This window comes from Comamonadaceae bacterium OTU4NAUVB1, assembly GCA_024372625.1.
Taxonomy (GTDB): Bacteria; Pseudomonadota; Gammaproteobacteria; order Burkholderiales; family Burkholderiaceae_C; genus Variovorax.
Window position 1 is genome coordinate 2,892,221 of record CP099605.1, and the last position, 107,780, is coordinate 3,000,000.

83 protein-coding genes, 5 tRNA genes, 2 rRNA genes and 1 pseudogene (2 of these 91 running past the window's edge) are annotated in these 107,780 nt (G+C 70.7%); 31 read left to right on the forward strand and 60 right to left on the reverse strand.

The annotated features are described in order from the left end of the window. From NF681_16985 to NF681_17015, 7 genes and pseudogenes are all read right to left on the reverse strand, one after another. Positions 1–311, reverse strand: the 5' end (the start) of a protein-coding gene (locus NF681_16985; protein ID UST53961.1) for an acyl-CoA dehydrogenase family protein. It extends 823 nt beyond the left edge of the window; only the first 311 of its 1,134 coding nucleotides appear in the window; it begins with the start codon at positions 309–311; the stop codon falls past the left edge of the window. A 13-nt stretch (positions 312–324) separates the two neighbouring features. Next, positions 325–1,587 (reverse strand): glutamate carboxypeptidase, encoded by a 1,263-nt coding sequence (locus NF681_16990; protein ID UST53962.1) that lies wholly within the window; start codon positions 1,585–1,587, stop codon positions 325–327. Next, the gene (locus tag NF681_16995; protein UST53963.1) at positions 1,584–2,780 is read right to left on the reverse strand and encodes an acetyl-CoA C-acyltransferase; all 1,197 of its coding nucleotides are present in this window, start codon (positions 2,778–2,780) and stop codon (positions 1,584–1,586) included. The genes NF681_16990 and NF681_16995 overlap by 4 nt, the downstream gene beginning before the upstream one ends. Before the next feature lie 37 nt (positions 2,781–2,817). After that, the gene (gene aceK / locus NF681_17000; protein ID UST53964.1) at positions 2,818–4,635 is read right to left on the reverse strand and encodes a bifunctional isocitrate dehydrogenase kinase/phosphatase; all 1,818 of its coding nucleotides are present in this window, start codon (positions 4,633–4,635) and stop codon (positions 2,818–2,820) included. After that, the gene (gene can / locus NF681_17005) at positions 4,616–5,422 is read right to left on the reverse strand and encodes a carbonate dehydratase (protein ID UST53965.1); all 807 of its coding nucleotides are present in this window, start codon (positions 5,420–5,422) and stop codon (positions 4,616–4,618) included. The genes aceK and can overlap by 20 nt, the downstream gene beginning before the upstream one ends. 61 nt (positions 5,423–5,483) lie before the next feature. Further along, complete coding sequence (locus NF681_17010) at positions 5,484–5,948, reverse strand: MerR family DNA-binding transcriptional regulator (GenBank protein ID UST55820.1); 465 nt, start codon at positions 5,946–5,948, stop codon at positions 5,484–5,486. Then, positions 5,938–6,084, reverse strand: a pseudogene (locus NF681_17015) (hypothetical protein). The gene NF681_17010 and the pseudogene NF681_17015 overlap by 11 nt, the downstream one beginning before the upstream one ends. A gap of 35 nt (positions 6,085–6,119) precedes the next feature. On the opposite strand from NF681_17015, the gene NF681_17020 reads away from it, so the two are divergent. The 3 genes from NF681_17020 to NF681_17030 all read left to right on the forward strand — a co-directional run bounded on the left by NF681_17020 (position 6,120) and on the right by NF681_17030 (position 9,486). After that, positions 6,120–7,202 carry an MBL fold metallo-hydrolase gene (locus tag NF681_17020; protein UST53966.1) on the forward strand — a complete coding sequence of 361 codons (1,083 nt, stop codon included), beginning with the start codon at positions 6,120–6,122 and terminating at the stop codon, positions 7,200–7,202. After that, positions 7,199–8,569, forward strand: coding sequence for a leucine-rich repeat-containing serine/threonine-protein kinase (locus tag NF681_17025; GenBank protein UST53967.1), 1,371 nt, complete (start codon positions 7,199–7,201; stop codon positions 8,567–8,569). The genes NF681_17020 and NF681_17025 overlap by 4 nt, the downstream gene beginning before the upstream one ends. Positions 8,570–8,709: 140 nt before the next feature. Continuing rightward, complete coding sequence (locus NF681_17030; protein UST53968.1) at positions 8,710–9,486, forward strand: SDR family oxidoreductase; 777 nt, start codon at positions 8,710–8,712, stop codon at positions 9,484–9,486. On the opposite strand, the gene NF681_17035 is transcribed toward NF681_17030, so the two are convergent. Together NF681_17035 and NF681_17040 are read right to left on the reverse strand one after the other, a co-directional pair. Then, on the reverse strand, positions 9,431–11,572 hold the full coding sequence (locus NF681_17035) for an acyltransferase (GenBank protein UST53969.1): 2,142 nt from the start codon (positions 11,570–11,572) through the stop codon (positions 9,431–9,433). The genes NF681_17030 and NF681_17035 overlap by 56 nt on opposite strands. A 156-nt stretch (positions 11,573–11,728) precedes the next feature. Next, positions 11,729–13,153, reverse strand: coding sequence for a PLP-dependent aminotransferase family protein (locus tag NF681_17040; protein ID UST53970.1), 1,425 nt, complete (start codon positions 13,151–13,153; stop codon positions 11,729–11,731). Positions 13,154–13,288: 135 nt separating this feature from the next. On the opposite strand from NF681_17040, the gene NF681_17045 reads away from it, so the two are divergent. The 6 genes from NF681_17045 to NF681_17070 all read left to right on the forward strand — a co-directional run bounded on the left by NF681_17045 (position 13,289) and on the right by NF681_17070 (position 18,606). Next, the gene (locus NF681_17045) at positions 13,289–13,888 is read left to right on the forward strand and encodes a LysE family transporter (protein UST53971.1); all 600 of its coding nucleotides are present in this window, start codon (positions 13,289–13,291) and stop codon (positions 13,886–13,888) included. Then, complete coding sequence (locus NF681_17050; protein ID UST53972.1) at positions 13,885–14,826, forward strand: DMT family transporter; 942 nt, start codon at positions 13,885–13,887, stop codon at positions 14,824–14,826. The genes NF681_17045 and NF681_17050 overlap by 4 nt, the downstream gene beginning before the upstream one ends. A 112-nt stretch (positions 14,827–14,938) precedes the next feature. After that, positions 14,939–16,183, forward strand: coding sequence for a PLP-dependent aminotransferase family protein (locus tag NF681_17055; GenBank protein UST53973.1), 1,245 nt, complete (start codon positions 14,939–14,941; stop codon positions 16,181–16,183). Between the two features lie 20 nt (positions 16,184–16,203). Next, a complete protein-coding gene (locus NF681_17060) occupies positions 16,204–16,845 on the forward strand; it encodes a glutathione S-transferase (GenBank protein UST53974.1) in 642 nt (213 codons plus the stop codon). A 22-nt stretch (positions 16,846–16,867) separates the two neighbouring features. After that, the gene (locus tag NF681_17065; protein UST53975.1) at positions 16,868–17,899 is read left to right on the forward strand and encodes a PhzF family phenazine biosynthesis protein; all 1,032 of its coding nucleotides are present in this window, start codon (positions 16,868–16,870) and stop codon (positions 17,897–17,899) included. A gap of 14 nt (positions 17,900–17,913) precedes the next feature. Next, the gene (locus NF681_17070; protein ID UST53976.1) at positions 17,914–18,606 is read left to right on the forward strand and encodes a VOC family protein; all 693 of its coding nucleotides are present in this window, start codon (positions 17,914–17,916) and stop codon (positions 18,604–18,606) included. 218 nt (positions 18,607–18,824) lie between these two features. Here the strand turns inward: NF681_17070 and NF681_17075 are convergent, their stop codons facing one another. Next, positions 18,825–22,355, reverse strand: a complete 3,531-nt coding sequence (locus NF681_17075) for an autotransporter outer membrane beta-barrel domain-containing protein (GenBank protein ID UST53977.1) — start codon at positions 22,353–22,355, stop codon at positions 18,825–18,827. 217 nt (positions 22,356–22,572) lie between these two features. Here NF681_17075 and NF681_17080 point away from each other — a divergent pair, with 217 nt between their 5' ends. Next, positions 22,573–23,247, forward strand: a complete 675-nt coding sequence (locus NF681_17080; protein UST53978.1) for a histidine phosphatase family protein — start codon at positions 22,573–22,575, stop codon at positions 23,245–23,247. Between the two features lie 28 nt (positions 23,248–23,275). On the opposite strand, the gene NF681_17085 is transcribed toward NF681_17080, so the two are convergent. Genes NF681_17085 through NF681_17095 form a run of 3 tightly spaced genes read right to left on the reverse strand, consistent with a single transcriptional unit; the run spans position 23,276 to position 26,798 of the window. Beyond that, positions 23,276–23,524 carry a GlsB/YeaQ/YmgE family stress response membrane protein gene (locus tag NF681_17085; GenBank protein ID UST53979.1) on the reverse strand — a complete coding sequence of 83 codons (249 nt, stop codon included), beginning with the start codon at positions 23,522–23,524 and terminating at the stop codon, positions 23,276–23,278. A 60-nt stretch (positions 23,525–23,584) separates the two neighbouring features. Continuing rightward, positions 23,585–25,267: a response regulator gene (locus NF681_17090; GenBank protein UST53980.1), complete on the reverse strand. Its 1,683-nt coding sequence runs from the start codon at positions 25,265–25,267 to the stop codon at positions 23,585–23,587. Position 25,268: 1 nt separating this feature from the next. Further along, positions 25,269–26,798, reverse strand: a complete 1,530-nt coding sequence (locus NF681_17095) for a circadian clock protein KaiC (GenBank protein ID UST53981.1) — start codon at positions 26,796–26,798, stop codon at positions 25,269–25,271. Between the two features lie 133 nt (positions 26,799–26,931). Here NF681_17095 and NF681_17100 point away from each other — a divergent pair, with 133 nt between their 5' ends. After that, positions 26,932–27,561: a YbhB/YbcL family Raf kinase inhibitor-like protein gene (locus tag NF681_17100; GenBank protein UST53982.1), complete on the forward strand. Its 630-nt coding sequence runs from the start codon at positions 26,932–26,934 to the stop codon at positions 27,559–27,561. A 28-nt stretch (positions 27,562–27,589) separates the two neighbouring features. On the opposite strand, the gene NF681_17105 is transcribed toward NF681_17100, so the two are convergent. Together NF681_17105 and NF681_17110 are read right to left on the reverse strand one after the other, a co-directional pair. Next, positions 27,590–28,444, reverse strand: coding sequence for a creatininase family protein (locus tag NF681_17105; protein ID UST53983.1), 855 nt, complete (start codon positions 28,442–28,444; stop codon positions 27,590–27,592). A 10-nt stretch (positions 28,445–28,454) separates the two neighbouring features. Continuing rightward, positions 28,455–29,372, reverse strand: coding sequence for a LysR family transcriptional regulator (locus NF681_17110; protein UST53984.1), 918 nt, complete (start codon positions 29,370–29,372; stop codon positions 28,455–28,457). A 105-nt stretch (positions 29,373–29,477) separates the two neighbouring features. On the opposite strand from NF681_17110, the gene NF681_17115 reads away from it, so the two are divergent. Beyond that, positions 29,478–30,488: a zinc-binding alcohol dehydrogenase family protein gene (locus NF681_17115; protein ID UST53985.1), complete on the forward strand. Its 1,011-nt coding sequence runs from the start codon at positions 29,478–29,480 to the stop codon at positions 30,486–30,488. 34 nt (positions 30,489–30,522) lie between these two features. Here NF681_17115 and NF681_17120 read toward each other — a convergent pair whose 3' ends face one another. Further along, positions 30,523–31,854, reverse strand: coding sequence for a sorbosone dehydrogenase family protein (locus tag NF681_17120; protein ID UST53986.1), 1,332 nt, complete (start codon positions 31,852–31,854; stop codon positions 30,523–30,525). A gap of 295 nt (positions 31,855–32,149) precedes the next feature. On the opposite strand from NF681_17120, the gene NF681_17125 reads away from it, so the two are divergent. The 5 genes from NF681_17125 (at position 32,150) to NF681_17145 (ending at position 39,812) form a co-directional block, all read left to right on the forward strand. Continuing rightward, positions 32,150–34,294, forward strand: coding sequence for a thioredoxin family protein (locus NF681_17125; GenBank protein UST55821.1), 2,145 nt, complete (start codon positions 32,150–32,152; stop codon positions 34,292–34,294). 109 nt (positions 34,295–34,403) lie between these two features. Beyond that, positions 34,404–35,096: a redoxin domain-containing protein gene (locus NF681_17130; protein ID UST53987.1), complete on the forward strand. Its 693-nt coding sequence runs from the start codon at positions 34,404–34,406 to the stop codon at positions 35,094–35,096. A gap of 64 nt (positions 35,097–35,160) precedes the next feature. After that, complete coding sequence (gene hemE, locus NF681_17135) at positions 35,161–36,264, forward strand: uroporphyrinogen decarboxylase (GenBank protein UST53988.1); 1,104 nt, start codon at positions 35,161–35,163, stop codon at positions 36,262–36,264. A 416-nt stretch (positions 36,265–36,680) separates the two neighbouring features. Beyond that, positions 36,681–38,807, forward strand: a complete 2,127-nt coding sequence (gene priA, locus NF681_17140; protein UST53989.1) for a primosomal protein N' — start codon at positions 36,681–36,683, stop codon at positions 38,805–38,807. A gap of 63 nt (positions 38,808–38,870) precedes the next feature. Next, the gene (locus NF681_17145) at positions 38,871–39,812 is read left to right on the forward strand and encodes a hypothetical protein (protein ID UST53990.1); all 942 of its coding nucleotides are present in this window, start codon (positions 38,871–38,873) and stop codon (positions 39,810–39,812) included. A gap of 18 nt (positions 39,813–39,830) precedes the next feature. On the opposite strand, the gene NF681_17150 is transcribed toward NF681_17145, so the two are convergent. Then, positions 39,831–40,844, reverse strand: a complete 1,014-nt coding sequence (locus NF681_17150; GenBank protein ID UST53991.1) for an AEC family transporter — start codon at positions 40,842–40,844, stop codon at positions 39,831–39,833. Positions 40,845–40,896: 52 nt separating this feature from the next. Beyond that, complete coding sequence (locus NF681_17155) at positions 40,897–42,246, reverse strand: phospholipase D-like domain-containing protein (GenBank protein UST53992.1); 1,350 nt, start codon at positions 42,244–42,246, stop codon at positions 40,897–40,899. Positions 42,247–42,567: 321 nt separating this feature from the next. Between NF681_17155 and NF681_17160 the strand changes: the two genes are divergently transcribed. The 4 genes from NF681_17160 to NF681_17175 all read left to right on the forward strand — a co-directional run bounded on the left by NF681_17160 (position 42,568) and on the right by NF681_17175 (position 47,110). Beyond that, positions 42,568–44,673 (forward strand): UvrD-helicase domain-containing protein, encoded by a 2,106-nt coding sequence (locus tag NF681_17160; GenBank protein ID UST53993.1) that lies wholly within the window; start codon positions 42,568–42,570, stop codon positions 44,671–44,673. 43 nt (positions 44,674–44,716) lie between these two features. Then, complete coding sequence (locus NF681_17165; protein UST53994.1) at positions 44,717–45,265, forward strand: hypothetical protein; 549 nt, start codon at positions 44,717–44,719, stop codon at positions 45,263–45,265. A gap of 5 nt (positions 45,266–45,270) precedes the next feature. Continuing rightward, positions 45,271–46,554: a phospholipase A gene (locus NF681_17170; protein ID UST53995.1), complete on the forward strand. Its 1,284-nt coding sequence runs from the start codon at positions 45,271–45,273 to the stop codon at positions 46,552–46,554. A gap of 139 nt (positions 46,555–46,693) precedes the next feature. Then, entirely contained in the window at positions 46,694–47,110 is a 417-nt protein-coding gene (locus NF681_17175) for a CopD family protein (protein ID UST53996.1), read from the forward strand. A gap of 31 nt (positions 47,111–47,141) precedes the next feature. Here NF681_17175 and NF681_17180 read toward each other — a convergent pair whose 3' ends face one another. Continuing rightward, complete coding sequence (locus tag NF681_17180) at positions 47,142–47,669, reverse strand: DUF2231 domain-containing protein (GenBank protein UST53997.1); 528 nt, start codon at positions 47,667–47,669, stop codon at positions 47,142–47,144. A gap of 27 nt (positions 47,670–47,696) precedes the next feature. Here NF681_17180 and coxB point away from each other — a divergent pair, with 27 nt between their 5' ends. Genes coxB through NF681_17205 form a run of 5 tightly spaced genes read left to right on the forward strand, consistent with a single transcriptional unit; the run spans position 47,697 to position 54,752 of the window. Next, a complete protein-coding gene (gene coxB, locus NF681_17185) occupies positions 47,697–48,431 on the forward strand; it encodes a cytochrome c oxidase subunit II (protein ID UST53998.1) in 735 nt (244 codons plus the stop codon). Next, the gene (gene ctaD, locus NF681_17190; GenBank protein UST53999.1) at positions 48,428–51,055 is read left to right on the forward strand and encodes a cytochrome c oxidase subunit I; all 2,628 of its coding nucleotides are present in this window, start codon (positions 48,428–48,430) and stop codon (positions 51,053–51,055) included. The genes coxB and ctaD overlap by 4 nt, the downstream gene beginning before the upstream one ends. A 21-nt stretch (positions 51,056–51,076) precedes the next feature. Then, entirely contained in the window at positions 51,077–51,571 is a 495-nt protein-coding gene (locus tag NF681_17195) for a hypothetical protein (GenBank protein ID UST54000.1), read from the forward strand. Further along, positions 51,562–52,434, forward strand: coding sequence for a cytochrome c oxidase assembly protein (locus tag NF681_17200; protein ID UST54001.1), 873 nt, complete (start codon positions 51,562–51,564; stop codon positions 52,432–52,434). Before NF681_17195 ends, NF681_17200 begins: the two co-directional genes overlap by 10 nt. Continuing rightward, positions 52,431–54,752, forward strand: a complete 2,322-nt coding sequence (locus NF681_17205; protein UST54002.1) for an FdhF/YdeP family oxidoreductase — start codon at positions 52,431–52,433, stop codon at positions 54,750–54,752. Before NF681_17200 ends, NF681_17205 begins: the two co-directional genes overlap by 4 nt. Before the next feature lie 40 nt (positions 54,753–54,792). On the opposite strand, the gene NF681_17210 is transcribed toward NF681_17205, so the two are convergent. Then, the gene (locus tag NF681_17210) at positions 54,793–61,002 is read right to left on the reverse strand and encodes a DUF3320 domain-containing protein (GenBank protein ID UST54003.1); all 6,210 of its coding nucleotides are present in this window, start codon (positions 61,000–61,002) and stop codon (positions 54,793–54,795) included. Between the two features lie 176 nt (positions 61,003–61,178). Here NF681_17210 and NF681_17215 point away from each other — a divergent pair, with 176 nt between their 5' ends. Together NF681_17215 and NF681_17220 are read left to right on the forward strand one after the other, a co-directional pair. Beyond that, positions 61,179–61,598 (forward strand): hypothetical protein, encoded by a 420-nt coding sequence (locus NF681_17215; GenBank protein UST54004.1) that lies wholly within the window; start codon positions 61,179–61,181, stop codon positions 61,596–61,598. Positions 61,599–61,637: 39 nt separating this feature from the next. After that, complete coding sequence (locus NF681_17220) at positions 61,638–62,168, forward strand: DUF6152 family protein (GenBank protein ID UST54005.1); 531 nt, start codon at positions 61,638–61,640, stop codon at positions 62,166–62,168. 37 nt (positions 62,169–62,205) lie between these two features. On the opposite strand, the gene NF681_17225 is transcribed toward NF681_17220, so the two are convergent. From NF681_17225 to glyQ, 34 genes are all read right to left on the reverse strand, one after another. Beyond that, on the reverse strand, positions 62,206–63,525 hold the full coding sequence (locus NF681_17225) for an NAD(P)/FAD-dependent oxidoreductase (GenBank protein UST54006.1): 1,320 nt from the start codon (positions 63,523–63,525) through the stop codon (positions 62,206–62,208). A 301-nt stretch (positions 63,526–63,826) separates the two neighbouring features. Further along, complete coding sequence (locus tag NF681_17230) at positions 63,827–64,396, reverse strand: isochorismatase family protein (GenBank protein UST54007.1); 570 nt, start codon at positions 64,394–64,396, stop codon at positions 63,827–63,829. A gap of 223 nt (positions 64,397–64,619) precedes the next feature. Further along, a tRNA-Phe gene (locus NF681_17235) sits at positions 64,620–64,695 on the reverse strand. Positions 64,696–64,712: 17 nt separating this feature from the next. Then, the gene (locus tag NF681_17240; protein ID UST54008.1) at positions 64,713–65,432 is read right to left on the reverse strand and encodes a response regulator; all 720 of its coding nucleotides are present in this window, start codon (positions 65,430–65,432) and stop codon (positions 64,713–64,715) included. A gap of 51 nt (positions 65,433–65,483) precedes the next feature. Continuing rightward, the gene (locus tag NF681_17245) at positions 65,484–67,832 is read right to left on the reverse strand and encodes an ATP-binding protein (protein ID UST54009.1); all 2,349 of its coding nucleotides are present in this window, start codon (positions 67,830–67,832) and stop codon (positions 65,484–65,486) included. Continuing rightward, complete coding sequence (locus NF681_17250) at positions 67,829–68,521, reverse strand: DUF4390 domain-containing protein (GenBank protein ID UST54010.1); 693 nt, start codon at positions 68,519–68,521, stop codon at positions 67,829–67,831. The genes NF681_17245 and NF681_17250 overlap by 4 nt, the downstream gene beginning before the upstream one ends. Next, positions 68,472–69,734, reverse strand: a complete 1,263-nt coding sequence (gene rsmB, locus NF681_17255; GenBank protein ID UST55822.1) for a 16S rRNA (cytosine(967)-C(5))-methyltransferase RsmB — start codon at positions 69,732–69,734, stop codon at positions 68,472–68,474. Before rsmB ends, NF681_17250 begins: the two co-directional genes overlap by 50 nt. Positions 69,735–69,883: 149 nt before the next feature. Further along, on the reverse strand, positions 69,884–70,516 hold the full coding sequence (locus NF681_17260; GenBank protein ID UST54011.1) for a lema family protein: 633 nt from the start codon (positions 70,514–70,516) through the stop codon (positions 69,884–69,886). A gap of 108 nt (positions 70,517–70,624) precedes the next feature. After that, the gene (rpoC, locus tag NF681_17265) at positions 70,625–74,866 is read right to left on the reverse strand and encodes a DNA-directed RNA polymerase subunit beta' (GenBank protein ID UST54012.1); all 4,242 of its coding nucleotides are present in this window, start codon (positions 74,864–74,866) and stop codon (positions 70,625–70,627) included. Positions 74,867–74,886: 20 nt separating this feature from the next. After that, positions 74,887–79,011: a DNA-directed RNA polymerase subunit beta gene (rpoB, locus tag NF681_17270; GenBank protein UST54013.1), complete on the reverse strand. Its 4,125-nt coding sequence runs from the start codon at positions 79,009–79,011 to the stop codon at positions 74,887–74,889. A gap of 251 nt (positions 79,012–79,262) precedes the next feature. Then, positions 79,263–79,637, reverse strand: a complete 375-nt coding sequence (gene rplL / locus NF681_17275; protein ID UST54014.1) for a 50S ribosomal protein L7/L12 — start codon at positions 79,635–79,637, stop codon at positions 79,263–79,265. A gap of 48 nt (positions 79,638–79,685) precedes the next feature. Continuing rightward, on the reverse strand, positions 79,686–80,228 hold the full coding sequence (gene rplJ, locus NF681_17280; GenBank protein ID UST54015.1) for a 50S ribosomal protein L10: 543 nt from the start codon (positions 80,226–80,228) through the stop codon (positions 79,686–79,688). 266 nt (positions 80,229–80,494) lie between these two features. Further along, a complete protein-coding gene (gene rplA, locus NF681_17285) occupies positions 80,495–81,196 on the reverse strand; it encodes a 50S ribosomal protein L1 (protein ID UST54016.1) in 702 nt (233 codons plus the stop codon). After that, positions 81,197–81,628, reverse strand: a complete 432-nt coding sequence (gene rplK, locus NF681_17290; protein UST54017.1) for a 50S ribosomal protein L11 — start codon at positions 81,626–81,628, stop codon at positions 81,197–81,199. A gap of 167 nt (positions 81,629–81,795) precedes the next feature. Continuing rightward, positions 81,796–82,404, reverse strand: a complete 609-nt coding sequence (gene nusG, locus NF681_17295; GenBank protein UST54018.1) for a transcription termination/antitermination protein NusG — start codon at positions 82,402–82,404, stop codon at positions 81,796–81,798. Continuing rightward, complete coding sequence (gene secE, locus NF681_17300) at positions 82,404–82,787, reverse strand: preprotein translocase subunit SecE (GenBank protein UST54019.1); 384 nt, start codon at positions 82,785–82,787, stop codon at positions 82,404–82,406. The genes nusG and secE overlap by 1 nt, the downstream gene beginning before the upstream one ends. A gap of 104 nt (positions 82,788–82,891) precedes the next feature. Beyond that, positions 82,892–82,967: transfer RNA gene (locus NF681_17305), tRNA-Trp, on the reverse strand. Positions 82,968–82,980: 13 nt separating this feature from the next. Then, positions 82,981–84,171: an elongation factor Tu gene (gene tuf, locus NF681_17310; protein UST54020.1), complete on the reverse strand. Its 1,191-nt coding sequence runs from the start codon at positions 84,169–84,171 to the stop codon at positions 82,981–82,983. Positions 84,172–84,247: 76 nt separating this feature from the next. Continuing rightward, positions 84,248–84,322, reverse strand: a tRNA-Thr gene (locus NF681_17315). A 42-nt stretch (positions 84,323–84,364) separates the two neighbouring features. Beyond that, a tRNA-Gly gene (locus NF681_17320) sits at positions 84,365–84,438 on the reverse strand. Positions 84,439–84,512: 74 nt separating this feature from the next. Then, a tRNA-Tyr gene (locus tag NF681_17325) sits at positions 84,513–84,598 on the reverse strand. Between the two features lie 91 nt (positions 84,599–84,689). Then, complete coding sequence (locus tag NF681_17330; GenBank protein ID UST54021.1) at positions 84,690–85,397, reverse strand: uracil-DNA glycosylase; 708 nt, start codon at positions 85,395–85,397, stop codon at positions 84,690–84,692. Then, positions 85,394–86,194 carry an indole-3-glycerol phosphate synthase TrpC gene (gene trpC / locus NF681_17335; GenBank protein ID UST54022.1) on the reverse strand — a complete coding sequence of 267 codons (801 nt, stop codon included), beginning with the start codon at positions 86,192–86,194 and terminating at the stop codon, positions 85,394–85,396. Before trpC ends, NF681_17330 begins: the two co-directional genes overlap by 4 nt. A 22-nt stretch (positions 86,195–86,216) precedes the next feature. Next, positions 86,217–87,269, reverse strand: coding sequence for an anthranilate phosphoribosyltransferase (trpD, locus tag NF681_17340; protein ID UST54023.1), 1,053 nt, complete (start codon positions 87,267–87,269; stop codon positions 86,217–86,219). A 40-nt stretch (positions 87,270–87,309) separates the two neighbouring features. After that, entirely contained in the window at positions 87,310–88,389 is a 1,080-nt protein-coding gene (gene ltaE, locus NF681_17345; GenBank protein ID UST54024.1) for a low-specificity L-threonine aldolase, read from the reverse strand. Between the two features lie 13 nt (positions 88,390–88,402). Next, positions 88,403–88,987 (reverse strand): aminodeoxychorismate/anthranilate synthase component II, encoded by a 585-nt coding sequence (locus NF681_17350; GenBank protein UST54025.1) that lies wholly within the window; start codon positions 88,985–88,987, stop codon positions 88,403–88,405. Beyond that, the gene (locus tag NF681_17355) at positions 88,984–89,391 is read right to left on the reverse strand and encodes a GxxExxY protein (GenBank protein UST54026.1); all 408 of its coding nucleotides are present in this window, start codon (positions 89,389–89,391) and stop codon (positions 88,984–88,986) included. The genes NF681_17350 and NF681_17355 overlap by 4 nt, the downstream gene beginning before the upstream one ends. Next, entirely contained in the window at positions 89,388–90,890 is a 1,503-nt protein-coding gene (trpE, locus tag NF681_17360) for an anthranilate synthase component I (protein UST54027.1), read from the reverse strand. The genes NF681_17355 and trpE overlap by 4 nt, the downstream gene beginning before the upstream one ends. Before the next feature lie 222 nt (positions 90,891–91,112). Beyond that, positions 91,113–91,796: a phosphoglycolate phosphatase gene (gene gph / locus NF681_17365; GenBank protein UST54028.1), complete on the reverse strand. Its 684-nt coding sequence runs from the start codon at positions 91,794–91,796 to the stop codon at positions 91,113–91,115. Between the two features lie 59 nt (positions 91,797–91,855). After that, positions 91,856–92,674, reverse strand: a complete 819-nt coding sequence (locus tag NF681_17370) for a M48 family metallopeptidase (protein UST54029.1) — start codon at positions 92,672–92,674, stop codon at positions 91,856–91,858. 13 nt (positions 92,675–92,687) lie between these two features. Then, positions 92,688–93,425 (reverse strand): 1-acyl-sn-glycerol-3-phosphate acyltransferase, encoded by a 738-nt coding sequence (locus NF681_17375; protein ID UST55823.1) that lies wholly within the window; start codon positions 93,423–93,425, stop codon positions 92,688–92,690. 26 nt (positions 93,426–93,451) lie between these two features. Next, complete coding sequence (gene gmhB, locus NF681_17380; protein ID UST54030.1) at positions 93,452–94,048, reverse strand: D-glycero-beta-D-manno-heptose 1,7-bisphosphate 7-phosphatase; 597 nt, start codon at positions 94,046–94,048, stop codon at positions 93,452–93,454. Between the two features lie 64 nt (positions 94,049–94,112). Further along, the gene (gene glyS / locus NF681_17385; GenBank protein ID UST55824.1) at positions 94,113–96,290 is read right to left on the reverse strand and encodes a glycine--tRNA ligase subunit beta; all 2,178 of its coding nucleotides are present in this window, start codon (positions 96,288–96,290) and stop codon (positions 94,113–94,115) included. An 11-nt stretch (positions 96,291–96,301) separates the two neighbouring features. Further along, positions 96,302–97,219: a glycine--tRNA ligase subunit alpha gene (gene glyQ, locus NF681_17390; protein ID UST54031.1), complete on the reverse strand. Its 918-nt coding sequence runs from the start codon at positions 97,217–97,219 to the stop codon at positions 96,302–96,304. A 201-nt stretch (positions 97,220–97,420) separates the two neighbouring features. On the opposite strand from glyQ, the gene NF681_17395 reads away from it, so the two are divergent. From NF681_17395 to NF681_17405, 3 genes are read left to right on the forward strand one after another with little or no spacing between them, the layout of a single operon-like run. Continuing rightward, positions 97,421–98,398: a diacylglycerol kinase gene (locus NF681_17395; GenBank protein ID UST54032.1), complete on the forward strand. Its 978-nt coding sequence runs from the start codon at positions 97,421–97,423 to the stop codon at positions 98,396–98,398. Next, positions 98,395–99,276 carry a metallophosphoesterase gene (locus NF681_17400; GenBank protein UST54033.1) on the forward strand — a complete coding sequence of 294 codons (882 nt, stop codon included), beginning with the start codon at positions 98,395–98,397 and terminating at the stop codon, positions 99,274–99,276. The genes NF681_17395 and NF681_17400 overlap by 4 nt, the downstream gene beginning before the upstream one ends. Beyond that, the gene (locus NF681_17405; GenBank protein ID UST54034.1) at positions 99,273–100,100 is read left to right on the forward strand and encodes a phosphatase PAP2 family protein; all 828 of its coding nucleotides are present in this window, start codon (positions 99,273–99,275) and stop codon (positions 100,098–100,100) included. The genes NF681_17400 and NF681_17405 overlap by 4 nt, the downstream gene beginning before the upstream one ends. Positions 100,101–100,163: 63 nt before the next feature. Here NF681_17405 and NF681_17410 read toward each other — a convergent pair whose 3' ends face one another. From NF681_17410 to NF681_17435, 6 genes are all read right to left on the reverse strand, one after another. Next, complete coding sequence (locus NF681_17410; protein UST54035.1) at positions 100,164–101,234, reverse strand: asparaginase; 1,071 nt, start codon at positions 101,232–101,234, stop codon at positions 100,164–100,166. A gap of 174 nt (positions 101,235–101,408) precedes the next feature. Further along, positions 101,409–103,091, reverse strand: coding sequence for an apolipoprotein N-acyltransferase (lnt, locus tag NF681_17415; GenBank protein UST55825.1), 1,683 nt, complete (start codon positions 103,089–103,091; stop codon positions 101,409–101,411). 29 nt (positions 103,092–103,120) lie between these two features. Next, entirely contained in the window at positions 103,121–103,999 is an 879-nt protein-coding gene (locus tag NF681_17420; GenBank protein UST54036.1) for a CBS domain-containing protein, read from the reverse strand. Between the two features lie 67 nt (positions 104,000–104,066). Further along, positions 104,067–104,732, reverse strand: coding sequence for a GNAT family N-acetyltransferase (locus NF681_17425; protein UST55826.1), 666 nt, complete (start codon positions 104,730–104,732; stop codon positions 104,067–104,069). Positions 104,733–104,965: 233 nt separating this feature from the next. Then, positions 104,966–105,078, reverse strand: a 5S ribosomal RNA gene (rrf, locus tag NF681_17430). Positions 105,079–105,206: 128 nt separating this feature from the next. Next, positions 105,207–107,780: ribosomal RNA gene (locus NF681_17435) — 23S ribosomal RNA — on the reverse strand (it continues 299 nt past the right edge of the window).

A 107,780-nucleotide genomic window follows, 5' to 3' on the forward strand; every position in this document is an offset into this window, starting at 1 on the left:
TGCTGCGCGTCGCCGTGGCGCATGAGGATGGCGTTGACCGGGCAGTTGGTCACGCTGATGGCGGTGCTGGTGCCGCCGTCGCCGGCGGCGATCTCCTCCAGCACCAGCGCCAGGGTCACGTAGTCGAGCCCGGCGCCGCCGTCGGCCTCGGGCACGCAGATGCCGTAGGCGCCGAGTTCGGCCAGGCCCCGGTGGGCGTCGGCGGGAAAGTGGTGCTCGCGGTCCCAGCGCGCGGCGTGGGGCCGGAGTTCGGCCTGGCAGAAGTCGCGCACCGCGTCGCGGACGGCTTCCTGGTCGGATGTCAGCAGCATGTGGAAGTCTTCCTTATTTGGTGCCGAGGTCCATGATCAGCCGCGCCGCCATGTAGAGGCGGCGCGGGATGGCGTCGATCATCACGTACTCGGCCTTGTCGCTGTGATAGCCGAAACCCGGGAGCCCCAGGCTTTCGATGACCGGCTTGCCCGACAGCGCGGCGTACGCGGCGTCGGTGCCGCCGCCGGTGCGCTCCTCGATCTCGACCGTGCCGCCGGCCTCGCGGTAGAAGGCCGCGGCCTTGTCCACCAGACGGCGTCCACCCTCCCCGGCGTTGAAGGCCGGCCGGCCGCGCGTGATGGCGACGGCGACCTCGGCGCCGGGCAGCTTCCTGGCCTGGGCGCGCTCCTCCAGGGTCTTGAAGACGGCTTCCAGGTCCTCGGGCCGGGCGTAGCGCACGTCGGCGTTGAGCGTGGCGCTCTCGGGGATGACGTTCGACGCGGTGCCGGCGCGCGCCAGCGTCCAGTTGAAGCGCAGGCCGCGCGACTTGTCGTCCAGGTCCTGGGTGCGCGCCACCAGGTCGGCGGCCTCGACCAGCGCGTTGACGCCGGCCTCCGGCGCCACCCCGGCGTGCGCGGCGCGGCCCCGGACGTCGGCCTGCACGTAGGCGATGCCGGAGGTGCCCAGCACGAAGGTCTCGCGCTCGGCGGCGGTCGGCTCGAAGGACAGCACGTAGTCGGCCGCTAGCGCTTCCTGCTGGATCAGCTCGCGCGAGCCGAAGGAGCCTTTCTCCTCGTCGGTGTTGAACAGCACCGTGATGCTGGCGAAGTCGCGGAAGCCGTAGGTGGTGAGCAGGCGCAGCGCGTGCAGGATGACCGCCGCGCCGCCCTTGTCGTCGGCGATGCCGGGGCCGTAGGCGCGCGCGCCCTCGATGCGGAACGGCGTCTTGGCCAGCGTGCCGCGCGGGTGCACGGTGTCCATGTGCGAGAGCAGCAGCAGGTGCTTGCCGCCCTTGCCGTCGAGCCGGCCGGCCAGCCGGCCCACCAGGTTGTCGCCCACCGCCGGCGCCACCGCCTTGTGGCGCGCGACGGTGAAGCCCAGCGCCTTCAGCTCGGCCTCCAGCAACTGGCCGGCGGCGGCGATGCCGGCGGCGTCGCCGGTCGGCGTCTCGATGGCGACCAGCCGCTCCAGCGTGCGCACCACCGCCGGCTGCTCGGCCGTGGCGGCGTCGAACAGCGCGCTGTCGCGCTTCTGCGCCCAGCCCGCCGTCGTGGTCGCGGCGCCGGCCAGCGCGACCGCCAGCGCCAGGGCGCGTCCCGTCGATGGCAGGGTCATGCGAGTTCCAGCGCCACGGCCGTGGCCTCGCCCCCGCCGATGCACAGCGTGGCCACGCCGCGCTGGAGGCCGCGCGCGCGCAGCGCGTGGATCAGCGTGACCATGATGCGCGCCCCGCTCGCGCCGATCGGGTGACCCAGCGCGCAGGCGCCGCCGTGCACGTTGACGATGTCGTGCGACACGCCCAGCTCCGCCATCAGCGCCATCGGCACCACCGCGAAGGCCTCGTTGACCTCCCACAGGTCGACGTCCGCGACGTTCCAGCCGGTCTTGGCGAAGAGCTTGTGCACCGCGCCCACCGGCGCGGTGGAGAACCACTCGGGCTGCTGCGCGTGCGTGGCGTGGGCGACGAGGCGGGCGATCGGCGCGGCGCCGATCTTCTGCGCGTGCGACGCCGTGGTCATCACCAGCGCGGCGGCGCCGTCGTTGATCGACGAGCTCGACGCGGCGGTGATGGTGCCGCCGTCCTTCTTGAACGCCGGGCGCAGCGTGGCGATCTTCTCCAGCCTGGCCTTGCCCGGGCCCTCGTCGATGGACACCACGGTGTCGCCGTCGCGGCCCTTGACCGTGACGGGCGCGATCTCGGCGGCGAACAGCCCGTCGGCGATGGCGTGGCGGGCGCGCTCGACGCTGGCCGTGGCGAAGGCGTCCTGCTGCGCGCGCGTGAAGCCGTACTTCGCCGCGCAGTCCTCGCCGAAGGTGCCCATGGAGCGCCCGGGCTGGTAGGCGTCCTCCAGGCCGTCGAGCATCATGTGGTCGAAGATGCGGTCGTGGCCCATGCGGTAGCCGCCGCGGCCCTTGAGCATCAGGTAGGGGGCGTTGGTCATGCTCTCCATGCCGCCCGCGACGATCACGTCGTGCGTGCCGGCGAGCAGCAGGTCGTGCGCGAGCATCGCCGCCTTCATGGCCGAGCCGCACATCTTGCTCAGCGTGACGGCGCCGGTGCCGTCGGGCAGGCCGCCCTTGTAGGCCGCCTGGCGCGCCGGCGCCTGGCCCTGGCCGGCCATCAGGCAGTTGCCGAACAGCACCTCGCCGACGGCTTCCGGCGCGATGCCCGAGCGCTCGACGGCCGCGCGGATGGCGGCGCCGCCCAGGTCGTGCGCCGCCAGCGACGCGAAGTCGCCCTGGAAGCCGCCCATGGGCGTGCGCGCGGCACCGGCGATGACGATGGATTCGGTGGGGGTGGTGGTCATGGGTGGGTCTCCTGTCGGGATGGGTCGATGGATGGATTCAGCCGGCGGGGGCGGCCTCGCGCGGGAAGCGCCGCGCCTCGTCGTAGGGGAACACGTCGGGCATCTGGCCGGCCTGGATGCGCGCCTTGTGGTGCTGCCAGAAGGCCGGCTCCAGCAGGTCGGCGTGGTGCGCCATGAAGTGCGCGCGCACCCGGTCGTTGCCCAGCAGGAAGGGCGCGAAGGTCTCGGGGAAGACGTCCTTCGGGCCGACCGAATACCAGATCTCGCCGCTCATCTCGTCCTCCTCGTTGCGCGGCTCGGGCACCTTCCTGAAGTTGCAGTCGGTGAGGTATTCGATCTCGTCGTAGTCGTAGAACACGACCTTGCCGTTGAGCGTGACGCCGAAGTTCTTCCACAGCATGTCGCCGGGGAAGATGTTGGCCGCCACCATGTCCTTGATGGCGTTGCCGTACTCGACCACCGCGTGCGCGAGCTGCGACTGCGCGCGCTGCGCCTGCGCCGGGCTCTCCGGCCGCTCGATGGTGTCGAAGGTCTCCTGCAGGTAGAGGTTCAGCGGGATCATGCGGCGCTCGATGTAGACGTGGCGCAGCACCAGCTCCATCTCGCCGTTGCCGTCGCGGTCGCCGATCTCCATCTGGCTGGGCGCGAAGGCCTCGATCTCCGCGACCAGCGCGGGGTCGAAGCGTTCGAGCGGAAAGCCCACGTCGCTGTACTCCAGCGTGTCGGCCATGCGGCCCACGCGGTCGTGGTGCTTGACCAGCTGGTACTTGGCCTCGATCTGCTCGCGCGAGGTGTCCTTCTGCGGCGGGTAGTGGTCCTTGATGACCTTGAAGACGTAGGGGAACGAGGGCAGGTCGAACACCAGCATCACCATGCCCTTGATGCCCGGGGCGATGCGGAAGCGGTCGCTGCTGTAGTTCAGGTGCGAGAGGAAGTCGCGGTAGAACAGCGTCTTGCCCTGCTTGGCCAGGCCCAGGGCGGCGTAGATCTCCGCGCGCGGCTTGCGCGGCATGAGCGCGCGCAGGAAGCGCACGTAGGCCGAGGGCACCTCCATGTCGACCATGAAGTACGCCCGCGCGAAGCTGAAGAGCATCTGCAGCTCCTCCTCGCCGAAGAGCACGGCGTCGATGCGGAAGCGCCCGGCCTCGTCGTGCAGGATCGGCAGCGCGAAGGGCAGCTCCATGAAGCCGTTCATGATGCGCCCGACGAGGTAGGCGCCCTTGTTGCGGTAGAACAGGCCGGCGAGCACCTGCAGCTGGAAGTTCGCGCGCAGGCGCACCTGGTGGAAGCGCCCGCGCACCGCGGCGGCCACCCGCTCGGCGTCGCGCCGGCGGTCGGTGAAGCGGCCCTGCAGCGCCTGGTCCTCGAGCATGCGCTCGACGGTGTCGGCCAGGGTCTCGTGGGTCGGGTAGTAGGCGCGGTAGGTGGGCGCGCCGCGCGGCTCGATGTACTCGGTGCTCAGGGCCGGACGCACGAAGATGAAGTCGTTCTGGAAATACGCGCGGTGCAGGATCTTGGTGGTGACGGAGTTGAAGAAGCTCTCGCCCAGCTCGGGCTGGCGGTGGTCCACCAGCAGGCCGATGAAGTGCAGCTTGACCTGCTGCCAGACCTCCATCGGCTGCTCGCCGGCGCCGAACTCCTTGGTCAGCCGCGCCACGGCCTCGGCCACGCGCAGGTCGTAGAACTCGATGCGCTCGCGCTGGGCGCGCCGCTGACCGTGCCAGTCGGCGGTCTCGAAGCGGTGCTTGGCGCGCGCCGACTCGGCGCGGAACAGCCGGTAGTGCCGGTCGAAGCCGTCGATCAGCGCCTTGGCGATGTCGTAGGCGAGCGGCGAGTCAAGGCGCTGGGGAAACATGGTCGGCGGTGCCGAAGGCGGCGGGTGCTTCGAGCGTGGGCTGCGACGTCGGCGCGGGCGGCGGCGCCTGCACGGCGGCCTCGGCGCGCGGGCGCGGCGTGATCACCAGCGGCTCGCCGGGCTTGCTCCACTTGTGGCGGATGCGCTGCACGGCGGCCTTGTAGATGGCGTCGAGCGGCCTGCTGCCGTCCACCGACAGGCGCAGGTCCTGCAGCAGGCCGTCGTGCACGCCGTAGCTCCAGCCGTGGATGCGCACCTTCTGGCCCCGGCTCCAGGCGTCCACCATGACGGTGCTGACCGCCACGTTGACCACCTGCTCGGCCACGTTGAGCTCGCACAGCGCGTCCACGCGCACCGCCTCGGGCAGCGAGTCGAGCATCACGTGGTGGCGGTCGCGCACGTCCTGGATGTGGCGGATCCAGTTGTCGGCCAGGCCGATGCGCGTGCCGCTCAGGGCCGCCTTCACGCCGGCGCAGCCGTAGTGGCCGACCACCATGATGTGCTCGACCTTCAGGTGCTCGACCGCGAACTGGATCGCCGAGAGCGCGTTGAGGTCGGAATGCACCACGATGTTGGCGACGTTGCGGTGCACGAACACCTCGCCGGGCTCCAGGCCGGTGATCTGGTTGGCCGGCACGCGGCTGTCGGAGCAGCCGATCCACATGTAGCGCGGCGTCTGCTGCTTGACCAGGCTGGTGAAGAAGCCGGGGCGGTCGCGCTCCATCTGGGCCGACCAGGCACGGTTGTGGGCGAACAGGTCGTCGAGGGTGTCGTCGGAATCGGGCATGGTCGAAGGTTCGGGAAGTGGTTGATCGGAGAGGGTCGGCCGGGCGCGTGACGCTCGCGTGTCAGTGCGGCGCGGCGGCCTTGCCGGGGGCCGCGCGCGGCGCCTTGGCGGCGGTCTTGGAGACGTTCCGGGGCGCGGTCCGGGGCGCGGCCTTGGCGGCGGCCTTCGCGCCCGTCCGCGCGCCCGGGGCGGCGGCGCCCCGGCGCGCCCGCTCGAGCGCGGCGCGGGCCTGGTCCTCCTGCAGCCGCACGTCGTCGAGGTTGCCCTGCACCTCGGCCATCTGCGCCTCCAGCTGCGCGCGGTGCGCGCCCAGCACGCCGAGGAACTTCTCCAGCTGCGCGACGGTGTCGCGCGGGCTGTCGTACATGTCGAGGATGTCCTTCACCTCGCTCAGGCTCAGGCCCAGGCGCTTGGCGCGCAGGGTCAGCGCGAGCCGGGTGCGGTCGCGCGCGCCGTACACGCGCTGGCGCCCGCCGGGGCCGGTGCGCGCCGGCGCGAGCAGGCCCTTGTCCTCGTAGAAGCGCATGGCCCGGGTCGTGAGCTCGAACTCGCGGGCGAGCTCGCCGATGGTGAAGGTCTGTGCGGACATGGGGCGGAAGAAGGGTTGCGGGAGCGACAGGGCGCCGCGCGGGCGCGTGCCTACAATGAAAACCCCGTCGCATGACGTTGACGTCAACGTCAACCTCCATCCTATCCCATGAACCTCCTCGAACGCGAACTCCACTATCCGATGGGCGAGCGCCTGCCGGCTCCCGGCGAGGCCATCGAGGTGGCGCCCGGCATCCGCTGGGTCCGCATGGGCCTGCCCTTCGCCCTGGACCACGTCAACCTCTGGCTCCTGCGCGACGCGCAGGACGGCCCCGAGGGCCGCGTGGAGGGCTGGACGGTGGTGGACTGCTGCATCGCCAGCGACGCCTCGCGCGCGCAGTGGGAGCAGGTCTTCGCCACGCAGCTCGACGGCCTGCCGGTGCTGCGCGTGATCGTCACGCACATGCACCCCGACCACATCGGCCTGGCCGACTGGCTGTGCACGCGCTGGAACGCGCCCCTGTGGATGAGCGCCACCGACTTCCACGTCGCGCGCGGCCTCGTGGCGCCCGGCGCGGCCGACAACACCGCCGGCGGCGACGAGGCGGCCGACTTCTTCGCCAGCCACGGCCTGGTCGCCGGCGAGGCCGTGCAGCGCATCCGCGAGCGCACCGGCTACTACCGCCACCTCGTGCCGTCGGTGCCGCGCAGCTTCGTGCGCCTGCTCGACGGCGGCACGGTGACCATCGGCGGGCGCGCCTGGCGCTGCATCGACGGGCACGGCCACGCGCCCGAGCACATCGCCCTGTACTGCGAGGCGATCGACGTGCTGATCGCCGGCGACATGATGCTGCCGCGCATCTCCACCAACGTGAGCGTGCATTCGGACGAGCCCGAGGCCGATTCGCTGCGGCTCTTCCTGGAGAGCATCGTGCGCTTTCGCGACCTGCCCGCCGGCGTGCTGGCCCTGCCCTCGCACGGCAAGCCCTTCACCGGCGTGCACCGCCGCATCGAGCAACTGCAGGAACACCACCGCGACCGTCTGGCCGAGCTGTTCGCGGCCTGCACCGCGCGGCCGCTGTCGGCCGCCGAGGCCCTGCCCGTGCTGTTCAGGCGCGAACTCGACGTGCACCAGCTGACCTTCGCGATGGGCGAGACCGTGGCGCACCTGAACCTGCTGTGGCATGCCGGCCAGCTGCAGCGCCGCCGGGGCGCGGACGGCATCCTGCGCTTCGGCGCGCACGCCGCATGAGCGGCCGCGCGGCGGGCGACGAGACGCTGCGCGCCCTGCGCGCGGGCGAACTCGCGGGCGCGACCCGCCTCGCGCTGGCCTGCGGCCTGGACGAGTTCCCGCGCGAGGTCTTCGCGCTGGCCGATTCGCTGGAGATCCTCGACCTGTCGGGCAATGCGCTCGACGCGCTGCCCGACGACCTGCACCGGCTGCATCGCCTGCGCGTGCTGTTCTGCTCGGACAACCGCTTCACCACGCTGCCGTCGAGCCTGGGTGCCTGCCTGCGGCTGGAGATGGTCGGCTTCAAGGCCAACCGCATCCGCGACGTGCCGGCCGCGTCGCTGCCGCTGCGCCTGCGCTGGCTGATCCTGACGGACAACGACATCGCCGAACTGCCCGACGCGCTGGGCGAACGCCCCCGGCTGCAGAAGCTGATGCTGGCGGGCAACCGGCTCGAGCGCCTGCCCGACACCCTGGCCGGCGCCGGGCGCCTGGAGCTGCTGCGCATCGCGGCCAACCGCTTCGAGCGCCTGCCGCCCTGGCTCGCGCGGCTGCCGCGCCTGGCGTGGCTGGCCTTCGGCGGCAACCCGCTGGGCCGCGCGCGCGAGGACGCCGCGCTCGGCGCCCACGCCCTGCCGCGCATCGCCGGCGCCGACCTGGTGGCGCAGGCGCGGCTGGGCGAAGGCGCCTCGGGCGTGATCCGGCGCGCGCTGTGGCGGCGACGCGATGGCGAGCCGCTCGCCATCGCCGTGAAGCATTTCAAGGGCGCCATGACCAGCGACGGCACGCCGCGCAGCGAGCGCGCCGCCTGCATCGCGGCGGGCGACCACCCCGGACTGATCGGCGCGCTGGCCACGGTCGAGGCCGGCGCGGACGCGGACGCCGCCGGCGAGGGCCTGGCGCTGCGCCTGGTCGACCCGGCCTTCGGCGTGCTGGCCGGGCCGCCGAGCCTCGCGTCCTGCACGCGCGACGTCTACGCCGCCGACCGGCGCTTCACGCCCGCGCAGGCGCTGGGCATCGCCCGCGACGTCGCCTCGGCGGCGGCGCACCTGCACGCGCGCGGGCTGCTGCACGGGGACCTCTACGCGCACAACATCCTGTGGCGCGACGACGCGCCGGCCGGCGCCGTCGCCCTGCTGGGCGATTTCGGCGCCGCCTCGTTCGTCGCCGACGCCCCCGCGCTGGCCCGCCTGGAGGTGCGCGCCTTCGGCTGCCTGCTGGAAGAGCTGGTCGAGCGCTGCGACGTGGACGCCGATGCCGACGCCGGCGCCCGGGCGGGGCTGGCCGCGCTGCGCGCGCTCCGGGGGCGCTGCCTCGATCGCGATCCCGCGGCGCGCCCCGGCTTCGTGGCGATCGACGCCGCGCTGCGGGCGCCGCGCGTCGACTGACCGGCGGGGGCGGCGGGGGCGGCGGCGGCCGGCCGCCGGCACCTGGCGCCTGCGTGACGCCGGGCGCCGCGTCCGCCTCTTAAGCTGCCTCCCGCCCGGCCACCCGTCGGCACGCGGCGCACCACGGAGACCCCCTTCCCATGAACACCACCGACCTCTTCTCGCTCCAGGGCCGCAGCGCCCTCGTCACGGGCGGCTCGCGCGGCATCGGCCGCATGATCGCCGAGGGCTTCCTCGCGCAGGGCGCCCGCGTCTACATCTCCGCGCGCAAGGCCGAGGCCTGCGACCGCGCCGCCGCCGAGATGTCGGCGCTGGGCCCGTGCGTCTCGCTGCCGGCGGACGTCTCGACGCCCGAAGGCATCCGCGACCTGGTCGCCGCCTACGCCAGGCACGAAGCCACGCTCGACATCCTGGTCAACAACGCCGGCGCCGCCTGGGGAGCGCCCTTCGACGAGTTCCCGGAGAGCGGCTGGGACAAGGTCGTCGACCTCAACCTGAAGGCGCCCTTCTTCCTCACGCAGGCGCTGGCGCCGATGCTGCGCGCCGCCGCCACCGACCACCTCGCCAAGGTGATCCACATCGCCTCCATCGACGGCCTGTCGGTCAACCCGATGGAGACCTACTCGTACGCGGCGAGCAAGGCCGGGCTGGTGCACCTCACGCGCCGCATGGCGCTGCGCCTGGCGCCCGAGCGCATCGCGGTGAGCGCCATCGCGCCGGGCGCCTTCGCCTCGGACATGAACCGCACCGCGCGCGACCACGCCGACCAGGTGACGCCGCGCATTCCCGGCGGGCGCATCGGCGTGGCCGAGGACATGGCCGGCGCGGCCATCTACCTGGCCTCGCGCGCGGGCGACTACGTCATGGGAGCGACGCTGACAGTGGACGGCGGCTCGTCGCTGGTCCGCCCGGCATAGCGGGGATGACGGCGTGGGCGACGAGGTGCTCGCCCCTGCCGATGGAGGCGTCGCCCGGGTCGCCCGGCACGAACGGCGCGGCGGGCGGCGGCGCGGCGGGCGCGGCCGGCGCGGCGGGTGCGCGCTCGGCGCCGAAGACCTCGGCGAACATCGGCACCAGCAGCTTGTTGCCGTACTCGCTCATGTGGTCGTCGTCGAAGTACAGCGGCCGGCCGTCGCGGCTGCCGTGGCACATGCCGTCCTCGCACAGGTAGGGCAGCGGGTCGAGGATCCTGGCGCCGCACTGGTCGCGCGCGGCGTCCTGCGCGGCCCAGATGAAATCGTGCCGTCGGTGGTAGCTCGCCAGGGTGATGCCGACCTCCCGCCGCTCGCCCCAGACCATGGCGCGCGCCGTGCTGGGCACGTCGCGGTCCATCTCCGGCACCGGGCGCACGAGGTAGACCGGATGGTCCTTGGCCAGGCGGCAGGCCATCGCGACCAGGCGGTCGGTGTATTCCTTCTTGAAGGCCGGCTCCGGGGTGGCGTAGCGCTTGGTGAAGTAGATCCACGGCGTGGAGGGATGCGCGTCGTCCACGATGTCGCCGAAGACGTACTGGCCATGGCGGTTGATGACCACCACCGGCGTGGCCGCCGGCACGGCCTTGAGCTGCCTGAGCGTCCAGTCGACGAACTCGTGGCAGCGGTTCTGCGAGACGCCCTGCAGGTGAGCGCCCTCGAGCGTCGGGCAGGCGCTGTAGGACCATTCCATGACGCCCTGCGCGGCCGTGGGAAGCGCCGCGGCCACCGCCGTCACCAGCGCGTTGGCGTGGCTGTCGCCGATGACCACGGCGTCCACCCGCGGGCCGCCGTACACGCACGAGGGCGATGCGACGCCGGTGTTGAGGTTGCATTCCAGGCGGCGCGGATTGAAGTTGAGGGCTTCGGCCGAGACCCGCTCGATCTCCGGCGCGAGGCGCCCGGCGACGCCCTGCTTGGCGGCCACGCCCAGGCCCGGCACCACCACCAGGGCGACGACGCCGGCCAGGGCCGCGACGCCCCAGCCGCGCGGCAGGCGATCGAGGCCGACGCGCGCCGGCGTCTCGATCAGGCGGTAGGAGAGGTCGCCCAGCGCCAGCGTCAGCGCCAGACCGGCCGCGATGGCCACGGGCTGGGCCAGCCAGCCGGCGTAGCTCAGCGCCACCACCAGCGGCCAGTGCCACAGGTAGATCGAGTACGAACGCGTGCCCAGCCACTGCGCGATCGGGTTGCCGGTCCACGGCGAGCCGCCGCGCGCCGCCATCAGCACCGCCACGGCGCCGGCCACCGGCACCATGGCGCGCCAGCCCGGCCAGTCCGAGGTGGCGTCGAAGGCGGCCAGCGACGCGACGATCAGGCCCAGGCCGGCGGCCTCCAGCGCCGTGCGCTGGCGCGCCGTGAAGGCCCAGCGGTTGGCCAGCATCCAGGCCAGGCCGCCGGCGATCATTTCCCAGGCCCGCGTGGGCAGCATGAAGAAGGCGCCGATCGGCTTGAGCGGCGTGCCGATCACCGACAGCGCGAGCGAGCCCGCCAGGCCGGCGATCAGCACGGCCATCAGCGCGGCGCGCCCGGGACGCAGCTTCCACACCGCCAGCAGCACCAGCGGCAGCACCAGGTAGAACTGCCACTCCACGGCCAGCGACCAGGTGTGCAGCAGCCACTTGTCGTGCGAGCCGGCATCGAAGTAGCCGGCCTCGCGCCAGTACTTGAAGTTCGACACGAACGTCACGCTCGACCAGGCGTGCGAGGCGAGCCCGTGGTAGTCGGTCGGCAGCAGGAAGCGCCAGCCCAGCGCCAGCAGCGTCGCGCACAGCGCGGCCAGCGCCGGCACGATCCGCCGCGCCCGCGCCAGGTAGAACGCCAGCACCGAAAACCGGCCGCGCTCCAGCGCCTTGACCACGATCCCCGTCATCAGGAAGCCCGAGATGGCGAAGAACACATCGACGCCGACGAAGCCGCCCTGCGACCCCGGCAGGCCGAAATGGAAGAGCACCACGGCGACGACCGCCCAGGCGCGCAGACCGTTGATGTCGTCCCTGAAACCAGGGGATTCGAGGTGTTTTGGAGTCACGAGACCCTCCTGCTGTTTGTTACAGCATGTAGTCTTGTCTATCCAGTTAATACTTTAAAGTTACTTATGTCACCGAATCGCGGTCCATCGACATTCCGTGAAAAAGTAGCCAGAAAGGTTTAGTCGGCCGGGAACGCGGTGCCCGTGCCCGGGCCGTCAGCCGCCGCGCCGGAGTTCCGAGAACACGCCCCAGAACGTCGCGTCCTGCGTCGTGGCGAAGTTGATGCGCATGAGCGTTCCCGGCGTGCGCGCGGCGTGGAACAGCGAGCCCGGCGCCAGCATGTAGCCCCGGTCGAGCATGCGCTGGGTCAGGGCGTCGGTGTCGACGCCGGTGTCGACCCAGCCGAACAGCCCGGCGGGCTCGGCGGCGAACCGGCAGCCGTGCGCGAGGGCGAGCTTGACGGTGCGCGCGCGCGCACCGTCGAGCCGGGTGCGCACGCGCTCGGCATGCCGGCGCAGCTGGCCCTGGTCGATGCACGCGGACAGCGCGCGTTCGAACAGCGCCGGCGTGGTGAGCGTGGACAGCAGCTTGGTCTCCAGCAGCCGCGCGCACAAGGCCGGCGACGCCGCCAGGAAGCCGATGCGCCAGTTGGGCGCCAGGATCTTGGCGAAGCCGCCGACGTAGATGGTGCGGCGCAGGCCGTCGAGCGCGCACAGGCGCGTGGCGTGCTCGGGCGCGAGGTGGCTGTAGGTGTCGTCCTCGACGATGTGGAAGTCGTGCTGGGCGGCGAGCTGCAGCACGCGGTGCGCGCTGCCGGGCGCGAGGCTGTGGCCGGTGGGGTTGTGCAGCACGCTCACGCTGACGAAGAGCTTGGGCGCGTGCGTCTCGCAGTAGCGCGCCATCACGGCCAGGTCGGGGCCGTCGGCGCGCCGGGGCACGGGCAGGATGCGCATGCCCAGCGACTCCAGCCGGGCGAACTCGATCGCCCAGCCCGGCTCCTCCACCATCACCGGATCGCCCGCGCGCAGCAGCGTGCGGCTCACGACGTCCAGGGCGTGCGTGGCGCCCACGGTGGTCACGATCTGGCCGGGCGCGGCCGGCACGCCGATGCCCGCGAGCTTGTGCGACAGGCTGCGCCGCAGGGCCTCGTCGCCGGCCGGATCGCCGTACTGCAGCGACAGTTCCTGCAGCGCGCGCGTGCCGGTCAGGCGCCGCAGCGCCGTGGGCATGAAGGTGGCGTCCATCCAGTCGGGCGGGAACACGCCCATGCCGGGCTGGGGCTTGTCGCTCTGGCGGTGGAACATGCCGCGGATGAGCGAGCTGGCGTCGGCCGGCAGGCGCGCCGGCATCGCGGCCGGCGCGGCGGCGGCGCGCGCGCCGTCGCCGGAGGCCGCGCGCGCGGGCTCGCGCACCGTGTCGCGCACGTAGAAGCCGCGCTGGCGCCGCGCCTCGACCAGGCCCTGCGCGAGCAGCTGGTCGTAGGCCGCGACCACCGTGTGCGGGCTCACGCCCTGCTGGCGCGCGCATTCGCGCACCGACGGCAGGCGCGCCCCGGGCGCGAGCAGGTGGGTGCGGATGCGTTCGGCGAAGCGCTCGGCCAACTGGGCGGTGAGCGACTGGCTGGCGGTGCGGGTGAGCATGGGAGAAGGCCTTCCTGGGCGGGGATCGCTGCGGTCCGCGCCGCGATCTGTGTCTGGCGCCGGAGCCATACAGTTCCGGGCTGTGTGCTGAAAACTGTACCGGTACTGTAATGGTCGAACGTCTAGAGTGAGGGAATGGACTGGCAAGAATTCACCGCGCTGCTGGTGCTGGCCACGGCGATGAGTTTCTCGCCCGGACCCAACACCACGCTCTCCACCGCCCTGGCCGCGAACGGCGGCCTGGGGCGCGCCATGCGCTTCGTGCTGGCCGTGCCGCTGGGCTGGACGCTGCTGCTGGGCCTGTGCGCGGCGGGCCTGGGCTCGCTGCTGGTGGCCGCGCCGGCGTTGCGCTGGACGGTCAAGGCGATCGGCATCGGCTACCTGCTGTGGCTCGCGCTGCGGCTGTCGCGCAGCGGAGCCCTCGGCACCGCCGACGCCGCGCGGCTCGACGTGGGTTTCGTGCAGGGCGTGCTGCTGCAGTTCCTCAACATCAAGGCCTGGCTGCTCGCGCTCACGCTGGTGGCCGGCTGGATCGCCGGGCAGGCCGACGCGCTGCACCGCTTCGCCCTCGTCGCCCCGGTGATGGCCGCCTATGCCTTCGCCAGCAACTTCGCCTATGCGCTGGTCGGCGCGCTGCTGCGCGGCTGGCTCGCGCGGGGCCGGCGCCTGCTGTGGTTCAACCGCGCCATGGCGCTGCTGCTGGTGCTCACGGCCGCCTGGATGGTGGGCGCATGACGGCCCGGGACCTGCCGGCGACGGCCGCCGGGGCCGCGCCCGGCGGCCTGCGGCGCGAGACCCTCGGCCTGTGGCTGGGCGTGCTCGGCGTGGCGATCTTCGCGGTCACCCTGCCGATGACCCGGCTGGCCACCGGCACGCAGGCCGCGCCGCAGCTCTCGCCGTGGTTCGTGACCTTCGCACGCGCGGCGCTGGCCGGCGTGCTGTCGATCGTGGTGCTCGCGGCCCTGCGCGCGCCGCGACCGCGCCGCCACGAGTGGGCGCCGCTGGGCTGGGCGGTGCTGGGCAACGCCATCGGCTATCCGCTGCTGCTGGGCCTGGCGCTGCGCGTGGTGACGGCCAGCCACGCGGCGGTGGTGACGGCGCTGCTGCCGCTGGCGACGGCGGCGGTCGCGGCCCTGGTGCTGCGCCAGCGCGCGCGGCCGGCCTTCTGGCTCTGCGCCGTCGCCGGCGGCGCGCTGGTGGTGGCCTTCTCGCTGCTGCGCGCGCGGGCGCAGGGCCACGGCTTCGGCCTCGAATGGGCCGACCTGCTGCTGCTGGTGGCGGTGCTGGCGGCGGCGCTGGGCTACATCCAGGGCGCGCGGGTCACGCCGTCGCTGGGCGCCGAACGCGTGATCTGCTGGGTCTGCGTGCTGGCCCTGCCCGTCACGCTGCCGGGCACGCTGCTGACCTGGCCGACGCAGCCGGTGGCCGCCTCGGCCTGGGCCGGGCTGGTCTACGTCGGCGTGTTCTCGATGTGGATGGGTTTCTTCGCCTGGTACCGGGGCCTGGCCCTGGGGGGCGCGCTGCGCGTGAGCCAGGTGCAGCTGCTGCAGCCCTTCCTGTCCATGCTCGCGGCCGTGCCGCTGCTGGGCGAGCCGCTGGAATGGGTCACGCTGGGCTTCGCGCTCGCGGTGGTGGCCACGGTGGTCGCCGGCCGGAAACTGGCGGCGCCGTGACGCCCCGCCACGCCACCGCGCGGCCGCGCCCCGACCCCAATCGCACCGCCCGCGCCCGTCCTCGGTCCGACAATCGTCCCCAACGTCCCGACAACACCCAAGGAAGCTCCCCATGACAAGCTGGAAACTGGCCGCCCGCGCCGACAAGATGAACCCCTCGGTGCTGCGCGAGATCCTCAAGGTCGCCGAACGCCCGGGCGTGATCAGCCTGGCCGGCGGCCTGCCCTCGCCCGCGACCTTCCCGGTCGCGGCCTTCGCCGCCGCCTGCGCGACCGTGCTGGCCGACGACGGCGCGGCCGCCCTGCAGTACGCCGCCAGCGAGGGCTACGGCCCGCTGCGCCAGGCGGTGGCCGACATGCTGCCCTGGGCGGTCGATCCGTCGCAGGTGCTCATCACCACCGGCTCGCAGCAGGGCCTGGACCTGGTGGCCAAGGTGCTGCTGGACGCCGGCAGCCGCGTGCTGGTGGAGACGCCGACCTACCTCGGCGCGCTGCAGGCCTTCTCGCCGATGGAGCCGCTGGCCGTGGCGGTGGCCAGCGACGACGGCGGCGTGGTGGTCGACGACATGGTGGCCCGGGCCCGGGGCGCCGACGGCGAGGAGGCGGCGCGCTTCATCTACCTGCTGCCCAATTTCCAGAACCCGACCGGCCGCACCATGGACGAGGCGCGCCGCGCCGCCGTCTCGGCCGCCGCGGCGGCGGCCGACCTGCCGATCGTCGAGGACAACCCCTACGGCGAGCTGTGGTTCGACGAGGCGCCGCCGCTGCCGCTGACCGCGCGCAACCCCGAAGGCTGCATCTACCTCGGCTCGTTCTCCAAGGTGCTGGCCCCGGGCCTGCGCCTGGGCTTCCTGGTGGCGCCCAAGGCGATCTACCCGAAGCTGCTGCAGGCCAAGCAGGCGGTCGACCTGCACACGCCGATCTTCACGCAGCGCATGGTCTGCGAGGTCATCAAGGACGGCTTCCTGGAGCGCCACGTGCCCACCATCCGCGCGCTCTACAAGCGCCAGCGCGACGCCATGGTGGCGGCCCTCGGGCGCGAGATGGCCGGCCTGGACGTCACCTTCAGGGCGCCCGTGGGCGGCATGTTCCTGTGGGCGCGCCTGCCCGAGGGCATCGACACCACGGCGCTGCTGCCGCTGGCGGTCGAGCGCGGCGTGGCCTTCGTGCCCGGTGCGCCCTTCCACGCCGACGGCCATGGCGATCCGCGCACGCTGCGCCTGTCGTTCGTGACAGCCAGCGTCGAGCAGATCGACATCGCCGTCGCCGCCCTGGCCGAGACGCTGCGCGAGCAGCTCGCGCACGACGCCGTCGCGCGGGTGCGGCAGGAGCTCGCGGCCGCCTGCGAGGCGACCTGAGCGCGCCGGGGAACCACGCCATGCTCAACGTCTGGGGCCGCATCAGCTCGATCAACGTGCGCAAGGTGGTCTGGTGCGCGCAGGAGCTGGGGCTCGACTTCCAGCGCACGGAGGCCGGCGGGCGCTTCGGCATCGTGCGCACGCCCGAATACCTGGCGCTCAATCCGAACGCGCTGGTGCCGTGCATCGACGACGGCGAGGGCGCGGCGCGCCAGGTGCTGTGGGAGTCCAACGTCATCGTGCGCTACCTCTGCGCGAAGCACGCGCCCGGCACGCTCTATCCCGAGCCGCTGGACGCGCGCTTCGACGCCGAGCGCTGGATGGACTGGCAGCAGACCACCCTGAACCCGGTGAGCGCCGGGGCCTTCCGGCAGTGGATCCGCACGCCGGCGGCCGAGCGCGACGCCGCGGCGATCGCGCGCTCGGTCACGGCCACCGAGCCGCTGTTCGCACTGCTCGACGCGCACCTGGCGACGCGGGCCTTCATGACCGGCGACGCATTCACCATGGCCGACATCCCGCTGGGCTGCGAGGCGCACCGCTGGATCGGCCTGCCGCCGGCCGACTACGTCCGCCCGTCGTGGCCGCACGTCGAACGCTGGTTCGCCGACCTGAAGGCGCGCTCGGCCGCGCGCGGCGTGCTCGACCTCCCCCTCGAATGAAACGAAACCACCGAGACCGACGATGACCGCGCCCCCCGCGACCACCCCCCGCCCCTTCCAGCAGATCGACGTCTTCACCGCCGTGCCCGGCAACGGCAACCCGCTCGCGGTGGTGCTCGAGGGCACCGGCCTGGACGACGCGCGGATGCAGCGCTTCGCCCACTGGACCAACCTGTCGGAGACCACCTTCCTGCTGCCGCCGACCGACCCGGCCGCCGACTACCGCGTGCGCATCTTCACGCCCGGCGCCGAGCTGCCCTTCGCCGGCCATCCCACGCTCGGCAGCTGCCACGCCTGGCTGGCCGCGGGCGGCCGGCCGAAGTCGCCCGGGCGCATCGTCCAGGAGTGCGGCGTCGGCCTGGTGACGTTGCGCCGCGAGGCCGTCGACGGCGTGGCGGGCCCGGGCCGGCTGGCCTTCGCCGCGCCGCCGCTCGCGCGCAGCGCGCCGAGCCCGACGCTGCTGGCCAAGGTGGCGCGGGCGCTCGGCCTGGAGGCCCACCGGCTCGTCGCCGCGCAGCTGCTGGACAACGGCCCGGTCTGGCTGGGCCTGCTGCTCGACGGCGCCGACACCGTGCTCGCGCTGCAGCCGGACCACCGCGCGCTCAAGGCGCTGGGCGTGAAGGTCGGCGTGGCCGGCCTGCGCGACGCGCACGTGGACGCGGATTCCGAGATGGATGCGGACGCGGCGCCCGCGCTGGTGCGGCGCTCCAACCGCGAGGCGCGCGCCTTCGCCGGCGTGGCCGGCGTGGCCGCGACGGGCGGCACGGCCGCGGGCGCCCGCGCCGCCGACGCGACGGCGGCGCAGCGCCCGGCGCTGGAGGTGCGCGCCTTCGTCGCGCCGGTGGGCGTCGACGAGGACCCGGTCACCGGCAGCCTCAACGCCAGCCTGGCGCAATGGCTCGTCGCCGAGGGCCACCTGCCCGCGCGCTATGTCGCCGCGCAGGGCCAGTGCCTGGGCCGCGACGGCCGGGTGCACGTCGCGCGCGACGCCGACGGACAGGTCTGGATCGGCGGCGACGCGGTCACCCGCATCGACGGGCGCGTCCACCTCTGAGGCGCACGCCGCCCATGACGACCCGCATCGACCACCTCGTCGTCGCCGCCCGCACCCTCGAGGAGGGCGTGCGGTGGTGCGAGGCCACGCTGGGGGTCGTGCCCGGCCCGGGCGGCGCGCACCCGCTGATGGGCACGCACAACCGGCTGCTGTCGATCGCGACCGAGGCCTTTCCCCGCGCCTACCTGGAGGTCATCGCCATCGACCCGGCGCAGCGGCCCGCGCGCGGGCCCGGCCAGCACCGCTGGTTCGACCTCGACGACGCGGCGCTCCAAGGCGGACTGGCGCGCCACGGGCCCCGGCTGGTGCATTTCGTCGCCCGCGTGCCCGACGCCCGGGCGGCGCTCGACGCGCTGGCCGCCGGCGCCACGCACATCGATCGCGGCCCGCTGGTGGCGGCCTCGCGCGACACGCCGGCCGGGCGGCTGACCTGGAAGATCAGCGTGCGCGACGACGGCCAGCGCCTGTTCTACGGCGCGCTGCCCACGGTGATCGAGTGGGGCCCGGTGCATCCGGCCGACACGATGCCCGCCTCGGGCATCGCCCTGCAGGCGCTGCACGTGCGCCATCCGCGCGCCGCCGTGCTGCGCGAGGCGCTCGACGCGCTCGGCCTGGCGGACATCGCCGTGCGGGACGGCGCGCCCGACCTCGTGGCCGTGCTGCAAACGCCGCGCGGCATCGTGACGCTCGCCTCCGGCGGCCTCTGAGGGCCATGCCCACCACCGCCGAACCCGCCGGGTTCGCCTTCGCCCCGCTGCTGCGGGTGCGCGCGCCCGGCCGAACATGATCCATTGCGTCTCGCGCACGCCGTGCCGGGGCGCCGCGCCAGCCGGCGCCCGAGGCGCGAGGACGGCCACCCGGCCGACGCCCGACGCCGTCCCCGTCCGCCCGGCCATCGGCGCGCCCGTGCCCGCCGATGCGACGCCTACCAGCGCGCCTTGACGCCCACCGAGCCCTGCACGCCGCTCTTCACGCGGGTGTCGCCGCCGGCCGAGGCCAGCCGGCCGGCCTCGCCGTAGACGCTCCAGGTGCGACCCAGCGCCAGCGTGCCGCCGACGGCCGCCTCGGCCCAGGTGCCGCCGGTGCGGGTGGCGATGTCGGTGGCCGCGGCCGGTCCGGCGAAGCGTGCGATGTCGGTGCCGTGCGAGGCGCCGTAGACGTTGACGCGGGCATAGGGCCACAGCGGGCCGGCGGCGGTCGTCACCTCGCCCTTCAGGCGCACGCCGACGCGGGCGATCCAGCCGTTGCCGGCGTCGTGCCGCACGGTGGCGCCGGAGAGGGCGGTGTCGTCGAGGTCGATGCGCTGGTGGATCAGCTGCACCTGCGGCTCGACGCGCCAGCCGCGGCCGAGGGCGAAGGACTGGCCCGCCTCGATCGACGCCAGCACGCTGTCGCCGCGCACCGGCGCCGTCGCGTTGCCCAGCGGCTCGGCGTTGACGCGGTGATCGCCGGCCTGCAGCACGGCGTCGGCGTAGAAGCCCGAGGCGTTCATGTAGGTGCCGTAGGCGCCGAGGTAGCGCGAACGCAGGTCGTTGGCGCCCACGCCGCCCCGGGTGCCGCCGGCGAAGCCGCTGGTCGCCACGCGGCCGTCGAGCTGGCCGACGTAGACACCGGCGCGCCAGTCCCCGGCCGCGAACAGGTCGGCGCCGGCCTGGAAGCCGTCGACGCGGCCCCGGCTCGACGGGTCGACGGTGCCCTGCTGGCGCACGTCGATGCGGGTGGAGATGACGCGGCCCCAGGCGCTGCGGCGCCGGCCGTCGGCGTCGGTGGCCGTGCCGGTGGCGGCGGCCCTGCCGGCGGGCTCGTCGCCGATGCGCTGGTGCAGGTTGCCCAGCATGGCGAGGTCGGCCTGGCGCAGCTGCTGCGGCAGCGCGGCGAACAGCGGCACCTCGGCGCGGTAGCTGGGCACCGGGGCGCCCGCCGGGGCCGCGGGTCCGGGCCGGACGGTGGCCGACAGCGTGCTGTCCTGAGACGCGCCGGTGGTGGGCGCGACGGGGGTCGTCGGCGTGGCCGGTGTCGTGACCGGCGTGGGAACGGGCGTCGTGGGCGTCGTGGGCGTCGTCGTCGGTGTCGTCACCGACGGCGGCGGCGTGGCGACGGGCGGCGTCACGACGGCCGGGGCGGTCGAGCGCAGGTACCAGCTCTCGCCCGCGCCGCCGGCGTCGGCCGCGTGCAGGGTGTAGGCGTAGGCACCGGCGTCGACGTGGCCGCCGGCCAGCGCGAAGGCGCTGCGCGTGGTCTGCGCGGTGGTGGTGGCGCCGTTGCGCGCCGCGACGACCTCGATGCCGTTGCCGGTGGTCGGCGCGCCGAGGCCGCCGAGGTTGGTGACCTGCACCGTGGTGCGGCCGCTGGCGCTGGCGTTGGCGCCGTCGAGCACCAGGCGGTCGCTGACGCTGGCGCTGGTGCCCAGGGCGGTGCCCAGGCGCAGCGTGCCGCCGTTGCCGACGTAGGCGCCGGTCACGGTCAGGTCGGTGCCCGGCGCGGCGCCCAGCACCGACACGGTGCCACCGTTGGACAGCGAGGCGACCCGCTGGCTCAGGCCGGCGAGGTCGAGCGTGGCGCCCGTGGCCACCGCGTGGGCCGAGGCCGCGCTCAGGGTGTAGGCCGCGCCGGCCTTCAGCGTGCCGGCGTCGATGGCGGTCGCGCCGGTGTGGCCGTTGGCGCCCGAGAGCACCAGCGTGCCGGTGCCGCGCTTCACGATGGCGCCGCCCGTGCCGCCGGCCACGCCGCCGTCGCGGATCGCGCCGGCGATGGCGTCGTCCAGGTTCAGGCCGCCCAGCGTCAGGGTGGCGCCGCCCAGGCGCACGTCGCCCGCGCCGTCGAGCGAGCCGATGGCGGTGGCGCCGGCGCGCGAGACGTCGACGAAGCCGGCGTTGGCGACCCGGGTGTCGGCCATGGTCGCGCCGGCGCCCACGCGCAGGCCGGCGCCCGGAGCGACCCGGACGGCGCCGGTGCCCAGGGCGGCGGTGGTCTGCAGGTCGATCAGGCCGGCGCGCAGGTCGGTGCCGCCGGAGAAGGCGTTGGCCGCCGTCAGCTCGAGCGTGCCGGCGCCGGACTTGATCAGGCCCTGGCGGCCGCCGCGCTCGCCGATGGCGCCGGACTGGCGCACGCTGCCGGCGTCGACGTTGAGCGTCGCGGTGCCGCTCAGGGTGATGGCGTTGTCGATCCGGGCGACGCGGGTGGTGTCGTAGTCGAGCGTGGTGCCCCCGGCCAGCGCGAGGCCGCCGGTGCCCAGCGCGCCGTCGTTGGCCACGCGCAGCGTGCCGCCCTCGACCGTGGTGCCGCCGCTGTGGCGGTTGGCGCCCGACAGCGTGAACACGCCCGGGCCGTACTTGACGATCCGGCCGTCGGCCGCGACGCCCGGCACGCCGGCGTCGGAGACCGTGCCGGAGAAGTCGCCCGCGCCGGTGCGCAGCGTGCTCGAGCCCAGCACGACGGTGCCATCGCCGTACAGCGCGCCGACGGTCTCGGTCAGTCCGGGCCTGAGGAACACCATGCCCGGCAGGCGCACCGACTCGCCGGTGACCGGATGGATCAGTTCGAAGCCCTGGCTGCGGACCGTGACCGTCGCGGTGTCGGCGATCTGCTCGCTCTGCAGCAAGGCGACGCTGGAGACGCCCTGCACCAGCAGGTCGCCGGCGATGGACGTGGCGCCGCCGGTGCGCGCGAGGCCCAGCACGGTGCTGCCCTGCACGGTCGTCAGGCCGGTGTAGGTGTTGGACTTGCCGCCGACGAAATCGAGGTCGCCCCAGTACCGGGCCGAGGTCGGGGCCTCGATGGTCAGGCCCCGGGTGCCCGACACCACGCCGCCCATCTCCAGCAGGTAGGTCACCGACGAGGCCGGCGAGACGAAGCGGAGGGTGGGGGTGGTCGCGCTCTCGAGCCTGACGTCGCCGTCCAGGCGCAGGCTGCGCTGGGCCGCCGCCGGCGTGCTGTCCCGGTCGAGCGGCGCGACGGTGAAGTCGCCCCGCACGACGACGTCGTTGGCCAGCGTCACGCCGCCGCGCAGGGTGCCGCCGTTGATCGTCAGCGTGCCGGTGCCCAGCGAGCCGGCGTGCGTCACGGCCAGCGTGCCCGCGTCGAGCACGGTGCCGCCGGCATAAGTGTTGGCGCTCGTCGCGGCCGGGGCGTCGCGGCCCAGCACCAGCGTGCCGGCGCCGGTCTTCACGATGCCGCCGGCGCCCGAGATCGGGCCGGTCTGGCCGGCTTCGGCGCCCGCCACGGCGACGTTCAGGACCTGCGTGGTGCCCGCGGCCACCGCGATGGCGTCGGCGCGCACCTGCCCGTCGACGTAGTCGATGCCCTGGGCACCGGCGCCCACCGCCGCGACCAGGGCACCCGCGAGCACCAGGGCCGAGCGCAGGCCGCGGCCGTGACCGCCAGCACGATCGACCTCGGAAATCGCGACCCAGGCGCCGAGGGCCTGATTCCACACGCTACGATAAGACTTGTTCATTACAGCTGCTCCTGAACTTCTTGTGAAACGGCGGCATGGTCGCGAAGACCAAACCTAAGGTGTTAATCCGAAGGTACTAATTGTTTCAGCTTTGAAACTTTTTAGTTATTTTGGTAACAACTTCAGGAAGCGAGCGTGAGGTAAGCCACAGCGGCGATGGCGCCGGCCGTCACGGCGGCGACGCGGGGCCGGCGCACGGCTCCCCAGAATCCCCGGCATGGGAACCCTCTATTTCGTGCGCCACGGACAGGCGAGCCTCGGCGCCGACGATTACGACCAGCTGAGCGACCTCGGCCGCCGGCAGGCCGAGCGGCTGGGCGCGCACTGGCGGGCCCAGGACCTGCGCTTCGACGCCGTGATCACCGGCACCCTGCGGCGCCATGTGCAGACGTGGGAAGGGATCGCGACCGGCCTGGGATGCGCGGGTCGCGAGGCGATGCCCTGGCCGGGCCTCAACGAATACGACAGCGCGGCGGTGATCGCCACCGTGCAGGACGGGCCGCTCGCGAAGCCCGACACGCCCGAGCTGTACAAGCGACATTTCCGCCTGCTGCGCGACGGCCTGGGCCGATGGATGGAAGGGCTCGCCGCGCCGGTGGGCATGCCCAGCCACGTGGACTTCCTCGCCGGCGTGACCGGCGCGCTCGACCACGTGCGCGCGCACCACTACGGCTCACGCGTGCTGGTGGTCTCCAGCGGCGGGCCGATCGGAATGGCGGTGGCTCACGTGCTGGGCGCGGGCGCGGCGGCGGCGATCGAGTTGAACCTGCGCATCCGCAACACCGCCGTGACCGAATTCGTCTTCACGCCGCGCCGCCACGCGCTTCTGACCTTCAACACGCTGCCGCACCTCGACGGTCCGGCCCACGCGGACTGGGTCACCTACGCCTGAGCCCGCGCGGCGCGCCCGGGGCCGGACCTCAGCGCCGGCCCTTGACCAGGCCCCACAGCGCCAGCAGGACGATCGCGCCGACCACCGAGGCGATGAAACCGGCGCCCTGGGCCGCCGTGTACCAGCCCATCGCCTGCCCGACGTAGGTGGCGCCGACCGAGCCCAGCACGCCGATCAGCGTGGTGACGATGAAGCCGGCGGCGTCGTTGCCGGGCTTGAGGGCGCGCGCGACGAGGCCGACGATGAAGCCGATGAGGATGGTCCAGACGATGCTCATGATGCGAAAGACTCCGTGGAGGATGTTGAATGGGTCGGGATCGGCGGCGGGCCGGCCGGCTCAGGCGGCCGCGGCCCGTTCGGGCAGGGCCTTGGCCACCGCGTTGGCCAGCGTGGCGATGTCGAAGGGTTTGACAAGGATCGACTGGGTCCCCAGCACCCGGCCGACCTGCGCCATGTCGGCATAGCCGGTCGCCAGGATCACCGGGATGTCGCCGACGAGTTCGCGCGCCTGGGCGATCACCTCCGCGCCGTTCAGCCCGGGCATGGCGTAGTCCACGACCAGCAGGTCGTGCCCGCCCGCGCTCAGGGCGCGCAGTCCGCTGGCGCCGTCGGGCGCTTCGGTGACGGTGTAGCCCAGCATCGACAGGCTCTCGACGATCACGCGCCGCACCTCGGCGTCGTCCTCGATCACCAGCACCTTGCGATGGTGGGCGTCGACGGGGCCGGGCTGCGCCCGGTCGCACGTCGCGGCGGCGTCGGCGCGCTCGCTCGAGGCCGGAAAGAGCATGTCGACGGCCGTGCCCACGCGCTCCTCGCTGCGCAGCGCGGTCATGCCGCCGGACTGGTGCGCGAAGCCGTAGACCTGGCTCAGGCCCAGCCCTGTGCCGCTGCCCACCGGCTTGGTGGTGAAGAACGGATCGAAGACCTTGTTGAGCAGGTGCGCGGCGATGCCCATGCCGGTGTCGGCCACCGACACCACGACGTGGTCGGCGACCGGTCGCGCGCCCTCCCCGGCCACCGCCCGCACCTGCGACGACACGGTCAGCGTGCCGCCCGAGGGCATCGCGTCGCGGGCGTTGACCGCGAGGTTGAGCACCGCCATCTCCAGCTGGTTGGCGTCCAGCACGGCCCAGGCCGGCTCCTCGCACAGCCGCAGCTCGACCTGGATGGCCGGACCGACCGACACCGCGACCAGTTCGCGCATGCCCTCGAGCAGCGCGTTGACGTCGGTCAGGCGCGGCAGCAGCGACTGGTTGCGGGCGAACGAGAGCAGCTGGCCGGTGAGCTTGGCGCCGCGCCCGACCGCGCCCTTGGCGCGCGCCGCGATGCCCAGCACCTTCTCGTCGCGGGCGACGCGCGCGACGAGGTCGAGGTTCATGTTGACGACGTGCAGCAGGTTGTTGAAGTCGTGCGCGATCCCGCCGGTGAGCCGACCGATGGCTTCCATCTTCTGGACCTGGATCAGCGCCGCCTGGGCCCGTTCGCGTTCGGCGATCTCCGCCATGAGGCGGTCGTTGGCGCCGGCGAGCTCGCGCGTGCGCGCGGCGATGCGCTCCTCGAGCTGGGCGTTGAGGCGCTCCACCTCGGCCCGCGTGTCCTCCAGCTGGTGCAGGTTGAGCCGGGTCGCGTACTGGCGCTTTCGGGCGCGCACGGCCGCATCGACGGCGCGCGCCAGCGTCTCGGTGTGCACCGGACGCTCCAGCACGAAGGCGTTGCCCAGCGTCTGCAGCAGGCGCAGCGCCTGGCGCGAGCGCGCGCCGGCCTCGCGCGAGGCCAGCACGATGAACGGGAAGTCCGACCAGCTCGGCTGCGCCATGAGCCAGGCCCGCAGCGGAGCCTCGGGCAGCTTGAGCAGCGACTCCTCGGTGACGATGGCGGCGGCGGCGCCCTGGTCGAGCTGCGCGATCAGCGCGTCGGCCGAGGCGCAGACCACCGCCACCAGTTCGAGCCCCTGCAGCAGGCCCTGGATGACGTCCGCGTCGCGTCCGCGCGGCGCATGGATGAGAACCCGGCGTTCCACCTCAGGCTCCGCTGCCCGGGGGCGGCGCGTCGTCCAGCAACGCGATGCCCCCGCGATAGGACGGCACGCCGGCGATCACGCCCTCGAAGTCGGTCAGCGCCGGGCCGACCTCGACCCCGCGCTCGCCCAGGCGGAATTCGCGGATGGTCGTCTCGTGCTTGCTCACGCGGCTCTTGACCACCGAGATCGCCTTGAGCAGCCGCCCGCGCGCCTCGAAGAAGCGGAACAGCACGATCGCGTCCGACAGGTAGCTCAGGTCGAGGTCGCTGCGGATGTCGCCGATCACGCCGTGCTGGCCCAGCACCAGGAGGGTGATCATTCCCTGCTGGTTGAGGAAGGTCAGGAGTTCGTGCATCTGCAGCAGCAGGAACTTGGCCCCGGGCATCGCCTGCAGGTAGGCGTTGAGGCTGTCGATGACGATGATGCTGGCGCCGCGCTGCTGCACGGCGTGGCGCACCAGGTTGGAGAACTGGCCCGCCGACATCTCCGCCGGGTCGAGCGCCACGACGTCGAGCTGGCCGTTGGCGATGTAGGGTTCGAGCGCCAGACCCAGCGAGGCGCAGCGATGCAGCAGGGTGTTGAGGCCCTCGTCGAACAGGTAGTAGGAAGCCTTCTCGCCGCGCATCAGGGCGCCCATCACGGCCGACATCGCCGTGGTGGTCTTGCCCACGCCCGACGGACCCACGAAGAGCGTGTTGCTGCCGCGCGCGAGCCCGCCGCCGAACAGCGTGTCCAGCGCCGCCGTGCCGGTCGAGGCGACGGAGGAGGTGAACTCGACGCGGTGCTCGGCGGCCACCAGCCGGGGGAAGACCTGGATGCCCCCGGTGTCGAGCACCACGTCGTGCTCGCCGCCGCGATAGCGCACGCCGCGCATCTTGACGATGCGCAGGTGCCGGCGCACCGGGCCGTAGTCGTCGGTCGCCTGGTCGAGCCCCAGCACGCCGTGGGCGATGCTGTGCAGCTGCAGGTCGCCGCCCTGCGAACTCTTGTCGTCGAGCAGCAGCACCGTGCACTCGCGCGCCGCGAAGAAATGCTTGAGCGCCAGGATCTGGCGGCGGTAGCGCAGCGGGTCCTGCGCCAGCAGGCGCATCTCCGAGAGGCTGTCGAAGACCAGCCGCGAGGGCGACAGCCGCTCGACCGCCGTCATGATGCCGCGCACCGTCTCGCCGAGCTCGACCTCGGAGGGATGGAAGATCGACTGCTCCGCCGAGGCGCTCAGGCCCTCCTCGTTCACCAGTTCGAACAGGTCGATGCCGTCCAGCGACCAGCCGTGGGAGCCGGCGACGACGCGCAGCTCGGCGGAGGTCTCCGACAGCGTGACATAGAGGCTGCGCTCGCCGCGGGCGTCGCCCTCCAGCAGGAACTGCAGCCCCAGCGTCGTCTTGCCGGCGCCGGGGGTGCCTTCGACCAGGTAGAGATGGCCACGCGGGAAACCGCCGCCCAGAACGTTGTCGAGCCCGTCGATGCCGGTGGCGGCCCGGGGCTGGGGCGGGGACGGGGACGGGACCTTGGGAGCGGCGGGAATGTTCATCGGGGCGGACACTTTCGAGGAGCGGGGCGACCAGACACGCTCCCATGAAGGTCCATTCTGCCGACGCGCCCGGCAATCGGCTGTCCTGCCGATTCCTACATACGGCAGGACAAAGGCGCGATATACCTCGCAAATGCTCGAAAAATTGCCTGATGTCATCGGTCACGCGCTGCACAACGTGCGCGCCGGCCTCGATGCGATCGTCTTCAACACCCTGGGCCTGCGCCAGGGGATGGCCTCCATCGCCGTCACCAGCCTGGCCTTCGCGGACCACGCGCCGCTGCCGGCGCGCTACACCGCCGACGGCGCGGGCGTCTCGCCGCCGCTGCAGTGGAGCGGCCTGCCGGTGGGCACGGTGTCGGTGATCCTGCTGGTCGAGGACGCCGATTCGCCGACGCCCAGTCCCCTGGTGCACGCGATCGTGGTGGGACTGCCGGCGACCGACGGCGCGGTCGCCGAGGGCGCCATGCCCAGCCCCGATCGCGAGGAGACCGAACTGCGCGTCGGCCGCAATTCCTACCTCCAGGCCGGCTGGCTGCCGCCCGACCCGCCGCCGGGCCATGGCGTGCACCGCTACGCTTTCCAGGTCTACGCGCTCGACGTCGCGCCGCCGTTCTCCGACACGCCCGGGCGCGACGAGGTGGTCGAGGCGCTCCAGGCCCACACCATCGCCAGCGGCCTCCTGATCGGCACCTGCGAACGCCCGGACGGCTCGATCCGGATCGGCGACGAGGCACCGGCCGGACCGCTCGCCGCCGCCTGAGCGGCAGCCGCCGCCGGGCGTCGCCGGTCTAGGTGGCCCTGGCCGGGCCGGCCACGGCGGGCGTGCCGATCATGTCCAGCGGCAGCCGGGACACCTCGGCCAGCAGCAGCGCCAGTTGCGTCGCCGCCGCGTCCACGACCGCGCGGCCCAGGCCCGCGTCGGCGGCCGCCGCGTTGCCGGCGGCGCCGGCGGCGTTGTAGTCCTCCATCGCCCAGCCGAGCTTGGCGCTGCGCCCGTCGCCCAGCAGCGGATGGCGCGGCGCCCGGTCGCGCGAGGCCGAACCGAAGTCGCGCGCCGCCGCCATGTCGACCAGGCCTGGTTCGAGCGCCAGCATCATGGACGTCTCGATCTGGCCCGCGTGCACGCCGAAGCGGTGCTCGTCGGTGCTGAACGCGGCGCCCGCCGCGCCCAGCGGCAGGTTGAACCAGCTCACGCCATAGACGACGAGCCCGTGCGCGACCCGCAGCTCGCGCGCCACGATGTCCATCGCCCCGACATGGCCGCCGTGCGCGTTGAACAGCACCAGCTTGCGCACGCCGGCGCGCGCCACGCCCGCGCCGATGTCCTTCCACAGCCGGATCAGCGTCTCCGACGACAGGGTGAGCGTGCCGGGGAAGTTCGCGTGCTCGGGGCTCAGGCCGATCGCCTGCGTGGGCAGGAACAGCACCGGCAGGTCCGCCGGCAGCCGCGGCAGCGCGGCGGCGACGATGCCCTCGACGAGCATCGAATCCACGCCCAGCGGCAGGTGCGGCCCGTGCTGTTCGGTGGCGCCCAGGGGGAGCACGGCGACGGTGGCCGCCGGGTCGAGCGTGGCGAAGTCGGGGCTGGCGAGTTGCGACCAGAAACGGCGCGGCGCGGGGGACGGAGCGGAAGCGGCGGTCATGCGCAGGATGTTAGGGCCGCGCCGCGCCTGGGTCGGACGGCGCGAACCGCGCCGCCAGGAAATCCACCAGCGAGCGCACGCGCGCCGGCACGAAGCGCCCGCTGGGCAGCAGCGCGTGCAGCGGATAGGGCTCCGTGTCCCAGTCGTCGAGCAGGCGCACCAGCGTGCCGGCCGCTTCGTCCTGGCGCACGTCGAGCTCGGACTTGAAGGTGATGCCGCGCCCGGCCAGCGCCCACTGGCGCGCGAGCGACGCGTCGTCGGCGACGCGGTCGCCGTCGACCCGCACCTCCGTCCACTGGCCCTGCTTCAGGAAGCGCCAGGTGCGCTGGTGCCGGCCGCTGCGGTGGAACGTGAGGCAGTTGTGCTGCTGCAGGTCCTGCGGCGTGTCCGGCGCACCCCGCCGCGCCAGGTAGGCGGGCGAGGCCCACAGGCGCGGCCGGCTCATCGCCAGCGGTCGCGCCACCAGCCGCGAATCGGCCAGCGGGCCGTAGCGCAGGGCGACGTCGACCTCGTCGCGCAGCACGTCGAGCGGCCGGTCGCCCACCGACAGCGCGAGCTGCACGCCGGGGTGGAGGTCGAGGAAGTCGTCGAACCACGCCAGCAGCGTGCCGCGCGTGAGGTCCGAGGGCGACGCCACGCGCACCGTGCCGACCAGCGTCCCGCCCTCGGCCGCGACCTGCGATTCGCCCTCGGCCAGCAGGTCGAGCGCGCGGATCGCGTAGCCCAGCAGGGTCTGTCCCTGCGGCGTCAGCCGCATGGCGCGCGTGGAGCGCTCGAACAGCCGGGCCCCGAGCCGGGCCTCGAGCCGCTTGAGCGCCGCGCTCGCGGCGGCGGGCGTCAGGCCGAGCGCGCGGCCGGCGGCGCTCAGGGTGCCCCCGCGCGCGGTGAGCACCAGGACGCGCAGGTCGGCGAGATTGTCAATCCTCATTTGAAACTGATGCCTTTCCGGGCCAGCTTATCAAGCCGCGCGATGGGGCCTAGAGTGGCGGCATCCTCTTCCCTCCTCCCGCCACGCACGCTCAAGGAACGCGCCATGAAAGCCATCGGTTACCACCAGTCCCTCCCCATCGACGACCCGGCCTCGCTGCGGGACCTCACCCTGCCCGATCCGGTCGCCGGACCGCGCGACCTGCTCGTGCGGGTCGCCGCCGTGTCGGTCAACCCGGTCGACACCAAGGTGCGGCGCAATGCCGCGCCCGAGGCCGGCCAGGCCAGGGTGCTGGGCTGGGACGCGGTGGGCATCGTCGAGGCCGTCGGCGACCGGGTGACCGGCTTCCGGGTCGGCGACCGCGTCTACTACGCCGGCTCGATCGTGCGCCCCGGCGCGAACTCGGAACTGCACGCGGTGGACGAACGCATCGCCGCGCGCGCGCCCGCGAGCCTGGACGACGCGCAGGCCGCCGCCCTGCCGCTGACCAGCATCACCGCCTGGGAGCTGCTGTTCGACCGCCTGGGCGTGGCGCGCGATGGCGGCGCCGGCCAGACGCTGCTGGTGGTCGGCGGCGCGGGCGGCGTGGGCTCGATCCTGATCCAGCTCGCGCGCGAGCTCACGCAACTGCGCGTGGTCGCCACCGCGTCCCGGCCCGAGACGCGCCAGTGGTGCCTGGACCTGGGCGCGCACGCCGTCATCGACCATTCGAAGCCGCTGGCGGGCGAACTGAAGGCGGCGGGCCTCGGCGAGGTGGACCTGGTCGCGAGCCTCACGCAGACGCAGCAGCACTACGCCCAGATCATCGAGAGCCTGAAGCCGCAGGGCCGCATCGGCGTGATCGACGACATGCCGGTGCTCGACGTCATGCCGCTCAAGACGAAGTGCCTGTCGCTGCACTGGGAACTGATGTTCACGCGCTCGCGCTTCGAGACGCCCGACATGGCCGAGCAAGGCCGGCTGCTGGCCGAGGTCGCCGCGCTGGTCGACGCCGGCCGCGTCCGCACCACCGTCGGGGAGCACTTCGGCACCATCGACGCGGCCAACCTGCGGCGCGCCCACGCCTTCATCGAGAGCGGCAAGGCGCGCGGCAAGGTGGTGCTGGCGGGGTTCTGACGACCGGGCCCGCCCGGGCGCCCGCTCTGTCGGTTTATTGCTTGGAGACGCGCCAGACGGCGTTGCCGACGTCGTCGGCCACCAGCAGGGCGCCCGACTTGTCCAGCGCCACGCCGACCGGGCGGCCCTGGGCCTTGCCGTCGGCGCTCAGGAAGCCGCTGAGCACCTCGACCGGCTTGCCCGCCGGCTTGCCGCCGATGAAGGGCACGAACACCACGTTGTAGCCCGACATCGGCTTGCGGTTCCACGAACCGTGCTGGCCGACGAAGGCACCCTGGGCGAATTCCGGCGGCATGCCGCGCGCGCTGGAGAAGGTCAGGCCCAGCGCGGCGACGTGCGTGCCCAGCGCGTAGTCGGGCGCGATGGCCTTGGCCACCATGTCCGGGCGCTGCGGCTGCACGCGGGCATCGACCGTGCCGCCGTAGTAGCTCCACGGCCAGCCGTAGAAGCCGCCGTCCTTGACCGAGGTCAGGTAGTCGGGCACCAGGTCGCTGCCGATCTCGTCGCGCTCGTTGGCCACGGTCCACAGCACGTTGGTGTCGGGCTCCCAGGCCATGCCGTTGGGATTGCGCAGGCCGCTGGCGAACGGGCGCTTCTGGCCGCTCTTCGTGTCGACTTCCCAGATCGCGGCGCGGCCTTCCTCGGCCTGCATGCCGTTCTCGCCGATGTTGCTGTTGGAGCCGACCGTCACGTAGAGCTTGGCGCCGTCGCGGCTGGCGATGACGTTCTTGGTCCAGTGGTGGTTGATGCCCGCGGGCAGGTCGGTCACCTTGACCGGCACGGCGGTGCTCGCCGTCTGGCCGTCGGCGTAGGGCACCTTCACCAGCGCGTCGGCGTTGGCGATGAACAGTTCGCCGTTCACCAGCGCGACGCCGAAGGGCGAATTCAGACCCTGCAGGAACACGTTGCGCGTCTCGGCGACGCCGTCGTTGTCGGCATCGCGCAGCAGCGTGATGCGGTTGGCGCTGGGCACCTCGGCGCCGGCCCGCTTCATGACCAGACCCTGCACCACGCCCTTGGCCTTGTCGAACAGGTCCTTCTCGGCCTGCGGGGCGCCCGGCTCCTTGGGCGGCTTGTTGCTCTCCACCACCAGCACGTCGCCGTTGGGCAGCGTGTAGACCCAGCGCGGGTGGTCCAGCCCCCGGGCCAGCGCCACCACCTTGAAGCCCGACGCCGCGGTCGGCCCGGCGGTGTCGTTCCAGCCGCTGGCCTCGGCGATCTTCAGGGTCGGGATGAGCGTCTTGTTGGGGGCGGGCAGCTGCGGATTGGGACCGACGCCGGCCTCGAACGGCAGCTTGGCGGTTTCGCCGCAGGCCGCGACCAGCAGGGCGGCCAGCGGAATCAGGCAGAGACGGGGGAAGTTCATGGCGAAGGTCCTTGGGAAGCAGGGCGGCGGCGCGGACGCGCGCCGGGAGTGGTCGCCAGCATCGGGTCGCCGGCGGCGGCCCCCTGTCGGCTGCCGGCGCGTCGTTTCGTGGGCAATCGGAAAGGCGTCGTGGCGCGTGCGACGCTTACCATCGGCCTCGCGGTCCGGCGGCGCGTTCAGGAACCCCGGAACCATCCGGCCGCCCCTTGCTCCGAATGCCGGCATGCCACGCTACCGCCTCCCCCGCTCGTTCGCCTCCGTCCTGATCCCGTTCATGCTCGCCCTGGGCGGCGCGATGCCGGTCGCGGCGCAGCTCGCCCTGCCCGCGCGCGCCGCGCCGGCCTCGCCGGTGGTGACGACGCCGCACGTGCGCGCCGAACTGGTCGCCCAGGCGCCCGACGGCGTCGCGCCCGGCGCGCCGCTGCAGGTCGGCCTGCGCATCGTCCATCAGCCCGGCTGGCACACCTACTGGAAGAACGCCGGCGATTCCGGCCTGCCCACCGAGCTGGCCTGGACCCTGCCTCCCGGCATCTCGGCGGGCGACATCGCCTGGCCGGTGCCCCGGAAGATCGCGATCGGCACGCTGGCCAACCACGGCTACGAGGGCACGGTGCTGCTGCCGGTGCCGCTGACCGTGGCGCCGGACTTCGCGCCCCCGGCCGCGCTCGCCGGCGCGCCGTCGGTCGACCTCCGCCTGAAGGCCTCCTGGCTGGTCTGCCGCCAGGAATGCATTCCCGAGGAAGGCGAATTCGCGCTGCGGCTGCCGGTGCGCGGCTCGACCGCGCTGGACGCCGGCGCCTTCGAGGCCGCGCGGGCCGCGCAGCCGGTGGCGCTGGCCGCGCCGGGCCGCGTCGAGATCGACGGCGCCACGCTGCGCGTGCAGCTCGACGACCTGCCGCCGGCGGCGCGCGGCCGCTCGCTCGAACTCTTTTTCGAGACCGCCGACGTGATCCGCACCGCCGCGACGCCGCAGCAGTCGTGGGACGGCGGACGCTGGCGCGCGACCGTGCCACTGGCCGACCACCGCAGCGCCAGCCCCGCCGAGATGCCGGTCGTGGTGGCGCTGGCCGAGGCCGACCGCCGCGACGGCGCCCCCATCGCCTGGCGCGCCGTCGCCCCGGTCAGCGGCACGTGGCCGGCCACGCCGGCGCCGGCCACCGTCTCCCCCGCCCTGCAGGCGGCGCTCGCGGCCAACCTCGCCGCGCCGTTGCCGGCGCCCGCCGCCGGCTTCTTCGCCGCGCTGCTCGGCGCCCTGCTCGGCGGCCTGCTGCTCAACCTGATGCCGTGCGTGTTCCCGGTGCTGGCGATCAAGGTGCTGGGCTTCGCACGCCATGGCGGGGACCGCGCCGGCCACCGCCGGGCCGGCCTGGCCTACACCGCCGGCGTGCTGGCCTCGTTCCTGGCGCTGGGCGCGGCCATGCTGGCCCTGCGCGCGGCCGGATCGCAGCTCGGCTGGGGCTTCCAGTTGCAGTCGCCGGCCGTGGTGGCGGCGCTGGCGGCGCTGTTCACGCTGATCGGGCTGAACCTGGCGGGCCTCTTCGAGGTGCGCATGCCCGGCACCGCCTCGCTCGGCGGCCTGCGGGCCCGCCACCCGCGCGTCGACGACTTCCTCTCGGGCGTGCTGGCGGTGGTGGTCGCCTCGCCCTGCACCGCGCCGTTCATGGGCGCCTCGCTGGGACTGGCCGTCGGCCTGCCGCCGGCGCAGGCGCTGGCGCTGTTCGCGGCGCTGGGCCTGGGGCTCGCGCTGCCCTACCTGGTGGCGAGCTTCGTGCCGGCGGTGGCGCGCCGGCTGCCCCGGCCCGGCGCCTGGATGGACACCCTGCGCCGGCTGCTGGCCTTTCCGATGTTCGCCACCGTCGCGTGGCTGGTCTGGGTGCTGGGCCGCCAGAGCGGCGTCGACGGCGCCGGCGCGCTGCTGGCGCTGCTGGTGTGCCTGGCCGCGGTGGCCTGGGCCTTCACGCTGCGCGGGCGGACGCGCCTGGGGTTGGCCGGCGCGCTGCTGGCCGTGACGGCGCTGACGGCGGCGGCCCTGGGCGGCAACATCGTCGATCCGGCGCCGCCGGCCTCGGCGGGCGGCGCCCCCGGAGCGGGCGTGGCCGACGCGCGCTGGCAGCCCTGGTCGGTGCGGCGCGTGGCCGAGCTGCACGCGCAGGGCCGTCCGGTGTTCGTCGACTTCACCGCCGCCTGGTGCGTCACCTGCCAGTACAACAAGCAGACGACGCTGGCCGACACCGCGCTGCTGGCCGAGTTCGACACCCGCCGCGTCGCCCTGCTGCGCGCCGACTGGACGCGCCAGGATCCGGCCATCACCGCCGCCCTGGCGGCCCTGGGGCGCAGCGGCGTGCCGGTCTACGTGCTGCAGGCGCCGGGCCGCGCGCCGGTGGTGCTCTCGGAGATCCTGGGCCGCGACGAGGTGCGCGCGGCGCTGGCCGGCCTCTGACCGTCGCCAAGCCCCTGCCGGTGGCGCGGCTTGCCGCCCTTTCCCGAGCAAAGCATCCTAAGCTCGGGCGGCCATTCGGTTTTTCAGGATTCCCAGGAGTCTTCAAGTCATGCCCTCCCTGTCCTCTTCGGCAGCCCGCTCGGCCGAGATCGCCCGCAATGCCCAGGCCGCGCTCACCCGCGCCTCGCGCCGCGCCGTCATGGCCGCCGCCGTCGCCCTGGGCGCGACGCTGCTGGCGGCAGCGCCCGCCCACGCGGTGCCCTCGGTCGGCGAGAAGGCGCCCGATTTCGTCGCCACCGACACGCGCGGCGCGTCGCGCAAGCTCTCGGATTTCGCCGGCAAGTACGTGGTCCTCGAATGGACCAACCCGGGCTGTCCCTTCGTGCGCAAGCACTACGACAGCGGCAACATGCCCGCCACGCAGAAGGCCGCCACGGCGCGTGGCGCCGTCTGGCTGGCGATCAACTCGACCGAGCGCGCCGCCAGCGACCACCTGCTTCCCGCCGCCCTGGACGAATGGATGCGCCAGCGCGCCGCCGCGCCGACGGCCGTGCTGCTCGACGAGGACGGCACCATCGGCCAGGCCTACGGCGCGCGCACCACGCCGCACCTGTTCATCATCGACCCCCGGGGCGTGCTGGTGTACGTGGGCGGCATCGACAGCGTGCCCTCGGCGCGCGCGAGCGACATCAAGACCGCCACCAACTACGTCGACCAGGCGCTCACCGAGGCGTATGGCGGCCGGCCGATCACCGCGGCGGTGACCAAGCCCTACGGCTGCAGCATCAAGTACAAGGGCTGAGGACGGGTCGGGCGGGTTGTCCGCACGGCCCGCCGGCGCGAAAGTCGCCTGCGACAATCCGGCGATGCCCTTCGCTCCCCTGCAAAACGACACCTTCCTGCGCGCCTGCTGGCGCCAGGCCACCGACCACACGCCGGTCTGGCTGATGCGCCAGGCGGGGCGCTACCTGCCGGAATACGTCGCCACGCGCGCCCGCGCCGGGAGCTTCATGGGCCTGGCGACCAACGTCGACCACGCCACCGAGGTCACGCTGCAGCCGCTGGAGCGCTTCCCGCTCGACGCCTCGATCCTGTTCTCCGACATCCTGACGGTGCCCGACGCCATGGGGCTGGGCCTGTCGTTCGAGGCCGGCGAGGGCCCGCGCTTCGCCCGCCCGCTGCGCGACGAGGCCGCCGTGATGGCACTGGAGGTGCCCGACATGGCGCGCCTGCGCTACGTGTTCGACGCCGTGGCCTCGATCCGCCGCGCGCTCGACGGCCGCGTGCCGCTGATCGGTTTCTCGGGCAGTCCCTGGACGCTGGCCTGCTACATGGTCGAGGGCGCCGGCTCCAGCGACTACCGCAAGGTCAAGACGATGCTCTACGCCCGCCCGGACCTGATGCACCGCATCCTGGCGATCAACGCCGACGCGGTGGCCGACTACCTCAACGCGCAGATCGACGCCGGCGCGCAGGCCGTGATGGTGTTCGACAGCTGGGGCGGCGTGCTGGCCGACGGCGCGTTCCAGGAATTCAGCCTGGCCTACACCGCCCGCGTGCTGGCGCGCCTGAAGCGCACCGGCGCGGACGGCACGCCGGTGCCGCGCATCGTCTTCACCAAGGGCGGCGGCCTGTGGCTGGACGCCATGCGCGCGCTCGACTGCGAGGTGCTGGGCCTCGACTGGACGGTCGACCTCGGCGCCGCGCGCGCCCGGGTCGGCGAAGGCGCCGGGGCCAAGGCGCTGCAGGGCAACATCGACCCCAACGTGCTGTTCGCGCCGCCGGACCGCATCGAGGCCGAGGTGGCCAAGGTGCTGCAGGCCTTCGGCCGCCCGCACACCGACCGCGCCACCACCGGGCCGACGCACATCTTCAACCTCGGCCACGGCATCAGCCAGTTCACGCCGCCCGAGCACGTCGCGGTGCTGGTCGAGGCCGTCCACACGCAGTCGCGCGCCCTGCGCGGGTGACGCGACACGGGACGTCCCGGCACCCGAGCCACAACGCGCCGGGCGTTGCAGCAGGCCGGCGGAAAAACCCCCGATTCCGGTTTGTCAAGCGCGAAATCATCTTCGGCTTCTGACTTATGCACAAAAGATGTGGTACGGGTTTCAGGCCATGCGATGACCGGCTGGCTTTCGCTCCTAAAGGCATAGCAACGCTAAGTTGTTGATTCATATGGATTTCAGTTTTTCGATGTTTTCCGGATGCGCCCGCCAAGCCCTTGATTCACAGGGCTTTTCGACGACTCCGGCGCACCTATCAACAAAGTTATCCACAGCGGCGGTGGATGACCCGCAAAGCCCTGATAAATCAACGACTTGAAGCCTTTTCTCCGCGTACGGCCCCGGCGGCCGCCCTTCACGACACGACCCATCACATCCCCATGACCCGGCGCCTCGACATCGCCGTCCATGCCCCGGCCCACGCCGCGCTGGGCGATCTGCTGAGCTACTCGGCCACCGAGGACCTGCCCGCCGGCACCCTGGTGCGCGTGCCGCTCGGCCGGCGCGAGGTGCTGGGCGTGGTCTGGGCGGGCGGCGAACTGGCCGGGGGCGAGGCCGAGGCGCTCAGGCCCGTCGGCGCCGCGCTCGATGCCCTGGCGCCGCTGGGCACGGCCTGGCGCGACCTGGTGGCCTTCGCGGCGCGCTACTACCAGCGTTCGCTGGGCGAGATCGCGCTTTCCGCCCTGCCGCCGCAGTTGCGCGACCTGAGCGGCGTGCAGCTGGCCCGGCGGCTCAAGCGCCGCGCCGCCGCCGCCACGGCGGCGGTCGCGTCGGCCGCCCCCGCCGCCCCGCCCGCCGTCGCCGCGACGCCCGAGCAGGCCGGCGCGCTGGCCCGCATCGACGCCGAGCCGGGTCCCTTCCTGCTGTTCGGCAGCACCGGCAGCGGCAAGACCGAGGTCTACCTGCGCGCCGTGGACGCCCTGCTCGCGCGCGACGCCAGCGCGCAGGCGCTGGTGATGGTGCCGGAGATCAACCTCACGCCGCAGCTGGAGGCACGCTTCCGGGAACGCTTCGAGCCGCGCTTCGGCGCCGACGCGGTGGTCTCGATGCACAGCGGCATGACCAACCCGCAGCGCCTGACGAGCTGGCTGGCCGCGCACGCGGGCGTCGCGCGCATCGTGCTGGGCACGCGCATGGCGGTGTTCGCCTCGATGCCGGGGCTGCGGCTGATCGTGGTCGACGAGGAGCACGACCCGAGCTACAAGCAGCAGGAGGGCGCGCGCTATTCGGCGCGCGACCTCGCGGTGTGGCGCGGCCGGCGCGAGGACGCCAAGGTGATCCTCGGCTCGGCGACGCCGTCGCTGGAGAGCTGGCACCGCAGCCGCCCGGCCGCCGACGGCGAGGCGACCGGGCCCTATGCGCGCCTGTGCATGCCCAGCCGCATCGGCGCGGGCGCCCTGCCGACCGTGCGGCTGGTCGACATGACCCTGCAGCCGCCCCGCACGGTGCTCTCCGGCGCGCTGCTGGAGGCCATCGGGGCGCGCATCGCGCGCGGCGAGCAGAGCATGGTGTTCCTCAACCGGCGCGGCTACGCGCCGGTGCTGGCCTGCGCCGACTGCGGCTGGAAGAGCGAATGCCCGCACTGCAGCGCCTACCGCGTGTTCCACAAGATCGACCGCACGCTGCGCTGCCACCACTGCGGCTTCACCGAGCGCGTGCCGCGCGCCTGCCCGTCGTGCGGCAACCCGGACATCGCGCCGGTCGGGCGCGGCACCGAGCGGCTGGAGGAGCACCTGGGCGAGCTGTTCGCGGCGATCGAGCGGCCCGGCGGCGGCGCGGTGCGCATCGCCCGCATCGACGCCGACAGCACGCGGGCGCAGGGCGCGCTGGAAGCGCAGCTGGCCGCCGTGCACGCCGGCGACGTCGACGTGCTGGTGGGCACGCAGATGATCGCCAAGGGCCACGACTTCCGGCGCATCACGCTGGTGGCGGCGGTCAACCCCGACGGCGCGCTGTTCTCCAGCGACTTCCGCGCGCCCGAGCGGCTGTTCGGCCTGCTGATGCAGTCGGCCGGGCGCGCCGGGCGCGACGCCGCCTACCTGGCGGCGCAGGGCGCGACCGCCGAGATGTGGATCCAGACGCACCACCCGGGCCACCCGCTGTTCCAGGCGCTGCGCCATCACGACTACCCGGCCTTCGCGGCGCAGGAACTCGCCGACCGCCGCGCCGCCGGCATGCCGCCCTTCGCCTTCCAGGCGCTGCTGCGCGCCGACGCCCGCACGCAGGAGGCGGCACAGGCGTTCCTGGAGGCGGCGGCCGCCGCCGCCGACGCGCTCGACGCCGGCACGGCCGAGGCGCCCGAGGTGGCGCGCTACCCGGCGGTGCCGCTGGCGATCCAGCGCGTGGCCAACGTCGAGCGCGCGCAGATGCTGGTCGAGAGCCATTCGCGCATCGCCCTGCAGCGCCTGCTCGCCGGCTGGCAGCCGCTGCTGCGCGAACTGCGCCGCACGCCCGAGGGCAAGGGCGTGATCCGCTGGCTGATCGACGTCGATCCTCAGGGGATCTGAGGCGGTCGCGCCGGGGCGCCGTCCTGCAAGCGGCGGGCGAGGGGCATGAGAGCTTCACGCACCATGAACACCTCGATCTCGCGCGCCTTCGCGCCCGCCCGCCCGGCCTGGCGTCCGGTGGCCCTGGCCACCCTGCTGTTCGTCGCCCCGCTGGCGGCGCTCGCGCAGGCGACGGCGACGGCGTCCCCGGGCGAGGGCGGGGACCCGGCGGCGCTGCAGGCCAAGTACCGCGCCCTGCAACCGCAGCTCCAGCGCAACGTCTTCGACCGGCCGCTGGCGCTGACCTCCAACGAGGCCTCCGGCGGCCTGAGCGGCGACATCTACGCCGTGGTCGACCATCCGATCGCCGAGGTGCGCCAGGCGATGGCGTCGCCCGCGGTCTGGTGCGAGGTGCTGATGCTGCACCTCAACACCAAGTACTGCGCGACGAGCGACGCCGGCGCCGGCGCCGCCGACGGGCGCACCGCCGCGCTCAACGTGGCGGTCGGGCGCAAGTTCGACCAGCCGCTCAAGGACGCCCAGCGCCTGGACTTCGGCTACCGCGTGGCCGCCACGCGCGCCGACTACCTCGACGTGCGCCTGAGCGCGGCGAGCGGGCCGATGTCCACCCGCGACTACCGCATCGCGCTGGAGGCCGTGCCCGTCGACGGCGGCAAGACCTTCATCCACCTGGGCTACTCCTACGGCTACGGCACGGCGGCGCGGCTGGCCATGAAGAGCTACCTGGCGACCGTCGGCAGCGGCAAGGTCGGCTTCACCTCGACCGGGAACGACGAGTTCATCGGCGGCGTGCGCGGGGTGGTCGAGCGCAACACCATGCGCTACTACCTGGCCATCGACGCCTACCTCGACGCCCCCGGGCCGCAGGGCCGCGAGAAGCGCCTGGGCGAGTGGTTCGACGACACCGAGCGCTACGCGCGCCAGCTCCACGAGATGGACCGCGACGACTACCTGGCGATGAAGCGCAGCGAATTCCAGCGCCTGCAGACGGCCGCCAGACCCTGAGCCCGGCGTCGGGCCGCGTCAGTGCAGCCACCGGGTGACCAGCGGGAAGGTGAAGAACGACCCGACCGTCGTCCACAGGATGATCCGCGCGATGCGGCCGTTGTCGGCGCCGAAGCGCTCGGCGAGCATCGACACGTTGCTCGCGCTGGGCAGCGCCGCGACCAGCACCATGACCACCAGCGCCTCGCGGCTCACCGCCAGGCCGGCGGCCGAGGCCAGCCACGCCAGCCCACAGATCAGCAGCGGATGCGCCACCAGCTTCAGCAGCACCACCGCCGGCACGTCGCCCATGGGCGCGCGCCGCGCCGCCAGTCCCTGGCGGGCGGCCAGCACCGCCGGACGCGCCAGCACGGCGCCGATGGTGAAGAGCGCGGCCGGCGAGGCGGCCTCGGCCAGCATGGCGACGGCGCGGTCGACCGGCCCGGGCAGCGCGAAGCCCGTCGCCGAGGCCAGCCCCCCCAGCAGGATCGACCACGGCAGCGGGTTCACCACCACGCCCCGGAAGGCCTGGCGCAGGGCCGTCGCGACGCCCGCGCGCCCGGCGTCGCCGGCACCGGGCGGCGACGCGCCCGGGCGCCCCGCCACGCCGTCGAGCCGCGACAGCGCGATGCACAGCGACGAGGTCATCACCATGTCCAGGGTGATGGCGATGATGGCCGGGCCCAGCACGCCCGCCCCGAGCAGTGCGGCGAACAGCGGCACGCCCATGAAGCCGGTGTTCGGGAAGGCCGCCACCAGCGCGCCGAACGCCGCGTCGTTCCAGCCCCGGCGGCCGCGCCGCGTGAGCGCGACCGTCGCACCGACCATCGTCAGGGCCCCCGCGCCCCAGACCAGGGCCACCGGGCCGTCGAGCAGCTGCGCGATCGGCGTGCGCGCGCCGAAGCGGTAGAGCATGCACGGCAGCGCGAAGAACAGCACGAAGACGTTGAGCCCGGGGATGGCGTCGATCGGCAGCACGCGCCGGCGCGCGGCGAGGTAGCCGGCCGCGACCAGGGCGAAGAAAGGCAGGGTGACGGCGAGGATCTGCAGCATGGCTCGGGAAGGCGGCTCCGGCGGGGGCTGCGATCGTACGGCCCCGCCCGGCTCACAGCTGCCGGGACAGCAGCGACGCCAGGTGCTCCATCGCCTTCTCCCGCAGCGGCCGGTCGAGCCAGGCCTGGTGCGTGACGCGCCTGGACTGCTTCAGGTCGGCCTCGAAGACGGCGGTCTCGCGCGCGGCGAAGGCGGCGTCGTAGATGTTGAGGTTGGCCTCGTCGTTCAGCCGGAACGAGCGGTTGTCGAAGTTGGTCGAACCCACCGACACCAGCAGGCCGTCGACCGTGAAGACCTTGCAATGGAACATGGTGGGCTGGTATTCGCTGATCTCGGCGCCGGCCTCGAGCAGCGGGCCCCAGCTCGCGCGCGAGGCGCGGCGCACGATGTCCGCGTCGATGTGCGGGCCGGGCGTGATGACGCGCAGCCGCACGCCGCGGCGCATCGCCGCCACCAGGGTGCGGACGGTCAGCGCGTCGGGCACGAAGTAGGCGCTCGACAGGTCGATGGTCTTGGTCGCCGCGGCGATCGCCATCAGGTACATGATGTGCATGCTCTCGCCGCCGCCCGAGGGCGAACTGGCGAAGACCTGGGCGCGCCCGCCGGCGGCCCCGCCGGTCTCGGGGATCGCGCTCTCGGCCTTCGTCGCCGCCGTCGAGCCGCCCAGCGTGGGCACGACCGGGCCGATGGCCGGGAAGTAGCGCTCGTCGTGCAGCACCTCGCCCGAGGCCTTGATCCAGTTGTCCATGAACACGGCCTGCATCTGCGCGACCACCGGCCCCTCGACGCGGTAGTGCGAATCGCGCCAGTGGTCCGGGTCCTGCGCGTGGCCGGTCCACGAGGGCGCGATGCCCACGCCGCCCGTGAAGCCGATGCGGCCGTCGGCGATCAGGAGCTTGCGGTGGGTGCGGTTGTTCAGGCGCGAGATGCCCCACCAGTCGGGCTTGTGGAACTTGCGGATCTGCACGCCGGACTTCTCCATCTCGCGCAGGAAGTCCTCGTCGATCTTGGCGCTGCCGACCCAGTCGAGCAGCACGTGCACCGCGACGCCGGCGCGGGCGCGCTCGGACAGCGCCTCGGCGAAGGCGCGGCCGATGTCGCCCGACCAGTAGATGTAGGTCTCGAAGGTGATGCTGCGCCGCGCGCCGCGGATGGCCGCGAGCATGGGCGGAAAGATCTCGTCGCCGTTGTGCAGCGCCTCGAAGCGGTTGCCGGCCGTGATGGGCGGGCCCAGCAGCACGCCCAGCGCGCGCTGGAACTGGTCGTCCTGCAGCGCGTAGGCGCGCTCGACCTGCTCGTCGATGCGCTTCTCGCCCCCGGCGAAGTTGATCACCGCCAGTGTGGCGACCACCGTGAGGACGAAGGTCGCGAGGATCGTGAGGAATCGGCTTTTCTTCAGCATGTTGTTGTTCTTGTCGTCTCGGCTCGTTTGGAAGGCGCAACGGGGCGCCGAAGGACCCGCCCGGACCCATCCCGGCGACTCCGGCGGCCCCGGCGGGCGGCGCAACGTAGCACGCCTCCCCCCGCGGGCGTTGTAGGCCCAGCCGGTATCATGGCGAGCGCCCCGCACGTTCCCCGCGTTCCCCGGCATTCCGTCACGCTCGCCGCGCCGGCTCCCCCGTGCGGACCGGCCACCGCCGCGCCGGCCTCCGCCGCCCGGGTCCGCTTCGCCACCGGCGTTTCCGGTGCCGCCCGTCCCGCTCCATCGATCGATCCTCGCCGCATGTCCTCCGGTCTCAATCTCGCCCAGCAGGAAGCCGTCAACTACCTGCACGGCCCGTGTCTCGTGCTCGCGGGCGCGGGCTCGGGCAAGACGCGCGTGATCACGCACAAGATCGCGCGGCTGATCCAGTCGGGGATGCCGCCGAAGAAGATCGCCGCCATCACCTTCACCAACAAGGCGGCCGCCGAGATGCGCGAGCGCGCCAAGGGCCTGATCGGGCGCGACGCGAAGCATGTGGTGATCTGCACCTTCCACGCGCTGGGCGTGCGCATGATGCGCGAGGACGGCGCGGTGCTGGGCCTGAAGCCGGCCTTCAGCATCCTCGACAGCGACGACGTCACCAAGATCCTGAAGGACGCCGGCGGCTCGGTCGACACCGCCACGGCGCGCCTGTGGCAGTGGACCATCAGCCGCTGGAAGAACATGGGCCTGAACGCGGCGCAGGCCGAGGCCGCGGCCGCCGACGACGCCGAGCGCATCGTGGCGCAGGTCATGGCGCGCTACGAGGAGCGCCTGGCGGCCTACCAGAGCGTCGACTTCGACGACCTGATCGGCCTGCCGCTGAAGCTGCTGCGGGAGCACGACGCCGTGCGCGCCAAGTGGCAGGAGGCGCTCGGCCACGTGCTGGTCGACGAGTACCAGGACACCAACGCCACGCAGTACGAGGTGCTCAAGGCGCTGGTGGGCGAACGCGGACGCTTCACCGCCGTGGGCGACGACGACCAGTCGATCTACGGCTGGCGCGGCGCCACGCTGGACAACCTGAGGAAGCTGCCGATCGACTATCCGGCGCTCAAGGTCGTGAAGCTGGAGCAGAACTACCGCTCCACCAGCGCCATCCTGCGCGCGGCCAACAACGTCATCGGCCCCAACCCCAAGCTGTTCCCGAAGACGCTGTTCAGCGAGCTCGGCGAGGGCGAGCCGGTGCGCATCGTCGACGCCGACAACGAGGCCCACGAGGCCGAGCGCGCCGTGGCGCGCATCCAGAGCCTGCGCGGCGGCGCCACCGTGACGCAGGGCGATCAGCACAAGGCGTTCCGCGACTTCGCCATCCTCTACCGCGCCAACCACATGGCGCGCGTCTTCGAGCAGGCGCTGCGCAAGGCGCAGATCCCCTACAAGGTCTCCGGCGGCCAGAGCTTCTTCGACCGCGCCGAGATCAAGGACCTGTGCGGCTGGTTCCGCCTGTGGGTCAACAGCGACGACGACCCGGCCTTCCTGCGCGCGGTGACCACGCCCAAGCGCGGCATCGGCCACACCACGCTCGCCGCGCTGGGCACCTTCGCGAGCCAGTACAAGCTCAGCCTGTTCGGCGCCCTGTTCAGCGCCTCGCTGCCCAGCGTGATCCCGCAGCGCGCGATCGGCGGCCTGCACGAGTTCGGCCGCTACGTGAACGACCTGGAACACAGGGCCCGCCAGACGATGGGCGCGGAAGGCGCGCGCGCCTTCCTGGCCGAATGGCTCAAGGAGATCGACTACGAGCGCCACCTCTACGACGGCGAGGACAGCGAGCAGGCCGCCGCCAGCCGCTGGACCAACGTGCTGGAGTTCTGCGACTGGATGGCCGCGCGCTGCGGCGGCGAGGTCGACGACGCCTCCGGCGCGACCCCGCAGGCGAGCGAGCGCAAGAGCCTGCTGGAGGTGGCGCAGACCATCTCGCTGCTCTCCACCATCAGCGACCGGGGCGACCAGGACCAGGACGTGGTCACGCTGTCGACCCTGCACGCGGCCAAGGGGCTGGAGTGGCCGCACGTGATGCTCATCGGCGTCAACGAGGGCCTGCTGCCCTTCAAGCTCGACGACGACGACGGCCGCCAGCAGATGGTCAGCGAGGACACCCTCACGCGCCTGCAGGAGGAACGCCGGCTGATGTACGTGGGCATCACGCGCGCCCAGCGCACCCTGGCGGTGAGCTGGACCAAGCGGCGCAAGAAGGGCCGCGAGACGGTCGCCGCCCAGCCCAGCCGCTTCATCGCCGAGATGGCGCTCGACCCGACCTCCGCCAAGGAGGACCCGCGCGAGAAGATCCGCGCGCTGCGCGCCGAGTTCGCGCGCCGCGCGCAGGAGAGCGCGGCGGCGGCGGCCGCATCGGCCGCCGCGCCATGAGGCCGACCCCGATCCCCGCTGCCCCGAGGCCCCGATGCGCGCCATGACGACCCTTTCCCACCTTGCGGCCGGCCGCGCGCGGCGCCCGGCCCGACGCGGCGCGCGGGCAGCGACGCTGCCGCTGCTCCTCGCGGCGCTGTCGATCGTCGGCGGCGCGGCCCGAGCGCAACGCGCCGATGCCGTCGCGCCCCCGGGCGTCGTCGTCGCGGCCGACTGCCCGCGCAGCGCCGACGAACTGGCCCCCGAGATGCTCCACGGCCGCTGGGAGGCGCGCTTCGAGGACGGCGTCGCGCCGGCGCTGGCCGTGCTGCGGCTCGCGCGCCACCCCGAATACGCCGGCAGCGTGCGCGGCACGCTGACGCGCCCGCCGGGCTCGACCGCGCCCGGCGCCGACGCGCAGGTGGCCGGCGACGTCGACGACGCCGGCGTGCTCACGCTGGACGAATCGGCCGACGGCCGCGCCATCGACGCGGTCTGGTCGGCCGACCTGGAACCGGGCTCCTGCGGCCGGTCCTTCCGCGGCAGCCGGCGCGACGCGCGCGACGACAGCCTCCGCACCTTCGTGCTCCAAAAGACCGACGACCGCCCATGACGACGATGCCCGCTCCACTCCCCGCACTTTCGTCGGACCGGCCGCGCCGGCGGACGCGATCGACCCGCGCAGTGTTCGCCGGCCTGGGCCTGGCCGTGGCGGCGCAGGCCCAGGCGCAAACCGACGCCGGCCGCGCCGCGCCGGGCCCGGTCGCCGCCCCCGGCCTGAGCTGGCAGGCCTGCCAGCGCCTGGACGACAGCAAGGAAGCGCGCCTGGCGTGCTTCGACCGCTGGGCGCAGGAGCAGCAGCAGCTGCCGGCGGCAGCGCCCCTGCCCACGCAGCCGCTGGCCGCGACCGGCGTGCGCCCCGCCGTCGCGCCGACCACCGCGGCGGCCGCGGCGTCGGCCGTCCCCGGCAACGCCGCGCTCGCCAGCGCGCAGCCCGTCGCCGACCCGGCCGTGCCGCTCAGGCCGGTGATCGTCGTGGCGGCCAGCGAGGGCTGTCGCGACCGCCAGTACTCGGCCTTCTCGCGCTTCTGGGAGCTGGAGGAAGGCAGCGACTGCGGCACCTTCGGCTTTCGCGGCTACCGGCCGCTGAGCGTCTCGGCCACCGCCGCCACGGACCGGCCCGACACGCCCACCTCGCCCTCGGCCGGCCACACCGGCACGCCCATCGCCTACCAGGCCAACGAGATGCGCATCGGCCTGTCGGTGCGCACCAAGCTCGCCCAGGGCCTGCTCACGGGCAACGACCCGCAGCGCAAGGACTCGCTGTGGTTCGGCTACACCCAGCAGTCGAGCTGGCAGCTCTTCAACGGCGCGATCTCGCGCCCGTTCCGCAGCACCGACCACGAGCCGGAGATGATGTATGTTTATCCGACCGACCTGACCCTGCCCGGGGGCTGGCGCTGGCGCTACCTGGGCGCGGGCATCGCCCACCAGTCCAACGGCCAGACGCTGCCGCTGTCGCGCAGCTGGAACCGCACCTACCTGATGACCGGCGTCGAGCTCGACAGCCGCTTCCAGATCGCCGCGCGGTTCTGGAACCGCATCGCCGAGGACCCCGCCAAGGACGACAACCCCGACATCGCCGACTACATCGGGCGCGCCGAGTTCATCGGACGCTGGAACTTCGACCGCGACAACACCTTCGGACTCACGCTGCGCAACAACCTGCGCAGCAACGGCCACGGCTCGCTGCGCCTGGAGTGGCTCAAGGCGCTGGGCGACCCGGTCACCAGCAACCTGCGCCTGCACACCCAGCTCTTCCACGGCTACGGCGACACCCTGGTCGACTACAACCGCAAGCGCACGGTGCTGAGCATCGGTCTGAGCCTGGTGGATTTCTAGCCGCTTCGCCGGGGGTCGGCGACACGTTCCTACAGGCGCGAAAAGCGAACTGCGGAAGACTGGGTGTCTTTCGCACGGATCGCTCCCCGAGATGTCCCCGCCGTCGTCCCTCGCCCCCTTCGTCCCCTTCGCCTGACCGATGCCCTGGCTCAAGCTGTTCCACGTGAGCGCGGTCATCGCATGGGCCGGATCGCTGTTCTACCTGACCGTCGCACTGGCGCTGGCGAGCCGCGAGACCAGCCCGGCGCTGTTCTCCAACGCCCATCGCCGCACCCTGCTGCGCGGCCTGTTCGTCGGCGTCGCGACCCCGGCGGCGCTGCTGGCCATCGCCTCGGGCACGGCCATCTTCATGCTGTACGGGCCGCTCGCGCCCTGGCTGATCGCCAAGCTCGGCGTGGTCGGCCTGCTGGTGCTCGGCCATGCGTCCTGCGGCCTGCTGGTGCTGCGCGTCGAGCGCCAGGACAGCCCCTGGACGAAGGCCGCCTACGCCGTCTGCGCGCTCTCGCTGCTGTGGTTCGCCACCATCGCGTGGCTGGCGCTGCGCAAGCCGTTCTGAGGCCGCCGCGATGACACCGCCACGCCCCCGTCTAGTCGGACGTATCGACCGCCACCGCGTGCTCGTAGACCAGCCGTCCGCCCAGGTAGGCCGCCAGGGCGATGAAGGCGGCCGTCACCCCCGTGATGCCGGCGCCCCACGGCACCACGTTCGCGCCGGGCTCGCCCCCCAGGCGGAGCATCCAGTTCATCGAGGCCATGGACAGCATCATCACGGCGATGAGGGCGTGGCCCCAGGCCGTCACCAGGCGCCGGATGCGCCCGACGGTGATCAGGTCGACCAGCCCCGCCACGCTGGCGCCCCAGCCACCCAGCGCGCCGACGCCGGACAGCCACAACCCCGCGCGCGCCCAGAACGGGTCGCCGTTCCAGACGTAGGCCGCGTCGGCGCCCACCAGGCCGATGAGCGCCGCCACGGGGAAGTGGATCAGCATGGGATGCAGCGGATGGCCGGCGATGGCGGCGCGGCTGAGGATCGGCTCGTCGGTCGGGCCGCCGGCCGAGAGGGTGGAGGAGATCACGGGGGACGAATCGGGAGGGGTCGCGCTCGGGGTGCTCATGCGGGCATTCTGACCCGCGCCACCGGGGTGGCCGTCCTGTGCGGGCTTGCCGCCTGCGCCGGTCCGCAGTCGGTGCTGGACCCGGCCGGACCGTCGGCGGCGGCGATCGCCACGGTGTGGTGGTGGATGTTCGGCGTCGCCGTCGCGGTGCTCGCGGGCATCTGCGCGATCTGGTTGCTGGCGATGCGCCCGCGCGCCGAGGCGCTCGACGAGGACGCGGCGCGACGCGTCCAGCGCCGCTGGCTGGTCGGCGGCGGCCTGGTGCTGCCGGGCGCGAGCATCGTCGCGCTGCTGGTCTTCGGCTCGCCCTCGGGCTTCCACCAGCTGCCCCTGCCCGGGACCGGCCCGGCGCCGCTGCGCGTGGACGCCATCGGCCACCGGTGGTGGTGGGAGATGCACTATCCGGCCAACGGCGTTCGCCTGAGGAACGAGATGCGCGTGCCGGTCGGCCGCCCCGTCGACGTGCACACCCAGAGCGTCGACGTGATCCATTCGTTCTGGGTGCCGCGCCTGGGCGGCAAGCTCGACGCGGTGCCCGGTCGCACCCTGGTCGTGCGCCTTCAGGCCGACCGCGCGGGCACCTACCGCGGCCAGTGCGCGGAGTTCTGCGGCGCCGGCCACGCCCACATGACCATGACCGTGATCGCGATGGAGCCGGCCGATTTCGACGCCTGGCTGCGGGACGGGCGGGCGCAGGGCGAGCCCGCGCCCGACACCGTCCGGGAGACCGCCGGCGACGGCAGAGGAAGCACGAAGCGATGAGCAGCGACGGCGGCGACGCCACCCCTTCCTCCACGGCGTCCGGCGCCCCCGGGCGCGACGCGCTGCACGACCGGCTCGAGCAGGTCTGGGGCAACCCGCGCGGCTGGCGCGCGCTCTCGGTGGTCAACCACTCCACCATCGCCAAGCGCTTCATGGTCACCGGCGGGGTGTTCTTCGTGCTGGCCGGGCTGCTGTCGATGCTCATGCGCGCGCAGCTGGCGCTGCCCAACCACGACTTCATGGGCGCGGAGGCCTACAACCAGGCCTTCACCATGCACGGGACCATCATGATGTTCCTGTTCGCGGTGCCGATCCTGCAGGGGCTGGCGGCCTACCTGCTGCCCAAGATGCTGGGCGCGCGCGACCTGGTGTTCCCGCGCCTGTCGGCCTTCGGCTACTGGTGCTACCTCTTCGGCGGGATCATCTTCTGCAGCAGCCTGCTGTTCGGCCTGGCGCCCGACGCCGGCTGGTTCATGTACACGCCGCTGTCGAGCGACGTCTACACGCCCGGGCTGAACTCCGACTTCTGGCTGCTGGGCATCACCTTCGTCGAGATCGCGACCATGGCCGCGGGCATCGAGATCGCGGTGTCGATCCTGCGCACGCGCGCCGCGGGCATGTCGCTCGAGCGCATGCCGGTGTTCGCGTGGTCGATGCTGGTGACCTCGCTGATGATCGTGGTGGGCTTCCCGCCGCTGATCCTCGGCTCGATCCTGCTGGAGCTGGAGCGCGCCGCCGGCTGGGCCTTCTTCGACACCCTGCGCGGGGGCGACCCGCTGCTGTGGGCGCACCTGTTCTGGCTCTTCGGCCACCCGGAGGTCTACATCGTCTTCCTGCCGGCCGCCGGCGTCATCTCGACCATCGTGCCGGTGTTCGCGCGCCGCCCGCTGGTGGGCTACCGCTGGGTGGTGGTCTCGCTCATCGCCATCGGCTTCATCAGCTTCGGGCTGTGGGTGCACCACATGTTCACGCTCGGCATCCCGGCGCTGGGGCAGGCCTTCTTCTCGGCGGCCAGCATGCTGGTGGGCATTCCGACGGGCGTGCAGCTGTTCGCCTGGATCGCCACGCTGTGGACCGGGCGGCCGGTGTGGCGCGCGCCGATGCTGTGGGTCGGCGCCTTCCTGACGGTGTTCGTCGCCGGCGGCCTCACGGGCGTGATGCTGGCGCTGGTGCCCTTCAACTGGCAGGTCCACGACACGCACTTCGTGGTGGCGCACTTCCACTACGTGCTGGTGGGCGGCATGCTGTTCCCGCTGATCGCGGGGGTGTACTACTGGCTGCCGCACTTCAGCGGGCGGATGCCCTCGGAGCGGCTCTCGAAGATCGGTTTCTGGGTCACCTTCGTCGGCTTCAACGGCACCTTCCTGGTCATGCACTGGACCGGCCTGCTGGGCATGCCGCGCCGCGTCTACACCTACGACACCGGCCTGGGCTGGGACGTGCCCAACCTGATCTCCTCGGTCTTCAGCTTCCTGATGGCCTTCGGCGTGGCGACGGTGCTGCTGGACATCGCCCTGCACTTCCGCTTCGGGCGCAAGGCGCCGCCCAACCCGTGGGGCGCCGACACCATGGAATGGGCCATGGCCATGCCCGCGCCCTCCTACAACTTCGCCAGCCAGCCCGCCCTGCCGCTGCGCCATCCGCTGTGGGACGCGCCCGAGTTGCCCCAGACCATCGCCGAGGGCCGCCACGCGCTCGCCGACGCCAGCCACGGCCGGCGCGAGACGCTCGGCAGCGACCCCGTCAGCGGCCGGCCGCGCGAGGTGTTCCACCTGCCGGGCAGTTCCTGGCTGCCGCTGGTGGCGAGCCTGCTGCTGGCGGCGCTGTGCATCCTATTGCTGCTCAAGCTCTACGTCGCCGCGCTGGCGACCGGCCTGGTGGTGGCGGCGGTGCTGCTGCGCTGGTCGTGGCTCAACGGGGGCCATCCGTGCATGAGCGGCACCGAGGCGGCCGACCTGCCCGACGGCCTGAAGCTGCACACCCACACCTTCGACGGCCCCGGCCTCTGGGGCATGGGCCTGACGATGCTGGCGGACGCGTCGCTCTACGGCTCGCTGGTGTTCGGCTGGCTGTTCCTGTGGACCGTGGCGCCCGCGTGGCAGCCACCGGCCGCCTCGCCGGTGGGCACCTGGCCGCTGCTGGGCGTGGCGCTGCTGCTGGGCGCGGGGCGCTGGTCGATGCACGGGGTGGTGCGACGCCTGCGCGGCTGCCGGGACGCGGGGGACGGGAAGGGGGACGAGAACGGCGACGACAAGGGCAGCGGCACGGACGCCTCGACGGTCGCGCGCGCGGCGCCCGCGCTGCTCGGCAGCCTGTGGGCCGCCGCGGGCTGCGCGCTGGCGGCCGCCGCCGGACTCGCCGCGCTGCTCGCGCTCGCGCCGCTCGCACCCACGCGCAGCGCGCACGACGCCATGCTCGCCTTCCTGCTGTCGTTCCTGCTGCTGCACACGGCGCTGGCGCTGGTGCTGTCGGTGCTGCAGGCGCTGCGGGTGCGGCGCGGCCACGTCGGCGCGGCCGCGCCCTACGAGCCGGTGGTGGTGGCGTCGTTCTGGAGCTTCACCGCCGGGGCGGCGGCCGTCGCCTGGCTGGCCTTCGCGCTGCTGCCGCTGGCCTTCGCTCACTGAACGCATCGCACCACAACGACCATGTCCAGCCCCCCCGCCACCGCCCCGCGCCCCGCGCCTTCGACCCGCGCGCCGCGCGTCGCCTGGCTGGCGCCGGGCCATCCGTGGCAGCTGGGGCTCGGACTGGCCGCGTGGTCGGTGTGGTTCGTGGTCGTCTACGGCGGCCTGTCGGTGGGCTGCGCCGTCGCCGCGCCGGACGTGGCGCGCCGCCAGTTCAACGCGATCAACGGCGCGCTGCTGCTGGTCACGCTGGTGCTCGTGCTGTGGCTGGCGCATGCGTCATGGACCTGCGCCCGCGCGGCGCGCCGGTCGCCGGGCACGGACACCGGACCGGCCGCGGCCCGCGCGCGCCCGGGCCGCGGCACCGAAGCCGGCGCGGCATCGCCCGGCGACGTGCCCGACGACGCCGCCACGGTGCATTTCATCGCCAACGCCGCCGCCTGGCTCTATGGCGTGGCGGCCGTCGCCGCCGTCTTCGTCGGCGCGCCGATGCTGGCGCTGTGGCCGTGCATCTGACGCCACCGCCACGCGCTGGCCTCGGCGCGGCGCTCGCGCTGCTGCCGGTGGCGGCTCTCGCGCACGGCAATGCCTTCACGGGCGAAGGCGCCCACGCGCCCATCTGGCTGTCGCAGGGACTGTTCGCCATGGCTTGGCTGGGCTATGGCTTCGGCGCGATGCGCCGGCGGCCGACCTTCGCCGGCCGAGCCCTGTTCCACACGGCGATGCTGGTGGCGGGACTGGCGCTGTTCGGCCCGTTCGACGACTGGGCCGAATCGAGCACCGCCTTGCACATGGTGCAGCACATGCTCCTGATCCTGGTGGTGGCGCCGCTGGCGGTGCTGGCCCGCCCGCTCGCGCAGTGGCGCTCCGCCATCGGGCCGGCGGCCGATGCCGCGTGGCGCCCGTTGCTGCGCCTGACGCGCCATCCCGGCGCCTGCGCGCTGCTGCACGCCGCGGCGATCTGGATCTGGCACGCGCCGGGGCCCTACATGGCCGCGGTGTTCGACAACTGGCTGCACGTGGCCGAGCACGCGTCCTTCCTGTTCACGGGCTGGCTGTTCTGGTGGTCGGTGCTGCGCGGCGGGCGCCAGGGCACGCTGGCGGCGGCGTCGGCGCTGCTGTTCACCGCCATGCACACGGGCGCGCTGGGCGCGCTGCTGACCTTCTCCACCCGGCCGCTCTACTGGCGCGAGTCGCGCGAACTCTGGGACCAGCAGCTCGCCGGTCTCGTGATGTGGGTGCCCGGGGGATTCGCCTACCTGCTCGCGGCCGCCTGGGCGGCGTACCGGTGGCTGCAGGCTCGGCAGCATGAGTCTCATGCGACGTCGCGCGGACGGCCCGACGCCCCTCATCCACCTCGCCAGGAAACGCACCCATGACCCCCGAGATCGACCACGAGAGCGGTACCGCCATCAGGATCGAGGCCTACGACGGCCCGGTCGGAGGCTGGGGCTCGGCCACCTCGCTCGCGCACCACGTCAAGCACCACGAGGCCTTCGGCGCCCTGCCCGAACTGGTGCGGCAGAACAAGGCCGACGGCTTCGCCTGCACCAGCTGCGCCTGGGCCAAGCCGGCCAAGGCCCACACGGCGGAGTTCTGCGAGAACGGCGCCAAGGCGACCTTCGCCGAACTCACCAGCCTGCGCGCCGGCGTCGACTTCTTCGAGCGCCACACCGTGACCGAGCTGCTCGCGTGGCCCGACCACGACCTGGAGCACGAGGGGCGCCTGACCGACCCGCTGCGCTACGACGCCGGGCGCGACCGCTACGTGCCGGTGGCCTGGCACGAGGCGTTCGCGGACATCGGCCAGCGGCTGCGCGCCCTGAAGGACACCGGCGGGCCGGACCAGACGGTCTTCTACGCTTCGGGCCGGGCCTCGCTGGAGACCTCCTACATGTACCAGCTGTTCGCGCGGCTCTACGGCACCAACAACCTGCCCGACAGCTCCAACATGTGCCACGAGAGCACCTCCGTGGCGCTCAAGGAGGCGATCGGCGTGCCGGTGGGCACGGTGCGCCTGGAGGACTTCGAGCACACCGACTGCCTGCTGTTCTTCGGCCAGAACGTGGGCACCAACAGCCCCCGCATGCTCCATCCGCTGCAGGAGGCCCGCAGGCGCGACGTGCCGGTGATCGTCTTCAATCCGCTGCGCGAACGCGGGCTGGAGGCCTTCACCAACCCGCAGAGCCCGATCGAGATGGCCACGCGCTCGGAGACGCGCATCGCCACGCAGTACCTGCAGGTGCGCGCGGGGGGCGACATCGCCGCCATCGCCGGCATGTGCAAGGCACTGCTGGACCTCGACGACACGGCCATCGCCGAGGGCCGGGCACGGGTGATCGATGCCGACTTCATCGGCACGCACACGCACGGCTTCGAGGATTTCGCGCGCTTCGTGCGCGAACAGGACTGGACGCGGCTGGAGACCGAATCCGGGCTGTCCCGCGTGGCGCTGACCGAGGCGGCGCGCACCTACGCCAAGGCCAAGGCCGTCATCGGCGTCTACGGCATGGGCCTCACGCAGCACAAGCTGGGTGTGGACAACGTGCGCATGCTGGTCAACCTGCTGCTCATGGGCGGCCACATCGGCCGGCGCGGCGCGGGCGTGTGTCCCGTGCGCGGCCACTCCAACGTGCAGGGCCAGCGCACGGTGGGCATCTCGGAGAAGCCCGAGCTGGTGCCGCTGGACCAGCTGGCCGGGCAATACGGCTTCGAGCCGCCGCGCCACAAGGGGCTCAACACGGTGGAGGCCTGCGAGGCCATGCTCGAAGGCCGCGTGAAGGCCTTCGTCGCGCTGGGCGGCAACTTCGTCCGCGCGGTGCCCGACCACCACCGCATGGAGCCGGCCTGGCAGGCGCTCGAACTCACCGTGCAGGTCGCCACCAAGCTCAACCGCAGTCACCTGCTGCACGGCAAGGTGGCCTACCTGCTGCCATGCCTGGGGCGCATCGAGCGCGACGTGCAGCTCGGCGGCGTGCAGACCGTGACGATCGAGGACAGCACCGCGCGCATCCACGCCTCGCGCGGCCACCACGCGCCGGCGAGCGCGCGGCTCCTGTCGGAGCAGCGCATCGTCGCCGGCCTGGCCAAGGCGACGCTCGATCCCAACCCGAAGGTCGACTGGGACGCCTGGTGCGCCGACTACGCGCTCGTGCGCGACGCCATCGAGACCACCTACCCGAAGGACTTCAAGGACTTCAACGCGCGCATGCACCAGCCCGGGGGCTTCCCGCGCCCGCTGGCCGCGACCGAACGGCGCTGGGAGACGAAGAGCGGCAAGGCCGAGTTCAAGGTGCCCGCGGCCCTGCACGCCGCCTTCGAGGGCGACGGTGGCGCCGACGTGCTGCGCCTGGTCACGCTGCGCAGCAACGACCAGTTCAACACCACCATCTACGGCTACGACGACCGCCTGCGCGGCATCGACGGCACCCGCGAGGTGCTGCTGCTCAGCGCCCTGGACATCGACCGGCTGGGCCTGGTGAACGGCCAGCGCGTCACGCTGGCCAGCGCGGCGGGCGACGGCATCGAGCGCGAGGTGAAGAACCTGCGCGTGACGGTCTACGACCTGCCCCCGGGCACCTGCGCGGCCTATTTCCCGGAGTGCAACCCGGTGATCCCGCTGGCGCACTACGCCCAGGAGAGCAAGGTGCCGGCGGCCAAGTCGGTGCCGGTGCGGGTGCGCGCGCCGGCCGCCTGAGCACGGTCCGGGCACCATCCCGGACCCGGGCCCGGACGGGTCAGTCGGCCGGTCGCAGGCGACCGTCCTCGTCGATCAGCGCGCCGGCGGCGACGCTGGCGTCGATGGCGAGGTCGACGCGGCTTTCGGCCGGTGGCGTGTCGGGCGCCGCGCCGGTCAGTCCGCAGACCGCGTCGGCCACGTCCTTGCGCGTCGCCGCGCCGGTCTCGCGCAGCACGTGGTTGACGAGGTTCGACAGCTCCTCGACGCAGACGTCGCCGATGTCGCGGCGCGAGGACGGCACGGTGTCCCCGGCCACCCGGGCCACGTCCGACGCGCCGGGATCGGCGCCCGCGGGCCAGTAGAAGCGCTTGCCGAGACCTTCCCCCGGCGCCGGCTCGGTGGTGCGGGGCACGTCGTCCGGCACCAGCGCGCGCAGCCGGTCGGCCAGGCGCGGGCTGACCCGCTCCAGGCCCCAGGCGCGTGCCACGCGGGCGAACAGGACGGCCTCGGGCAGCGGGCCCTCGACCTCGGCCACCTCGCGCAGCTGCGCGGCCAGCACGAGTTCGGACTCCTCGTCGAAGAACGAGGCCGGATCGTTGGCCGGCAGCGCGGCCGGCGCGTAGACCGCCAGGACGGGACGCGCGACCGGCTCGGGCGCCACGGGATCGGCGGGCCCGGCGCCGGCCGGCACGGCCTCCGCACGATCCGCGTGCACCCCCGCATCCGCATCCGCATCCGCATCCGCACCTGCACCCGCGTCCATGGCCATGGCCGTGCGCGCGACGTCGCCCGCGCCGGCATCCGCGTCCACGTCCGGGTCGATGCCCGCGTCCGCGACGGCGGCCGACGCGCCCGGTACCGCCGGCGGCGCGGCGACCAGCCCCTCCAGCAGCTTCACGACCTTGGCGATCTCGCCTTCCGCGTCGAGCCACCAGTCGGTCGACCAGATGCGGTGGATCTTCCAGCCGAGCCCTTCGAGGACGTGCTGGCGCAGCCGGTCGCGGTCGCGCGCGGTGGCGCCGGAGTGGTAGGTGCGGCCGTCGCACTCGATGCCCACCAGGTAGCGCCCCGGCGCGCGGGGGTCGACCACCGCCAGGTCGATGCGGTAGCCCGAGCACCCGACCTGCGGATGCACCACCCAGCCGCGCGAGCGCAGCATGCCGATCACGGCGACCTCGAACGGGCTGTCCGGGTCGAGCCCGGTGGGCAGGCTGCGGGCGGACAGCGCGCGCGCCCCGCCGATGGCGAACTCCAGATAGTGCTTGAGGTCGCGCACGCCGGCCGCGCGCACGCGGGCCAGGTCGATCTGCTCGGGCAGCAGGGTGCTGAAGATCACCACCGCCTCGCGCGCCCGCGAGATCGCCACGTTCAGGCGGCGGTGGCCGCCCTCGCCGTTGAGCGGGCCGAAGTTCATCGTCATCTTGCCGGCCGCGTCGGGGCCGTAGGTGATCGAGAAGAAGATCACGTCGCGCTCGTCGCCCTGCACGTTCTCCAGGTTCTTGATGAAGAGCTTCTCCTGGGTCCCCTGCGAGCGCGCGGCGATGGCGCGGTCGAGCGCCGGCTCGGCGCGGCGCCGGGCGTCCAGCAGGGTCTCGATGAGCGCCTGCTGGGGCTGGTTGAAGGTCACCACGCCGAGCGTGAGGTGCGCGCGCGCCGCGTCGAGGTGGTGCGCCTCGATGGTGGCCACGATGGCGTCGGCCTCGGCGCGGTTGGTGCGCGAGCCGCCGCGGTCGTAGACGCCGGCCACGCGCTCGAAGCGCACCGCCACGTCGTCGGTCACGGGCGAGGGGAAGGTCACCAGCTGCGAGTCGTAGTAGGTGACGTTGCTGAAGGTGATGAGGCTCTCGTGGCGGCTGCGGTAGTGCCACTGCAGGCTCAGGCGGTTCATGCCCGCGCCCAGGCACTCGTCCAGGATGCTCTCCAGGTCGCGCACCTGCTCGTCGGCGGGCACGCCCTCCTCGGGCTCGGCGGACTTGTTGAAGAAGTTCGTCGGCGGCAGCTGCTTGGGGTCGCCCACCACCGCCAGCTGGCGGCCGCGCGCGATCACGCCCACCGCGTCCCACACCGGGATCTGCGAGGCCTCGTCGAACACCACCAGGTCGAACGGCGCGTAGCCCGCGTCGAGGTACTGCGACACCGACAGCGGCGACATCAGGAGGCAGGGCTTCAGGCGCGGCAGCAGCGTGGGCAGGGCCTGCACCAGCTGGCGCACCGGCATGTGGCCGCGCTGCTTCTGGCGCTCGCGCCGCAGCCGGCCGAGTTCGCTGTCGGCGCCCGCCGCCGCGCCGCCGGCCGCCGGGATGCGGCCGGCCAGCGTGGCGGCGATGTAGCGCTCGGTGAGCTTCTGGAAGCGCGCGTCGGCGGCGCGGAACTCGCGGATCTTGCGGTCGTGGTCGGCGCTGGAGAAGCCGCGCAGGACCGGGTCGCGGTCGATGGTGCGCTTGAGCCACCAGGTGCGGTAGCTCACCTCGAAATGCGATTCGACCTCGCCCAGCGCGATGGCGCCCGCCTCCACGTCGCCGACGACGCCCTGCAGGCCGAGCGCGATGGCGGCCTCGCGGGCGCTGCGCCACAGGCACCACGGCTGCAGCAGGCGCCGCGCGCCCTGCCAGGTCTGCATCAGCGCGCGCAGGCGTTCGAGGGCGCCGTCGGCGTCCTCGTCGCCCGCGAGCGGCGCCACCGGCTGCGCCAGCGCCTCGACGCCCGCCAGGCACCGGCGCAAGTCGAGCCAGGCCTCGCGGTAGCCGACCAGCGCGCGGCCGGCCGTGCCGCCGGAGGCCAGGTCGGCGCGTCGCTCGGCCACCAGGGGCCGCAGCGCGGCGCGCAGCGCCTCGCCACGCGCCGCGTCGCCGCCGGCCAGGCGCGCGACGGCCTCAGCGAAGCGCCCTGCCCAGGCCTCGTGCGCGGCGAGCGCGGCCCAGTCGGTGTCGGCGCCGGCGTAGGCGTCGTCGAGCAGCGCCTGCGCATCGGCCTGCGCGGCGCGCAGGAAGGCGTCCTCGTCGTTGACCTCGCCGAGCGGGCCGAGCATGGCGCGCACCTGCTCGGGCGCCGGGCGCCGGCCGTCGGCGCGGAAGCCCGAGAGCCGGCCCGTGATCGCGCGCTGGGCGAGCAGCGACTTCGGCCACCAGGTCGAAGTGGCGAGCGACCATTCGCCCAGCAGCTCGACCGCGTTCAGCTTGGCGAGCGTCGCGCTCCAGCCGTCGCCCAGGCGCAGCCAGGCGGCGTTGCGCGCCGCGCCGTGGCGCGCGAGCGCCTGCAGCCGCGCGCGCGTGGGCGCGTCGTGCGCCTCGCGCGCGAGGCCGGTGGGCACGCCGGGCGCGGCCAGCAGCAGGTCGGCGAGCTCGTCGAGCAGGCCGTGCGCGCGCAGGCCCATGCCGCTCGCGCCGATGCCCAGCTGCGCGGCCAGCGTGGCGGTGCGCTCGCGCAGCACCGTGGCGGCGCGCTCCAGCGCCTGCGCCTGCGCCATGAGCTCGTCGCCCCAGCCCGGCGACCAGTCGGGCCGCCCGACGCACGCGAGCGGATGGCCACGCAGGTCGCCGAGGGCGCCGGCGAGCGCCTGGATGCGGCGCGCCGCCTCGCGCAGGCGGTCGAGCGCGGCGCGGTCGTGCACGAGCGGATCGCTCCAGGGCATCGAAGCGGTGCGCTCGCCCGTGTGCGCGATGGACGTGCCCATGGTCTCGTGGACGGTCAGGCCGTTCGGATGTTCGCGGTGCAGGGCGTCGACCAGGCCGTTGAGGTCCTGGCGCAGCACGGCCAGCCGCTCGGCCTCGCGCGACCAGTCGTCGGCGGTGCGCTGGCCGGCCAGGTCGAGCGAGCCGGCGAGCTGCTGCAGCACCTCGGACTTCTTCGACTTGGACGAGTGCAGTTCGAGGCAGAACGGCCCCAGGCCGATGTCGGCGAGGCGCCGGTGGACGACCGACAGCGCGGCCATCTTCTCCGAGACGAACAGCACCGTCTTGCCCTTGGCCAGCGAGTGCGCGATGAGGTTGGTGATGGTCTGCGACTTGCCCGTGCCGGGCGGGCCCTCGAGCACCAGGTCGCGCCCGGCGTCGATGGCGCAGATGGCCTTGAGCTGGGACGAGTCGGCCAGCAGCGGCGCGAGGATGTCCTGCGGGCGGTGCGTCTCGTCGAGGCGCTCGAACTCGGCCGGGTCGTGGGACGCCTGCGCGAAGGCCTCGCCCGGGTGGTCGATCAGGTGGCGCACCACGCGGTTGGCCTTGAGCTGCTCGGTGCGGTCCTGCAGGTCGCGCCACATCAGGTACTTGGTGAAGGAGAAGATGCCCAGGTGGGCCTGCTCTAGCACCTCCCACTTCGGGATCTCCGCCACCGCCAGCCGGAAGGCCTGCAGCACGCGCGCGACGTCGACGCCCTTCTCGTCCACGGGAATGGCGTCGAGCCCCGTCACGCGCAGCTCGAAGTTCGTGCGCAGCAGCTGCAGCAGGGTCGGGTTGACGATCGCCTCGTCGTCGTGGCGCGCCAGCCGGAAGCCCGCGCGCACCGACTGGCGCTGCAGCGTCACCGGGATCAGCAGGATCGGCGCGGCGTGCACCGTCTCGGCCTTCTCGTCCTCGGTCCACTGCAGCAGGCCCAGGGCCAGGTAGAGCGTGTTGGCCCCGCCCTCCTCCAGCCCGATGCGGGCGGCCGCGTGGATGGCCAGCAGGTGGCCGTCCAGCGCCTCGGGGGCGACGCGCGCGAGCAGTTCGCGCTGGCCCAGCGCGTCGAGCGCCATGTCGTCGAGCGGCGCCCGGCCGGTGCCCCGGCTGGCGTGCACCTGCGCCACGCGCGGATCGAGCCCCTCCATCAGCGTCGGCAGCGCCCGCAGGTGGAAGTCGCGGCCCTCGGCCAGGGCGTCCTCCAGCCGCGCGAGGTCGGGCGCGACCAGGTGCAGCGTCGCCTTGGTCGGCTTGAAGTTCAGCAGCCTGTTGCGCAGCGTCAGGTCCAGCAGCTTCGACTTCCACTGGGCGAGCCGGCCCTCGGGCGTGTCATCGGCCGGGCCGTCGAGCGCGACGAGCGTGTCGGCGTCCAGCGCGGGCAGCGGCGGCGTCGGCTCGATCGCCGCGGGCGGCTCCTCCCCGGCCTCGCCGGGCGCACCGTCGCCCGGGGCCGGCGCGCGCGAGGGCAGCGGCTTGATCTGCAGCTCGCGCGCGCGGTGGATGTCGATGGCGTAGCGGAAGCCGTCGTCGTCGCGCAGGTGCGCCAGGCCCTGCTCCATGGCCACGCGCAGCGACGGCCGGATGCTGTGGTGGTGGGCCACGCCGGTGGTCTCGAAGACCAGCAGCTCGCCGCTGTCCACGCGCTTGCGCACGGCCTGCACGTCGTCGGTCAGCGGATCGGCGAAGCTCGCCGGGTGAAGCCAGACACCGACCCAGGCGTGGCCTTCCTTGACCAGCACCACCGGGCGCAGCCCGGCCTGCTCGAAGGCCGAGGCGAACAGCATCGCCAGGTCGAGGCAGGTGGCGACGCGGTGCGCGAGGATGCGGTCGGGCGTGCGGATCTTCTGGCCGTCGCTGCCGAAGGAGGCCGGCGGCTCGACGTACTGCAGCCCCTCGGCGCCGAGCGTGCTGTAGATCGCCGAGACCTGCTTCCAGACCGTGTCGCGGCTGCGGGACTGGTAGCCGTTCATCGACAGCTCGCCGTGCGCCTCGCGCAGCAGGCGCGAGGCCTTGCCCACCAGGGTGTCGACCGCCGGGTTGTTGGGCATGCAGAAGGCCGCCAGCAGCTCGGGCAGCGCGCGCGTGCCGGCCCACTGGTCGTGGGCCAGCACCTCCACGGGACGGGCCTCCCGGGCGATCTCCACGCCCTCGGTGCTCACCGTGACCTCGATGGCGGCGCGCACCGATTCCCCCAGGTCGCCGAGCCAGGCGTGGTCGGGTCGCAGGTCCACCGGCGCGAAGCGGCGCGTCTCGCCCGGCGCCAGGCGGTCGAAGCGCAGGCGCGCGCCCTGCGCGAAGGGCGGATTGCAGGCGATGCGCACCTCGACGTCGGCCAGCGCGCGGGGACCGCGGTGCGTCAGCCGCAGCGAGCGCAGCACCGGCACGGCGTTCTGGATGGAGGCATGGCCGAGCGTGGCATCGGCCTCGATGGCGATGGCGATCACGGGGTCGGCATCGTCGCGGATCGCATTGGCGGCGGGGCCGGGGACATCGGGCGCCACGTTCGCCCCGGAGGCCGTGGCGGGGGCCGCGACGGCCACGCCGCCGAGGGACGCGGCGCGCTCGCCTGCCGTCGGAACCGGGCCTCGGCCCGGTTCGTCTTCTTGTTTGTTCATCAATCTGCTTGGGGGATCGTTCAGGCGGGCCGACCCGGAAGAAAAACGGTCGTGGCCATCGGCGCGCGAACATCGCTTATACCGTCGCCAACGCGCGAAAACGGTGCGTCTTCGCATCGACCCCGCGTTTTTGGCGGTCTCCCCGTCTTCCACCCCCACGGCCTCTGCGCAAACCCATGTTCCTCGCTTCGCTGCAATCGAATCCCTGGGCCTATCCGGCGCTCGAAACCCTCCACATCCTGGGCATCGCCCTGCTGCTGGGCAACCTGGTGGCGCTGGAGGTGCGCGTCTGGGGCGGTGCCGCCTCGCTGCCGGTGCTGCCGCTCGCGCGGCTCTCGCTCGGCCTGGCGGCGGTCGGCTTCGCGCTCGTCGCGGCCAGCGGCCTGCTGATGTTCGCCACGCAGGCGGCCGAACTGCTCGCCCACCGCACCTTCCTGCTGAAGATGGGGCTGCTGACGCTGGCGGGCTGCAACGCCGCCTGGTTCCACGGCCGCGGGTCGCTGCGCAAACTCGACCCGACGGCACGGCTACAGATGCTGGTGTCCACTGCGCTCTGGCTCGGCGTCCTGGTCTGCGGACGCTGGCTGGCCTACTGAGACCGATCGTCCCGTCCATCCGACACAAGGAGCCCCGCCATGCCGATCCCGCCGCCTTCCCCCCTCCGCATCTCCGCTCCCGCATCGTCCCGCCGGCGCTTCGTGCTCGCCGCCGCCACGGCGGTGGCCGCGCCCCTGGCGACCTCGCTCGCCCGGGCGCACCACGGCTGGAGCGGCTTCGACCAGGCGCGCCCGATCTACCTCGAAGGCCGCGTCGTGGCCAGCCGGTGGCAGAACCCGCATGCCGAACTGACGCTGGAGACCACGCCCGGCCTCGCCGTGCCCGCCGACCTGGCGCGCCGGCCGGTGCCGGCCCAGGGCGCCGGCGTCGACGGTCCGGCGCTGCTGGCGAAGGCGACCGTGCCGCGCCGCGCCGACCGGCGCTGGACCGTCGAGCTCGCCCCGCTCACGCGCATGGGGGCCTGGAACGTGGCGGAGATCAAGCCCGGCGAGCGCATCGCCGCCGTCGGCTTCACGACCCAGGACGAACGTGGCGAGACCGCGGTGATGCGCGTGGAGTACCTGTTCGTGGGCGACAAGGTCTACGGCCTGCGCTCGAGCCCGGCCTGAACACGCGGCCCGGGCGCGACCGGCCGCGCTTGGCCGTTCAGTGCAGCTTCACGCGCGGTCCGGTGCCGCGCGTGAGGGCGCGCGAGGCCGTGCCCAGCGCGGTCTTCCAGACGCCGTGGATGGCGACCTCGTGCATCTTGAAGAGCGACTGGTACATGGCCCGGGCGAACAGCCCCTCGACCCACAGGTTGCCCCCGACCAGCCCGCCCATGAGGTTGCCCACGGGCGAGCTGTCGCCCAGCGACACCAGCGAGCCGAAGTCGCGGTACTGCCATTCGCGCATCGGCTGCCCGCGCAGGCGCCGCGCCAGTTCGCGCGCCAGGTGCGAGGCCTGCTGGTGCGCGGCCTGCGCCCGGGGCGGCACGTTGCCGCCGTGCTTGAGCCAGGGCGCGGCGGCGCAGTCGCCGATGGCGAAGACCGCCTCGTCGCGCGTGGTCTGCAGCGTCGGCCCGACCACCAGCTGGTTGAACGGGTTGGTCTCCAGCCCGCCCAGGTCCTTGAGCCAGCCCGCGGCCTTCACGCCCGCCGCCCACACCACCAGCTGCGCCCGCAGGAAACGCTCGCCCGCGAGCTGCACGCCGTCGTGCGTGACCGCCGTGACGCGCGTGCCGACCATCACCCGCACGTTCATGGTCCCGAGCAGTTCGGTGGCCGCCTGCGCGATGCGCTCGGACAGCGCCGGCAGGATGCGCGGGCCGGCCTCGATCAGGTGGATGCGGATGTCCGTCTCGGGGTCGATCCGGTCCAGGCCATAGGACACCAGCGTGCGCATGGAACGGTGCAGCTCCGCGGCCAGCTCCACGCCCGTGGCGCCGGCGCCGATGATGGCGATCTCCACCAGCCGCGACTCGTTCTGCGTGCCCCGCACGTGCGCGCTCATGCAGGCGTTGACCAGCCGGCTGTGGAAGCGTTCGGCCTGCTTGGGCGTCTCCAGCGCGATGGCGTGCTCGGCGACGCCGGGCGTGCCGAAGTCGTTGGTCTGGCTGCCGGCGGCGAGCACCAGCGTGTCGTAGCCGCGCTCGTAGGCCGGCGTGATGGGCAGCCCCTCGTCGTCCTGCGCGGAAGCCACCAGCACCTTGCGGCGCGCGCGGTCCAGGCCGGTGACCTCGCCGATGCGGTAGCGGAAGCCGTGCCAGTGCGACTGCGCCAGGTAGTTGGTCGCGTGGTCGTTCACGTCGACGCTGCCGGCGGCGATCTCGTGCAGGTGCGGCTTCCAGAAATGGGTGCGCGCCTTGTCGATCAGGGTGACGTGGGCCTTGCCCGGCTTGCCCAGCCGGTCGCCCAGCCGGGTCGCCAGTTCCAGTCCTCCGGCGCCCCCGCCGACGATCACGATGCGGTGCGGTTGCTCGACTTTCACGGAGGACCTCTCAGACCGGAAGATGGTGATTCTTTTCGCGCCGCGCCGCGCCCATGGCACGGCGCGCGGCCGTGCAGGGTAGCGTGGCCGGCAGACCGCGTCCAGCGCGCTTCACCGCATCGCGACCCCGTGCCGATAGCGTCGGAGTTTTGCCCGCGAACCGTGGACAACTGTGTGGACAACCTTGTGGGCTGTCGCCGGGATCGTTGTCCGGCGCGGCCTGCGACGCGATGCCCGCGAAATCAGCATGTGGACGGTGCCGCGGACGGCGGCGGCGCGCGCGTCGAGGCGGACCGCCGGATCAGGTCAGGAGCGGAAACGCCACGGCGCCGGCCGGCGTGGCCCAGTCGCGCACCAGTTCCGCGACGATGGCGTTGGTGCTGGTCAGGCGCACGCCGCCGAGCGCCATGCGGCGGTAGCTCATGTCCTCGGCGATCCGGCTGGACGAGCCGCAGGCGTCGGCCACCACCTGGACGTCGAAGCCCTCGGCCACCGCGCTGATGGCGGGCCCCACCATGCAGACGTCGGTGGTGACGCCGGCCATGACGAAGTTCTTCCTGCCGGTGCGCCGGCAGGCATCGGCGAAGGCCGGATCGTCCCATGCGTTGACGATGCCCGTGCGCCGGATGCGCGCGGCGAAGGCCTCGGGCAGCACCTCGCGCAGTTGCGGCATGAGCGGTCCCTGCGCATCGACGTTGGTCTCCTGGCTGGACGTGAGCACCACCGGGAGCCCGACGCCGGCGGCGAAGCGCGCCAGGATGACGACGTTGCGCTGCAGCAGCGCCAGCGGCGTGGAGGTGGCCCAGGTGTTGGTGCCCACCTGGTGATCGATGAGGATGACGGCGGTGTCGTCGAGCTGAAAGCGTTTCATGGCGAAGGACCCCGGTCGGGGCGTTGGAGGAAGGAAGACCTCCATGGCCACGCCACCGGAGGCGGCGGCAATTGTGACGATCTGCAACGGCAGCGCCTTGCGGCGATGTCTGAATCGATCCGTTCCACCGCCGATGCCGCGCCCTGGGGCGGACCCGACGGAAACCAGCGCCCTGAAATGCGAAAAACCCCTGATCCGGTGAAGGATCAGGGGTCTTGGAAGGTGGTGGCCTGGGTCGGAATCGAACCAACGACACGCGGATTTTCAATCCGCTGCTCTACCAACTGAGCTACCGGGCCATGAGTGCAGCCAGCGATTATACAGCGTTGCGACGCCCGCGCGAGAGGTCGACACCGAGTTGCTTGAGTTTTCGATACAGATGGGTGCGTTCGAGACCCGTCTTCTCGGCCACGCGCGTCATGGAGCCGCCTTCCATGGCCAGATGAAACTCGAAATAGGCCTTCTCGAAACCGTCGCGCGCGTCGCGCAGGGGACGGTCCAGGTCGAAGCTCTGGCGCGATTGCGGTCCGGCATCGGCGGCCACCGGCAGCGAGGTCACCGGGAAAGCCGCCGCCGAGGGCGTGATGAGCGTGCTTTCGCTGCCCGAGGTGGTCACGGCCGCGGAGAAACCGCTGGCCGGCGGCACCACGTTGGCCGCCGCGCGCCGCGCGCTCTCCCGCGCCAGTCCCTGCTCGACGGCCTTGAGCAGCTTGGCCAGTGTGATCGGTTTCTCCAGGAAGGCGAAGGCGCCGATGCGTGTCGCGTCGACCGCCGTGTCGATGGTGGCGTGGCCGCTCATCATGATGACCGGCATGCTCAGGAGGCCGGCGGTCGACCATTCCTTGAGCAGCGTGACGCCGTCGGTGTCGGGCATCCAGATGTCCAGCAGCACCAGGTCGGGACGGGCGCGCTGGCGCGCGGCACGCGCCTCGGCGGCGTTCTCGGCGAGCTCCACGTGGTGGCCTTCGTCATTGAGTATTTCGAACAGCAGGTCCCGGATGCCCAGTTCGTCGTCGACCACGAGAATATTTGCCATGAATGCTATCGATGCCTGTGCGCTGTTTGAAGAGCGCCTCGTCGATGGCGCTCAGCCGATGGATGGTCTGGCTTCGTCGGTGTGAGCGAGCGCTCCCGGCGGCTCTTCGGCCAGCGCAAATGATAGCGAGACTTGCGCACCGGTCGTCACGCCGTCGGTAACACGATTCGACAGCTCGATGCGGGCGCCGTGCTCCTCGGCGATCTTCTTGACCACGGCCAGGCCGAGCCCGGTGCCCTTGGTCTTGGTGGTGACGTAGGGCTCGAAGGCGCGCTTGAGGATGTGCTCGGCGAAGCCGGGGCCGGTGTCCTGCACCGTCAGGCGCACGCGCCGGCCCGAATCGCCCAGTCGCGTGCGCAGCGTGACTTCGCCGGCGCGGCCGGTGGCGGTCATGGCGGCCTCGGCGGCGTCCTGGGCGTTCTGCAGCAGGTTGTGGATGATCTGGCGGATCTGCTGGGCATCGCCGCGCACCGGGGGGCAACGCTCGTCGAGCTCGCAGCGCAGCACCACGGGCAAGGTGTCGGCGGCGTAGAGCTGCAGCACGTCGGCCACCAGCGTGTTGAGGTCGACGGGACGCAGGTCGGCCGCCGGCAGGCGCGCATAGTCGCGGAATTCGTTGACCAGCCGCTTCATCGCGTCGACCTGGTCGACGATGGTCTTGACCGACTTCGTGAGGATCGCCTGCTCCGGCGGCGCGACCTTGCCCGAGAGTTTCATCTCCAGCCGCTCGGCCGACAGCTGGATCGGCGTGAGCGGGTTCTTGATCTCGTGCGCGAGCCGGCGCGCGACCTCGCCCCAGGCCTGGGCGCGTTGCGCCGAGGCGATCTCCGAGATGTCGTCGAAGACCAGGAGGCGCTCGGCCCCGGGGAGTTCGGCGCCGCGCGCGACCAGGCTGATGGCGTCCTGCTCCATGTCGAAGCTGCTCGCGCGCAGCTCGAAGGCGTGCTGCCAGTGGTCGAGCCCGTGCTGGATGCGTTCGACCTCGAAGTCGTCGAACTGCTGCTGGACGTTGTGCGCGAAGTCCGCCAGACCCGGCACGTCGCGCAGCGGGCGCCCCTCGAAGGCGGCCAGGGGCGCGCGCAGGACGCGGGTAGCCCCGGGATTGGTGGAGAGCACGGTGCCGGCGGCGTCGAGCACGATCACCCCGGACGTGAGGTTGTCCAGGATGGTCTGCAGGTTGCCGCGCGCGGCGTCGAGTTCGCCCACGGTCTTCTCCACGGCCGCGCGCGCGTCGGCGAGCTGCTGGGTCATGACGGCGAACGAGCGCGTGAGGCCACCGAGTTCGTCCTTGCCGCGCAGCACCGCCGTCGGACGCAGGTCGCCGGCGGCGACCTGGCGCACGCCGTCGGCCAGCACCAGCAGCGGCCGCGCGAGGCCGTTGCCGAACAGCACCGCCAGCAGCACGGCACCGAACACCGCCAGGAACAGGCACAGCGTGAGCGTGCCGATGTACATGCGCCGCAGCCCCTCCCGCGCGAGCGAGCGTTCCTGGTATTCGCGGTTGGCCTCCTGCACGGCCAGGGCATTGGCCACCACCGCCGGCGGCAGCGGCAGCGTCACCTGCAGGTAGCGCGGCTCGGTGTTGAATTCGAAGCCCGGGCGCTGCACCAGCGCCAGCGCCCGCACGACCGCGCTCGGCGGCGCGGCGCCCTGCACCGCGGGCGCTTCGTCCAGACCCTCGATGTGCGCGATGGGGCGATCGGCGCGCACCTGCCGAAACTGCTGCTGCGTCGGCCGCTCGGGATTGAGCTGGAAGCGCGAGGCGCCCGCGCCGGCGACGACCTGACCGGTGCCGGTCCACAGCACGACGTCGCTGGCACCGAGCTGGTCGCGGATGCGCTCGAGCGCCAGACCGGCGCTGGCATCGGCCACCTGCGAGAGCTGGCCGCTGGCCGCGCGCGTCTTGACCGCCAGGTCGTCCGAAAGCGAGTCCAGCGTGGCTCGCCCGAGGTTGAGGCCGGCGTCGAGCGCGCCCTCGACCTTGACGTCGAACCAGCTCTCGATCGAGCGCGAGACGAACTGGTAGGAGACGAAGTACACCAGCACGCCCGGCACCACGCCCACCAGCGCGAAGATGGCCGCCAGCTTGATCAGCAGCCGGCTGCCGAACTTGCCCTGTCGCAGCCGGCGCACCAGTCGCACCGCGACCCAGCCGATCACCAGCAGCAGCAGCGTCGCGACCACCACGTTGATGCCGAAGAGCCGGGTGTAGTTCTCCTCGTAGAAGACACGGTTGTTGGTCGATACCGCGAGCAGGAACATCAACACCAGGCCGATCGCCGTGACCAGCGCCGCGATCACGCCGATGGTCCAGCGCACCGCCTTGGCCCGGCGCGCGGCGCGCGGCACGCTTTCCCCCGCGCCGGCGGGAACCGGTGACGGCCCGCGCTGCGGCGTCATGACGCCTTCTCCAGCGCCAGGCGCGCGCTGCGATCGACCGAGATGTCCCAGTCGGCCAGGCCCACCACGCCGATCTGGAACGGCCGCGGCAGCTGGGAGGTGTCGAGCCGGAAGCGGAACGCCACGAGGTAGGTCGTGTCCTCGGCGATCTCTCCGGCATCGCCCAGGCGCAGCCGGCCGATGCGCCTCACGCCCTCGAGCGCGTCGTCGAGGGTGTCGAAATTCTGGTTGAGCTGGACGCCCAGTCCCGCGCTCCCGTTGCCCGCGACCGCGTTGACGCGCCAGCGGCGCGTGAGGGGCTGGAAGGCCAGGCGCACCTGGCGCGTCGACTGGGCGACGCGGCGGTCGGTCCAGTACCAGCGCTCGCGGTAGACATCGGCCTCGGCGACGAAGTGGATCGCGATGCCCTTCTCGAGCACCTCCTGGATCAGCAGCGGCAGCTGGAAGTCGACATGCGCGTTGAGGTAGATGCCGTCGTCGCCGCGTTCGAGCCGCATCTGCGTGATGGTGGCGTTGTGGGGCGTCTGTGCCCGTGCCCGCGTCGGCGGCACGGCGATCGAGGCGACGACGCCCAGGAGCAGCAGGCCCTGGAGGACCTCGCGCCGCCCACGCGGCTGGGCGCTCGCCGACGGAGAAAGGTCAGCGTGAGGTCTTTTCGAGCAGTGCGTAGAAGAAGCCGTCGTGGTCACCGAGGGCATTGTCCGGGACGCCGTGGGCATTCGCGCCCGACTGCGGCAGCAAATGCCCCGGCGACGGCTTCAATCGCGCATCGGTGTTGTGTGCAAGGAACGACTCGATCTGGTGCGAGCCTTCGTCGCGGAACACCGAACAGGTGCAATAGAGCAGACGACCGCCCGGACGCACCAGGGGCCACAGTGCGGCCAGGAGCATCGCCTGCTGCAGCGCGAGCTGCCCGGTGTCGCTCTCGCGCCGCAGCCAGCGCACGTCCGGGTGGCGCCGCACGATGCCCGAGGCCGTGCAGGGTGCGTCGAGCAGGATGGCGTCGAAGGGCGTGCCGTCCCACCACGTGGCCGGACGACCGGCATCGGCCACCCGCACCCGTGCCTCCAGGCCCAGGCGGGCGAGGGTCTCGCCGATGCGCTGGCTGCGCACGGCATCGACTTCGATGGCCGTCACCTCGAGCGGCACCGCGCCGGCCAGTTCGAGCAGGTGCGCGGTCTTGCCGCCGGGCGCCGCGCAGGCGTCGAGGACGCGCAGCGGCATGCCGGCGACGGCCGGCGCGAGGCCCTTCATGAGCAGCGGCGCGGCAAGCTGCGCCGCCGCGTCCTGGACCGAACTGTCACCCGCCCCGAACCCCGGCAGCTGCTGTACCGGGCGTGCCTGCGACAGCTGCAGCCCGCTCGCGCCGACCGGCATCGCGTCGACTCCGATGCCGCGCAGGGCCTCGAGGTAGGCCGCGACGCTCGTCCTGCGCGCATTGACCCGCAGGGTCATCGGCGCCTGCCGGTTGCTCGCCTGCAGCACGCGCTGCCAGTCGCGCGGATGGTCGTGCCGCAGGCGCTCGATCCACCAGCGCGGGTGGTTCCACTGGGCGACCGGCTCGTGGTCCGTGGCGGCGACGAGTTCGTCGCGCTCGCGCAGGAACCGGCGCAGGCAGGCGTTGACGAAGCTGGCCTGCGCGCGCGTGGCCGGATTGCGCTTGGCGGCCTCGACCGCCTGGTCGACCAGCGTGAAGGGCTCGTAGGGCGCCACGGCGGGGTCCCAGGCGAGCGCCAGGGCGGTGCACAGCAGGGCATCGGCCTGCGGCGGCGGCGTGCGCTTGGCGAGGTGGCGGCGCAGTGCCTCGGCGCGACCGAGCCGGCGCAGCACCTGGAATCCCAACGACTGGACACCCGGGCGCAGCGCCGGCTCGATGGCCTCGAAGGCGACCGAGCCCGACATGCCGCCACGGATGGCGGCCAACGCGCCCGCGGTCAGCTGGAGCTGCCGCCACAGCGGCGGCTGCGCGACGGGCACGGCGGTGGAATGAGGAGGAGAGTCTTGGGACAAGTTGCGCCGATGGTAAAGGAGTCGAAAGACCGGCCGGTGCATCAGCGCAACGGTGCGGCGCCCTGCATCCGCATCACCCAGGCCACGAGCACGGCCGGGAACTGCCGGATCGCCCGGTTGTAATTCGCCACGGCCAGGTTGAACTGTCCGCGCGCGACCTCCGCGTCCGGCGAGGGTTCGGGCCATGCGATGGGCAGTCCGGCGGCCTCCTCGCCGACGGCGGCGGTGGCGAAGCGCACCACGGCGTCGGGATGCAAGGCCTGCCAGACCCCCAGCATCACGTGCAGCGCGGTGTCGAGCGCGGCCATGCGCTGTCCGTCGAGCGGGCGCAGACGCGTCGTCGCGAGCAGGGTCGACAGCTGGGTGGTGGTGGCCTTGAGGGAGACGTAGGCGGCCGCGCCGGGACCGGGCGCGACCGTGACCGCGACGTGCGCGCCGGAGGCCTCGACCGACGCCTCCCGGGGCACCCCGGCGGTTCCGGCGTGGGTCGCCAGCGCCGCCACGGCCTGCGCCTGGACGAAGTCGAGTTGCCGCACCAGCGCGGCATCGAGCACCGCGTAGGCCTGCAGCGTCGCCGAGCGCAGGCGCACCAGGCGGTTGTAGGCACCGACGAACCAGAACAGCAGCACGGCGGCGCCGACCCAGTAGCCGAAGGATTCGGGGACGTGGATCATGGCGGGAGCTCCTGTCGTAGAAACGCCCCCTTTCCGCGAGCGGAAAGGGGGCGCAGCAGGTGGCCGGTCATGGACCGGCCACCAGGGGTCGAACGCAAGGCACCCGGATTACTCGGCTGCGGCGCCTTCGCTCGCGTCGGCGGTCGTCGCCGTGGTGGTGGCGTCGTCGCTGCCGGAGCCGGCCAGTTCGGCGGCCTCGGAGTCGGCGATCGCACGGCGCTCGGCCTCGTCCATGAGGTCCTTGGCCTTGCGTGCCTGGTGGTACGCCATGCCGGTGCCCGCGGGGATCAGGCGACCGACGATGACGTTCTCCTTCAGACCGCGCAGCTCGTCGCGCTTGCCCATGATGGCCGCTTCGGTCAGCACGCGCGTCGTCTCCTGGAACGATGCGGCGGAGATGAACGAGTCGGTCGACAGCGACGCCTTCGTGATGCCCAGCAGCAGGTTGGTGAACGTCGCGGGGATCTTGCCTTCGGCGCGCAGGGCGTCGTTGGTGTTGAGCATTTCGCTGCGTTCGATCTGTTCGCCGGAGATGTAGGTGGTGTCGCCGATGTTGTCGACCACGACACGGCGCAGCATCTGGCGAACGATCACCTCGATGTGCTTGTCGTTGATCTTCACGCCCTGCAGGCGATAGACGTCCTGCACCTCGTCGACGATGTAGCGCGCGAGTTCCTCCGAGCCCAGCAGGCGCAGGATGTCCTGCGGGTCCGCCGGTCCGTCGACCACGCTCTCGCCCTTGTTCACCACCTGGCCCTCGTGCACCAGGATGTTCTTCTCCTTGGGCACGAGTTCCTCGTAGACGTTGCCTTCCGGGTCGGTGATCTGCAGGCGCAGCTTGCCCTTGGTCTCCTTGCCGAACGACACCGTGCCGGTCATCTCCGCCAGCATGCCCTTGTCCTTGGGCGAGCGGGCCTCGAACAGCTCGGCCACGCGGGGCAGACCGCCGGTGATGTCGCGCGTCTTCTGGCCTTCGACCGGAATGCGCGCCAGCACCTCGCCCGGACCCACGTCCTGGCCGTCGCGGATCTGCACCAGGGCGCCGATCGGGAAGCCGATGGTCACCGAGTGGTCGGTGCCGGGGATCTTCACCTCCTGGCCCTGGGCATCGACCAGCTTCACCTGCGGACGCACGACCTTGGCCGCGCCGCGGCGCTTCGGATCGATCACCACGAGGGTGGACAGGCCGGTCACCTCGTCGACCTGCTTGGCCACGGTGAGGCCTTCCTCGACGTTCTCGAACTTCGCCTGGCCGGCGAATTCCGTGATGATGGGGCGCGTGAGCGGATCCCAGTTGGCGAGGATGGCACCGGCCTTGACCTGCTGGTCGGCCTTGATCGCCAGCACGGCGCCGTAAGGCACCTTGTGGCGTTCGCGCTCGCGACCGTGCTCGTCGTGGATGACGATCTCGCCCGAACGCGAGATCACCACCAGCTCGCCCTTGCTGTTGGTCACGTAGCGCATCGTGGCGTTGAAGCCGATCGAGCCGTTCGACTTGGCTTCCACGCTGGAGGCGATGGCCGCGCGCGAGGCGGCGCCGCCGATGTGGAAGGTCCGCATCGTCAGCTGCGTGCCGGGTTCGCCGATCGACTGCGCGGCGATCACGCCGACCGCTTCGCCGATGTTGATCAGGCCACCGCGGCCCAGGTCGCGGCCGTAGCAGGTCGCGCAAATGCCGAAGCGCGTCTCGCACGTGAGCGCGGTGCGCACCTTGACCTCGTCGACGCCCTGCGCCTCGAGCATCTCGATGTTGTCCTCGTCGAACATCTGGCCGGCGTTGAGCAGCACGGCCTGCGTCTCGGGATGCAGCACGTCGTCGGCGGCGGAACGGCCCAGGATGCGGTCGCGCAGCGACTCGATGACCTCGCCGCCCTCGACGATGGCGCGCATCAGATAGCCACCGTGCGTGCCGCAATCCTGCTCGATCACGACCAGGTCCTGCGTCACGTCGACCAGGCGACGCGTGAGGTAGCCCGAGTTCGCGGTCTTGAGCGCCGTGTCGGCCAGGCCCTTTCGGGCGCCGTGCGTGGAGATGAAGTACTCCAGCACGTTGAGGCCTTCGCGGAAATTCGCGGTGATGGGCGTCTCGATGATGGAGCCGTCGGGCTTCGCCATCAGGCCCCGCATGCCGGCGACCTGGCGGATCTGCGCGGCGGAACCGCGCGCGCCCGAGTCGGCCATCATGTAGATGGAGTTGAACGACTCCTGCTCGACTTCCTTGCCGTGGCGGTCGATGACCTTCTGCTTGGACAGCTTGGCCATCATGACCTTCGACACCTCGTCGCCGGCCTTGCCCCAGATGTCCACCACCTTGTTGTAGCGCTCGCCGGACGTCACCAGGCCGGAGACGTACTGCTGCTCGATCTCCTTCACTTCCTTGGCCGAGCGGTCGATGATACCGTGCTTCTCGGCGGGCACCAGCATGTCGTCGATGGCGATGGAGATGCCGGCCTTCGTCGCCAGGCGGAAGCCGTTTTGCAGCAGCTTGTCGGCGAACACCACGGTCTCCTTCAGGCCGCACTTGCGGAACGAGACGTTGATGAGCTTGGAGATCTCCTTCTTCTTCAGCGCCTTGTTGATGTTGGAGAACGGCAGTCCCTTGGGCAGGATCTCGGAGAGCAGCGCGCGGCCCACGGTCGTGTAGACGAGCGAGGTCGACGGCGTGAATTCGCCGGTTTCCTTGTCCTTCGTGTACTCGGTGATGCGCACGGAGATCTTGGCGGTCAGTTCGACCTCGTTGGCGTCGAGCGCGCGCTGGACTTCACCGAGGTCGGAGAAGATCAGGCCCTCGCCCTTGCCGTTGATGCGGTCGCGGGTCGTGTAGTACAGGCCCAGCACCACGTCCTGCGACGGCACGATCGAGGGTTCGCCCGAAGCCGGGAACAGCACGTTGTTGGAGGCCAGCATCAGCGTGCGGGCTTCCATCTGCGCTTCCACCGACAGCGGCACGTGGACGGCCATCTGGTCGCCGTCGAAGTCGGCGTTGAACGCCGCGCAGACGAGCGGGTGCAGCTGGATCGCCTTGCCTTCGATCAGGATCGGCTCGAACGCCTGGATGCCCAGGCGGTGCAGCGTGGGGGCGCGGTTGAGCATCACGGGATGCTCGCGGATCACCTCCTCGAGGATGTCCCACACCACCGGCGTGCCGGATTCGACTTCCTTCTTGGCCGCCTTGATCGTCGTCGCGATGCCCATGGCCTCGAGGCGCGAGAAGATGAACGGCTTGAAGAGTTCGAGCGCCATCAGCTTGGGCAGGCCGCACTGGTGCAGCTTGAGCGTCGGGCCCACCACGATGACCGAACGGCCCGAGTAGTCGACGCGCTTGCCCAGCAGGTTCTGCCGGAAGCGACCCGACTTGCCCTTGATCATGTCGGCCAGCGACTTCAGCGCGCGCTTGTTGGCGCCCGTCATGGCCTTGCCTCGGCGGCCGTTGTCCAGCAGCGAATCGACCGCTTCCTGCAGCATCCGCTTCTCGTTGCGCGCGATGATCTCCGGGGCCTTCAGCTCCAGCAGACGGCGCAGGCGCGAATTGCGGTTGATGACGCGGCGGTACAGGTCGTTCAGGTCGGAGGTCGCGAAGCGGCCACCGTCCAGCGGCACCAGCGGACGCAGGTCCGGCGGCAGCACGGGCAGCACTTCCAGCACCATCCATTGCGGCTTGATGCCCGACTTGCGGAAGGCCTCCAGCACCTTCAGGCGCTTGGAGTTCTTCTTGACCTTGACTTCGGAGCCGGTCAGGTCGCCACGCAGGCGCTCGATCTCGCTGTCGAGCTCGATGCCCTCGAGCAGGTCACGGATGCCTTCAGCGCCCATCTTGGCGACGAACTCGTCGCCGAACTCGCGGCGCTTGGTGTCGTAGTCGTCCTCGGACATGATGTCGCGCTTCTTCAGCGGGGTCATGCCGGGGTCGGTGATCACGTAGGCTTCGAAGTACAGCACGCGCTCGATGTCACGCAGCGTCATGTCGAGCACCAGGCCCAGGCGCGACGGCAGCGACTTCAGGAACCAGATGTGCGCGCACGGTGCGGCCAGGTCGATGTGACCCATGCGCTCGCGGCGGACCTTGGTCTGCGTGACTTCGACGCCGCACTTCTCGCAGATGACGCCACGGTGCTTCAGGCGCTTGTACTTGCCGCACAGGCACTCGTAGTCCTTGATGGGGCCGAAGATCTTGGCGCAGAACAGGCCGTCGCGCTCGGGCTTGAAGGTGCGGTAGTTGATCGTCTCGGGCTTCTTCACCTCGCCGAACGACCACGAACGGATCTTCTCCGGCGAGGCCATGCCGATCTTGATGGCATCGAAATGCTCGTCGGGCGTGAATTGCTTGAACAGGTCGAGTAATGACTTCATGTGACTCTTTCCTTGTCTGCTTATGAACGTTCGAGTTCGATGTCCAGGCCCAGGGAACGGATTTCCTTGACCAGCACATTGAACGATTCCGGCATGCCGGCTTCGATGGAGTGTTCGCCCTTGACGATGGACTCGTACACCTTGGTGCGGCCCACGACGTCGTCGGACTTCACCGTCAGCATTTCCTGCAGCACGTAGGCGGCGCCATAGGCTTCCAGCGCCCACACTTCCATCTCGCCGAAGCGCTGGCCGCCGAACTGGGCCTTGCCGCCCAGGGGCTGCTGGGTGACGAGCGAGTACGGACCCGTGGAGCGGGCATGCATCTTGTCGTCCACCAGGTGGTGCAGCTTCAGGAAGTGCATGTAGCCGACGGTGACCGGACGCTCGAACTGCTCGCCGGTGCGCCCGTCGTACAGGTAGGCCTGCGTGCGCGTCTCGGTCAGGCCCTTGAGCTTGGCGATCTCGTCCGGATAGGCGAGCTTGAGCATGCCGCGGATCTCTTCCTCGGAGGCGCCGTCGAACACCGGCGTCGCGAAGGTGGCGCCGCTCGACAGGTTGGCCGCCATCTCCAGCACCTCGGTGTCGCTCAGCTGGGCCAGATCCTCCTTGCGGCCGGAGCCGTTGTAGAGCTGGTCCAGGAACGCGCGCAGTTCGGCGATCTTGGACTCGGCCTGGAGCAGGTCGCCGATGCGCTGGCCGACGCCCTTGCCGGCCCAGCCCAAATGCACTTCCAGGACCTGGCCGACGTTCATCCGCGAGGGCACGCCCAGCGGATTCAGGCAGATGTCGCACGGCGTGCCGTCGGCCATGTGGGGCATGTCCTCGACCGGAACGATCTTGGAGACCACGCCCTTGTTGCCGTGGCGGCCGGCCATCTTGTCGCCCGGCTGCAGGCGGCGCTTGACGGCCAGGTAGACCTTGACCATCTTGAGCACGCCCGCGGGCAGCTCGTCACCCTGCGTGAGCTTCTTGCGCTTTTCCTCGAAGGCGAGGTCGAAGCTGTGGCGCGTCTGCTCCAGCGAGTTCTTGATCGACTCGAGCTGCGAGGCCACGTCGTCCTCCGCCGGACGGATGTCGAACCAGTGGAACTTCTCGATCGACGACAGGTAGGCCTTGTCGAGCTTGGTGCCCTTGGCCAGCTTGTTCGGGCCGCCGTTGGCGGTCTTGCCGTTGAGCAGTTTCTCGATCCGGTCGAACGCGTCGGCCTCGACGATGCGCAGCTGGTCGTTTAGGTCGAGGCGGAAGCGCTTGAGCTCGTCGTCGATGATCTGCTGGGCGCGCTTGTCGCGCTGGATGCCCTCTCGGGTGAACACCTGCACGTCGATGACCGTGCCTTGCGAGCCCTGGTCGACGCGCAGCGAGGTGTCCTTCACGTCGGAGGCCTTCTCGCCGAAGATCGCGCGCAGCAGCTTCTCTTCCGGCGTCAGCGTGGTCTCGCCCTTGGGCGTGACCTTGCCCACCAGCGTGTCGCCGGGCATGACCTCGGCACCCACGTAGATGATTCCGGACTCGTCCAGGCGGTTGAGCTGCTGCTCGGCCAGGTTCGGGATGTCGCGCGTGATTTCCTCGGCGCCCAGCTTGGTGTCGCGCGCCATCACCACCAGCTCCTCGATGTGGATCGAGGTGTAGCGGTCCTCGGCGACCACGCGTTCGGAGATCAGGATCGAGTCTTCGAAGTTGTAGCCGTTCCAGGGCATGAAGCCGATCAGCATGTTCTGGCCGAGGGCCAGTTCGCCCAGGTCGGTCGAGGCACCGTCGGCCACCACGTCGCCCTTGGCGATCTTGTCGCCGCGCTGGACGATCGGACGCTGGTGGATGTTGGTGTTCTGGTTCGAACGCTGGTACTTGATCAGGTTGTAGATGTCCACGCCGACCTCGCCGGCCGCGGCTTCCGCGTCGTTCACGCGCACCACGACACGCGTCGCATCGACGTAGTCGACGATGCCGCCGCGCGTGGCGGTGACCACGGTGCCGGAGTCGACCGCGGAGACGCGCTCGATGCCGGTGCCGACGAACGGCTTCTCGGGACGCAGCACCGGCACGGCCTGGCGCTGCATGTTGGCGCCCATCAGCGCGCGGTTGGCGTCGTCGTGCTCCAGGAAGGGCACGAGCGAGGCTGCCACCGAGACGATCTGCGCGGGCGAGACGTCCATGTACTGGACCCGCTCGGCGCCCACCAGGATCGATTCACCGGCTTCGCGGGCCGACACCAGATCGCCGGTCAGCACGCCGTCCTTGTCCAGTGCCGCGTTGGCCTGGGCGATGACGTATTTGCCTTCCTCGATGGCCGACAGGTAGTCGATGTCCATCGTGACCTTGCTGTCGACCACGCGGCGGTACGGCGTCTCGATGAAGCCGTACTCGTTCAGGCGGGCATACAGGGCCAGCGAATTGATCAGGCCGATGTTCGGGCCTTCGGGCGTCTCGATCGGGCAGACGCGACCGTAGTGGGTTACGTGCACGTCGCGCACCTCGAAGCCGGCGCGCTCGCGCGTCAGACCGCCCGGGCCGAGGGCCGAGACGCGACGCTTGTGCGTGATCTCGGACAGCGGATTGGTCTGGTCCATGAACTGCGAGAGCTGCGACGCGCCGAAGAATTCCTTCAACGCGGCCGAGATGGGCTTGCTGTTGATCAGGTCGTGCGGCATCAGGGGTTCCTGCTCCGCCTGACCCAGACGCTCCTTCACGGCCTTCTCGATGCGCGCCAGGCCGGTGCGGTACTGGTTCTCGGCCAGTTCGCCGACGCAACGCACGCGGCGGTTGCCGAGGTGGTCGATGTCGTCGACCTCGCCGTTGCCGTTGCGCAGGTCCACCAGGATCTTGACGACGTGCAGGATGTCCTCGTTGGTCAGCACCATCGGGCCGGTCGACTCGTCGCGACCGACCTTGGCGTTGAACTTCATGCGGCCCACGCGCGACAGGTCGTACGTGTCCGGGTTGTAGAACAGGCGCTGGAACAGGGCCTGCACGGCGTCTTCGGTCGGCGGCTCGCCGGGGCGCATCATGCGGTAGATGGCCACGCGCGCGGCGAACTCGTCGACCGTCTCGTCGATGCGCAGCGTCTGCGAGATGTAGGCGCCCTGGTCGAGTTCGTTGGTGTAGATGACCTGCAGATCCTGCACGCCGGCGGTGCGCAGCTTCTTGAGCAGCGCTTCCGTCAGTTCGTCGTTGGCCTTGGCCAGGATCTCGCCCGTGTCGCCGTCGACGATGTTGCGCGCCACCACGCGGCCGACCAGGAAGTCTTCCGGCACGCTGATGTGGGTGGTCTCCGATTGCTCGAGCTCGCGCGTGTGGCGGGCGGTGATGCGCTTGTCCTTGGCGACCACGACCTTGCCGGCCTTGTCGGTGATGTCGAAGCGCGCGACCTCGCCGCGCAGGCGCTCGGCGACGAATTCCATCTGCGCGCCGCTGTCCATCAGGCGGAAGTTGTCGTTCACGAAGAAGTTCGCGAGGATCGATTCCGGGTTCAGGCCGATGGCCTTGAGCAGGATCGTGACGGGCATCTTGCGGCGGCGGTCGACGCGGAAGTACAGCATGTCCTTGGGATCGAACTCGAAATCGAGCCACGAACCACGGTAGGGAATCACGCGCGCGGAGAACAGGAGCTTGCCCGAGCTGTGGGTCTTGCCCTTGTCGTGCTCGAAGAACACGCCCGGCGAGCGGTGGAGCTGCGACACGATGACGCGCTCGGTGCCGTTGATGATGAACGAGCCCTTCTCGGTCATGAGCGGCACTTCGCCCATGTAGACCTCCTGCTCCTTCACTTCCTTCACGACCTTCGACTGCGATGTCGACGACTCGCGGTCATAGATGATGAGCTGCACCTTGGCGCGCACGGCCGATGCGAAGGTCAGGCCACGGGTCTGGCACTCGCGCACGTCGAACGCCGGCTTCGCCAGGTTGTACTCGAGGAACTTCATCTCCACGAAACCGTTGTGCGAAACGATCGGGAACGCGGCGGTGAATGCGGCCTGGAGGCCGTCGATGGTGCGCTTGGTCGGAGCGATGCCGGCTTGCAGGAAAGCGGTGTAGGCATCCTTCTGCATCTGCAGGAGGTAGGGAATCTCGACGACGCTGTCGCGGTTGCCGAAGTTCTTTCGGATGCGCTTGCGTTCGGTGTAGCTGTAGGAGGACGTTTGGGCCATGAGAGCTCCGGGGCTTGAAATCTTCAGCGACTTAGTCCGATGCTCGCGCACCGTGCTCCTTGGCGGCTGGCCACTACCAGCCGTTGGCGGACGGCGATGCGTTGCACATCGCCCGAACCAAGGGTTCTTCTGCAGTCGGGGTCAGAAGACACTCGCAAACCGCGTCGGGACGCCAGCTTGCGGGTGCGCTCTGAAAGCGCCAAAGGCTGGAGGACCTTTTCAGGCACCTCCAGCCTTTTAGAGGGGGAAAATTACTTCAGTTCCACCTTGGCGCCGGCATCTTCCAGCTTCTTCTTGGCGGCTTCGGCATCTGCCTTCGACAGGCCTTCCTTGACGGCCTTGGGAGCGGCTTCCACCAGGTCCTTGGCTTCCTTGAGGCCCAGGCCGGTGATTTCGCGCACGGCCTTGATCGCCGACACCTTGTTCGCGCCGGCTTCCAGCAGCATGACGTTGAACTCGGTCTGCTCTTCGGCGACCGGCGCCGCAGCGCCACCGCCGGCAGCGGGAGCGGACATGGCCGCCGCGCTCACGCCGAACTTCTCTTCGATGGCTTTCACCAGGTCGTTGAGTTCCAGGACCGTCATGCTGTCGAGCGCGGTCAGAAATGCGTCTTTATCGAATGCCATTTTTGTTTCCTAACAATTGGGTTGAATGTTCCAGAACGCAAGCCGCGCTCAAGCCGGCTGCGCCTCGGTGGCCGCCGGTGCTTCTTCGCTGGCTGCCGTTTCGCCGCCACCACGCTTCTCGGCCAGCGCCGCGAGCACGCGGGCGGTACGGGAGACGGGCGATTGCATCAGGCCCAGCAACTGGGCGAGCAGCACTTCCTTGGAAGGGATGCTGGCCAGTTGCTTCACGCCGTTCACGTCCAGGCTCTTGCCGGCGAAGGCACCGCCGCGAATCACCAACTTGTCGTTGGTCTTCGCGAAATCGGACACCACTTTCGCGGCGGCCACGGCGTCGACGGAAAAACCGTAGATCAGCGGACCGGTCATCTGGTCGCCGATGACTTCGAATGCGCTTCCTGCGACAGCACGGCGTGCCAGCGTGTTCTTCAACACGCTGAGCGTCACGCCCTGGCTGCGCGCGGTATTGCGCAATTTGGTCATGTCGGCAACCGTGATGCCACGGTATTCCGCCAGAACGAGCGTTTGAGCTTGGGCGGCGAGGGTGGTCACATCGGTGATGACCGCTTCTTTCTCACTGCGATTCAGACTCAAGGTCTACTCCTTTTGATGCGCTCCTCGGCCAAAGCCTCGAAGCGCGCTTCATGCAGCGACCAACTGTTTCGGAAACACGTTCCTTGCAGTGGGATCGCCATCTGCGCTGGTGGACTGCCTCGCGAGAAGCCGTCGATTAAGTGCAGGGGACTGCACACCAGCGGTCTTGGATGGCCCGCCGTGGCAATGTTCCTTCTCTCGAAGAAGCACCGCCCCAGTGACCCACCACATCGCCGTGTCCACGCGGGACACGGCAAATCTTTCGATCAGCTCTGCTGCGCGATCGTCTGGGTGTCGACGCGCACGCCCAGACCCATCGTCGACGACACGGCAACCTTGCGCAGGTACACGCCCTTGCTGGTCGCCGGCTTGGCCTTGACCAGCGCATCGATCAGCGCCGCCAGGTTGCCCTGGAGCTTGTCGGTGTCGAACGAACGACGACCGATCGTGCCGTGCACGATGCCCGCCTTGTCGACGCGGAACTGGACCTGACCGGCCTTGGCGTTGCGCACGGCCTGAGCGACATCGGGCGTGACCGTGCCAACCTTGGGGTTGGGCATCAGTCCACGCGGACCCAGGATCTGACCCAGCGTACCGACGACGCGCATGGCGTCCGGCGCGGCGATCACGACATCGAAAGGCATGTCGCCAGCCTTGACCATCGCTGCCAGATCGTCCATGCCGACGATGTCGGCGCCGGCAGCCTTGGCTTCCTCCGCCTTGGCGCCCTGGGCGAACACGGCGACGCGCTTGGTCTTGCCGGTGCCGTTGGGCAGCACGACGGCGCCACGGACGACCTGGTCGGACTTCTTGGCATCGATGCCGAGTTGCACGGCCACGTCGATGGACTCATCGAACTTGGCGGTGGCGGCTTCCTTGATGATGCCGATGGCATCCAGCAGCGGGTACAGCTTGGTGCTGTCGACCTTGCCCTCGAAGGACTTTTGCTTCTTGGTCAGCTTGGACATTTACACGCCCTCCACATTCACGCCCATCGAGCGGGCAGATCCGGCAATCGTGCGGACCGCGGCATCGAGGTCGGCGGCCGTCAGATCCTTCATCTTGGTCTTGGCGATCTCTTCGAGCTGTTCGCGCGTGATCTTGCCGACCTTGTCGGTGTGCGGACGGGCCGAACCCTTGTCCAGCTTGATGGCCTTCTTGATCAAGGTGACCGCCGGCGGCGTCTTGATGATGAAGGTGAAGCTCTTGTCCGCGAACGCGGTGATGACCACGGGCAGCGGCAGACCCGGCTCGACGCCCTGGGTCTGGGCGTTGAACGCCTTGCAGAACTCCATGATGTTCAGACCGCGCTGGCCCAGTGCGGGACCGATGGGCGGTGACGGGTTGGCCTTACCAGCTGGGACTTGCAGCTTGATGAAGCCGACGATTTTTTTCGCCATGACTTTGCTCCTTGCGGGTGATGACGCACGAGCACAAGGCTCGAGCTCCCCGGGGTTGAACGGCTCTTCGATGTCGAGTTCGCCGCCGAGCCGGAAAGGCGGCGAACACCAAATAGAAATCTCGCCGGAAGAAACGAGGTCGCAACCTCATCCCTCCCGTCGGAGCATCAGGTCTTTTCGACCTGACTGAATTCGAGTTCGACCGGCGTTGCGCGGCCGAAGATCATGACTGAAACGCGCACCTTGCTCTTCTCGTAGTTGACTTCCTCGACCGTGCCGTTGAAGTCGGTGAAAGGGCCTTCCTTGACGCGCACGAACTCGCCCGACATGAACTCGACCTTGTGACGCGGCTTCTCGGTGCCCTGCTGCATCTGACTCACGATGTCCTCGACTTCCTTCTGGGAAATCGGTGCCGGCCGGTTCTTCGCGCCACCGACGAAGCCGGTGACCTTGTTGGTATGTTTGACGAGGTGCCAGCTCTCGTCGTTCATGATCATCTCGACCAGCACATAGCCCGGGAAGAAACGCCGCTCCGTCGTGCGCTTCTGGCCGTTCTTGATCTCGACCACTTCTTCGGTCGGCACCAGGATGCGGCCGAACATGTTCTGCATGCCAGCGCGATTGATGCGCTCGGTGATGTTGCGCTCGACGGCCTTCTCCATGCCCGAGTAGGCATGCACCACGTACCAGCGCAGGTCGGGGTTCGTCGGCGGGGCCAGCACGGGCACGTCTTCGGACGGATTTTCCACCACGGTGGGTTCGATCGCATCGGTCATTATTTTCTCCAGCCCAGGATGAGGTCGAAGAACACCCATTCCAGGGTCTTGTCCGTTGCCCAAAGAAAGATCGACATGATCGCCACGAAGGCGAACACATAGGCCGTCATCTGCATCGCTTCCTTGCGCGCGGGCCAGACCACCTTCTTGACTTCACGCCAGGAATCACGTCCGAAAGCCCACAACTGGCGACCATTCTCGGAACTCGCGAACACGACCACCGCAGCGGCCAAGCCAACGAGCAAGGCAGCCCACTGCACCCACGAGCCCTGTCGCCCGAGCAGGTAGAAGGCCACGATGGCGCCCAGCGCCAGTACCACGGACCCGGCGAGCTTGGCCTTGTCTGCGCCGGTGCTGACGGTTTCGATTTGAGTTGTAGCCATCTTCGGCAGATCCCTGTGACCGCGTAGCGGCCTTCAATTCATCGCGCCACTTGAGACGCCGAAGCCCGTCGGGTTGCGACGGGCCTTTGGTGCGCCACTTCAAGTGGCAGGGGCAGTAGGAATCGAACCTACAACCTTCGGTTTTGGAGACCGACGCTCTGCCAATTGAGCTATACCCCTTCAATCATCCCGATCAGGCGAGGATCTTGGCGACGACGCCCGAACCCACGGTGCGGCCACCCTCGCGGATGGCGAAGCGCAGGCCTTCTTCCATGGCGATGGGGTTGATGAGCTTGACGGTGATGCTGACGTTGTCGCCGGGCATGACCATCTCCTTGTCCTGGGGCAGCTCGATCGCGCCGGTCACGTCCGTCGTGCGGAAGTAGAACTGCGGGCGGTAGTTGTTGAAGAACGGCGTGTGACGGCCACCCTCGTCCTTGCTCAGCACGTACACCTCGGCGGTGAAGTGCGTGTGCGGCTTGATCGAGCCGGGCTTGCACAGCACCTGGCCGCGCTCGACTTCTTCGCGCTTCGTGCCGCGCAGCAGCACGCCCACGTTGTCGCCGGCCTGACCCTGGTCGAGCAGCTTGCGGAACATCTCCACGCCCGTGCAGATGGTCTTGACCGTCGGGCGGATGCCCACGATCTCGATTTCCTCGCCCACCTTGATCACGCCGCGCTCCACCGCGCCGGTGACCACCGTGCCACGACCCGAGATCGAGAACACGTCCTCCACCGGCATCAGGAACGTGCCGTCCACGGCGCGCTCGGGCGTCGGGATGTAGGTGTCCAGCGCCTCGGCCAGCTTCATGATGGCCTCCTCGCCCAGCTTGCCCTTGTCGCCTTCCAGGGCGAGCTTGGCCGAGCCGTGGATGATCGGGGTGTCGTCGCCGGGGAAGTCGTACTTGTCCAGCAGCTCGCGCACTTCCATCTCGACGAGCTCGAGCAGCTCGGCATCGTCGACCATGTCGCACTTGTTCAGGAACACGATGATGTAGCCCACGCCCACCTGGCGCGCCAGCAGGATGTGCTCGCGCGTCTGGGGCATCGGGCCGTCGGCCGCCGAGCACACCAGGATCGCACCGTCCATCTGGGCGGCGCCGGTGATCATGTTCTTCACGTAGTCGGCGTGGCCCGGGCAGTCCACGTGCGCGTAGTGACGGTTGGCCGTCTCGTACTCGACGTGCGCGGTGTTGATCGTGATGCCGCGCGCCTTCTCCTCGGGCGCCGCGTCGATCTGGTCGTAGGCCTTGGCCTCACCGCCGAACTTCGCCGACAGCACCGTCGCGATCGCCGCCGTCAGCGTCGTCTTGCCATGGTCCACGTGGCCGATCGTGCCCACGTTCACGTGGGGCTTGGTGCGGGTGAATTTACCTTTTGCCATTCTCGACTCCGAAAATTAACTGGTTCAACAACACGTTCATTTGGGGCCGCGCCATCCATGACGCAACCCCGGAAACTGGTGCCCTTTGCGGGAATCGGACCCGCGACCTCTCCCTTACCAAGGGAGTGCTCTACCACTGAGCCAAAAGGGCCTGGCTTCGAAAAGCCTGAAAACTCGCAACCAAACGGACCCGTGGAGCGGGAGACGGGAATCGAACCCGCGTCATTAGCTTGGAAGGCTAGGGTTCTACCATTGAACTACTCCCGCAGTTCGATCCCGACCACACGGCCGGGATCTTGTGCACTTGCATCCAAAGCGTCCTGAAATCCGTTTCGCTTCGCTGGTGGAGAGGGCTGGATTCGAACCAGCGTACTCGTAAGAGGGCAGATTTACAGTCTGCTGCCATTAACCACTCGGCCACCTCTCCGGCGAATCGCGGAATATAGCATAACTTCATGACTCCGCGCGACTTTTGAACGTCAGCGAGCGGATTCTACACAGCCGAACCGACCCCGGCTTCAGTACCCGTGTGCCTCGCGCCAGGCCTTGGCCTGTCCGAAGTGGCCGCATCCGATGAAGGGCAGCGGCGGGCGCAACGCCGACAGCGGCGACGGGTGGTTCGCCACCAGCACCTTGTGCCGCTGGAGGTCGATCAGGGTTTTCTTGCTCTGCGCGTGCGAGCCCCACAGCATGAAGACGACATCGCGCTCGCCTTCGGCGATGTGTCGGATGACGGCGTCGGTCAGCACCTCCCAGCCCTTGCCGGCGTGGCTGGCGGCCTGGCCCTCCTCCACCGTCAGGCAGGTGTTCAGGAGCAGCACGCCGTGACGGGCCCACTGGACCAGGCTGCCGCCGGGATGCGGGAATTTCGGTGGCGGGGTGCCCAGGTCACGCTGCAACTCCTTGAAGATGTTGCGCAGCGACGGCGGCAGCGGCACGCCCGGGGCCACCGAGAACGCGAGTCCCTCGGCCTGGCCGCGGCCATGGTAGGGGTCCTGGCCGAGGATCACCACCCGCACCTCGTCGGGCGGCGTAAGTTCGAGCGCCCGCAGGGGCTGTGGCGGGAAGACGACGGCGCCCGCCTCCAGGCGCTCCTTCAGGAAGGCCTGCAGCCGGACGCCGGCCGGTTCGGCGAAGAAGGCGTCGACCAGCGGCTGCCAGCCCGGCGCCACGGGCCAGTCGGCCGGATCGGCGCTCGCGAGCTGGGTCGGCGCGGGCTCGGTCATGCGAACAGCTCCGCGAGCGCCGTGCCGGGGTCGCCCGCGCGCATGAAGGCCTCGCCGACCAGGAACGCCTGCACGCCGGCTTCGCGCAGCCGCGCGACGTCCTCGCGCGTGCCGATGCCCGACTCGGTGACCAGCACTCGGTCCGACGGCACGCGCGCGCGCAGTCCGAGCGTGGTCTCGATCGAGACGTCGAAGGTGCTGAGATCGCGGTTGTTGATGCCGATCAGCGGCGTCCGCAGCTTCAGGGCCCGGTCGAGTTCGGCGCCGTCGTGCACCTCGACCAGCACGGCCATGCCCAGGTCGCGCGCGATGAGTTCGAAATCCTTCATCTGCGCGTCGTCGAGGCAGGCGGCGATCAGCAGGATCGCGTCGGCGCCCATCGCGCGCGATTCATAGACCTGGTAGGGGTCGACCAGGAAGTCCTTGCGCAGCACCGGCAGGTCGCACGAGGCCCGGGCCTGCTTCAGAAAATCGACGCTGCCCTGGAAGAACTGTCGGTCGGTCAGCACCGACAGGCAGGCCGCGCCGATCGATCCATCGCCCTCGGCGTAGCTCTGGGCGATGTCGGCGGGTTCGAAGTCCTCGCGCAGCACGCCCTTGCTGGGACTGGCCTTCTTGACCTCGGCGATCACCGCCGCCTGGCCGGCGGCGATGCGGCGGCGCAGCGCGCCTTCGAAATCGCGCGTGAGCACGCGGCTCTCGGCATCGAAACGCATGGCCTCCAGGGACCGGCGGCGCCGTGCGTCGGCGACTTCCTCGTGCTTGACGGCGACGATCTTCTTCAGGATGTCTGACATGTTCTGGGGTTCCTTCGTTCTTTCAGACCGCCCCGGCGGCCGTCGCGGCCGACAGGGCGCGGGTGAGGTCGACCAGCCGGGCCAGCCGGGCCCGCGCCGCGCCGCTGGCGATGGCATCGCGGGCTTTCGTCATGCCCGTGGCGATGGAGTCGGCCACGCCGGCCGCGTACAGGGCGGCGGCGGCGTTGATGACGACGATGTCCTGCGCCGGGCCGGGCACGCCGTCGAGCACGCCGCGCAGCATCGCCATCGACTGCGCGGGCGTCTCCACGCGCAACGCGCGGTTGCTGGACATGGCCAGGCCGAAGTCCTCGGGGTGCAGCTCGTACTCGCGGATCTCGCCGTGATGGAGTTCCCCCACCAGCGTGGCGGCGCCCAGGGAGATCTCGTCCATGCCGTCGCGTCCGTGGACCACCAGCGCGTGCTCGGCGCCCAGGCGCTGCAATGCGCGCACCTGGATGCCCACCAGGTCGGGATGGAAGACGCCCATCAGGATGTTGGGCGCGTCGGCCGGATTCGTGAGTGGCCCGAGGATGTTGAAGATCGTCTTGATGCCGAGCTCCTTGCGCACCGGCGCGACGTTCTTCATCGCCGGATGGTGGTTGGGCGCGAACATGAAGCCGATGCCGACCTCGGCGATGCACCGGGCGATGCGCTCGGGCGACAGGTTGATCTCCACCCCCAGGGCCTCCAGCACGTCGGCGCTGCCGGACTTGCTGCTCACGCTGCGCCCGCCGTGCTTGCTGACCTTGGCGCCGGCCGCCGCGGCGACGAACATGGCGCAGGTGGAGATGTTGAAGGTGTGCGAGCCGTCGCCGCCGGTGCCCACGATGTCCACCAGGTGGGTGCGGTCGGCCACCGCCACCTTGGTGGAGACCTCGCGCATCACCTGCGCGGCGGCGGTGATCTCGCCGATGGTCTCCTTCTTGACGCGCAGCCCGGTGATAAGCGCGGCCATCATGACCGGCGAACACTCGCCGCTCATGATGAGCCGCACGATGTGCAGCATCTCGTCGTGGAACACCTCGCGGTGCTCGATGGTGCGCTGCAGCGCTTCCTGCGGTGTGATGGGCATGGTGGGTCGGTTCCGGATCGGGTGCGGGATGGGCGGTGCCTCAGGAGGCGAAGAAGGCGCGGATGGCCTCCGCCGCGGCGTCCACGCCGGCCACGTCGACGTCGAGGTGCGTGACGAAGCGCAGGCGGTAGAGGCCGGTGACCAGGATGCCGCGCGTCGCGAGGAAGGCCAGCAGGTCGGCGGCGCGGGTCCGGGCCGGACCTTCGAGGTCGACGAACACGATGTTGGTCTGCGGCGCCTCCACGCGCAGGCCGTCGATGCCGGCGAGGCTGTCGGCCAGGCGCTGGGCCAGCGCGTGGTCGTCGGCCAGTCGCGCCACGTGGTGGTCGAGCGCGTGCGACGCGGCCGCCGCCAGGAACCCGGCCTGGCGCATGCCGCCGCCGGCCATCTTGCGGATGCGGTGGGCGCGCGCGATGAAGTCCTTCGAACCGCACAGCGCCGAACCCACCGGCGCGCCCAGGCCCTTGCTGAAGCACACCGACACGCTGTCGAAGCACTGGGCGATGCGGCGCGCCTCGGCGGCCACGGAGTCGGACCGGTCGCCCACGGCCAGCGTGCCCGCGCGTTCGGCCTGGGCCGTGGCGGCGTTGAAGAGCCGGGCACCGTCGAGGTGGCGCTGCAGGCCCTTGGCGCGGGCCAGCTCGGTCGCGGCACGCACGTAATCGAACGGCAGCAGCCGCCCGCCGAGCGTGTTCTCCAGCGCCAGCAGGCGCGTGCGGGCGAAATGCGCATCGTCGGGCTTGATGGCCGCCTCGATCTGGGCCAGCGGCAGGGTGCCGTCGGCCGCGTGGTCGAGCGGCTGGGGCTGCACGCTGCCCAGCACCGCCGCGCCGCCGCCCTCCCAGCGGTAGCAGTGCGCCTGCTGGCCGACGATGTACTCGTCGCCGCGCCCGCAGTGCGCGAGCACGGCGCACAGGTTGCTCTGGGTGCCGGTGGGCATGAACAGCCCCGCCTCGAAGCCCAGCAGCGCGGCGATCCGCTCCTGCAGCGCGTTGACGCTCGGGTCGGCGCCGAACACATCGTCGCCCAGCGGCGCGGCGGCCATGGCCTCGCGCATCGCCGGAGTCGGCTGCGTGACGGTGTCGCTGCGCAGGTCGATGGTGGGGCTCAGGGCGTTCATCGGCGGTGGTCCTTCAGTCGAGGAAATTCTTCAGCATGGCGTGGCCGTGCTCGGTGAGGATGGATTCGGGGTGGAACTGCACGCCTTCGACGCGCACGGCCTGGTCGAAGCCGGTGTGGCGCACGCCCATGATCTCGCCGTCGTCGGTCCAGGCGGTGACGGCCAGCTCGGCCGGGCGGCTCGCGCGCTCGATCGACAGCGAGTGGTAGCGGTTGACGGTGAAGCGCTCGGGCAAACCGGTGAAGACGCCCTCGCGCGTGGTCGTGATCTCGCTGGTCTTGCCGTGCATGAGTTGCTGCGCGCGCACGATGGTGGCGCCGAAGGCCGCGCCGATCGCCTGGTGACCCAGGCACACGCCCAGGATCGGCAGCGTGCCGGCGAACTCGCGGATCGCCGCCACCGAGACGCCCGCCTCGGCCGGCGAGCACGGCCCCGGCGAGACCACCAGCCGCTGCGTGCCCGCCGCGATGCGTTCGCCGATCTCTGCCAGCGTGACCTCGTCGTTGCGCACCACCTCGACCTCGGCGCCGAGTTCGCCCAGGTACTGGACGATGTTGTAGGTGAAGCTGTCGTAGTTGTCGATCATCAGCAGTTTCATGGCTTCGCTCCGATCCGGTGCACGCCCTTGACCACCGGGAACACGTTGAAATTGATCAGCAGCCCGAGCCGGTGGCCCGACAGGCGCACCACCGCCTGGGCCTGCATGCGGTGCAGGTCGTCGAGCGCGTCGACCGCCCGCACCTGCACCACCATGGCCTGCTCGACGACGAAGTCGGCCCGGCCGACCTCGCCCAGCGGCCGGCCCTTGTAGGCCGCCGTCACCGCCACGTCGCGCGCGAAGCCGATCTCGCGCTCGGCCAGCTCGACGGCCAGCGCCGCCGCGTACACCGCGCCGGGCAGGCCGGTGCCCAGCACGCGCTGGACCTCGACGGCGGCGCCGATGATCTCGTGCGAGAAATCGCTGGCGGCCAGGCCGTGCTGCTGCGCGTCGCCGGCCGTCATTCGAGCCCCTCCTCGACCAGCTCGGCGGCGCGCAGCAGCGCGCGCGCCTTGGCCTCGGTCTCCTTCCACTCCAGCTCGGGCACCGAGTCGGCCACCACGCCGGCGGCGGCCTGCACGTGCAGCACCTGATCCTTGACGATGCCGGTGCGGATCGTGATGGCGACGTCCATGTCGCCCGCGTAGCTGATGTAGCCGCAGGCACCGCCGTAGAGCCCGCGCTTGACGGGCTCGAGCCGGTCGATGAGCTCCATCGCGTGCACCTTGGGCGCCCCGGTGAGCGTGCCGGCCGGGAACGTGGCCTTGAGCACGTCGATGGCGGTCATGCCGTCCTTCAGCGTGCCCTCGACGTTGCTCACGATGTGCATCACATGGCTGTAGCGCTCGACCGCGAAAGCCTCGGTGACCTTCACGGTGCCGGTCTTGGCGATGCGGCCGATGTCGTTACGCGCCAGGTCGATGAGCATCACGTGTTCGGCGCGTTCCTTGGGGTCGTTGACGAGTTCGTGCTCGGCGGCCTTGTCGAGTTCGATCGAGGCGCCGCGCGGGCGCGTGCCGGCGAGCGGGCGGATCGTCACCTTCTGCTCGCCGTCGGCCAGGCGCTCCTGGCGCACCAGGATCTCCGGCGAGGCGGCCACGACGTGGAAGTCGCCCAGGTCGTAATAGAACATGTAAGGCGACGGATTGAGCGAGCGCAGCGCCCGGTAGAGCGACAGGGGCGACTCCGTGAACCGCTTGCTGATGCGCTGGCCGATCTGCACCTGCATGAAGTCGCCCGCGGCGATGAGTTCCTTGGCGCGCTCGACGGCGGCGATGTAGTCGGCCTTGGCGAAGGAGCGCTCGGGCGGATGCGACGGCGTCGGCCTGACCTGAGGCGCGCTGACCGAGTATTTCAGCTGTTCGCGCAGCTCGCGCAGCCGGCGCTTGGCCACGGCATAGGCCTCGGGCTGGGCCGGGTCGGCATAGACGATCAGGTAGAGCTTGCCCGAGAGGTTGTCGATGACCGCCAGCTCCTCGCACTGCAGCAGCAGGATGTCGGGGCAGCCCAGCGTGTCGGGCGGGCAGCTGTCCTCCAGCTTCTTCTCGATGTAGCGCACCGCGTCGTAGCCGAAGTAGCCCGCCAGACCGCCGCAGAAGCGCGGCAGCCCCGGGCGCAGCGCGACCTTGAAGCGCTGCTGGTAGGCGGCGATGAAGTCGAGCGGATTGCCCTCGGCGGTCTCGACCACGCGGCCGTCGGTGACGACCTCGGTGCGCGCCGCGGCACCGAAGCCGCTCGCACGGATCAGCGTGCGCGCGGGCAGGCCGATGAAGCTGTAGCGCCCGAAGCGCTCGCCGCCGACGACGGATTCGAGCAGGAAGCTGTATTTGCCGCCGTCACGGGCATGGGCCAGCTTGAGGTAGAGGGACAGCGGCGTCTCGAGGTCGGCGAAGGCCTCGGCCATCAGCGGGATGCGGTTGTAGCCCTGCGCGCTGAGGCTCTTGAATTCGAGTTCGGTGATCACGGATGGGGTTTCCTGGACCGGCGGGCGCTTCGAGGGTGCGGGCCGCCGGCGGTGTCGTTCGGGGAATGCGGTGCCGCTGCAGGGAAGGAGCGGGACCTCGGGCGCACGGCGTGCGCCGTGCCTTCAGATGGGCGAGGACGATGGCTTGCGCCAGGGCCAGGCTCCCCGGCTGCCTGGGCCTGTTCGAACGACGTGGGTGGGCATGCGCATGGAGGAGCGAGTTTAGCCGAGCGATTTCGCGCTGCCCAGTGCATCCAGCGCCGCGAGCGTGTCGAGGAAGCCGTCGGCATCGACCGCGCGCACCGGCTCGCCATGGTTGTAGCCGTAGGTCACCAGCACCACCGGGCAGCCGGCGGCACGGGCGGCGCGGGCGTCGTTGCTGGAGTCGCCGACCATGAGCGTGCGCGAGGGCGTGCTGCCGAGCGCCTCGCAGGTCTTCAGCAGCGGCAGCGGATCGGGCTTCTTGCGCTCGAAGGCGTCGCCGCCGAAAACCACCTCGAAGAAGGCGTCCAGCCCCTTGGCGGCGAGCAGCGGCCGGGCGAAGGCGCCGGGCTTGTTGGTCAGGCAGGCCAACCGCAGGCCGCGGTCGCGCAGGACGCGCAGGCCCTCGACCGCGCCGTCGTAGACGCTCGAATGCCGTCCGTTGACGGTCTCGTAGTGACGCTGATAGCCGTCGAAGGCGCGGTCGTACAGCGACTCGGGCGCCGCGAGATGCCGCAGCACCGACCGCACGAGGTGTTCGGAGCCCTTGCCGACCATCGCCTCGACGGCCCGCGCGTCGACGGCGGGCAGCGAGAGGTCGGCCAGCATGGCGTTGAGCGCGGCGACGAAGTCGCCCAGGGTGTCGACCAGGGTGCCGTCGAGGTCGACGATGGCGGCGTCGAAATGCGCGAGATCGAGTGTCATGCGTTCGAGAATAGCCGCAGTGCGACGCCCGCCACGGCCACGCGCCCGGCCGCCGGCGTTCACCAGCGCGGCACGGTCTCGTCCTTGAGCCGCCGGCGCAGCGCGGCATGGTCGGGCATCGCGGCCGCCACGGTGGCCCAGAAGCGCGGGCTGTGGTCCATCACGCGCAGGTGGCTCAGTTCGTGGACGACCACATAGTCGATGACCTCCGGATGGAAGTGCATGAGCCGCCAGTGCAGGCGGATCGCGCCGGTCGAACTGGCGCTGCCCCAGCGGGTCGCCGCGTTCGACAGGCCCAGCTGCTTCCAATGCACGCCGATGCGCGGCGCGAAATGGTCGAGCCGCTCGGTGAACAGGCACCGCGCCTGCCGCATGAGCCAGGCGCGCGTGGCGTCGCGGATCAGCTCGGGCGCGGCGTCGGGAGCGAGCGGGAGCCACAGCACCCGCGGCGATGCGACGTCGTCCGACGGGACCTCGTCGAGCACCGCACCGCTTGCGCGTCCGGCGGCGCGCGACGGATCGAGCCGCACCGCCAGCGATCGACCCAGGAAGGGCAGGACGGTGCCGTCGTGCCAATCGATGCGCGCGGCTTCGATGCGCTCGTGACGCTGGCGTGTCTCGGCGAGCTTGCGCAGGATCCAGCCGGCCTTGTCGCGCACCGCCTGATCGACATCGCCCAGGGCCACCCAGCGCGGCGCGCGCACCGACAGGCCTTCGATGCCGATCACGAAGCCGATGGTGCGGCGCGCGCCGCGCGTGAACTCGTAGGCGACCCGGACCTCGCCGAGCTGCGCCTCGCGCGTGGCGCGCGGATGGACGAAGCGCGCCGTCCCGGGCGTCGTCGACAGCGCCGTCAGGATGCCGTGCCCGCGGCCCATCGCGTCGCGCCCGTCATTCGGTGTAGGCCTCCGGATCGAGCCGGCGCATCTCGCCCTCGATCCATGCCTCGACCTCGTTCATCAGTTCCTCCGCCTTGCGACCGGTGGTCGGGATGGCCGGGCCGATCGACACGTCGACCACGCCCGGGTACTTGATGAAGGCCTTGCGCGGCCACACCCGCGCCGAGGTCACGGCCACCGGGATCACCGGCGCCCCGGTCTGGATCGCCAGGCGCGTGCCGCCGTTCTTGTAGACGCCGCGCTGGCCGCGCGGGATGCGCGTGCCCTCGGGGAACATGATGATCCAGATGCCCTGGGCCAGCAGCACCCGGCCCTGCGCCACCACCTTGCTGAAGGCGCGCGCGCCCTGCTTGCGATCGATGTGGATCATGTCGAGCCGGGCCATGGCCCAGCCGAAGAACGGCACGTAGATCAGCTCCTTCTTGAACACGTAGGCCAGCGGATGCGGCATCAGCGTGGGCATCAGGAAGGTCTCCAGCGTCGACTGGTGCTTGACCAGCAGCACCGCGCCGGCGCGCTTCTCGTGCGGCAGGTTCTCCAGACCGACGACCCGGGTGCGGATGCCCAGGATGACGCGCGCCCCGGCCATCGCCCAGCCGAGCCAGCGTTCGGCCATCCAGTAGAGCGGCTCGCCGCGCCGCCAGACCGAGGCGACGACCATGATGAGCCCCCACGGGATCACCGTGGCCAGCATCCAGAGCATGTGCACCACCGAGCGCACGAAGGCCAGCAGCGTCGCGGCCGCGCCGGGGCGCCTCATCGCTCGGCCGCCTGCTGCGCGGCGGCGTCGGCCGCGCGCCGGGCCTCGCGCGCGAGCAGGAACTCGACGAAGGCCGGCAGGTTCTCGTGGACCCGCGTGGCCGCCGGGTACTCGGGCGGCAGCGGGTCGACGCCGCGGCATGCCGCGCCCATGCCGGTGAGCAGCAGGTGCGGCTCGCAACCGGCCGCGGCGCCGGCCTGCACGTCGCGCAGGCTGTCGCCGGCCGTCGGCACGTCGGCCAGGTCGATGCCGTAGCGCTCGCCGATCTGCTGGAACAGCCCCGGGCGGGGCTTGCGGCAGGCGCAGTCCTCGTCGGGACTGTGCGGACAGTAGAAGACCGCGTCGACGCGCCCGCCGACGGCCGCGAGCATCTTGTGCATCTTGGCGTGCATGGCGTTGAGCGTGGCGACGTCGAACAGCCCGCGCCCCAGACCCGACTGGTTCGACGCGATGACCACGTGCCAGCCGGCGTGGTTGAGCCGGGCGATGGCCTCGAGCGCGCCGGGCAGGGGCGTCCATTCGACCTCGCTCTTGACGAAATCGTCGCGGTGCAGGTTGACGCTGCCGTTGCGGTCGAGGATGACGAGTTTCATGGCGGACATGCACAGCCCCGGGCACTCGGACGGGATCGGAACGGGGTCGCCGGCACGGTCGCCATCAGGCCGCGAGCCGTTCGAGTTGCGCCACGCGGTTCATCGCCGCGTGCAGCAACTTGAGCAGGCCCAGCCGGTTCAGGCGCAGGTCGATCTGCTCGGCGTTGACCATCACGTCGTCGAAGAAGGCGTCCACCGGCGCGCGCAACGCGGCCAGGGCCTGGAGCGACGCGGTGTAGTCGCCGGCTTCGAAACGGGCGTCGGCCTCCGGCAGCACCCGCGCCATGGCCGCGTGCAGCGCCCGCTCGGCGGGCTCTTGCAGCAGCAGCTCGCTGACATGGGCATCGGCCTGGGGCGACTTCTTCAGAATGTTGCCGATGCGCTTGTTGGCCGCGGCGAGCGCGGGTGCCTCGGGCAGCGCGGCGAAGGCGCGCACGGCCGCGAGCAGCCTGGGGACGGTGCCCAGGCGCTGCGGGCGGGAGGCCAGGACGGCGTCGACCTCCTGCGCGCTGGCGCCCTGCTCGCGCAGGCTGCCGGCGAGGCGGTCGTAGAGGAAGGTCAGCAGCAGCGCCTTGCGCTCCGCGACGGCGCCGTCGAAGGGCGACGTCGGCGTGGTGTCGCCGACGGCGCCGGGCAGGTCGGTGGGCGTGCGGTCGAACATGCCGAAGGCCTGGTCGACGAGGCGGTCCACGTCCAGCGGCAGGTCCTTCTCGCCCAGCATCCGCAGCACGCCCAGCGCGTGCCGGCGCAGCGCGAACGGGTCGCGGTCGCCGGTGGGCAGGTTGCCGATGCCGAACATGCCCACCAGCGTCTCGAGCTTGTCGGCCAGCGCGACCACGACCCCGACATCGCCGCGCGGCAGGGTGTCGCCGGCGAAGCGCGGCTTGTAGTGGTCCTCGATGGCGTCGGCCACGTCGGCGTCGAGTCCGTCGTGCAGCGCGTAGTAGCGGCCCATGGTGCCCTGCAGTTCCGGAAACTCGCCCACCATGTCGGTCACGAGGTCGGCCTTGGCCAGCCGCGCCGCCTGCACCGACTTTGCGGCCAGCCCGGCGTCGGCCAGTTGCCCGGCGATGCCCTGCGCGATGCGCATCACCCGCTCGACCCGCTCCCCCTGACTGCCCAGCTTGTTGTGATAGACCACCTTGTCGAGCGACTCGACGCGCGAGGCGAGGGTCTTGCGGCGGTCCTGGTCGAAGAAGAACTTGGCATCCGCCAGGCGCGGGCGCACCACGCGCTCGTTGCCGCCGACCACCGCGCTGGCGTCGTCGGGCGAGATGTTGCTCACGACGAGGAAACGGTTGGTCAGCCGTCCCGACGCATCGAGCAGCGGGAAGTACTTCTGGTTGGCCTTCATCGTCAGGATCAGGCACTCCTGGGGCACTTCCAGGAACTCGGGCTCGAACTCGCACACCAGCACGTTCGGCCGCTCGACCAGCGCGGTGACCTCGTCGAGCAGCGCCGCGTCGTCGATCGGCCGCACGCCGCCGCCGATGCGCTGGGCGGCGGCATCGAGCTGGCGCGCGATCTCGGCGCGACGCTCGGCGAAGCCGGCGATGACGGCGCCCTCCTCGGCGAGCTGGCGCGCATAGGCGTCGGCATCGGCCAGCACCACCGGGTCGACCCGGGCCTCGAAGCGGTGGCCGTGCGTCTCGCGCCCGGCCTTCAGCCCCAACGCCTCCACGGCGACGACGTCGCCGCCGTGCAGGGCCACCAGGCCGTGCGCCGGGCGCACGAAGCTCACGCTGCTCCAGCCGGGCAGCTCGCAGCCCGATTCGAGCTGGTAGCTCATCACCTTGGGGATCGGCAGCCGGGCGATGGCCTCGGTCAGCGCCTTCTGCAGGCCCTCGGCCAGGGTCGCGCCACGCGCGGTGCTGTCGTGGAAGAGCGCTTCGCCCTTGCCGTCGGGCGCGCGCCGCAGCGCGGGCACCGCGGAAGCGTCCGCACCCAGTGCGGCGAGCCGCTTGAGCAGGGCCGGCGTGGCGTTGCCGGCGGCGTCGAGCCCGACGGAGACAGGCATCAGCTTCTGCGACACGGCCTTGTCGGCGGCGCGCCCGGCGACACCCGCGAGGTGGGCGCCGAGCCGGCGCGGCGAGGCGTAGGCGGTGAGCGTCGAGGCGGCATCGGCCAGGCCCTGCGCGACGAGCTGGTCGCGCAGCACGCCGGCAAAGGCATCGCCGAGCTGCTTCAGGGCCTTGGGCGGCAGTTCCTCGACGAAGAGTTCGACGAGCAGGTTGGATGTCATGGTCATGGTCTTCAGGCCGCCTTCTTGGCCGGGAGCTTGGGCATCTGCGCGACCCATTCGTGCGGCGCCATCGGGAAGCCCAGCCGTTCGCGGCTGTCGTAGTAGCTCTGCGCGACGCCGCGCGCGAGGTTGCGGATGCGGCCGATGTAGGCGGCGCGTTCGGTCACGCTGATGGCGCCCCGCGCATCGAGCAGGTTGAAGCTGTGGGCGGCCTTGAGCACCTGCTCGTAGGCCGGCAGGGCGAGCTGGGCCTCCATCAGGTGGCGGGCCTGCTTCTCGTGCGCGGCGAAGGCGGTGAACAGGAACTCGGCGTCGCTGTGCTCGAAGTTGTAGGTCGACTGTTCGACCTCGTTCTGCCTGTAGACGTCGCCGTAGGTGAGGCCCTCGGTCCAGGTCAGGTCGTAGACGTTGTCCACGCCCTGCAGGTACATCGCCAGGCGCTCCAGGCCGTAGGTGATCTCGCCCGTGATGGGGCGGCAGTCGATGCCGCCGACCTGCTGGAAGTAGGTGAACTGCGTCACCTCCATGCCGTTGAGCCAGACCTCCCAGCCCAGGCCCCAGGCGCCGAGCGTGGGGTTCTCCCAGTCGTCCTCGACGAAGCGGATGTCGTTCTTCCTCAGGTCGAAGCCCAGGGCGGTCAACGAACCCAGGTACAGCTCCAGGATGTCGGCCGGTGCCGGCTTGAGCACCACCTGGTACTGGTAGTAGTGCTGCAGGCGGTTGGGGTTCTCGCCGTAGCGGCCGTCCTTGGGGCGGCGACTGGGTTGGACGTAGCCCGCTTTCCAGGGCTCGGGGCCGAGGGCGCGAAGGAAGGTCGCCGTGTGCGAGGTGCCGGCGCCGACCTCCATGTCGTAGGGCTGCAGCAGCGCGCAGCCCTGGTCGGCCCAGTACGACTGGAGGGTGAGGATGATTTGCTGGAAGGTCAACATGAGGCGGCGGGCCGGCGCGGGGCCGGACTTTGGAGGGACTGCGGCAGGGACGGATCCGCGAAGGCCGCGATTTTACGGGCCGGTTCGCGGCACGTGGCGCCGCTCTCCCACAGGCGCGCGGGACGGCGCCTGCTGCATCGCGACGGTCCACGGACGCATAACCTGAATCCCGCCTCGCGCCGCCACCGATCCACTCCCACCATGTCCGCACCCACCCTCCGAGCCGATACGCCACTGTTCATCGTGCTCAATGCCGGCTCGGGTCGCTCCGACACCGAGGCGGTCCGCCGCGAAATCGAGGCGGCCTGCGAGGCGGCCGGTCGCGCAGTGCGGATCTTCCTGATCGACGGTCCGGACCGCGTGCGGGTGCTGGCGCGGGAGGCGGTGGAGGCGGCCCGCCCGGTCGGCGGCATCGTGGTGGCCGCCGGCGGGGACGGGACCATCAACACGGTGGCGCAGGCCACGCTGGGCAGCGGCTGCGCCTTCGGCGTGCTGCCGCAGGGCACCTTCAACTATTTCAGCCGCGCCAACGGCATCCCGGCCGAGACCGGCGCGGCGCTCGACGTGCTGCTCCACGAACGGCCGCGCGCGGTGCAGGTCGGCCTGGTGAACGATCGCGTCTTCCTGGTGAACGCCAGCATGGGGCTGTATGCGGAACTGCTCGAGGAGCGCGAGGCCTTCAAGCGCGAGTACGGCCGCAGCCGCTTCGTGGCCTTCGGCGCGGCGCTGATGACGATGCTGCGCGGTCACCGGCAATGGGACCTGCACCTGGCGTTCCATGGCGAGGAGCGCGACATCCGCACGCCCACGCTGTTCGTGGGCAACAACCCGCTGCAGTTGCGCCAGGTCGGGCTGCCGGAGGCGGAACTGCTGGAGAACGAGCGCGTGCTGGCGGCCGTCGCGCTCAAGCCCGCCGGGGCGTTCGGGCTCGCCGGGCTGCTGTTGCGCGGTGCCCTCGGCCGCCTGGGCGCGGCCGAGGGCGTCACCAGCTTCGCGTTCGAATCGCTCACCGTCAAGCCGCGCGGCAGGTCCTCGGGCCGCAGGCCGCCCCGCGTCAAGGTGGCCACCGACGGCGAACTCGGCTGGCTCGACATGCCGCTGGTGTTCCACGTCGCGCCCGAGCCGCTGTGGCTGATCCGCCCGGAGGTGGCGCCCGAGCTGGAAGCGGCTAAGCCATGAGCGCGTCGGGGGTGCTGCTGCAGATCTCGGACCCGCACTTCGGTACCGAGGTGCGAACCGCGGTGCGCGCGCTCGAGCGGCTGGTGCACGAGCAGTCGCCGGACGTGGTGGTGTTCTCGGGCGACATCACCCAGCGCGCGACCCGGGCGCAGTTCGACGCCGCGCGGGCGTTCGCCGACCGCCTGGGCCTGCGCGACGTGGTGGCGATCCCCGGCAATCACGACATCCCGCTGTTCCAGCTCGGCGCGCGCTTGCTCAAACCCTATGCGCGCTATGCGCGAGCGTTCGGCGACGACCTCGAACCGGTGTTCGAGTCCGACGCCTGGCTGGTGATCGGCGTCAACACGACGCGCTGGTACCGCCACGAGGACGGCGAGGTGTCGCCGGCGCAGATCGACCGCGTCGCGCAACGGCTTTCGCGCGCGCGTCCCGGTCAGGTGCGCATCGTGGTGACGCACCAGCCGGTGGTCGTGACGCGGCCGGAGGACGAGCGCAACCGCCTGCACGGGCGCGATGTCGCGATCGCGCGCTGGTCGGCGGCGGGCGCCGACCTGGTGCTCGGCGGTCACATCCACCTGCCCTTCGTGCGGCCGCTGCAGGCGGCCTTTCCGGACTGCCCGCGCGCCATGTGGGCGGTGCAGGCGGGCACGGCCGTCTCGACGCGACTGCGTTCCGGACAGCCGAATTCCGTGAACCTGGTGCGCCGGTGGGCCGATGACGGCACCTCCACATCCCCCGGACGCCGCTGCACGGTGGAACGCTGGGACTGCGCGACGGGCGAGGAGCGCTTCCTGCGGGCCGCGTCGCACGATCTGGTGCTGGACGCGTCGACCGTGGGCGCGGGCGCCATGGCGCGCGCCGCGGGCGGACCGCGATGAACGAATCCTCCTCGCTGGTCGAGCTGGCCCAGCGCGTCGGGCCGCATGCGCTCACGGCCTTTCTGGTGTTGCTAGTGACGGCGACCGCGACGGGCGGCGCCCTCCACGCGACACTGCGGCATCGACGCCAGCGCGCCGACGCGCAGAGCGAGCCCCGGCCGGAACGGCTGCTCGGCGGACTGGCCGTGGGCTTCGGTGGCATCGTGATGGCGGCCCTGCTGTTCGCGTGGATCGCCTGGCAGATCGCACCGGGACGCTCGCTGGGCCTGGCCGACCAGGCCCTGGCCGACGCCATCGGGGCCCACCTGCCACGCGCCGCGCTGCGGTTCTTCGGCCACTTCACGCACGTGGGCGATCCGTCGGTGCTGATCGTGCTGGCCGCGGTTGTCGCGGTGATGCTGTGGCGCGCGCGACGGCCCGTGCTGATGTGGGGGTGGCTGCTGGCGCTGGCGGGCAACGCGGTGCTCAACCCGTCGCTCAAGCAGATCTTCGAGCGCGTCCGGCCGGTGCATGACCACGGCTTCGCGCTGGCCACGGGCTTCAGTTTCCCGAGCGGTCACAGCTCGGGCGCGCTGGTCACCTACGGCATGCTGGCGGTGCTGGGCCTGCGCCTGCTGCCGCCGCGCTGGCACACGCCGGTCGTGATGGCCGCCATCGCCATGGTGCTCACCACGGCCTGCAGCCGGATCTTCCTGCAGGTCCACTTCGCCAGCGACGTCGCCGCCGGCCTGCTCTCCGGCGCCGCCTGGCTGACCGTGTGCGTCATCACCCTGGGCCATGCCGAACGGCGCCGGGCGCGGCGTTCGGCAGCCCCCGGCGCCTGAGCCGCGACGCGCCGGGGGCTGGCGGCGACACGCGGTGCGCCATCGCGCTCGCGTCGCGACCGCTCAATATTCCCAGAAGATGCGCTGCAGTTCCTTCGTGTCGCGCGTCTTCGTCATGGCCACCATTGCCAGGATGCGGGCCTTTTGCGGACGCAGGTCGTGCGCCACCACCCAGTCGTACTTGTCGTCGGGCTGTTCGGCGTTGCGGATCACGAAGCCGTCGGGCACGCGCGAACTGCGGATGACGGCGACGCCGCCGGCACGCACCTTCTGCAGGTGCGGCACGATCCGGTCGGCCACCGAGCCGTTGCCCGTGCCGCCGTGGATCAGCGCCTGGATGCCGCTCGCGCCCAGCGCGTCGATGGCCACCGGCGACACGCCTTCGTAGCCATAGGCGATCTGCACCGGCGGCAGGGCCGTGATGGCGTCGATGTCGAATTCCGACTGCATCGTGTGGCGCTTGACCGGCGCGCGGAACCAGTAGTTGCGTCCTTCCACGATCATGCCGAGCGGGCCCCACTGACTCTTGAAGGCCTCGGTCTTGATGTTGACGGTCTTGCTCACGTCCCGACCGCTCTGGATCTCGTCGTTCATCGTCACCAGCACGCCCTTGCCGCCGGCGTCCTTGCTGGCCGCGACGTTGACGGCGTTGTAGAGGTTGAGCGCGCCGTCGGCCGACAGCGCCGTCCCCGGCCGCATCGAGCCGACCACCACGATCGGCTTGGCCGTGTGCACCGTCAGGGTCAGGAAGTACGCGGTCTCCTCCAGGGTGTCGGTGCCGTGGGTGATGACGATGCCGTCGACGTCGGCCTGCTTGGACAGCGCCGACACGCGCCTCGCGAGCGCGAGCAGGTTGTCGTCCGTCAGGCTCTCGGAGGCGACCTGGAACACCTGTTCCCCCTTGACGTTGGCCACCTTCGACAGTTCCGGCAGGCCGGCGATGAGCTTGTCGACGCCGACCTTCGCCGCCGCGTAGGTCGCGCTGTTGATGGCCGAGGCGCCCGCGCCGGCGATGGTGCCGCCAGTCGCGAGGATCGTGACGTTGGGCAACGCGGCCTGTTGGGCCTGCACCAGGGTGACGGCCGAGAGGCACAGGGCCGCGGCGAAGAGGCGGAGTCGATGGCGAGGGTGCATGGGGAATCCAGGAGAAAGGATGGAGGAAATGGCATGCCGTGCGCCGTCCGTGGGTCCGGAGACCGTCGGTGCCGCGCGGCGGCACGAGGTTAACGGTGTTCCGGACCGTCGAGATGCCCGCGACGGCATCGGCACGGCCGGATTCGAGTCCGGCCTGCCCACCTCGCGATGCGATTAGCGTGCCAGGGTCCGGCGACGCGCCCGCAGGCCGAGGGCGACGCCGATCACCGCCACGCACAGCGCCACGCTCCACAGCGGCGCCAGGCCGAAGCGCGACACCCACCGCGCGAACGGCGTGAAATTGCCACGGCCCTCGACGGTGGCGGAGAGCACGCCGCGCGTGAGGCGGGGCAGTTCCTGCACCACCTGCCCCCGATGGTCGATCACCGCCGTGGCGCCGGTGTTCGTCGCGCGCACCATCGGCCGTTCGAACTCGATCGAGCGCATGCGCGAGATCGCCAGATGCTGGTCGATGGCGATCGAATCGCCGAACCAGCCGATGTTGCTGACGTTCAACAGGATCGTCGGAGCGCGCGACGCATCGCGGAAGTTGGCACCGATCTCGTCGCCGAACAAATCCTCGTAGCAGATGTTCGTGGCGACGCGCTGCCCTTGCCACACGAAAGGCGTCTGCGCGAGCGCGCCACGATGGAAGTCGCCCAACGGGATGTTCATCAGGTTCGTGAACCAGCGGAACATCGACGGCACGAATTCGCCGAAGGGCACCAGATGGTGCTTCTCGTAGCGATAGGGCTCATCCGCACCGGGCTTGAAGCCGAGCACGGCATTGCGGTAGTCGCCATAGTCGATCTCGCCCGGACCGGCCGGCACGGGCGCGGCACCGCCCGCACCCTCCAGCGGGATGCCCACGATGGCCGCCTGATGGCCGGTGGCGAAACGCGCCGCGATGGCATCCACGTAGCCTTCGGGCAACTGCGACGGCAACAGCGGCAGCGCGGTCTCCGGCGTGATCACGAGCGATGCCGTGGCATCGCGCAGCTGGACGCCATACCACTCGAGCGCCGTGTCGATGCCGCTGCCCATGACGAACTTCTCGTCCTGGGGAATGTTGCCCTGCAGCAACTGGACGTCCACGGTGCCCCGACTGCTGGACGCGTCTGGTGCGTCACGCAGCGCGGCGAGGGCGAGGGGAGCGAGCAGCAAGGCGACGAGCCAGGCGCCTGCAGCCCATCCGGATGGCTGCGCCGCGGGCCTGCCCGATGCATCGACCCCGCGCGTCATCGGCTGGTGTCCGACACCGCAGAGCGCGCGCATCGTGAGGGTTCCCAAGGCCGCCACCATCGCCGCCGCCGCACCGATGCCGTACACGCCGATCCAGGGCGCATAGCCGGCGAACGGCCCGTCCAGGTGCGCATAGCCGCCGGCACCCCATGGAAAGCCCGTGAACCAGCTGCCTCGCATGAGTTCGGCCAATGTCCAAAGCGCCGCGAAGAACGACGCCGCCCCCACCGGGCTGCGTCGGGACGCGAAAGCCACGAAAACACCGCACGCGGTCGCGTAATACAAGGACAGTCCCGCCGCCAGTGCCAGCACGGCCAACACCGCCAGCGGTGCGGCCAGCCCGCCATAGACGTGCAGGGAGATGAAGAGCCACCAGAACGTGCCGCACAGCCAGGCCGTCGCGAACAGCCATCCCTGGAGGGTGGCGCGCAGCCAATGCCCGGGTCGGGCTTCGGTGCGCACCGCATCCAGGCACCAGACGAGCATCGCCAACGCCAGCACCTGCAACCACCATTGTGGCCGGCCATTCCAGGGAGCCGCGATCGACGCTGCCTGGACACCACCGCCCACGACAAGGACGACGAGACGGGGAATCAGGGATCGACGCACAGGCAGGGTGCGGCCCGTCGCCTCCGAACGCGTGGTCAATCCGAGGCGCCGGTGCCGCGCGCGGGGGACACCCTGAACCAGCGGACGGCACCGCCCTTGGTATGGAGCACGACGAAGTCGAACCCCCCCAGGGCGTGATGTTCGCCCTTCTTCGGCACATGACCCATCTTGTGGGCCACCAGTCCGCCGATGGTGTCGAAATCTTCGCTCAGGTCGTCCGCGTCGAGCGTGATCCCGAAGGCTTCCGCCACGCGTTCGATGGGGGTATCGCCGGACACGCGGTAGGTGTGGTCGGCCAGACCGAAGATGTCGCCCTCGTCTTCGCCGATATCGAACTCATCCTCGATCTCACCGACGATTTGCTCCAGAACGTCTTCGATGGTGATGAGTCCAGCCACGCGGCCGAATTCGTCGATCACGATCGCCAAGTGATTGCGGTTCCCACGGAACTCGCGCAGCAGGTCATTCAACCCTTTGCTTTCCGGGACGAATGCCGCCGGACGGAGCAGCGCACGGATGTTCAGTTCGGGGGCACGCTGCAGCTTGAGGAGGTCTTTCGCAAGCAGGATCCCGATGATGTTTTCCTTCTCTCCCTCGTAGACCGGAAAGCGCGAATGCGCCGTGTCGATCACCGCGTGCAACAGAAACTCGTAAGGTGAATCGATGTCGACCAGATCCATCCGAGGTGCGGCGACCATCACGTCGCCAGCGGTCATGTCCGCCATGCGCAGGACCCCTTCGAGCATGACGCGGGACTCGGCGCCGATCACCTCGTTCTCTTCGGCGTCGGCCAGGGTCTCGATCAGTTCATCACGGGAGTCGGGGCCAGGATGCAGGAATTCAGCGAGTTTCTGAAGAAAGCTGCGTTTGTCTTCCCGTTCAACGGGAGTGCGTTCAGGATGAGGTTCGGCCACTGCGGGAGGGCGAAGTTGAGGAGGTGCAAGGATAACGGATTGCCTCCTGCCTCTACGACGCAAGGACTCAAGCCGAGGACTTGCCGCGTGCGGCACGAAGTCCGCTTCGAATTTCCTGGAGCCCCGCCAGAAAAGTCCAAAACTGTTTGGCACGGGTCTTCAAGTGGAAGTCCACCTCGGCAAAATGCTCGAGCGCCATCTCGCTGAGATGGCTGTCAAAGGTTGCCGAAGGCAACTGCAGATGTGCTTCCGACTCGGAACCACTGCGTACGACCGTGGCTCCTGCCTTGCGGGCAATCTTCAGCATGGCTGCATTTTCACTTAGTGCATGAATGAACATCATGCCCACGCCCTCGTTGCGTGCCACCACCACCGCACGCTCGAACAACCGCGAACCATAACCGCGTCCTCGGGCACTGGCGGCCACAGAGACACCAAACTCCGCGCAATCGCTGTACTGATCAGGAGGCGCGAACGCGAGGTGTGCGATGGCGATCAGATCAAGTCGACGGTTGTAGATGCCAAAAAGCTCGTCCCGCTCGAAGTCGAGACCATCCACATATTTGTGAATTTGCTCATCCGAGGCGGCGTAGCCGAAACGAAGGTAACGATCGACAGACGTCAGGTCCAGAAGATGGCGCGCTACGCGTGGCCGCTCCCTGGGTCCGATTGAGCGGATGGGAACAATCACATGAGCAGACCGTTCTGCAGGCTTGATCTGCGTGTCCACCATCTGGAACCTGAACGAACGAACCCACCCACCAAATGCGTATTTCAATGCGGAAAAAGTGGGGGTCATGACCCTAATGTAAGGGTTTTCACTTATCTTGCAAGACTGCGGCAACACCAGTCCGGTATCTCATCACGATGTTCCGCGTTAAATAAGATGAGTTCCTACGCCCCTTCTCGATTCCCCAATGAAGAAAGCCCGGATGCTTTCGCAACCGGGCTTTCTAGGCTGTAAGAGCCTGACGATGACCTACTTTCACACGGGAACCCGCACTATCATCGGCGCTGACGCGTTTCACTGTCCTGTTCGGGATGGGAAGGAGTGGTACCACGTCGCTATGGTCATCAGGCATAAAGGGTTGTCCGGCTGATCACACGATCAGTCGAACGAATTCATAGAGTTTGGAATCAGCTTTTGGCGAATTGTTTTGAATGCGTCAACTTGGCATAACACCCTGATCTGATCGATCAAAGTTATAGGGTCAAGCCGCACGAGCAATTAGTATCAGTTAGCTTAACGCATTACTGCGCTTCCACACCTGACCTATCAACGTCCTGGTCTTGAACGACTCTTCAGGGGGCTCAAGGCCCCGGCAGATCTCATCTTGAAACGAGTTTCCCGCTTAGATGCTTTCAGCGGTTATCTCTTCCACACTTAGCTACTCGGCAATGCCACTGGCGTGACAACCGATACACCAGAGGTGTGTCCACTCCGGTCCTCTCGTACTAGGAGCAGGCTTCCTCAAATCTGCAGCGCCCACGGAAGATAGGGACCAAACTGTCTCACGACGTTTTAAACCCAGCTCACGTACCTCTTTAAATGGCGAACAGCCATACCCTTGGGACCGGCTACAGCCCCAGGATGAGATGAGCCGACATCGAGGTGCCAAACACCGCCGTCGATATGAACTCTTGGGCGGTATCAGCCTGTTATCCCCAGAGTACCTTTTATCCGTTGAGCGATGGCCCTTCCATACAGAACCACCGGATCACTATGTCCTGCTTTCGCATCTGCTCGACTTGTCAGTCTCGCAGTTAAGCACGCTTATGCCATTGCACTATCGTCACGATGTCCGACCGTAACTAGCGTACCTTCGAACTCCTCCGTTACGCTTTGGGAGGAGACCGCCCCAGTCAAACTGCCTACCATGCACTGTCCCCGATCCAGATAATGGACCTAGGTTAGAACCTCAAACACACCAGGGTGGTATTTCAACGTTGGCTCCACAAGATCTAGCGACCCTGCTTCAAAGCCTCCCACCTATCCTACACAGATCTGTTCAAAGTCCAATACAAAGCTACAGTAAAGGTTCATGGGGTCTTTCCGTCTTTCCGCGGGGAGATTGCATCATCACAAACATTTCAACTTCGCTGAGTCTCAGGAGGAGACAGTGTGGCCATCGTTACGCCATTCGTGCAGGTCGGAACTTACCCGACAAGGAATTTCGCTACCTTAGGACCGTTATAGTTACGGCCGCCGTTTACTGGGACTTCAATCAAGAGCTTGCACCCCATCATTTAATCTTCCAGCACCGGGCAGGCGTCACACCCTATACGTCCACTTTCGTGTTTGCAGAGTGCTGTGTTTTTAATAAACAGTCGCAGCCACCGATTTTTTGCAACCCATTCATGCTTCGTTGTTCACTACACACTAATAGGGCACACCTTCTTCCGAAGTTACGGTGTCAATTTGCCGAGTTCCTTCTCCTGAGTTCTCTCAAGCGCCTTAGAATACTCATCTCGCGCACCAGTGTCGGTTTGCGGTACGGTCGTGTATAGCTGAAGCTTAGTGGCTTTTCCTGGAACCTCGTTCAGTCACTTCACCAGCAAGCTGGCTCGATCATTGGCCTCGGTATATGTACGCCGGATTTGCCTAACGTACGCCTACATCCAATTAAACCGGGATGTCCAACACCCGGATGACCTATTAAGATCCGTCCCCACATCGCACTATACATCGGTACAGGAATATTGACCTGTTTCCCATCAGCTACGCATCTCTGCCTCGCCTTAGGGGCCGACTCACTCTACGCCGATGAACGTTGCGTAGAAAACCTTGCGCTTACGGCGAGGGGGCTTTTCACCCCCTTTAACGCTACTCATGTCAGCATTCGCACTTCTGATACCTCCAGCACGCCTTACAACGCACCTTCACAGGCTTACAGAACGCTCTCCTACCACTTGCAATAAATTGCAAATCCGCAGCTTCGGTAACTGGCTTAGCCCCGTTACATCTTCCGCGCAGGACGACTCGATCAGTGAGCTATTACGCTTTCTTTAAATGATGGCTGCTTCTAAGCCAACATCCTGACTGTTTTAGCCTTCCCACTTCGTTTCCCACTTAGCCAATTTTAGGGACCTTAGCTGGCGGTCTGGGTTGTTTCCCTCTTGAGTCCGGACGTTAGCACCCGGTGCTCTGTCTCCCAAGCTGTACTCATCGGTATTCGGAGTTTGCCTTGGTTTGGTAAGTCGCCATGACCCCCTAGCCAAAACAGTGCTCTACCCCCGATGGTAATACTTGAGGCACTACCTAAATAGTTTTCGGAGAGAACCAGCTATTTCCAAGTTTGTTTAGCCTTTCACCCCTATCCACAGCTCATCCGCTAGTTTTGCAACACTAGTCGGTTCGGACCTCCAGTACCTGTTACGGCACCTTCATCCTGGCCATGGATAGATCACTTGGTTTCGGGTCTACACCCAGCGACTGATCGCCCTATTCGGACTCGATTTCTCTACGGCTTCCCTATTCGGTTAACCTTGCCACTGAATGTAAGTCGCTGACCCATTATACAAAAGGTACGCAGTCACCCTTGCGGGCTCCTACTTTTTGTAAGCACGCGGTTTCAGGATCTATTTCACTCCCCTCCCGGGGTTCTTTTCGCCTTTCCCTCACGGTACTAGTTCACTATCGGTCAATGATGAGTATTTAGCCTTGGAGGATGGTCCCCCCATATTCAGACAGGATTTCTCGTGTCCCGCCCTACTTGTCGTTAGCTCAGTACCACACAGGTCATTTCACGTACGGGGCTATCACCCACTATGGCCAGTCTTT

Bases quoted from the DNA above. Each gene is read 5' to 3' on its own strand.
- NF681_16990 (UST53962.1), bottom strand. From the start codon at position 1,587: ATGACCCTGCCATCGACGGGACGCGCCCTGGCGCTGGCGGTCGCGCTG.
- NF681_16995 (UST53963.1), bottom strand. From the start codon at position 2,780: ATGACCACCACCCCCACCGAATCCATCGTCATCGCCGGTGCCGCGCGC.
- aceK (UST53964.1), bottom strand. From the start codon at position 4,635: ATGTTTCCCCAGCGCCTTGACTCGCCGCTCGCCTACGACATCGCCAAG.
- can (UST53965.1), bottom strand. From the start codon at position 5,422: ATGCCCGATTCCGACGACACCCTCGACGACCTGTTCGCCCACAACCGT.
- NF681_17010 (UST55820.1), bottom strand. From the start codon at position 5,948: ATGCGCTTCTACGAGGACAAGGGCCTGCTCGCGCCGGCGCGCACCGGC.
- NF681_17020 (UST53966.1), top strand. From the start codon at position 6,120: ATGAACCTCCTCGAACGCGAACTCCACTATCCGATGGGCGAGCGCCTG.
- NF681_17025 (UST53967.1), top strand. From the start codon at position 7,199: ATGAGCGGCCGCGCGGCGGGCGACGAGACGCTGCGCGCCCTGCGCGCG.
- NF681_17030 (UST53968.1), top strand. From the start codon at position 8,710: ATGAACACCACCGACCTCTTCTCGCTCCAGGGCCGCAGCGCCCTCGTC.
- NF681_17040 (UST53970.1), bottom strand. From the start codon at position 13,153: ATGCTCACCCGCACCGCCAGCCAGTCGCTCACCGCCCAGTTGGCCGAG.
- NF681_17045 (UST53971.1), top strand. From the start codon at position 13,289: ATGGACTGGCAAGAATTCACCGCGCTGCTGGTGCTGGCCACGGCGATG.
- NF681_17050 (UST53972.1), top strand. From the start codon at position 13,885: ATGACGGCCCGGGACCTGCCGGCGACGGCCGCCGGGGCCGCGCCCGGC.
- NF681_17055 (UST53973.1), top strand. From the start codon at position 14,939: ATGACAAGCTGGAAACTGGCCGCCCGCGCCGACAAGATGAACCCCTCG.
- NF681_17060 (UST53974.1), top strand. From the start codon at position 16,204: ATGCTCAACGTCTGGGGCCGCATCAGCTCGATCAACGTGCGCAAGGTG.
- NF681_17065 (UST53975.1), top strand. From the start codon at position 16,868: ATGACCGCGCCCCCCGCGACCACCCCCCGCCCCTTCCAGCAGATCGAC.
- NF681_17070 (UST53976.1), top strand. From the start codon at position 17,914: ATGACGACCCGCATCGACCACCTCGTCGTCGCCGCCCGCACCCTCGAG.
- NF681_17075 (UST53977.1), bottom strand. From the start codon at position 22,355: ATGAACAAGTCTTATCGTAGCGTGTGGAATCAGGCCCTCGGCGCCTGG.
- NF681_17080 (UST53978.1), top strand. From the start codon at position 22,573: ATGGGAACCCTCTATTTCGTGCGCCACGGACAGGCGAGCCTCGGCGCC.
- NF681_17085 (UST53979.1), bottom strand. From the start codon at position 23,524: ATGAGCATCGTCTGGACCATCCTCATCGGCTTCATCGTCGGCCTCGTC.
- NF681_17095 (UST53981.1), bottom strand. From the start codon at position 26,798: ATGAACATTCCCGCCGCTCCCAAGGTCCCGTCCCCGTCCCCGCCCCAG.
- NF681_17100 (UST53982.1), top strand. From the start codon at position 26,932: ATGCTCGAAAAATTGCCTGATGTCATCGGTCACGCGCTGCACAACGTG.
- NF681_17105 (UST53983.1), bottom strand. From the start codon at position 28,444: ATGACCGCCGCTTCCGCTCCGTCCCCCGCGCCGCGCCGTTTCTGGTCG.
- NF681_17110 (UST53984.1), bottom strand. From the start codon at position 29,372: ATGAGGATTGACAATCTCGCCGACCTGCGCGTCCTGGTGCTCACCGCG.
- NF681_17115 (UST53985.1), top strand. From the start codon at position 29,478: ATGAAAGCCATCGGTTACCACCAGTCCCTCCCCATCGACGACCCGGCC.
- NF681_17120 (UST53986.1), bottom strand. From the start codon at position 31,854: ATGAACTTCCCCCGTCTCTGCCTGATTCCGCTGGCCGCCCTGCTGGTC.
- NF681_17125 (UST55821.1), top strand. From the start codon at position 32,150: ATGCCGGTCGCGGCGCAGCTCGCCCTGCCCGCGCGCGCCGCGCCGGCC.
- NF681_17130 (UST53987.1), top strand. From the start codon at position 34,404: ATGCCCTCCCTGTCCTCTTCGGCAGCCCGCTCGGCCGAGATCGCCCGC.
- hemE (UST53988.1), top strand. From the start codon at position 35,161: ATGCCCTTCGCTCCCCTGCAAAACGACACCTTCCTGCGCGCCTGCTGG.
- priA (UST53989.1), top strand. From the start codon at position 36,681: ATGACCCGGCGCCTCGACATCGCCGTCCATGCCCCGGCCCACGCCGCG.
- NF681_17145 (UST53990.1), top strand. From the start codon at position 38,871: ATGAACACCTCGATCTCGCGCGCCTTCGCGCCCGCCCGCCCGGCCTGG.
- NF681_17150 (UST53991.1), bottom strand. From the start codon at position 40,844: ATGCTGCAGATCCTCGCCGTCACCCTGCCTTTCTTCGCCCTGGTCGCG.
- NF681_17155 (UST53992.1), bottom strand. From the start codon at position 42,246: ATGCTGAAGAAAAGCCGATTCCTCACGATCCTCGCGACCTTCGTCCTC.
- NF681_17160 (UST53993.1), top strand. From the start codon at position 42,568: ATGTCCTCCGGTCTCAATCTCGCCCAGCAGGAAGCCGTCAACTACCTG.
- NF681_17165 (UST53994.1), top strand. From the start codon at position 44,717: ATGACGACCCTTTCCCACCTTGCGGCCGGCCGCGCGCGGCGCCCGGCC.
- NF681_17170 (UST53995.1), top strand. From the start codon at position 45,271: ATGCCCGCTCCACTCCCCGCACTTTCGTCGGACCGGCCGCGCCGGCGG.
- NF681_17175 (UST53996.1), top strand. From the start codon at position 46,694: ATGCCCTGGCTCAAGCTGTTCCACGTGAGCGCGGTCATCGCATGGGCC.
- NF681_17180 (UST53997.1), bottom strand. From the start codon at position 47,669: ATGAGCACCCCGAGCGCGACCCCTCCCGATTCGTCCCCCGTGATCTCC.
- ctaD (UST53999.1), top strand. From the start codon at position 48,428: ATGAGCAGCGACGGCGGCGACGCCACCCCTTCCTCCACGGCGTCCGGC.
- NF681_17195 (UST54000.1), top strand. From the start codon at position 51,077: ATGTCCAGCCCCCCCGCCACCGCCCCGCGCCCCGCGCCTTCGACCCGC.
- NF681_17205 (UST54002.1), top strand. From the start codon at position 52,431: ATGACCCCCGAGATCGACCACGAGAGCGGTACCGCCATCAGGATCGAG.
- NF681_17210 (UST54003.1), bottom strand. From the start codon at position 61,002: ATGAACAAACAAGAAGACGAACCGGGCCGAGGCCCGGTTCCGACGGCA.
- NF681_17215 (UST54004.1), top strand. From the start codon at position 61,179: ATGTTCCTCGCTTCGCTGCAATCGAATCCCTGGGCCTATCCGGCGCTC.
- NF681_17220 (UST54005.1), top strand. From the start codon at position 61,638: ATGCCGATCCCGCCGCCTTCCCCCCTCCGCATCTCCGCTCCCGCATCG.
- NF681_17230 (UST54007.1), bottom strand. From the start codon at position 64,396: ATGAAACGCTTTCAGCTCGACGACACCGCCGTCATCCTCATCGATCAC.
- NF681_17240 (UST54008.1), bottom strand. From the start codon at position 65,432: ATGGCAAATATTCTCGTGGTCGACGACGAACTGGGCATCCGGGACCTG.
- NF681_17245 (UST54009.1), bottom strand. From the start codon at position 67,832: ATGACGCCGCAGCGCGGGCCGTCACCGGTTCCCGCCGGCGCGGGGGAA.
- rsmB (UST55822.1), bottom strand. From the start codon at position 69,734: ATGTCGGGCTCGGTCGCCTTCGAGGCCATCGAGCCGGCGCTGCGCCCG.
- NF681_17260 (UST54011.1), bottom strand. From the start codon at position 70,516: ATGATCCACGTCCCCGAATCCTTCGGCTACTGGGTCGGCGCCGCCGTG.
- rpoC (UST54012.1), bottom strand. From the start codon at position 74,866: ATGAAGTCATTACTCGACCTGTTCAAGCAATTCACGCCCGACGAGCAT.
- rpoB (UST54013.1), bottom strand. From the start codon at position 79,011: ATGGCCCAAACGTCCTCCTACAGCTACACCGAACGCAAGCGCATCCGA.
- rplL (UST54014.1), bottom strand. From the start codon at position 79,637: ATGGCATTCGATAAAGACGCATTTCTGACCGCGCTCGACAGCATGACG.
- rplA (UST54016.1), bottom strand. From the start codon at position 81,196: ATGTCCAAGCTGACCAAGAAGCAAAAGTCCTTCGAGGGCAAGGTCGAC.
- rplK (UST54017.1), bottom strand. From the start codon at position 81,628: ATGGCGAAAAAAATCGTCGGCTTCATCAAGCTGCAAGTCCCAGCTGGT.
- nusG (UST54018.1), bottom strand. From the start codon at position 82,404: ATGACCGATGCGATCGAACCCACCGTGGTGGAAAATCCGTCCGAAGAC.
- secE (UST54019.1), bottom strand. From the start codon at position 82,787: ATGGCTACAACTCAAATCGAAACCGTCAGCACCGGCGCAGACAAGGCC.
- tuf (UST54020.1), bottom strand. From the start codon at position 84,171: ATGGCAAAAGGTAAATTCACCCGCACCAAGCCCCACGTGAACGTGGGC.
- NF681_17330 (UST54021.1), bottom strand. From the start codon at position 85,397: ATGACCGAGCCCGCGCCGACCCAGCTCGCGAGCGCCGATCCGGCCGAC.
- trpC (UST54022.1), bottom strand. From the start codon at position 86,194: ATGTCAGACATCCTGAAGAAGATCGTCGCCGTCAAGCACGAGGAAGTC.
- trpD (UST54023.1), bottom strand. From the start codon at position 87,269: ATGCCCATCACACCGCAGGAAGCGCTGCAGCGCACCATCGAGCACCGC.
- ltaE (UST54024.1), bottom strand. From the start codon at position 88,389: ATGAACGCCCTGAGCCCCACCATCGACCTGCGCAGCGACACCGTCACG.
- NF681_17350 (UST54025.1), bottom strand. From the start codon at position 88,987: ATGAAACTGCTGATGATCGACAACTACGACAGCTTCACCTACAACATC.
- NF681_17355 (UST54026.1), bottom strand. From the start codon at position 89,391: ATGACGGCCGGCGACGCGCAGCAGCACGGCCTGGCCGCCAGCGATTTC.
- gph (UST54028.1), bottom strand. From the start codon at position 91,796: ATGACACTCGATCTCGCGCATTTCGACGCCGCCATCGTCGACCTCGAC.
- NF681_17370 (UST54029.1), bottom strand. From the start codon at position 92,674: ATGGGCCGCGGGCACGGCATCCTGACGGCGCTGTCGACGACGCCCGGG.
- gmhB (UST54030.1), bottom strand. From the start codon at position 94,048: ATGAAACTCGTCATCCTCGACCGCAACGGCAGCGTCAACCTGCACCGC.
- glyS (UST55824.1), bottom strand. From the start codon at position 96,290: ATGACATCCAACCTGCTCGTCGAACTCTTCGTCGAGGAACTGCCGCCC.
- glyQ (UST54031.1), bottom strand. From the start codon at position 97,219: ATGTTGACCTTCCAGCAAATCATCCTCACCCTCCAGTCGTACTGGGCC.
- NF681_17395 (UST54032.1), top strand. From the start codon at position 97,421: ATGTCCGCACCCACCCTCCGAGCCGATACGCCACTGTTCATCGTGCTC.
- NF681_17400 (UST54033.1), top strand. From the start codon at position 98,395: ATGAGCGCGTCGGGGGTGCTGCTGCAGATCTCGGACCCGCACTTCGGT.
- NF681_17405 (UST54034.1), top strand. From the start codon at position 99,273: ATGAACGAATCCTCCTCGCTGGTCGAGCTGGCCCAGCGCGTCGGGCCG.
- NF681_17410 (UST54035.1), bottom strand. From the start codon at position 101,234: ATGCACCCTCGCCATCGACTCCGCCTCTTCGCCGCGGCCCTGTGCCTC.
- NF681_17425 (UST55826.1), bottom strand. From the start codon at position 104,732: ATGGTGGACACGCAGATCAAGCCTGCAGAACGGTCTGCTCATGTGATT.